The organism is Terasakiella brassicae (genome assembly GCF_014641495.1).
In the GTDB taxonomy this organism is placed as follows: Bacteria; Pseudomonadota; Alphaproteobacteria; order Rhodospirillales; family Terasakiellaceae; genus Terasakiella; species Terasakiella brassicae.
In genome coordinates this window covers 1-87,035 of the sequence record NZ_BMHV01000015.1, presented here as the reverse complement: position 1 = coordinate 87,035, position 87,035 = coordinate 1, and the positions used below count along the sequence as shown (strand labels likewise).

80 protein-coding genes, 2 tRNA genes and 1 pseudogene are annotated in these 87,035 nt (G+C 45.8%); 49 read left to right on the top strand and 34 right to left on the bottom strand.

Going from position 1 to position 87,035, the window contains the following annotated elements; translation table 11 throughout:
* Positions 1–155: 155 nt before the first annotated feature.
* A pseudogene (locus tag IEW74_RS11455) lies at positions 156–613 on the top strand (transposase); the annotation flags it as partial.
* 77 nt (positions 614–690) lie between these two features.
* On the opposite strand, the gene IEW74_RS11450 reads toward IEW74_RS11455, so the two are convergent.
* Complete coding sequence (locus tag IEW74_RS11450) at positions 691–882, bottom strand: (2Fe-2S)-binding protein (RefSeq protein ID WP_188665101.1); 192 nt, start codon at positions 880–882, stop codon at positions 691–693.
* Positions 883–1,302: 420 nt separating this feature from the next.
* Between IEW74_RS11450 and nosZ the strand changes: the two genes are divergently transcribed.
* From nosZ to IEW74_RS11400, 10 genes are all read left to right on the top strand, one after another.
* Positions 1,303–3,600 carry a Sec-dependent nitrous-oxide reductase gene (nosZ, locus tag IEW74_RS11445; RefSeq protein ID WP_188665097.1) on the top strand — a complete coding sequence of 766 codons (2,298 nt, stop codon included), beginning with the start codon at positions 1,303–1,305 and terminating at the stop codon, positions 3,598–3,600.
* 76 nt (positions 3,601–3,676) lie between these two features.
* Entirely contained in the window at positions 3,677–4,399 is a 723-nt protein-coding gene (locus IEW74_RS11440; protein WP_188665094.1) for a c-type cytochrome, read from the top strand.
* A gap of 24 nt (positions 4,400–4,423) precedes the next feature.
* Positions 4,424–5,128: a c-type cytochrome gene (locus IEW74_RS11435; RefSeq protein ID WP_188665091.1), complete on the top strand. Its 705-nt coding sequence runs from the start codon at positions 4,424–4,426 to the stop codon at positions 5,126–5,128.
* Positions 5,129–5,237: 109 nt separating this feature from the next.
* Positions 5,238–6,524 carry a hypothetical protein gene (locus IEW74_RS11430; RefSeq protein WP_188665088.1) on the top strand — a complete coding sequence of 429 codons (1,287 nt, stop codon included), beginning with the start codon at positions 5,238–5,240 and terminating at the stop codon, positions 6,522–6,524.
* Positions 6,525–6,545: 21 nt separating this feature from the next.
* Positions 6,546–7,880 (top strand): nitrous oxide reductase family maturation protein NosD, encoded by a 1,335-nt coding sequence (gene nosD, locus IEW74_RS11425; RefSeq protein ID WP_188665085.1) that lies wholly within the window; start codon positions 6,546–6,548, stop codon positions 7,878–7,880.
* Positions 7,877–8,623 (top strand): 4Fe-4S dicluster domain-containing protein, encoded by a 747-nt coding sequence (locus tag IEW74_RS11420; protein WP_188665083.1) that lies wholly within the window; start codon positions 7,877–7,879, stop codon positions 8,621–8,623. Before nosD ends, IEW74_RS11420 begins: the two co-directional genes overlap by 4 nt.
* Positions 8,620–9,597 (top strand): NapH/MauN family ferredoxin-type protein, encoded by a 978-nt coding sequence (locus IEW74_RS11415; protein WP_188665079.1) that lies wholly within the window; start codon positions 8,620–8,622, stop codon positions 9,595–9,597. The genes IEW74_RS11420 and IEW74_RS11415 overlap by 4 nt, the downstream gene beginning before the upstream one ends.
* 1 nt (position 9,598) lies before the next feature.
* The gene (locus IEW74_RS11410) at positions 9,599–10,465 is read left to right on the top strand and encodes an ABC transporter ATP-binding protein (protein WP_229734328.1); all 867 of its coding nucleotides are present in this window, start codon (positions 9,599–9,601) and stop codon (positions 10,463–10,465) included.
* 5 nt (positions 10,466–10,470) lie between these two features.
* Positions 10,471–10,959, top strand: a complete 489-nt coding sequence (locus IEW74_RS11405) for a nitrous oxide reductase accessory protein NosL (RefSeq protein ID WP_188665076.1) — start codon at positions 10,471–10,473, stop codon at positions 10,957–10,959.
* A gap of 2 nt (positions 10,960–10,961) precedes the next feature.
* Positions 10,962–11,789, top strand: coding sequence for an ABC transporter permease (locus tag IEW74_RS11400; protein ID WP_188665073.1), 828 nt, complete (start codon positions 10,962–10,964; stop codon positions 11,787–11,789).
* Here IEW74_RS11400 and IEW74_RS11395 read toward each other — a convergent pair.
* From IEW74_RS11395 to IEW74_RS11375, 5 genes are read right to left on the bottom strand one after another with little or no spacing between them, the layout of a single operon-like run.
* Positions 11,767–12,213, bottom strand: a complete 447-nt coding sequence (locus IEW74_RS11395) for a type II toxin-antitoxin system RatA family toxin (RefSeq protein ID WP_188665070.1) — start codon at positions 12,211–12,213, stop codon at positions 11,767–11,769. The two genes, IEW74_RS11400 and IEW74_RS11395, sit on opposite strands and share 23 nt — an antisense overlap.
* Positions 12,210–13,082: a bile acid:sodium symporter family protein gene (locus IEW74_RS11390; RefSeq protein WP_188665067.1), complete on the bottom strand. Its 873-nt coding sequence runs from the start codon at positions 13,080–13,082 to the stop codon at positions 12,210–12,212. Before IEW74_RS11390 ends, IEW74_RS11395 begins: the two co-directional genes overlap by 4 nt.
* A gap of 21 nt (positions 13,083–13,103) precedes the next feature.
* On the bottom strand, positions 13,104–13,820 hold the full coding sequence (gene ubiE / locus IEW74_RS11385; protein ID WP_229734327.1) for a bifunctional demethylmenaquinone methyltransferase/2-methoxy-6-polyprenyl-1,4-benzoquinol methylase UbiE: 717 nt from the start codon (positions 13,818–13,820) through the stop codon (positions 13,104–13,106).
* The gene (locus tag IEW74_RS11380) at positions 13,817–14,389 is read right to left on the bottom strand and encodes an SCO family protein (RefSeq protein WP_188665064.1); all 573 of its coding nucleotides are present in this window, start codon (positions 14,387–14,389) and stop codon (positions 13,817–13,819) included. Before IEW74_RS11380 ends, ubiE begins: the two co-directional genes overlap by 4 nt.
* Positions 14,390–14,400: 11 nt before the next feature.
* On the bottom strand, positions 14,401–15,075 hold the full coding sequence (locus IEW74_RS11375; protein ID WP_188665061.1) for a c-type cytochrome: 675 nt from the start codon (positions 15,073–15,075) through the stop codon (positions 14,401–14,403).
* Between the two features lie 249 nt (positions 15,076–15,324).
* Between IEW74_RS11375 and IEW74_RS11370 the strand changes: the two genes are divergently transcribed.
* Genes IEW74_RS11370 through IEW74_RS11360 form a run of 3 tightly spaced genes read left to right on the top strand, consistent with a single transcriptional unit; the run spans position 15,325 to position 20,139 of the window.
* On the top strand, positions 15,325–17,259 hold the full coding sequence (locus IEW74_RS11370; protein ID WP_188665058.1) for a PrkA family serine protein kinase: 1,935 nt from the start codon (positions 15,325–15,327) through the stop codon (positions 17,257–17,259).
* Positions 17,260–17,264: 5 nt separating this feature from the next.
* A complete protein-coding gene (locus IEW74_RS11365) occupies positions 17,265–18,578 on the top strand; it encodes a YeaH/YhbH family protein (RefSeq protein WP_188665055.1) in 1,314 nt (437 codons plus the stop codon).
* A 1-nt stretch (position 18,579) separates the two neighbouring features.
* Positions 18,580–20,139 carry a SpoVR family protein gene (locus IEW74_RS11360; RefSeq protein ID WP_188665052.1) on the top strand — a complete coding sequence of 520 codons (1,560 nt, stop codon included), beginning with the start codon at positions 18,580–18,582 and terminating at the stop codon, positions 20,137–20,139.
* Here the strand turns inward: IEW74_RS11360 and IEW74_RS11355 are convergent.
* From IEW74_RS11355 to IEW74_RS11320, 8 genes are all read right to left on the bottom strand, one after another.
* The gene (locus tag IEW74_RS11355; protein ID WP_188665049.1) at positions 20,136–22,964 is read right to left on the bottom strand and encodes a sensor domain-containing protein; all 2,829 of its coding nucleotides are present in this window, start codon (positions 22,962–22,964) and stop codon (positions 20,136–20,138) included. The two genes, IEW74_RS11360 and IEW74_RS11355, sit on opposite strands and share 4 nt — an antisense overlap.
* An 84-nt stretch (positions 22,965–23,048) precedes the next feature.
* Positions 23,049–23,318 carry an amphi-Trp domain-containing protein gene (locus tag IEW74_RS11350; RefSeq protein WP_188665046.1) on the bottom strand — a complete coding sequence of 90 codons (270 nt, stop codon included), beginning with the start codon at positions 23,316–23,318 and terminating at the stop codon, positions 23,049–23,051.
* The gene (locus IEW74_RS11345) at positions 23,315–24,751 is read right to left on the bottom strand and encodes a metallophosphoesterase (protein WP_188665043.1); all 1,437 of its coding nucleotides are present in this window, start codon (positions 24,749–24,751) and stop codon (positions 23,315–23,317) included. The genes IEW74_RS11350 and IEW74_RS11345 overlap by 4 nt, the downstream gene beginning before the upstream one ends.
* Positions 24,691–25,386, bottom strand: a complete 696-nt coding sequence (locus IEW74_RS11340; RefSeq protein ID WP_188665041.1) for a histidine phosphatase family protein — start codon at positions 25,384–25,386, stop codon at positions 24,691–24,693. Before IEW74_RS11340 ends, IEW74_RS11345 begins: the two co-directional genes overlap by 61 nt.
* Positions 25,379–26,329: an NUDIX domain-containing protein gene (locus tag IEW74_RS11335; RefSeq protein ID WP_188665038.1), complete on the bottom strand. Its 951-nt coding sequence runs from the start codon at positions 26,327–26,329 to the stop codon at positions 25,379–25,381. Before IEW74_RS11335 ends, IEW74_RS11340 begins: the two co-directional genes overlap by 8 nt.
* Positions 26,330–26,339: 10 nt before the next feature.
* A complete protein-coding gene (locus IEW74_RS11330; RefSeq protein WP_188665035.1) occupies positions 26,340–27,413 on the bottom strand; it encodes an HprK-related kinase B in 1,074 nt (357 codons plus the stop codon).
* The gene (locus tag IEW74_RS11325; protein WP_188665032.1) at positions 27,410–28,300 is read right to left on the bottom strand and encodes a GAK system ATP-grasp enzyme; all 891 of its coding nucleotides are present in this window, start codon (positions 28,298–28,300) and stop codon (positions 27,410–27,412) included. Before IEW74_RS11325 ends, IEW74_RS11330 begins: the two co-directional genes overlap by 4 nt.
* Positions 28,297–29,922, bottom strand: coding sequence for a phosphotransferase (locus tag IEW74_RS11320; protein WP_188665030.1), 1,626 nt, complete (start codon positions 29,920–29,922; stop codon positions 28,297–28,299). Before IEW74_RS11320 ends, IEW74_RS11325 begins: the two co-directional genes overlap by 4 nt.
* 281 nt (positions 29,923–30,203) lie before the next feature.
* On the opposite strand from IEW74_RS11320, the gene IEW74_RS11315 reads away from it, so the two are divergent.
* The 3 genes from IEW74_RS11315 to IEW74_RS11305 all read left to right on the top strand — a co-directional run bounded on the left by IEW74_RS11315 (position 30,204) and on the right by IEW74_RS11305 (position 32,262).
* Positions 30,204–31,397, top strand: a complete 1,194-nt coding sequence (locus tag IEW74_RS11315; protein ID WP_188665027.1) for a GAK system CofD-like protein — start codon at positions 30,204–30,206, stop codon at positions 31,395–31,397.
* A 51-nt stretch (positions 31,398–31,448) separates the two neighbouring features.
* Positions 31,449–31,769, top strand: a complete 321-nt coding sequence (locus IEW74_RS11310) for a hypothetical protein (protein WP_188665024.1) — start codon at positions 31,449–31,451, stop codon at positions 31,767–31,769.
* A 286-nt stretch (positions 31,770–32,055) separates the two neighbouring features.
* Complete coding sequence (locus IEW74_RS11305; RefSeq protein ID WP_188665021.1) at positions 32,056–32,262, top strand: cold-shock protein; 207 nt, start codon at positions 32,056–32,058, stop codon at positions 32,260–32,262.
* A gap of 79 nt (positions 32,263–32,341) precedes the next feature.
* Here IEW74_RS11305 and menA read toward each other — a convergent pair whose 3' ends face one another.
* The 4 genes from menA to hybE form a co-directional block, all read right to left on the bottom strand.
* Entirely contained in the window at positions 32,342–33,205 is an 864-nt protein-coding gene (gene menA / locus IEW74_RS11300) for a 1,4-dihydroxy-2-naphthoate octaprenyltransferase (protein ID WP_188665018.1), read from the bottom strand.
* A gap of 21 nt (positions 33,206–33,226) precedes the next feature.
* A complete protein-coding gene (locus IEW74_RS11295) occupies positions 33,227–33,601 on the bottom strand; it encodes a hypothetical protein (RefSeq protein WP_188665015.1) in 375 nt (124 codons plus the stop codon).
* 110 nt (positions 33,602–33,711) lie between these two features.
* On the bottom strand, positions 33,712–35,175 hold the full coding sequence (locus tag IEW74_RS11290) for a sigma-54-dependent transcriptional regulator (protein WP_188665012.1): 1,464 nt from the start codon (positions 35,173–35,175) through the stop codon (positions 33,712–33,714).
* A gap of 10 nt (positions 35,176–35,185) precedes the next feature.
* A complete protein-coding gene (hybE, locus tag IEW74_RS11285; RefSeq protein WP_188665009.1) occupies positions 35,186–35,779 on the bottom strand; it encodes a [NiFe]-hydrogenase assembly chaperone HybE in 594 nt (197 codons plus the stop codon).
* Between the two features lie 455 nt (positions 35,780–36,234).
* On the opposite strand from hybE, the gene IEW74_RS11280 reads away from it, so the two are divergent.
* The 7 genes from IEW74_RS11280 to IEW74_RS11250 all read left to right on the top strand — a co-directional run bounded on the left by IEW74_RS11280 (position 36,235) and on the right by IEW74_RS11250 (position 43,643).
* Entirely contained in the window at positions 36,235–37,350 is a 1,116-nt protein-coding gene (locus IEW74_RS11280; protein ID WP_188665005.1) for a hydrogenase small subunit, read from the top strand.
* A 10-nt stretch (positions 37,351–37,360) separates the two neighbouring features.
* Positions 37,361–38,335: a hydrogenase 2 operon protein HybA gene (gene hybA / locus IEW74_RS11275; RefSeq protein WP_188665002.1), complete on the top strand. Its 975-nt coding sequence runs from the start codon at positions 37,361–37,363 to the stop codon at positions 38,333–38,335.
* Positions 38,336–38,338: 3 nt separating this feature from the next.
* On the top strand, positions 38,339–39,478 hold the full coding sequence (gene hybB / locus IEW74_RS11270) for a Ni/Fe-hydrogenase cytochrome b subunit (protein ID WP_188664999.1): 1,140 nt from the start codon (positions 38,339–38,341) through the stop codon (positions 39,476–39,478).
* A 133-nt stretch (positions 39,479–39,611) separates the two neighbouring features.
* Positions 39,612–41,318 carry a nickel-dependent hydrogenase large subunit gene (locus IEW74_RS11265; protein ID WP_188664996.1) on the top strand — a complete coding sequence of 569 codons (1,707 nt, stop codon included), beginning with the start codon at positions 39,612–39,614 and terminating at the stop codon, positions 41,316–41,318.
* Between the two features lie 97 nt (positions 41,319–41,415).
* Positions 41,416–41,958, top strand: coding sequence for a HyaD/HybD family hydrogenase maturation endopeptidase (locus IEW74_RS11260; protein WP_188664993.1), 543 nt, complete (start codon positions 41,416–41,418; stop codon positions 41,956–41,958).
* A complete protein-coding gene (locus tag IEW74_RS11255) occupies positions 41,949–42,230 on the top strand; it encodes a HypC/HybG/HupF family hydrogenase formation chaperone (RefSeq protein ID WP_188664990.1) in 282 nt (93 codons plus the stop codon). Before IEW74_RS11260 ends, IEW74_RS11255 begins: the two co-directional genes overlap by 10 nt.
* 132 nt (positions 42,231–42,362) lie before the next feature.
* The gene (locus IEW74_RS11250) at positions 42,363–43,643 is read left to right on the top strand and encodes a diguanylate cyclase (RefSeq protein ID WP_188664987.1); all 1,281 of its coding nucleotides are present in this window, start codon (positions 42,363–42,365) and stop codon (positions 43,641–43,643) included.
* A gap of 3 nt (positions 43,644–43,646) precedes the next feature.
* On the opposite strand, the gene IEW74_RS11245 is transcribed toward IEW74_RS11250, so the two are convergent.
* Complete coding sequence (locus IEW74_RS11245) at positions 43,647–43,847, bottom strand: hypothetical protein (RefSeq protein ID WP_188664977.1); 201 nt, start codon at positions 43,845–43,847, stop codon at positions 43,647–43,649.
* A 69-nt stretch (positions 43,848–43,916) separates the two neighbouring features.
* Positions 43,917–44,537, bottom strand: a complete 621-nt coding sequence (locus IEW74_RS11240; RefSeq protein WP_229734326.1) for a pyridoxamine 5'-phosphate oxidase family protein — start codon at positions 44,535–44,537, stop codon at positions 43,917–43,919.
* A 133-nt stretch (positions 44,538–44,670) separates the two neighbouring features.
* On the opposite strand from IEW74_RS11240, the gene pdxR reads away from it, so the two are divergent.
* Both pdxR and IEW74_RS11230 read left to right on the top strand, forming a co-directional pair.
* On the top strand, positions 44,671–46,092 hold the full coding sequence (gene pdxR, locus IEW74_RS11235; RefSeq protein WP_188664971.1) for a MocR-like pyridoxine biosynthesis transcription factor PdxR: 1,422 nt from the start codon (positions 44,671–44,673) through the stop codon (positions 46,090–46,092).
* Positions 46,093–46,157: 65 nt separating this feature from the next.
* The gene (locus IEW74_RS11230) at positions 46,158–47,294 is read left to right on the top strand and encodes a type III PLP-dependent enzyme (protein ID WP_188664968.1); all 1,137 of its coding nucleotides are present in this window, start codon (positions 46,158–46,160) and stop codon (positions 47,292–47,294) included.
* A gap of 36 nt (positions 47,295–47,330) precedes the next feature.
* Here the strand turns inward: IEW74_RS11230 and IEW74_RS11225 are convergent, their stop codons facing one another.
* Complete coding sequence (locus IEW74_RS11225) at positions 47,331–48,815, bottom strand: DEAD/DEAH box helicase (RefSeq protein ID WP_188664965.1); 1,485 nt, start codon at positions 48,813–48,815, stop codon at positions 47,331–47,333.
* Positions 48,816–48,955: 140 nt separating this feature from the next.
* Here IEW74_RS11225 and IEW74_RS11220 point away from each other — a divergent pair, with 140 nt between their 5' ends.
* From IEW74_RS11220 to IEW74_RS11175, 10 genes are all read left to right on the top strand, one after another.
* Positions 48,956–49,504 carry a hydrolase gene (locus tag IEW74_RS11220; RefSeq protein WP_188664962.1) on the top strand — a complete coding sequence of 183 codons (549 nt, stop codon included), beginning with the start codon at positions 48,956–48,958 and terminating at the stop codon, positions 49,502–49,504.
* 19 nt (positions 49,505–49,523) lie between these two features.
* Positions 49,524–50,222, top strand: a complete 699-nt coding sequence (locus IEW74_RS11215) for an alpha/beta fold hydrolase (RefSeq protein WP_188664958.1) — start codon at positions 49,524–49,526, stop codon at positions 50,220–50,222.
* 22 nt (positions 50,223–50,244) lie between these two features.
* A complete protein-coding gene (locus IEW74_RS11210) occupies positions 50,245–50,781 on the top strand; it encodes a gamma carbonic anhydrase family protein (RefSeq protein ID WP_188664956.1) in 537 nt (178 codons plus the stop codon).
* A 118-nt stretch (positions 50,782–50,899) separates the two neighbouring features.
* Positions 50,900–52,057: an OmpA family protein gene (locus tag IEW74_RS11205; protein ID WP_188664953.1), complete on the top strand. Its 1,158-nt coding sequence runs from the start codon at positions 50,900–50,902 to the stop codon at positions 52,055–52,057.
* Positions 52,058–52,191: 134 nt separating this feature from the next.
* Complete coding sequence (locus IEW74_RS11200; protein WP_188664950.1) at positions 52,192–53,388, top strand: LL-diaminopimelate aminotransferase; 1,197 nt, start codon at positions 52,192–52,194, stop codon at positions 53,386–53,388.
* Positions 53,389–53,433: 45 nt separating this feature from the next.
* Positions 53,434–54,726, top strand: a complete 1,293-nt coding sequence (locus IEW74_RS11195; RefSeq protein WP_188664947.1) for a homoserine dehydrogenase — start codon at positions 53,434–53,436, stop codon at positions 54,724–54,726.
* Positions 54,727–54,758: 32 nt separating this feature from the next.
* Positions 54,759–55,739: a class II fructose-bisphosphatase gene (gene glpX, locus IEW74_RS11190; RefSeq protein ID WP_188664944.1), complete on the top strand. Its 981-nt coding sequence runs from the start codon at positions 54,759–54,761 to the stop codon at positions 55,737–55,739.
* Between the two features lie 13 nt (positions 55,740–55,752).
* Positions 55,753–57,516: a single-stranded-DNA-specific exonuclease RecJ gene (gene recJ / locus IEW74_RS11185; RefSeq protein WP_229734325.1), complete on the top strand. Its 1,764-nt coding sequence runs from the start codon at positions 55,753–55,755 to the stop codon at positions 57,514–57,516.
* Positions 57,517–57,695: 179 nt separating this feature from the next.
* Positions 57,696–57,771: transfer RNA gene (locus IEW74_RS11180), tRNA-Glu, on the top strand.
* A gap of 24 nt (positions 57,772–57,795) precedes the next feature.
* A tRNA-Glu gene (locus IEW74_RS11175) sits at positions 57,796–57,871 on the top strand.
* A gap of 108 nt (positions 57,872–57,979) precedes the next feature.
* Here the strand turns inward: IEW74_RS11175 and IEW74_RS11170 are convergent.
* The 5 genes from IEW74_RS11170 to IEW74_RS11150 all read right to left on the bottom strand — a co-directional run bounded on the left by IEW74_RS11170 (position 57,980) and on the right by IEW74_RS11150 (position 60,544).
* Complete coding sequence (locus IEW74_RS11170) at positions 57,980–58,651, bottom strand: hypothetical protein (protein ID WP_188664938.1); 672 nt, start codon at positions 58,649–58,651, stop codon at positions 57,980–57,982.
* Between the two features lie 96 nt (positions 58,652–58,747).
* A complete protein-coding gene (locus IEW74_RS11165; protein WP_188664936.1) occupies positions 58,748–59,068 on the bottom strand; it encodes a peptidylprolyl isomerase in 321 nt (106 codons plus the stop codon).
* A gap of 98 nt (positions 59,069–59,166) precedes the next feature.
* Positions 59,167–59,340, bottom strand: a complete 174-nt coding sequence (locus IEW74_RS11160; RefSeq protein ID WP_188664933.1) for a hypothetical protein — start codon at positions 59,338–59,340, stop codon at positions 59,167–59,169.
* Positions 59,341–59,486: 146 nt separating this feature from the next.
* The gene (locus tag IEW74_RS11155; RefSeq protein WP_188664930.1) at positions 59,487–60,116 is read right to left on the bottom strand and encodes a TetR/AcrR family transcriptional regulator; all 630 of its coding nucleotides are present in this window, start codon (positions 60,114–60,116) and stop codon (positions 59,487–59,489) included.
* Positions 60,117–60,133: 17 nt separating this feature from the next.
* Positions 60,134–60,544 carry an HIT domain-containing protein gene (locus IEW74_RS11150; RefSeq protein WP_188664927.1) on the bottom strand — a complete coding sequence of 137 codons (411 nt, stop codon included), beginning with the start codon at positions 60,542–60,544 and terminating at the stop codon, positions 60,134–60,136.
* Between the two features lie 43 nt (positions 60,545–60,587).
* Here IEW74_RS11150 and IEW74_RS11145 point away from each other — a divergent pair, with 43 nt between their 5' ends.
* The 4 genes from IEW74_RS11145 (at position 60,588) to IEW74_RS11130 (ending at position 65,204) form a co-directional block, all read left to right on the top strand.
* Positions 60,588–60,926 (top strand): DUF1491 family protein, encoded by a 339-nt coding sequence (locus IEW74_RS11145; RefSeq protein ID WP_188664924.1) that lies wholly within the window; start codon positions 60,588–60,590, stop codon positions 60,924–60,926.
* Between the two features lie 45 nt (positions 60,927–60,971).
* A complete protein-coding gene (locus IEW74_RS11140; RefSeq protein ID WP_188664920.1) occupies positions 60,972–62,438 on the top strand; it encodes an NAD-dependent succinate-semialdehyde dehydrogenase in 1,467 nt (488 codons plus the stop codon).
* A gap of 3 nt (positions 62,439–62,441) precedes the next feature.
* Positions 62,442–63,206 carry a histidinol-phosphatase gene (gene hisN / locus IEW74_RS11135; protein ID WP_188664916.1) on the top strand — a complete coding sequence of 255 codons (765 nt, stop codon included), beginning with the start codon at positions 62,442–62,444 and terminating at the stop codon, positions 63,204–63,206.
* Between the two features lie 195 nt (positions 63,207–63,401).
* Positions 63,402–65,204: a PHA/PHB synthase family protein gene (locus IEW74_RS11130; protein ID WP_308419102.1), complete on the top strand. Its 1,803-nt coding sequence runs from the start codon at positions 63,402–63,404 to the stop codon at positions 65,202–65,204.
* 70 nt (positions 65,205–65,274) lie between these two features.
* Here IEW74_RS11130 and IEW74_RS11125 read toward each other — a convergent pair whose 3' ends face one another.
* Positions 65,275–67,503, bottom strand: coding sequence for an LPS-assembly protein LptD (locus IEW74_RS11125; RefSeq protein WP_188664913.1), 2,229 nt, complete (start codon positions 67,501–67,503; stop codon positions 65,275–65,277).
* A 461-nt stretch (positions 67,504–67,964) separates the two neighbouring features.
* Between IEW74_RS11125 and IEW74_RS11120 the strand changes: the two genes are divergently transcribed.
* From IEW74_RS11120 to IEW74_RS11110, 3 genes are read left to right on the top strand one after another with little or no spacing between them, the layout of a single operon-like run.
* A complete protein-coding gene (locus tag IEW74_RS11120) occupies positions 67,965–70,214 on the top strand; it encodes a peptidase domain-containing ABC transporter (protein ID WP_188664910.1) in 2,250 nt (749 codons plus the stop codon).
* A complete protein-coding gene (locus tag IEW74_RS11115) occupies positions 70,211–72,403 on the top strand; it encodes a peptidase domain-containing ABC transporter (protein WP_188664907.1) in 2,193 nt (730 codons plus the stop codon). Before IEW74_RS11120 ends, IEW74_RS11115 begins: the two co-directional genes overlap by 4 nt.
* Positions 72,400–73,785 (top strand): HlyD family type I secretion periplasmic adaptor subunit, encoded by a 1,386-nt coding sequence (locus IEW74_RS11110; RefSeq protein ID WP_188664904.1) that lies wholly within the window; start codon positions 72,400–72,402, stop codon positions 73,783–73,785. Before IEW74_RS11115 ends, IEW74_RS11110 begins: the two co-directional genes overlap by 4 nt.
* On the opposite strand, the gene IEW74_RS11105 is transcribed toward IEW74_RS11110, so the two are convergent.
* The gene (locus IEW74_RS11105; protein ID WP_188664901.1) at positions 73,749–74,192 is read right to left on the bottom strand and encodes an NUDIX hydrolase; all 444 of its coding nucleotides are present in this window, start codon (positions 74,190–74,192) and stop codon (positions 73,749–73,751) included. The two genes, IEW74_RS11110 and IEW74_RS11105, sit on opposite strands and share 37 nt — an antisense overlap.
* Positions 74,193–74,313: 121 nt before the next feature.
* On the opposite strand from IEW74_RS11105, the gene IEW74_RS11100 reads away from it, so the two are divergent.
* A complete protein-coding gene (locus IEW74_RS11100; protein ID WP_188664899.1) occupies positions 74,314–74,694 on the top strand; it encodes a cyclic nucleotide-binding domain-containing protein in 381 nt (126 codons plus the stop codon).
* 19 nt (positions 74,695–74,713) lie between these two features.
* On the opposite strand, the gene IEW74_RS11095 is transcribed toward IEW74_RS11100, so the two are convergent.
* The gene (locus IEW74_RS11095; RefSeq protein WP_188664896.1) at positions 74,714–74,956 is read right to left on the bottom strand and encodes a hypothetical protein; all 243 of its coding nucleotides are present in this window, start codon (positions 74,954–74,956) and stop codon (positions 74,714–74,716) included.
* Between the two features lie 83 nt (positions 74,957–75,039).
* Here IEW74_RS11095 and IEW74_RS11090 point away from each other — a divergent pair, with 83 nt between their 5' ends.
* Complete coding sequence (locus tag IEW74_RS11090) at positions 75,040–75,831, top strand: DUF502 domain-containing protein (protein WP_188664893.1); 792 nt, start codon at positions 75,040–75,042, stop codon at positions 75,829–75,831.
* On the opposite strand, the gene recG is transcribed toward IEW74_RS11090, so the two are convergent.
* Positions 75,828–77,909 carry an ATP-dependent DNA helicase RecG gene (gene recG / locus IEW74_RS11085; RefSeq protein WP_188664891.1) on the bottom strand — a complete coding sequence of 694 codons (2,082 nt, stop codon included), beginning with the start codon at positions 77,907–77,909 and terminating at the stop codon, positions 75,828–75,830. The genes IEW74_RS11090 and recG overlap by 4 nt on opposite strands.
* 76 nt (positions 77,910–77,985) lie before the next feature.
* Between recG and IEW74_RS11080 the strand changes: the two genes are divergently transcribed.
* Positions 77,986–78,246 (top strand): succinate dehydrogenase assembly factor 2, encoded by a 261-nt coding sequence (locus tag IEW74_RS11080; RefSeq protein WP_188664889.1) that lies wholly within the window; start codon positions 77,986–77,988, stop codon positions 78,244–78,246.
* 20 nt (positions 78,247–78,266) lie between these two features.
* Positions 78,267–81,746, top strand: coding sequence for a transcription-repair coupling factor (gene mfd / locus IEW74_RS11075; protein WP_188664886.1), 3,480 nt, complete (start codon positions 78,267–78,269; stop codon positions 81,744–81,746).
* Here the strand turns inward: mfd and IEW74_RS11070 are convergent, their stop codons facing one another.
* The 4 genes from IEW74_RS11070 to IEW74_RS17505 form a co-directional block, all read right to left on the bottom strand.
* Positions 81,747–82,373 (bottom strand): DsbA family oxidoreductase, encoded by a 627-nt coding sequence (locus tag IEW74_RS11070; protein ID WP_188664883.1) that lies wholly within the window; start codon positions 82,371–82,373, stop codon positions 81,747–81,749.
* A 22-nt stretch (positions 82,374–82,395) separates the two neighbouring features.
* Positions 82,396–83,727, bottom strand: coding sequence for a diguanylate cyclase domain-containing protein (locus IEW74_RS11065; RefSeq protein WP_188664879.1), 1,332 nt, complete (start codon positions 83,725–83,727; stop codon positions 82,396–82,398).
* 71 nt (positions 83,728–83,798) lie between these two features.
* The gene (locus IEW74_RS11060) at positions 83,799–84,983 is read right to left on the bottom strand and encodes an adenylate/guanylate cyclase domain-containing protein (RefSeq protein ID WP_188664876.1); all 1,185 of its coding nucleotides are present in this window, start codon (positions 84,981–84,983) and stop codon (positions 83,799–83,801) included.
* A 125-nt stretch (positions 84,984–85,108) separates the two neighbouring features.
* Entirely contained in the window at positions 85,109–85,231 is a 123-nt protein-coding gene (locus IEW74_RS17505) for a hypothetical protein (protein ID WP_268233807.1), read from the bottom strand.
* Positions 85,232–85,472: 241 nt separating this feature from the next.
* Between IEW74_RS17505 and IEW74_RS11055 the strand changes: the two genes are divergently transcribed.
* Together IEW74_RS11055 and IEW74_RS11050 are read left to right on the top strand one after the other, a co-directional pair.
* Complete coding sequence (locus IEW74_RS11055) at positions 85,473–86,177, top strand: Crp/Fnr family transcriptional regulator (protein ID WP_188664873.1); 705 nt, start codon at positions 85,473–85,475, stop codon at positions 86,175–86,177.
* A 356-nt stretch (positions 86,178–86,533) separates the two neighbouring features.
* A complete protein-coding gene (locus IEW74_RS11050) occupies positions 86,534–86,911 on the top strand; it encodes a LytTR family transcriptional regulator DNA-binding domain-containing protein (protein WP_188664870.1) in 378 nt (125 codons plus the stop codon).
* Positions 86,912–87,035: the final 124 nt, after the last annotated feature.

Here is an 87,035-nt window from a genome sequence, read left to right as displayed (position 1 = left end):
ATGGGAACCATGGATACCTCCATTGTAGGCCGTTTTTGTAGCTATAAATAGCCTACTCCCATCACCTTATACTTGTGAATCAATAACTTAATAAATCCCTTATCCCGAATCCGCGTTAAATAAGCGCAAAGCTAGGTATTTAGTCCCGGAGTGTGATGGAAGGCAAGGAAGCCAGCCCCACACCCCACGGCAGGTGTTATCGACAATCAAAGCGTCAAAACCACAGAAAGCGGTGGGGTTTCAGGTTATGATTCCGGCAAGAAGATCAAAGGACGCAAACGCCATATTCTCACCGATACGCTGGGCTTGATGTTGTTTGTTCTGGTGCATGGTGGCGATGTTCAGGACCGGGATGGCGCACCGGACGTGTTCAGGGCCGTTCGATATCGTTTCCTTTGGCTGCGCCATGTTTTCCAGAAGGCGGCTATGATGGTGAAAAATTACGCTCTGACAAGGCTGAAGGCTTTGAAGTCTTACACCGCGTTGGGTGGTGGAACGCACCTTCGCATGGCTCAATCGCTGTCGGCGGTTGGCGAAAGATTGGGAGAAATCAATTGAAAGCGCAACGCCATGGGGCAATATCGCCAGCATCAGAGCTCTGGTTCGAAGACTGGAACCTATTGTTGTGTCAATTAAACTTTTGAATCGGGCTCTAAGTAGAGGGAGTAGTGATTGTACAGAGAATGGGGATTATTCCGCTGCAAGCAGTTGCTCAGAGGGGGCAATTTCTTCTTCGATGACATCGCGCATGCAGCCAATGCATTGTGCGCAATCAGGTTTACAGCCATATGCCTTAAATATGCGACCAACCGTGTCTGCACCGCCTTTTACGGCGTTACGTACTTCTTTTTCGCGCAAGCCATTACATACACAGACGTACATTGAAAAGTCCCTCCCGATATGGATAGGGAGAATATGGTGCAATTGATAATGAATGTCAATACTAATGATAATCATTATTAAAATAGTCGTCTTTCAATCCTTTTTGACACTTTTTAAATTGGTTATCGTTTGTTTCCTTTGAGGTTAAGCATCGGAGATGCGGTGGATATCTTAAATCGAGGGAGTCGTGTGTAAAGACGACAATCGCGAAGGGGAAGGGATGAAAGTGAAAATTAGAGTTTTTAAAAGTATAAGATAAAACAGCATTTTAATGAGCTTTTTTCTTTTTTTGACCAACATCAATTTAGAACTTGGGGCTGAGATGTAGCTTACTTCCATACACCTGTTTGCATGAGCATTCTGGGTGGGGGTGTGTTTGGATTTTCCAAACATGTATAACTATGGAATCGAGGTGGCTCCATGATTCAAAAATTTGGGAAGACTCTGGGCTTCGCTGCTTTAGCTCTTGGTATGGGCTTGGCATCGTCTCAGGTCGCAGCGCAGGACAATCTTGAGAAAGTCATGAAAGAACGTGGCTTAACTCAGAAAGATGTTTTGGCTGCTGCAAAAACTTATACTCCGACTGGTGGTCGTGACGAATTTGTCGCGTTTGCTTCTGGCGGGCAAAGTGGTCAGGTAATCGTATATGGTATTCCGTCTATGCGTATCCTGAAGTACATCGGTGTGTTTACGCCGGAACCGTGGCAAGGTTATGGTTTTGACGATGAGTCAAAAGAAGTTCTTGCGCAAGGTCGTATCAAGGGTAAAGACATCACTTTCGGTGATACTCACCACCCTGCGATTTCAGAAACAAATGGCGAATATGATGGCAAGTTCCTCTTTATCAACGATAAAGCGAACCCGCGTATTGCTGTAATTGATTTACATGATTTCGAAACAAAACAAATTGTTGTGAACCCGATTCTGAAGTCAGAACACGGTGGTGCATTCGTATCTCCGAACACTGACTACGTTATCGAAGCCGCACAATATGCAACTCCGTTGACGCACGATTATGTGCCGTTGTCTGAGTTTAACGACAAATATCGTGGTGCTGTAACTTACTGGAAGTTTGACCGTAAGAAAGGCCGCATCGACGAGTCTAAATCTTTCTCTGTTGAATTACCGCCGTACAGCCAGGATCTTTCCGATTTCGGTAAAGGCCCGTCTGATGGTTGGTCTTTCACCAACTCTTTCTGTACCGAACGTTACATCGGTGGTATCGAAAATGGCCGTCCTCCGTTTGAGGCAGGTTGTTCTCAGAAAGATACCGACTTCGTTCACATGGTTAACTGGAAAAAAGCAGCTGAACTGGTTGCTGCCGGTAAAGCCGACAAAATTAATGGACATGATGTTCTGTCAATCGATACTGCCGTTAAAGAAGGCATTCTGTTCCTTATCCCGGAACCGAAATCTCCACACGGTATGGACGTAAGCCCGGACGGTAAGTTCTTTATCGTTTCCGGTAAACTGGACACGCATGCTTCTGTTTACAGCATGGAAAAAATCTTCAAGCTGATCGAAAACAAAGATTTCGCAGCTAAAGATCCGTATGGCATTCCGATCCTTGATCTGCAAAAGTCTTTGCACACACAAGTTTCTGTTGGTTTGGGCCCGCTTCATACACAGTATGACTCTACCCCTTGTGTTGTTTACACATCTATCTACGTAGACAGCCAAGTAACCAAGTGGAACTACTGTGAAGGTAAAGTTCTGGACAAAATCTCTATCCATTACAACATCGGTCACTTGATGACTATGGAAGGCGATTCTGTTAAGCCGCAAGGTAAATACCTCGTTTCATTGAACAAACTGGCAATTGACCGCTTCCAGCCGGTTGGCCCGCTGCACCCGCAGAACCACCAGCTGATCGACATTTCCGGTGATAAAATGGAACTGCTATACGATATGCCGCTTCCGTTGGGTGAGCCGCACTATGCGGTTGCCATTAAAGCGGACCGTCTGAAGCCTGTTAACCGTTACAAAGTTGGTTGGAACAGCCGTAAAGACGAAAAATCTGCATATCGCGCGCGTCCGGGCCGTGAGAAAATCGTTGAAGAAAACGGTGTTGTTCACGTCTACGGTACTTTGATCCGTTCTCACATTACACCCGAGATTGTTGAAGTAGAAGAAGGCCAAACTGTCTCCTTCCACCTGACAAACTTGGAACGTGCGGAAGACGAAACTCATGGCTTCGCTGTGAACGAGTACAACGTCAACCTTTCTGCTGAACCGGGTAAAACTGTTTCTGCAACATTCGTGGCTGACCGTGCTGGCGTATTCCCGTACTACTGTACTGAGTTCTGTTCAGCTCTCCACCTGGAGATGCAAGGCTACCTGTTGGTTCGTCCGAAAGGCACGAAAGCTTCTGGTGGTGCAGTTGACGAAGGTCAGACTTACACTCAAGATGACTACACCAAGCAAGTTAAAACCAACAACGATACGCAAGCCGTTATCGACAGTGTGGTTGCTTTCATCACTAGCCGTAACTTCAAAGATTTCGCACCGGTTGTTGCACTTGTAGAAGATGCAACAGACCAGTTGAACTTCGCTGCTGATGCGAAGAAGAAATCTGAAGATTATGCTGCGAAGAAAGATTTCCACAACGGTACACTGTGGGCACAGCAATGGTTCCAATACCAGGTTAAAGCTGCAGACATTGGTCTGCGTGCGAAAACTTACCTGGAGCAGAACGGTGCTGTAGAGGTCAAAAAATAATTTAACCTCGACTTTTGGGGGTGGTCGGCGACGGCCACCTCCTATTTTCTTTAATACTTTTATTTGGAAGACGGTTATGAAATTATTCATCAAAACCACTTCAGCCTTGATTGCGCTTGGGGTTTCTGCAAGTTTTGCTATTCCCGCAGCGCATGCTTCCGCCGACAAGGTGATTGAAGTTGCTGCTGCTGAAAAGACGAAAAAGAAGAAACATCCGGGTCAAAAAGTATATATGCGCAAAACCTGCATGGCATGCCATGGTAAAGGTGGTGCAAAAGCTATTTTAGATTACCCAAATCTTGCCGGTCAGAATGAAAAATATCTGGTTGCACAGATTACTGATATTTTGAACGAAAAACGCGTTGCCAGCCCAGATGCCAATGGCAAACCCCGCACCGAAGGCATGCGTGGCGCTTTGGTGACTGCGGAAGGTGAACATCGTATTTCCGCAGATGAAATCAAGTTGGTTTCGGAGTATCTTGCGGAGCTAGAACCCGCAGCACCGAAAGCACCGAAAGAGCCGATTTCGGCAGAAGACCTTGAAAAAGGTGAGAAGCTGTACAAAAAGAAAAAATGTCAGACCTGTCATGGTAAAGAAGGTACTAAGCCGACGAATAAAGCGTATCCTTACGTTGCAGGTCAGAAAAGCGATTATATCGTGAATCAAATGACCGACATCAAAGAAAAAGTTCGTACAAACTCTAAAAGTAAGATGATGTACTCCTTCGTTAAAAAGTTAACAGACGAAGAAATCAAACTGATCGCGGACTACCTGTCTCAGGTTGACCGCACGAAATAACCCCTCAAGTAAATGGAGTATTCCATGTCTATTAAGAAGACCGTATTGTCAGCTGTACTTGCTGGCCTGATTGCATCGCCTGCAATGGCTTGGAACGAAGGTGGCGGGGAGCAGGACTCTGCATTGCACCTGACACCGGACCGTGAAAACGGTATCGAAGTTTATGAAGTTTGTTCCGCCTGTCACTTGCTGGAAGGTTGGGGTACTGAAGACGGTACATTCCCGCAGCTTGCTGGTCAGCACTTTGAAGTAATCATTAAACAGCTGGCTGATATTCGCGCCGGTAACCGTGATAACCCGACAATGTATCCGTTTGCACTGGAAAGTGAAATCGGTGGCCCGCAGGCCTTGGCCGATGTTGCTTATTACATCTCACAATTGCCGATGAACCCGGACAACGGCAAAGGCCCGTGGGAAGAAGGTACACCTGAATTTGAAAAAGGTAAGAAACTTTATGCTGATAACTGTGTGCGGTGTCACGGTGAACAGGGTGAAGGGATGAAAGATAAATTCTATCCTTTGATTCAAGGCCAGCATTACAAATACATCATTCGTCAGTTCGAATGGATCCGTGATGGCAAACGCCGTAACGCAAACCCGGACATGGTGAAACAAATTGCAGAATTTAGCGATGAAGATATGGCATACGTAATCAACTACGTTTCCCGCCTGTCTCCGCCGAAGGATAAAGTCGCACCTCCGGGTTGGCAAAATCCTGACTTCGAGTAAGCCAGTAACGTTTAAGAACCCGGTTTTCTCCATTTAACCGGGTTCTTTTAAGTCTATTTTAATTCGAAAAATGTCATATTTAAGTGATTCTAGGGAAGGCAGTAACCCAATGAATGACGAACAACAAGCTAAACGCGGATTGATTGCAAGAGGCCTGACGGTTGTCGCGCTGATTTTGATCGCCGTTCTCTATTTTCAACCGACTTGGTGGGTGGCGCTTGAAGCACCACAGTACCCACCGGAAGCTTTCCCGGATGGGGTGCGTATCAATTTCCATACAAACGGTGTCTTTAATGGTTGTCGTGCCATTAATAGTAAAGAGGTTATGGAAACGGAAGTTCTTGATTGTGTCCATGAAATGGATGCCATTAACCACTTTGTTGGTATGTATCCGATTGCATCAGGTGGTGTGGTTGAAAAAGGTTTTTCTCAATTCCTTTTCAGCATGCTGGGTGTCATGCTGGTTGGGTTCTTAATTTTTAAATCTCGTATTCGTACGATTGTTATGTCTGTTGGATTCGTTGCGATTGGCGTATGGATGTATATGTCCTTCTATACCGCTAACGGGATTGCCTTATTGAATTCCGGATATGTGAGTGCTCTGGTTGTCTCTCTTGGACATGGGAATGAAGAAGAGGGTGAAGAATTAAGCCCGATTATTTCAAAACTCAAAGAGTCTTTGATGGATAGCGGCGAAAGCAGCCTTGCAACACGCGAGGAAGTTAATGATACCCTTGAACGTAGTGGTCAAACCGAACTGATTGGTATTTTGGCAAAACTTCACAAAGGCAGTGAAGAAGCTAAGCCGAAGTCTCTTAAAGAAATTTTGGAAGAAGCTAAGAATAAAGGCCATCGCGGGAAAGAAGCTGATATTGAAGTGTTAAAAGCTTCATTTGAAGCAGATCAGGCACGCCAACCTTTTGCAGCACGAGAACAATGGACCGGTTCATTACAACAGGTCATGTTCTGGCATTATGAAAAAAGCCTGGGCCGTTGGTTCAATAACCAAGACGAAATCCGTCCTCTGGTCGCAACGATGACGACTGTTGGAACAATTGTGTTCTGGGGTGTTATTGCGGCAATGGTCTTTATGGTTGTTGCAACGGTCAAGAACGGTAGTTTGTTCTATTGGCTACTTCCCGGTATTCCTGCGTTACTGCCGGTATTCTTTCTGATTGAATACGCCGGTTGGCTCTGGTGGTACGGACATAGCCTGAACGATATGGGCGCCTTTACACTGAAACCCTTCATGCCGACGGTGTTTGGTCAAGGGAAGGTTGCGCAATTTACGACATTGTCATATCCGTCTATCGGGTTTGGCATGATGCTCGGCGTTCTGGTATGTATGCTGCTTGCGATGTTGTTGCGTAGAAAGCACATTATTGAAGGTGAGTAGCGTCGCATATTGTGAGGAGCGATGATTAAGCACTGGAAATATTTGACGGTAATGCTTGTGGTGGTCTTTTGGACTGCTACAGGCGTTGCCGCGCCGACCCTTCAGGAACTTATTAATGAGACCGAAGAGGGTGGCCTTCTTGTACCTCCGCCGGGGGTGTATAACGAAAATATTAAGATCACCAAGCCGATTACGTTGGAAGGGCAGGGGAAGGTGACAATTGATGCCGGTGGTGTTGGCACGGCTTTAATTATTGAAACAGATGGTGCAAACGTTAGCGGGTTAACAATTCAAAACTCGGGTGTTTTGCATAACGATGTTGATGCGGGTATTCATGTCCGTGGTAAATATAATGTTATTAAAGACAACAAGATTTTAGATTGTTTGTTTGGAATTGATCTTTCACAATCAAATAACAACCTTGTGAAACGCAACCTTTTCATATCTAAAAAGCTTTCTTTAGGCTTGCGTGGCGATGCGGTTCGCCTGTGGTATAGCTTTGACAACGAGATTACGGACAATGAAATTGCCGACTCCCGTGATTTTGTGGTGTGGTATAGCGCGAACAATGTGATCGCACGTAATGATATTCGCAATGGGCGTTACGGCATTCACTTCATGTATGCCAAATATAACCGGGTAGAAGATAACAACATTCACAAAAATACAGTCGGAATTTTCCTGATGTATAGTGATGATGTGGTTATTCGTGGTAATAAAATTTATCACGCACTCGGGGCTGCTGGCATGGGTATTGGAATGAAAGAATCTTCCAATATTGATGTTGTGGACAATGAAATTTTATACTCCAGTACCGGTCTTTATTCGGACGTTTCGCCGTTTCAGCCAGATACGACAAACCGAATTTATCGAAATACGCTTGGCTTTAACCGGATTGGTTTGAACTTTCTGAATGATTGGAAAGGGAACATTCTGAAAGATAACATTTTCCGCGACAATATCCGTCAAGTCTCCGTCGCCAATTTTGCCAGTGCTGCACGTAATGTGTGGGAAGGTAATTATTGGGATGATTATCAAGGTTTTGACAATGATGGTGACGGGTATGGGGATACAGCCTATCAGCCACAGGTTTTTGCGGATCGTGTTTGGATGGATGTGCCTGAAACGGCATTTTTCCTGGGGACGCCCCTGTTGTCTTTGGTCGATTTCTTGGAAAGGTTAGCACCTTTTACCCAACCTTTGACCATGCTCAAGGACGAGAAGCCTCGTTTTAAGCGAGAATTCGAATATGTCACGGATGAGAAAACCGGCCAGATTGCCGATGAGGACGCCGGGACAACTGGCTATGACCCCTTTGGTCTCAGCAACCCAAAAATTGGGACAACAAATCAATGACGAAAAAAGTGAAACGCAACCCGAATAGCCCGGCGAGTAAACGTGCGCGACGCGAATTTTTACGTGCTGCCGTTGCCGGTGCTGGTGTGACGGGTGTGGCTCTTGCAGGATGGTTTCCTGTCTCCAGTCATGCCGATACACGATTGCGCCCGCCTGGTGCAATCGCAGAAAAAGAATATCTGGCCTCCTGTATTAAATGTGGTCAATGTGTTCAGGTTTGTCCGGTTGAGGCTTTGGTGCTTGCCGATGCGCCAGATGGTTTTGGTCTTGGGGCACCTTATGTAAATGCACGCGAGCAAGCCTGTGATTTTTCGTGTGATGCGGTGCAATGTGTATTGGCCTGTCCAACCGGGGCATTGAGTCACGATATTGATAAAAAAGAACAAGTGAAAATGGGCAAGGCTAAACTTGTTCGCCCGGATGCCTGTCTTGCCCGGCAAAATAAGGGCTTTACAGGACAGGCGCGTGGTGCCGATTTTGAGGGGCTTCATCGCTATACCGAGGTGGATCGATGGACACCGATTAAAGTTGCTGATTACGATTATGATTTGGAAATTTGTGATCTTTGTGTGCGCGAATGTCCCATCAAAGATGCGATTGAACTGGCCCCAATGGAAAATGGTCCCGGTAAAACACCGGTGATCAAAGAGGCCTGTGTCGGTTGTGGTATGTGCGAAATGATATGTCCGGTAGAACCTGCCTGTATCGAAATGGAAGTTAATCCGATGGGGTCGTCAGCATGAAACGTCTTTTGAACTCATTGAAGTTGATGCTGGGGTTGGCACCAACTCGTCCTGCCAAGGAAACATGGACGCAGCAAGCAAAAGAAATGCATGCCTACAAGAAGTCAGCAGAGCAAGTTGCGGTTAGGCGTGAAGCGATTAAAGAAGAATTGGCTGCCGGGCATTCTTCAAAGAAATGGAAAATTCGCCGCTGGATTTCCATTATTACTATTAATTTACTCTTTGTGGTCTCGTATCATTTTGATGTTCAATTGGTCGAAGGTGCTTTGACAGCATCACGCTTTGTTGGCTTTCATATGGCGGATTTGAACTCGGCCTTACAGGTGACACTTGCCTATAAACATATGGTGGTGAACCTTGTGATCGGTACGGTGACAGTCTTTTTACTATGGTGGGCGTTGGGGGGGCGAACCTTTTGTTCATGGGTTTGTCCCTATCACTTGGTTTCCGAACTTGGCGAGATGCTGCACCTCAAACTGGTGAAAATGGGATTGGTGAAAGATCATCCGCTTGATCGGCGTTTACGTACAGTTCTGTATGTGATTTTTGCTTTGCTAGCCTTTATTACAGGATATACCGTTTTTGAAACGATCAATCCTGTGGGTATTCTTAGCCGTGCTTTCACATATGGTGCGTCCTTGGCCCTGTTATGGATCGGCGTGCTGTTCTTGGTAGAAGTTTTCTATTCACGCCGTTTCTGGTGCCGCTATGCTTGTCCGATCGGTTTGACATATGGCTTTGTCGGTTCGATTTCCCCGGTTCATATCAATTATAATTTGGAAAATTGTTTGCATGAAGGGGAGTGCCGTAAAGTGTGCCTTGTCCCGCATGTTTTGGAGATTACCAAGATGGGATATGCCGACGATGTTAAAATTCAGGTCGGTGCCGATTGCACCCGTTGCGGAATGTGTGTAGATGTATGTCCAACGCAAGCTTTGACTTTTAAGGTCAAAGGGTTGGATGGGATGCTTTGATATGACTAAAACGTTGATCGACGTTAAAGATGTTACCAAGGTTTTTAAAAAGCAAAAAACACTGGATAATCTCTCGCTTACGATTGAACTGGGTGATCGTATTGCCTTGGTTGGCTCCAACGGGGCTGGTAAAACGACGATTATTCGTTGTCTTCTTGGTGAATATACCTTTGATGGAGAAGTCTTGTTTGACGGGATGGATCCGCGAAAAAATCGTGAAGATGTGTTGGGGCGGATTGGGTTTGTGCCGCAAATTCCGCCGCCTCTACGCATGCCAGTTCATGATTTGGTGAACTATGTCGCAAAAGCCTGTGGTACAGATACCACGCAAATTTCTGAAATTGCCACACGAATGGGTTTGGACATTTTTGAAATTGAAAAAAAGCCCTTTATGAAATTATCGGGCGGTCAAAAACAGAAACTGTTGATTGCAATGGCGTTGGGTCGCCCTTGTGACTTGTTGGTCTTTGATGAACCTACTGCCAACCTTGATCCGGCTGCACGGCAGGTCTTGTTTGATTTATTGGCGGAACGTTCTGATAAATCGATGATTATATCTTCACACCGTTTGGAAGAGGTCGCCGCCCTTGTGAACCGGGTTGTGGAAATGGATCGTGGCCGTATTGTGCTGAATGACCATGTTGAGGATGCTGTTGGAACTGCTGGACGCCTACAATGCCGTGTGGTTATTTCAAAATATGTCGAGGCCTTTGAAAAAACGATCTCGGAATGGAACTTCACCAGTCAGGATAAGATGGAATGGGTCGGTGAAGTCGGCGGACCGGATCGTTTACGGTTTTTGGGAACGCTTTCCAGATATGTCGGCCTTGTAAAAGCCGTTCATATGGATGAAGCTGGAAAGGCATAATAATTATGAAAAAATGGTTCTGCCTTTTCGTGCTTCCTTTTTTGCTTTTGGCCTGTAATGAAGAAAAAACAGGTCCGGTCGATGTGCATTATGACCGTGATATGTGTGAACGTTGCCGTATGATTATCAGTGAACCCAAATTTGTCGCTCAGGTCCGTGGTGGTCCGAACAAACAGGTTTGGAAATTTGATGATATCGGGGACGCTGTTACATGGTTAAACGACAAGCCGTGGGCCGGAGATAAAGAGACAGAAATTTGGGTGATGGATTATACCAGCGGGACACAGTGGGTGGATGCCCGCAGCGCGTATTTCGTACCGGGGTATTTGTCGCCTATGGCCTATGGTTTTGCAGCATTTAAAGCGGAAAGACCGATGAGCGTTGACTTTAAAACCATGCTGGAGAAGGTTTTGAAAAAGAAAATTACGATCAATTGCGACCCGCTTGATCCGCAACATTCCAAGTTAATAAACAATAATAAACGGAGAGCCTAGGCATGGCTGGTTTATGGTTAACCGCAAAGCTGGATATTTCAGAATCCCTTCGGGCCAAGTGGTTCTTTTTTTATGCGCTGATTTTTGGTGGTCTGGTTGTCGGGCTGCTGGTTTTTGGTGTGACGGAATCCCGCATCATGGGGATTACGGGGTTGTCGCGACTGTTGGTTACATTTATCCAAATTACGATGGCGATTTTGCCGATTTTTGTGCTTCTTTCCACAGTACGTTCCTTGGCAGGGGATCGCGAAGCCGGTGTATTTGAATACCTGCTTGCTCTGCCTGTCACCTTGGGGGGATGGTATTGGGGTAAATTTCTTGGGCGTTTTATCGTTGTCTTTTTACCTGTCTTTATCGCGATGTTTGGTTCTGTCCTCTATGGGCTGGTTGCAGGACTTGATATCCCGTGGTTCCATTTTATTTACTACACATTATTGGTGATATCGGTTTCAGCCTGTTTCCTTGGGATCGGGTTTATGACATCAAGTTTGGCCCGTTCAACAGATGTATCGCAAGCGGTTGCGTTTTTGACATGGTTGTTGATGTTGCTGTTTCTTGATTTGATTTTGCTGGGCTCAATTATCAAAGCACACGCCCCGCCGGAAACCGTTATTGCAATTGCACTGGCTAACCCGCTGCAAACGTTCAGGACTGCCTCTATGATGCTGTTTGATCCTGAATTGATTTTGTTAGGCCCATCGGCTTATGTGATTTTGGACACTTTTGGTCATGCGGGGTATATGGCTTGGTCTGTGCTTTATCCCATTGTACTGGGTGGATTGTCCGCAAGCGTTGGTTTCTGGGTCTTTAGGCGAGGGGATTTGCCTTAATAAGGTATTCAGCGCGTTTCAAGAAAGCTCGTTCTGTTTGTTGGGCAATGTCACCCAATATGGCATGAACGAGCTTTTCTAGTATCGGGATACGGCTTTCAAACCCAATTTCAAAAAAAACGTCGGTTTGGTCCTCATCTATGGGGGTGAATTTCCATAAGACATCTAACTTTATCCGGTCTTTCGGGTCTGCCATGATGTGAATGGATTGCTCTGGCTGTAATTGCGCAAAAGTGATGAATTTATAACTGACAGGTCCCCATCGATATAAATTTTCGACACGCCAGCCTGTTGGTGATTTTTCTTTAATACGTGCAGCGATGCAATGCGGTAGAAAGGTTGGATAATTTTCAACGTCTGCCGCAATTTGAAACAGCAGGGCAGATGGGTAAGGGGCGACGAGCTTGCGTTTCTCCCTAATCATTTACAGGTAGATGTTGCTGTTGTTGAAATCGTACGGCGGATAAACCAAATCAGTGCAGCAGCACTTATGTTCATGGTTAAGGCATAGATAATTGCCGGGACCATCAATTTGGAATCCCCCATGACATTAATCGCAATAAAGATGGCGAGTGCAACATTTTGTAGTCCGCATTCCAGACTGATTGTTATACTGTCTGCGGGAGGGCTGCTGCATATACGTGCGCTGTAAAAGCCCAAAGTCATTGTGATTATATTCAACAAAACCATAAAGAGGCCAATATCAAAAAAATGCTGCGCGATATTGTCCTTGTTGGCGATAAAGGCACCCGCAACAATAAGTACAAAAATCATGGTGGCGAGTGCGCGGACTTTGGGTTGGGCTTTTTGACAGAAGGAAGGGTATTTGGCGTTTAGAAACATTCCAATGGAAATTGGCAAACCTGTGATTAAAAAGATACCCGCCACAACCTGATTAACAGGCATATATATTTCGCTACGGCCGTCCAGCAAAACCATCTGGGAAAGCCCTAAAATAATAGGCACAGTGATGATGGAGGCAAGGCTTGTCACTGCCGTCATGGAAACGGATAAAGCCCCGTTTCCACCAGCTAGAACCGATAACAGGTTAGAGGTAATGCCGCCAGGGCAGGCGGCCAAAATCATAATGCCGAAGGCAAATTCTTTAGGGCCTGTATAAAATAAAGCAAGGGCAAGGCCGATTAACGGTAACAGCACGATCTGATTACCTAAACCAACCAACAGTGATTTTGGATGCCGAGCAATCTGTTTGAAATCATCCACGCGCAGACCTATACCGACAGCAAGCATAATAAAGGCGAGGCCCATTGGAAGTAGCTGTTGTATGGTCATGTCGGCTTTCCGTTTGCGAAGTTATTTGTTGCCCGTATGGACCGCAGCAATCCCGAAAGATAGATTTCTGTAGCCCACATTTTTAAAGCCACATTCGACCATAAGGGAAGCAAGAGCCTGCTGGTTTGGAAATTCACGTATGGACTGGATCAAATATTGATAAGCTTCTTTTTGTCCGGCAATCATTGCTCCCAGTTGCGGAATAACATGTAAGGAATACGCATCGTAAAGGGGTTTCAACCAAGGGGCGGCTTCTGAAAATTCCAGACATAAAAACCGACCCTGTGGTTTCAAAACACGATGAATTTCTTTTAGGCCCGTATGTGGGTCCGACATATTGCGCAAACCAAAGGCGATGGAAAGAGCATCTATGCTGTTATCCGCAAAAGGCAAGGTTTCACCATAAGCTGCGACCCATTGAATAGGTTGTTTTTTTTGTTTGCCGGCAGACATCATGCCAACGCAAGGATCACAAACAATCGATTTTGCCCCACGTTTGGTAAACGCAGCCGCCAAGTCACCCGTACCACCTGCCAAATCAACAACAGTTTCCCCATATTGAGGGGCGAGCATGGAAACGCAGGAGTGTTTCCACAGGCGATGTATTCCCATACTCATAACATCATTCATTATATCGTAACGTGGCGCGACGATATCAAACATGTCGCGCACTTCTTTACGATGTTGATCCTGTTGTTCTGTACCTTGGGTAAAGCTTGTTGAAGGTGTGTTGGTCACTGATTTGCTTCCAGGATTTCCAGAATACGTTTGGCAATTTCTTTACCGGAAATCCCATGTGCGAATTTGGTAATGAAAATACCCGTTGGGCTCATAAAATAAAGACCTGCACTGTGATCAATCAGGTAAAATTCATCCTCTTTTCCCTTGCTTTCGGGGGCAATACTGTATTTGACTTTGAACAGGTCGGCCGTGCGTTTGATAATGGCCTCAGGACCGGTTAAACCAATGATTTTGGGATGAAAGTTTTTGACATATTCACGCAAGACAGTTGGTGTGTCGCGTTTTGGGTCAACGGAAATGAAAAGGGGTTGGATTTCTTCTTTAAATCCTTCTGTTTTTTCAAGGATATCCATTGCATCTGCCACGTTGGATAAAGATGTCGGACAAACATCGGGGCAGAAGGTATAACCAAAAAAGATGAGACGGAATTTACCGGTGAAATGTTGATCTGTTACAACCTCATTGAAGTGGTTGTTCAATAGCCAACGTCCCCCAATGGTATCTTCTGCATCCGCGCTTGTGCTAAAGGCTAAGAGTGCGAGGATAAGCGCCAGTATTTTTTTCATTATGTACTCCGTTAATCATCCAGAATGGAAAGGAAGGCGAGAATGTTGTTAATATCATTGTCAGAAAGGTCTGCGAATTTGACTTCCCAGTCTACATGTTGACGCGTCCCTTTTTTGAAATCGTGCATTTGCTTTTTTAAGTATTGTGTGTACTGTCCACGCAGGCGTGGTTTATCGGTACGTCCAACCCCGTCTCTTTGATGGCAAGCACGGCAGGCTTCCATGTAAATTCGCTCCCCTTGATTAATATTTCCCGGGTAGCGCCCGATTTGTACGATGCTTTTGCTTTGGCGTAACCGTTCCAATCCGTCAATAACCTCGGAGGACCGTGGAAGCTGGGTCGGGAGGTCTATTGCAGCAAGATAATGGGTGATGTCATGCACATCTTGTTGAGAGAGTTCCCGGTCATTGGCATAAGGCAACATAGGCAGGTTAATACGTTCCCTAGATTTGAAGGATTCAATCTGGCGGGTCATATATTCTGGCGTGAGGCCCGCGAGACGTGGGTATATACCGCCTTTTCCTCCTTGTCCTTTGCGTCCATGACAGCCAGCGCATAATTCATTGATATCTTCTGCATTTTCAATGTCATATGTTGCTGTTTTATCATGTGGAACATCAGCATATCCGCCAAGTGGGTATAACCCCAGCATGACCACGCTGAAATGCCAAAATTTATGCAACATAACCATTTGCCTGCTTATCTGACAATTTTCTCATACTTCTGTCCCAGATTAGGGAATGCAGCATTGATCTTAATCAAAATTAGCTTGTCCTAAAACATCGTTTTTTTCTTTTTTTATAATTGCATGCATTGAAACGATAAATCCAATCCCCACCTCAATAGTAGGATATGAATTCAATAACTAAGACGTGCGAAGCGTGTTGACGGACATTCCTAAAAACGGTTCGCGCCGAGAAAAAAGGAACGTGTCATGGAAGTCTTCGACTTATATTCCGAAATGTATGCGAAGGAACGTCAGGAAGAGCTGTCTCTGCAGGAATACCTGTTGGGCTGCCGTGACGACCCGATGATGTATGCCTCAGCAGCCGAACGTATGGTTATGGCGATTGGGGAACCTGAATTGATTGATACCAATTCCGACCCGGTCTTGGGACGCATATATCAAAATAGGACAATCAAGGTTTATCCGTCTTTTAAAGATTTTTATGGGATGGAAGAAACCATTGAACGCATTGCAGGTTATTTCAATTATGCCGCGCAAGGTCTGGAAGAAAAGAAACAGGTGCTTTACCTGCTTGGTCCTGTCGGGGGCGGGAAATCTTCAATTGCAGAACGTTTGAAAGCATTGATGGAAGAATTTCCGATTTATGTACTGAAGGCAGGGGATCAAGTCAGTCCGGTTTTTGAATCGCCTCTGGGATTGTTTAATCCGACCAAATTCGCGGATTTGTTTGAAGATAAATATAATATTGCCCGGCGTCGTTTAAACGGTTTGATGTCCCCTTGGTCAGCGAAACGCCTGCAAGAATTTGACGGGGATATTTCCCAGTTTACGGTTGTCAGAATGATGCCGTCGAAACTGCATCAACGCTGTGTTGCCAAGGTTGAACCCGGTGATGAAAATAATCAGGACATTTCAACGCTGGTAGGCAAAGTTGATATTCGCCAACTTGAACATTTTAGCCAACATGATCCTGATGCCTATAGTTTTTCCGGTGGGTTAAACCGGACAACACAAGGGATTATGGAATTTGTTGAAATGTTTAAGGCGCCGATAAAGGTCTTACACCCCTTGTTAACGGCAACACAGGAAGAAAACTATCTGGGAACGGAAAGTTTCGGTGCCTTTCCTTATCAGGGCATTATCCTTGCCCATTCTAATGAAAGTGAATGGGTACAATTCAAGAACAATAAAAACAACGAGGCCTTTCTGGACCGGATTTGTATTGTGAAGGTTCCCTATTGCCTACGGGTGAGTGAAGAAACCAAAATTTATAAAAAGCTTTTGGAAAATTCGCAGTTGGCCACGGCGACTTGTGCACCGGAAACTTTGCGATTAATGGCTCAATTTTCTGTACTGACGCGATTAAAACCGCATGACAATTCCAACCTGTTCTCAAAAATGCGTGTCTATGATGGTGAAAACCTGAAAGATACGGACCCCAAAGCACGCTCGGTACAGGAATATCGGGATATGGCTGGTGTTGATGAAGGGATGAACGGTATTTCGACCCGCTTTGCCTTTAAAGTACTTTCTCAGACGTTTAATTATGATACGGCTGAAATTGCGGCTGATCCTGTACATTTGATGTACGTCTTGGAGATGGCAATCAAGCGGGAGCAATTTACCAAAGAGAAAGAAGAAGAATATCTGAACTTCATTAAATCCGAACTGGCCCCGCGTTATGCCGAGTTTATCGGCAATGAAATTCAACGGGCCTATCTGGAATCTTATTCAGAATATGGTCAAAACCTGTTTGATCGCTATATCGCCTATGCGGATGCGTGGATTGAAGAACAGGATTTTAAAGACCCGGATACGGGGCAGATGTTCTCTCGTGATATTCTGGATGGAGAGCTTTCCAAAATTGAAAAACCGGCAGGGATTGCCAACCCTAAAGATTTCCGAAATGAGGTTGTGAAATTTGTTTTGCGCGCAAGAGCAAACAATAAAGGCAAGAACCCGCTTTGGACCTCTTATGAGAAACTGCGGGATGTGATTGAAAAACATATGTTCAATCAAGTCGAAGATTTGCTTCCTGTGATCAGTTTTGGCACCAAAAAAGATGGGGAAACTGAAGCCAAACATGGTGAATTTGTCGAAAGGATGAAAGAACACGGATATTCCGAACGTCAGGTCAGACGACTTGTAGAATGGTATATGCGCGTTAACAAAGCGGGGTAATTGCGATGCGATACTTCGTTGATAGACGCGAGAACCCGAAAGGCAAAAGCCTCGGCAATCGTCAACGCTTTGTAAAACGGGCACGTGCCCGCATTAAGGAAGTTGTTGATAAGTCTTTGAAAGATCGGAGCATCAAAGACTTGGCAACGGGTGAGAAAATCACCATTCCAACCAAAGGGATTGAAGAACCCAAGTTTTTCAATGATGGGCGAACAGGTTCAAAAAACCGGGTTTTTCCCGGTAATAAAGACTTTATGCCGGGTGATAAAATAAAACGTCCTGAAGGGGGTGGTGCCGGGGGACGGGGCAAGCAAGGTTCAGATGATGGCGAAGGCCAAGATGATTTCAGCTTTACCCTGACACGGGATGAATTTCTTGATTTGTTTTTCGAAGACTTGGAACTGCCTGATCTTGTAAAAAAATCTCTCACAGATGTACGAAATTTTCAGACAAAGCACGCAGGATATCGAACATCGGGGACGACATCGAATATTACGCTTGTTCGTACGATGCGCCAGTCCTTAGCGCGCCGCACAGCCCTGAAACGTCCGAAAAAATCGGAAATTGAGGAACTTGAAGCTGAAATTGCAGAATTGGAAGCCAAGTCCCGTCTTGGTGTGAAGCAAAAAGAACGGCTTGAAGAATTAAAAAATCTGTTGATTAAGAAAAACCGAAAACGCCAAGTTGTTGGTTTTATTGATCCTATTGATGTGCGCTATCATGCGTTTGAAAAAGTCCCTCAGCCAAATTCAAAGGCCGTTATGTTTTGCCTTATGGATGTTTCGGGTTCTATGGGGGAACGAGAGAAAGATCTTGCGAAACGTTTTTTCCTGCTACTGCATTTGTTTTTAGACCGACGTTACGAATATACCGAGATTGTCTTTATCCGTCATACGCATATTGCACAGGAAGTAGACGAGGAAACCTTCTTTTATGGACGTGAAAGTGGGGGAACTGTTGTGAGCCGTGCGTTGGAAGAAATGAAGAAAATCCAGCGTGAACGTTATCCAACGGATATTTGGAATATTTACGCGGCACAAGTTTCTGATGGTGACAATACAACAGGTGATTCAGGAACATGTATTTCATTGTTGAACAACGATATTTTACCTGTGGTTCAGTATTACACCTATATCGAAGTGGTTGATGTTCAGGAAATGGAAATTGTTCGTAACGGGGAAGGTGGTTCCGATTTATGGAAAGCCTATCGTCAAGTTCGTGATGGTTGGCCAATTTTTAAAATGGGGAAAATTTCTCAACCCGGTGATATTTACGGGGTCTTTAGGGAATTGTTTGCCAAAGACCTGAAGGGGGCCTGAAATGATAGAAGAAAAAACAAAGCCTCTCTTTGAACGTTCAGAATGGACGTTTGATATTATGAGTGAAGTTTATGATGCGATTGAAGAGATTGCGCATAATGAACTTCATTTGGACACGTATCCCAATCAGATTGAAGTTATCTCGTCAGAGCAAATGTTGGATGCCTATTCCTCCATCGGTTTACCTTTGATGTACAAGCATTGGTCGTTTGGAAAACGTTTTGCACGTGATGAACATAGCTATCGACGCGGGTATTCTGGGCTGGCTTATGAGATTGTCATCAATTCAAGCCCCTGTATCAGCTATAATATGGAAGATAGCTCAATGGCGATGCAGACCTTGGTTATGGCGCATGCGGCTTTTGGGCATAATCATTTTTTCAAAAACAATTATTTGTTCAAACAATGGACCGATGCCGAAGGTATCCTTGAATATCTTTCTTTTGCCAGAGATTATATTGCGAAATGTGAAGAACGTTATGGCATTGAACGGGTCGAGGAAATTTTGGATGCAGCCCATGCCCTGATGGATCAAGGTGTTTTTCGATATCGTCGCCCCCCAAAGCTGTCCAAAGAAGCACTACGTAAGAAAGTACAGGAAAGAGAAGAATACGAGGAAAGAAGCTATAACGATCTTTGGCGCACTGTCCCGGCAGCCCGTGAGACAGTCGCAGAACTGGATGAATGCGAGATTGAACAAAAAAGACGGCAGGAAATGTTTAAGCTGCCAGAGGAAAACCTCCTTTATTTTTTGGAAAAGAATAGCCCCAATCTAAGAACATGGGAGCGCGAAATTTTGCGCATTGTACGCAATATTGCCCAATATTTTTATCCGCAAAAACAAACGAAGGTGATGAATGAAGGCTGCGCAACATTTGTTCATTATACGATTATGAACCGTCTTTACGATAAAGGATTGATAAGTGAAGGTGCGTTGTTGGAGATGTTGCACAGTCATACAAGCGTTGTCTTTCAACCTGATTTTGATGATCCCCGCTACAACGGCATAAATCCGTACGCACTTGGCTTTAATATGATGATGGACATTAAACGCATTTGTATGGAACCCACAGATGAAGATCGTGATTGGTTCCCGGCCATTGCAGGCAATGGGGAATGGCGTGACACGCTGTTGGATGCATGGGCCAATTATCGTGATGAGTCTTTTATCTTACAATATCTGAGCCCCTATCTTATGCGTAAGATGAGGCTGTTTTCCATTGCAGATGATAGTAAATCTCCGACATTGGAAGTGGGCGCTATTCATAACAAATCCGGTTATCGTCAGGTGCGAAATGCCTTGGCGGAAAGTTATAACCTCTCTTTACAAGAACCGGATATTCAGGTGGTTGACGTAAATATCAGAGGGGATCGAACTCTATTCCTACGCCATCGATGCAAAAATAGAATTTTGCTACATGAACAAACAAGGAATGAAGTTCTTAAGCATTTAAAACTGTTATGGGGATATCACATCGTTTTAACCGGGGTAGAACAGGAAACGAATGAAGAACTTTATTGCGCAACGACCCGCCCACAGAAAGAAGAAGCTGTCGTCTAAGGTTTTCTGCGGTCTTTTTGTATTCGTCGGTCTTCGCCCGTCCGTCGGTTATTCAGGCTTTTGGGTGGTGAGAAGGTCGTCAGAAGCTTATCAAACTCAGCCGGAGGAACGGGTTTAGAGTAATAATACCCTTGCCCGATATGGCAATGAATAGATTGTAAAAAGGTTTCGTGTTCTTCTATTTCTATGCCTTCAGCAACGACCGTTAATCCCATATTGTCCGCCATATCCATAATGGTGCGGGCAATGGCGGCATCATCCGGATCAACATGAAGGTTTCGCACGAACGATTGGTCAATTTTTAAAGTATCCAGTGGAATACGCCTCAGGTAGCTGAGGGATGAATACCCGGTTCCAAAATCATCAATAGCCGTTGTAATCCCAAGGTCGCGTAAGCTTTTGAGTATCCGCATTCCCTGGTCAATATCGCGCATCAAGGAACTTTCGGTGACTTCCAGTTCTAGATTGGTGGGGTGAAGGCCGGTTTCTTCCAGAATATCTTGAATGGTTTGAGGTAACTTTTCTTCATCCAGCTGTCGGCCAGACAGGTTAACAGCAACTTTTAAATGACGAGATGCCCCTTGATTGATCCAGTTTTGCGTATCGTAACAGGATCGACGTAAGACCCATTCGCCAATGGTAATAATCTGTCCGGTTTCTTCTGCGATAGGAATGAACTTGGCTGGTGAAATGAAGCCCAAATCAGGATGGATCCATCGGATAAGAGCCTCCATACCACGAATATGACCGGTTGAAAGATCAATCTTAGGTTGGTAGTACACTTGAAGCTGGTCGTTTTCCAAGGCAAGCCGCAATTCGCGCTCCAGCATATCGCGTTCTTCCGCTTCGGCTTCCATCGCTTTGGTATAGAAAAGGTAATCGGCGTTTTCTTCTTGGCGTGCAGCAAAGGCTGCCATACCAGCGTTCTTTACGAGACTGGATGGGTTATCACAATCCATTGGATAGCAACTGACACCTATTTTACACCCAATGACGATTTCATTGTCCTCGATAAAAAAAGGTTGGCTAATAGTTGCGATAATGGATTCGCAAATTTCTTTGGTTGATTGTTCCAGAGCCAGTTCATTAAGAATAGCAACAAATTTACCACCCCCCCAGCGCCCGATTATATTGTTATGTCCGATGGTTTCATTGAGACGGATTGCGACTGCGCCCAATACCTGATCAACCATTTGATGACCGAAAAGATCATTTACCCGGTTCAGCCGTTCAAGTGTGATGAACAATACACAACAAACACATGTTTCGCTTTTATCTTCTGTAATTCTTTCTAGGGTTTTTAAAAGGAAATGACTATTGGGCAGTTTGGTCAGGGGGTCATGGTTGGCAAGAAATGCCAGTTCTTCATGGTCACGTTTTTGCAAGGTGACATCACGAATAATGGCGATATAGCTTTTTTGTTCACCAAAGTGCATAGACTTAATCGACAAGTCGATATTGATTTCTTTACCGGATATATGCAAGCCGACAGCTTCTCGTGCCGAGCAATCTTTTAGTAGTATTTCTTCATTTTTTGTAAAATTATCCGGGTCGTTTTCGAAGCGCACAAGGTCCAGCAAGTTTTTATGGATTGCATCGTCACTGGAAAGTCCAAAGATTTTAACGGCGGAATTGTTGAAAGACTCGATATTACCTTGTTCATCCATTGATATAATGGCATCCGGGGCATTATCGACAATGCCGCTCAGGCGTTCTTCGCGTTCCAATAAAGCTTCGGCAGAACGTTTTTGTTTACTGACATCAACAGCTTCAATCAGATAAGTTTCGTTCAGTTCGCTATTCATATGAGCGACACGCAGAACGACATCAAGGAGTGTCCCATCTAATGAATGAATTTTAAGGGGTAAACGTTCATTCATTTCGGCAAGTTCGCCTAAACTGCCGTCAATGATGGAAACGTAATCTATATCAACGATGCTGGCTAAGGGCCTGCCGATGAGAGAACCTTTTTGCCGATTGCTATTTAATTTTTCTTCACAACTGGGATTTGCGTAAATAATAACGCCATCGCTTACTATAAAAATTAGATTGGAGGACATTTCCACCAAACTCTTATATTGGCGTTCGCGTTGTAGAAGAGTCTCCAGTGCACTTTTTTGTTCAAGATGGTCAATGGCTTGCAGGAGATATGTGTTGGGGCATTCTTCAGGAATGGGAGTGACCGTCAGCAGGGCATGAATTTTGTCATTTCTGTTGCCCTTGAATTGGACTTGCAGTCGGTCTTGGGTTTCAGCAAGTTCCGGTAAGGATTCTTCGATGAATTGCGCACAATCATTATGGGCGATGAGGGAAAGTCGCTTGCCGATTAAAGTTCCTTGCGAAATATCCAGAGTATTTAAAGCTGTCTTATTGGCATATGTGACGACACCGTTTGTGACCGTTAAGATGATATCTCGAGAGAGGTCTAGCAACTTTTTGTAGTGCGCGTCCTGTTTGTTTTGACCCCATGCCGTTCTGGTGAGTGGTTTTGTTTTTAAAAGGTTGGAAAGCCGGAGCTTTACAAAATATGGGTCAAAAGGACGAATGAAGACTTCATCAAATTCTTCGGCAAGAAAACTGAACTGATCGTAACTTATCCCTTTTGGGGCAATGGTGACGAGGGTAGGGCGGGCCGTATTGTCGAATAAATCCAAACATTCATCGGCCAATTGGGCATCAACGATAATCAAATCTATTTTGGAAAAGTCGCTATCAATATCAAGGGTCGGGGCTATCTTGAAATTGACGATACCTATTTCTTGCAGGCAAATGACAATGTCACTTGGTTCTGATTGATCAATCAAAATCACATTATGTTGGTTCATTGTCATTTTTTCTCGGCCAAGAATTTTTATGAATTCATAGTGCCACACGGAGAATAGGGCTGACAACAACCTTTTGTTATATGGTTATCTACCTGAGATTTTAATATTTTTCCCACTTTCAATCTTGGTTTCCCCTTGCCACGAGATTTTAATGTTTAGGCGGTTTTGGTTATCTTCTTTTGAGGCGGAAAGTTTAAGGTGCAATAAACCTTTAGGTTCCATCGTTAATGAGGCGTTGCCATCTTCCATGACAATTTTTCCATCTGAAATCGCGTTTGTCAGTGCGTTTAGGAGCGTGGCAATCGTTTTTGAATCCTGCAAAGATTCATGTTTAAATCTTTGATCATCTTTCATTGTTTGGTCTTTCTCTTTGCGTGTTTTTTCTGTAAATGCAATAAAGTGCTGTGCGGTGCAAATAGCTTGATATGCGGATAATCGCTGGATAAACCCAATATTTTCCCTTTGGGATGGATAATGGTGACAGCGGCACCGCGTCCGCGTATTTTTTCGTTGCGACGGGTATGACTATCTAAACTTGCATCACATTCAAAATTGAGCACACCTTTACGAAGGGCAATCCGTTGGCCTGAATGTAAATTTCGATGCCCATGAATAATCGCACTTATACCTGCACGCCGGACATGCCGTGCCCCTTTGTTTGTAAAGGGATGATCCACATTTCTATATTTTGTTCGCACTGTGTTGCATAAGGGACTGTAATAAAAATCGAAAGGGGCGCCTTGAAGGGCCTGCTTAAATATTCGATTTAAATCTTTGACGCCAATGCCTGATAGTTGTTCAGCCACTTTGTTATCTAAGCCGGCATGAATAAACAGAAACGAACCAGACTTAAAGGCAAGGCGCATTTGTTTGTAAAACCAATGGAATTCCCCTTTCGGTAATAAAAATAACTCTTGCCATTTGAGGGCAGCGGCATAAACCTGACGTAAGTTCAATCCTGCTTTTTCACATTTATCTTCGAAAGTATCGTACTTTTTCCTGATGCGGGTGAGTTCACGTTCAATTTGATGCGAAATTAAGTGTGGTTCTGCAAGATCGGGGAAACGATTGAACCATTCCCGCGATGGATAGAGCATTTTTTTACACGTGCGTTTATTTGGGATATGTTTCAGTGAATCTGCTTCCTGTAAGTATTCGGTCCAGATTTCTTTGAGTAACGGAATTATTTTTTGCCCGGTGCGAATGAAAAAATGTTCATTTTTCGGTGTTTTATGTTTTCCGATGGCCTGCATACCAAATAGAACCCGAACATCGTGATTTCCCGCAAGGACGCGAACGCGCGCGCCTTGGTCTTTTAGATGGCGAATTGTCCGTAATAATCCGAGGCTGCTTGGCCCTTTATCAAAACAATCACCACCGATGATAAAGTTAGCTTTACGCCCACTTTCATTCAAAGAAAAATCAGTGGGCTTTGGTCCGTTTTTTTTAATGCAACCGGATAAGACCAACGAGGCGGCAAAAGCATCGGGGTCGCCATGCAGGTCGGACAGAAAAATATGTTTTCGTTTGGGCCAAACCCATGCATTTGTTTTATTTAGCTCTTTTAAAGTCGTCATCAGGGACTTTTCGTCGGTACAATCATGTGCAAGAGATTTTGCACCACCTTCACACCATTCGACGGTTTTGCGTGGCAGACGGACATTGAGCCAGGATTTGCCATGATAGCGTGGTAGGAGAGCATGTTTAGAATGTTGATGCATTGTCTTTAATCCGAATATTCTTCTTTTTGTTGGCGGATTTTCCATTCTCCACATACGTGAAACCATGTGCCATTCTCATCATAGGATAAAATAACAGGTTTGGCGTGGTACATACTCAGTTTGGCTATATCTTCAAACGTCAATATGCCAAGGAGATGCGCTGCATGTCGAAAGGCAGCGCCATGACCAACAAATAGCTTGGCGATTGGCTTGTCAGAAGTGTTCAGGGGAAGGTGGTTTAAGACGAGTTTGATATGATTGGCCACACGTTCGCCAGCCTCCATCAACGATTCAGCACCTTGCAAGGGAAGGCGGTAATGTGAGTTTGACTTCCAATCGGCAGGTGGGTTCTCAAAACGTGGATCGACATTAAGCACTTGTTCGATCTGTTTAACGGTTAGGTTTGCGGCACTCCCCAATTGGCGTTCGCTTAAATGATCACTGCTTTTTATATCGTCAAAACAATCCAGTGCCTCGCATATGACGTCTGCGGTTTGCCATGCACGGAGCTGACTGGAACATTCAATAACCGGATCCAATTGCCAATTATATTGATCGGCAAAGCCCTTAAGCAAGCCAACTGCATCTTGTGCCTGTAAGAAACCCTGTTCATTCAGCGGGAAAGGTTGTAACGCGCTGGGGGTGTCGTTTAACTGGTGATAATCACCATGTCGAAGGAGGATAGCAACAGGGTTAGTCATGCTGAATGCCTTCCAGATAAGCAGGGAGCTTGCCTATGATGTCAGCGAGGGCAGGGGTATTCACCAATTCAATTGCAGCCGCAAGGGAAACCCATTTTCTCAGGCGATGACTTTCTTCCCATTCGTGTGGCGCAAGTTCATGGGTGACAGCCATTGGAAAAATCTGTACATCGCAGGTCGCGTCCCATTTTTCGTAGCTGTAACGCCCTAAAAGAAAATCTGCGACAAGACCTTTCACACCGGCTTCTTCGCGTGCTTCATTTTCGGCGCTTTCTTGCGCATTCATACCGGGGTCGTGAATGCCTTTGGGTATGACCCAATGTTTACCACTGCTGGATGAAATGAGCAAAATTTGAAGTTCGCTATCAACAATCCGATAGGGAACAACGCCGGTTTGATTGTAATAATAGGCAGGGCGTATGCGTTGTTCAGTACCGCCCGAACCATTAAAAGGAAAGGTTTCAGGCAGGCTTGCCCCTTCAATAATATTGGTGCAATGGCAGCGTGAAATATCTTTCCAACTTCCGTCAAATTGCAGGTGAACCAAGGTCGCCGGGGCCATTGCCAAGTAATGATTGCTCAGTTGTCCAACCAGCATGGATAGACCGGGGTTATGGGCCACGACCATAAGGCATTCAACACTATTGGGTGTCTTTGCGATGGCACCGCGTAAATCAATCGGCGCGGCGTTATAAAGGCGCGGCACATTGGCGATGATCTGTGTGGATAATCCGGCCGATTTGCAGGATTTTGCGGCTGTGGTACGTGCCCGTTCGGCAGGGGAGGCAAGGATCAATTCCGGTTGCAAGTTGTTTTCCTGCAACCAAACACCGATACGCTGAGCATTGCGTTTCCCTTTGTTTTTTAACTCGCGATAAAAATCACCTTCCGGGTGTGTGTTTTTTGTATGCCCATGTCGCAAGAGTAACAGGTTTTTGACCATCGTCTTCATCCTATTCCATCAAGAGATGTTGAAGGCAAAAATCCTTCGCATAAGTGAAATCAATCTTCCCGCTGGCTTCATATATTCTAACATTCTTAAGCGCATTTAGATAGGCGAGGCTATCTTGATGCATATCTTGTGAAATGAAATTTGCATTTACATCCTGATAGAAGGGACCGGGCGATTTTATAACAGCTTTTAAAAGGTCGACATGTTCTTCAATATTGATTTCTTGTATCGTGCAGGGGACTTCACTCTCGCGTTTCCAGTTGAGAATAAGGAAAGCATTGAGTGTTGCATGGTCGATGATTTTATTTGGGCCATAAATATCTTCAACAAAGACGTCATATTTTTCTTCCAAATCCCATAATTCAGACGGGGGAAGCGCTTTTAAAGCTTTGATCCTTTCGGCAGGGAGAAGATCGATCAGGTTTGGATCATGCAACATGGTACCGGGATTAACACGTGGTAGTTTCGGTATGCCAATGGCAGAGCCTGCTTTTAAAAACAACCGGTCATTTGTCAGGTATTGAACATTATCGCTACTTAACAAATGGAGCATCAATGTAGATTTTCCACCACCGGAGAACCCGGCAATTCCTAGGCCTTTTTCACGGGCACAAAGACCGGATGCATGGCAAATGAGCGCACCGTTTTGTTGCAGGTGGTTCATATATTGTGCATTGATGAAATTAATCACCTGATTATCATTTTCAAGACAAGGGCCAGCGGCAATACGTTCGCTCTGACTTTGTAAAAAGACCATGCTTGTGCGCACTTTTTGAATGATGCGTGCCTGTTCAATATCGACGTAGGCATCTTTGCGTCCGGTTTTGCCGGGTTCGCGCTTCCAGTCTGTGAAGGTCAAATCATAAGTGTCTTGTGGGCGTTGAATGGCCTTGACGACAATATCAGCGCTACCGTGACCTAAGGTATGAGCGAAATAAATGCCTAGTTTTTCCAACAGTTCTTCGCTGTTGGATTGAATAGCGATTTTATAGCCATCTAAATCCAACAAAACTTCGCCATCACATAAGGGAAAGCCACTTTGCATACGGTGTGCAATGTTTTGCAGGGTGATCATTGGCTGAGCTCCTTTAACGCATAATCGGCATAAAGATTGGCGGCATCAATTCCGATACCTTCCTTCGCGCCTTTAAAACCACCAAATGCGGAAACTTCAAAAATAATGGGGCCGTCTTTGGTATCGGCCACATCAACGGTGGTGAAATCCATTCCGAAAAGGGCTTGCGCTTTGCTGGCAAGTTCTATTGTGCTTTGCGATGGGGTATGCGGGGCATATTTGCCGCCGCTGTTAATGGTCGTATTCCAACTGTCGTTTTGGGAAATGCGGGCATATGTGCCCATATAATCCCCGCCTAGAAAGACCATTCCGTAATCTTGACCCGCGAGTTCGACTTTTTCTTGTATATACATCATCGGATTATCGCGTTTAAATTCTGTAATCTGATTTAGAATTTGATCATCAGATTGATTGCTTTCAATAACGCACATGCCACGGGCTTTTGTTGAATAAAGGGGTTTGAAAACGGCTGCACCGAAATCGTGAACGGTTTGTAGGGCGTAATCAATGTCTTCGCTGATACGTGTCGCCGGCATGGGAATGTCCCCGTTGCGCAATGTCATGGTACAGCCCAGGCGATCGATCATTCGAATAATGGTGTCGGGTTTTGAAAAGACGCGCACACCATTTTTTTCAGCCAAACGCAGCAATTCAATACGATCCAGTGTATTGGGATTATAGGTTTGGCTGATTTTTTTTACGATTATGCCGTCTAACTGACAAAGGTTCACACCTTGTGCATAAAGGGAGTTTGTTGAAAGGTCCGCATGGACATCGGCCATAGATATAACCAGACGAAATCCTGTTTTCTCTTCTAATCGGTCCGCAAGCACTTCGGTTGACCACTTACCCGGTATTCCGATGACGGCAATTTTTTTATGAATCATGTGAAGAGATCCTCAATCGGCAATTTAAATTTCTTTATATGTTTTTTCGGGCATGCCTGAATATTTTCCAAAATATAGACCGCGCGCAGGTACATGGCGTTGGCAAGGCCTTTGTCCAAAATAAAACGGGTGGATGTAATGAAGGAACGGGCCAAACCCAAAGCGAGGCGAAGCTCGAACGTTTCATCATTGTTTTTGCGGGCAAATTCTTTTGCGTAAGAATGTAGATAAAGGGCGCTGGTTTTAATCCGACTGCGTGTTCTGTTGTCCAAGACTTGCAAGCGATAATTTGACACCATGAAAACGGATATGTCCTGTGTGTAATCCTGATAACATGAACGGTGCAGGTCGATAAATTTGATGGTTTGATTTTCAGGGTCGAAGATGATGTTATCCAGATTAAAATCTCCATGAATATAAACAGAGAATGGAGGGGCCAGTTCTTTTTCAATTTGTGCAGCCTGTGCAATCAAATCATCCAGAGAAATAACTTTTTGCGAACCAATTTTAACTGAGGATGTTTGGAAGTCTGGATGGATATCCAAAACGGACTTTAAGCGTTTTTTGAGTTGTGCCATATGGTTGGCCGGAATCTTCTTTTTCTTTTTTGTTTCGTTCCAAACCGCCTTTAAGGTTTTACTCAGTCGTTTGAGAGCTTTTTCAACGACATCATCATGTTCTTGCAGCAGGACTTGTTCAAAAGTCAGACCGGGAAGATGTTCAATCAGAAGGGCCGCATTTTTCCCTTGTTTTTTATATGACAAAATTTGCGGGGCCAGACCGGGATAAATTTCATGCCAGCTTTCGACGCTTTCCAATTCTTCTTTCAGTTTTTCTTTTTTGCCGTCTTTAAAAATGGCCAGATAGCCATTTTCCTCACCATTACTTGCGCTGATACCTGCAATTGCGCTGCCGGATTTTGTTTCTGCAATGGTTTCGACATCTGCATTCAAAAGACCAAGATCGGATAAGGCTGTTTTAAGAGAGCGAAAACGATCAATATGCATGGGTTGACCAAGCTTTGCCGACATGATCGATTCAGAAATGCTTAAAAGAATGTCGCCCATTTCCTCAATCCGTTGGGAAACAAACAAGGATGTTAAGGCATCTTCAGGATTTTTTTGCTTGGATAAGGTTTTGAGATGTTTTTTGAAAACACGTTCGTAGGCGCGACCCAATTCTCGTTCAATATTGCCGATTTTTAGGGCTAGGCGCGTGTCATCTTCTTCTATGGCATGCTCAATCAGGGCAATCCCTTTATCTATCTTGGATAAAAGGGCGGCATTATCACTTTTTTTAAGAGCATCACGTCTGGATAAATTTGCCATCAGACGGACGCATTCGTGACACAGATCGGTGATACGTTCCAAATCAGATGCGATGGCTTCGGCAGCTCTTAAAGAATAGATATTTACGTTACCTTTTTTGCCATGACGCAAGGTGTCCAAACATCCATCATGGACGCGCATTTTCAAGTTGTAGGTATAGCCTTGGCGATCCAGAATGCGTTGGGAAACCGTTTGCGATGCGGTTTCCAGCAGAACAAGAAGGTTGTTCACCTGCGACTGGGTTTCAGCCAACAGGAAATGCAGGTTATCGTGAATGGATTTGGGTAAATGCATAATTATATCTGCAGGTCGGATGTTTCAGCGAAAACAATAAGGAAGAAAGAGCGAATGAAATATGGAGATGGGTTTCAATTTTTTTTTGAGTTCAGTGGGGGGATGTAAGCGAGCCGCATTTTGCGTCATTTGTGTTTCAATTCTGTGACGGTCCGCGAAAATGTGAAATTTAATCAAAAGCAATCCGTTTATCCTTCCTTTGAAGTTTAACAATAATCTTCTGGACCTTTGAAGCAACGCTTCGCATTATATCATAAAAGATCTATTATTTTTGGGACGATATGAAAAAAACAACAGTTTCTCGCACCGTGACTATGCCCGATATGCTGCGTGCGGCACGATATGAAAAAGCACCTGAATACGGGCCGCGTGTATTGTTTTTTTCAGGGGGGACGGCGCTGACGGAAACCAGTCGCATTCTCAAAAAATTCACACATAATTCCATTCATTTGGTGACACCCTTTGATAGCGGGGGAAGCTCGGCTATTTTACGAAAAGCATTTGATATGCCCGCAATTGGCGATATGCGATCACGCATGATGGCGCTGGCGGATGAACGCATCAGTGGTAGCCCTGAAATCTTTAGCCTATTTGCGCATCGTTTGCCCAAAGAGGCTAGGCGCAAGGATCTGTTGATGCAACTTCAGGCGATGGCGAGTGGAAAGGATCCGCAGGTTGCCGCGATTAAGCAGCCTATGCGCAGATTGATTAGAACACATTTATCTATGTTTCTAGATGCTATGCCTGATGATTTTGATTTGAGAGGTGCCAGTATTGGCAATCTGATTTTGTCAGCAGGATATCTTAATCATCGAAAACAGATGGATCCGGTTATTTTTATGTTTTCGAAACTGGTGAATGTGTTGGGTGAGGTAACAACAATTGTGAACGATACCCTGCATTTAGCCGCACGTTTGGAAGATGGGCAGGTGATCTATGGGCAACATATGATTACCGGCAAGGAAGTTTGTAAGATTGATAAGGCGTTGGATGAGCTTTTCCTTGTAAAAGATTTGAAAACACAGAAGCGTACAACGGCGCAAATTTCGAAGAAGAAAAAGCGGTTTATCGATGATGCGGATTTAATCTGTTTTCCACCAGGAAGCTTTTATACAAGCATTATTGCCAATCTCCTTCCCAAAGGGGTGGGGCAGGCGATTGCACGAAAGAAATGTCCAAAGGTTTATGTGCCGAGTTTGGGGGACGACCCGGAAAGAATCGGACTTTCAATGGATGATTCTATTTTTAAATTAATTGAATATCTTTGCTTGGATACGGGTGAGGATACCCCCGCATCCACGTTTATGACGCATGTGTTTATTGATAGTGAGAATGGTCAAAACCTGCTGCCTGAAACCAAAGCAAAGTTGCGAAAAGAAAAAATTTCTTTGATAGACACGCGTTTGGTGGCACCGCAGAGTGCCCCTTATTATGATCCGCAGTTGTTGGTTACGGCATTGTTGTCTTTGACGTGATGGTGTATTCCTGTCTGGATGAAATAACATTTTAATATCCAGAGCAGGGCAATGGCAAAATTCATCCGTATTAATAAGAAAAAAATCGTTATCAATGATCAGGTTATCAGTGAATGGACGCTGAAGGCATTGGTTGACAAGGCAAAATCCAATCAAATAACGGTTGAGCAAATGGTTGTGCAGTCTATTGCAAACCATTGGGTGCAAAATGATAAATTCCGCAACAGTGATATGGAAGTGGTCAATACCCTTATGAGTCTGGCTTTTGATTTTGGCTATGATTCTTTTAAAATTGCCAATGGAAAAATTAAGGTTCTGGCCTTGAATGAAGAGCGCCGTGCCGCCGTTTCACCGGGTGAATTAGAGCTATGATCTTTGCGTTCGATTACTGAAACGTAACTGAGAAAATATTGTAATAGAATATGAATTGCTTTTATTTTTAAACTCACATACAGTTTACTCGTGAGTTACGTTTTTTGCTCGTTATGGGGTAGAATATAGACCTTAAGCCGAACCTTTTAGGGCCACTCCTTTTTTTCCGAAGGATAATTCTATTTGTTCCTTGAGTTCTCCAAGACACCATCTCAGACTTTCTTCGAACTCAATACGTCCCTTGAAAGGGGGGCAGACTATAAAACATCCTAAGGACTAAAGATTAATGGCTAACGGTACAGTTAAGTGGTTTAACGCCACAAAAGGTTATGGCTTCATCGAACCGGAACAAGGCGGCAAAGACGTTTTTGTTCACATTTCAGCATTGCACGAGTCTGGTATTCAGCAACTGAATGATGGGCAGAAAGTTTCTTTCGAGATTTCTGTAAGCCGTGGCAAAGAAGCGGCGTCTGACATCAAACTGGTTGACTAATCTCAACCTGTATTCCTTGTTTATTCAGGGAATAAAGAATAAAGGCATTTCGATTCAGGTCGGAATGCCTTTTTCAATTTTACATCAGGCTGATGGCAAGACCGATACACAGTAAAATCTGGCTGGCTGCAGAAATGCCAAGATTGGCGTTCAGTTCTACCTTGTGCGTGATGGTAAAGATTTTGAAAGTTGCGAGAATTGCCAGCGGAATGCCTGCGAAAAACCATAAGGGAACAGGCAGGGTAAGGAGTAGGACATAAGGGGCAAGCATAAGCAATGCGAAAACGACTTTTGAAGCTTTGCTCCCTAGGTAAATGGCAAGAGTCTTTCTGCCTGCAAGGGTGTCGTTTTCCAGATCACGATAATTATTTAACAATAAAATTGCACAAGCCGGACAGCCGATTGCGATCCCATATATCAAGCCATTTGCAGGCCAGTGGTTTGCCAAAAGAAAATAACTGACATTAAAGGCGGCTATGCCAAAAAAGAGCATAACAAACACTTCCCCAAAGGGACCGCGCGAAATAGGGAAGGGACCGTTGGAATAGATATATGCACAGAGCAAGGCTAATCCGCCACATAGCATGATAATCCAGCCGCCAATGCTAATCAGATATAAACCGCAAAATGCAGCAATCGCGATAAAGAGGAAGGCGCTATATCGGGTTTGAGACGGTGTTGCAAGACCGGCCTGTGTAATGCGTTGGGGGCCAATGCGGGTGCCTGTATCTGTTCCGTTTAAAAAATCCTGTGCATCATTAAACAAATTGGTCGCAATCTGGATGGAAATTGCACCGATGCAGATTGCAAGCAAGACAAGATAATTCGGAGGCTGCTGATTGTGGAGGGCAAGGCTGAAGGCGACAAGTATCGGCGTTAGCGACATGGATAATGTTTTGGGGCGTATGCCGACCCACAAAACGGAGAAACGAGGCAGAAGCATTTGTTTTTAAAAGCCAGTTTTTTATTTTATTGAGGGAACAGGCTCTTTTTTGTCCTCGATATCACGTCGAACACTATTTAAGTCTGCTTGTTCGTAGCAGGTTACTTTGCCTAGCTCATGGTAGCAATAGCGTTTCGGGTCTTTTTTGAGGCTGGGGTCATCTTCTTTGCAATAGGTCATGCCCTGTTCACTGCGAATGGTTGAACAATCTTTTTTGCTGACATAGGAAATAACGTGGTCGCCAAGTGTTTTGTCAGTGGTAATGGTTGAGAGCGCATCCGTTACAAGCAGTTCAGAGCAAGCGGATAGTAAAAAAAGTGCAGCCAAGGGAAATGCTATTTTTGCTTTTGGTATCAATTTAAAAACCGTGGTGCATTTCATTGTTTGATCAATCATAAAAGAGACAATACATCCCCTCATTTCTGACAGGATAAGGTTATTTTAGCGTTAAAAGCTAAAATAAAAAATAGGTAATATTTGCCTAACCCCTGAAGGGGGCAGGGCTGTTAATTTGTCTGAATTTGATCGTTTTTGGAAAGGCCGTATCGTTCAAGTTTAGAGCGCAAGCCGACGCGGGATAATCCAAGTTCTTTGGCGGCGCGACTTTTGTTCCATTGATGTCGGATGAGGCATTCTTTTAGAATGCGGGCTTCAATGGATTCAACACGGTCTTTCAGATTCCCATTCAGCTTGGATAAGCTTTGAATTTCCAATTCTTCGTCCCGGGGGGCGGCACGTAATATACGGGCCGAAAGATTGTTTGCTCCTAAAATATTGCTGTCACTCATAACCAGAAGATGCTGAATTTCATTTTGCAATTCGCGCACATTGCCGGGCCAATGGTAGGCTTGCATGCAGGTGAGGGCTTCCTCGCTGATACCATCGACTTTTTTTCCAAGGTTGAGCATCGCTTGATTGAGAAGTTTTTGAACCAAAACCGGAATATCTTCGACACGTTCTCGTAGCGGAGGTAAATGAATACCAATAGGGGTTAGGCGGTAATATAAGTCTTCGCGAAAGCGCCCGGATTTAACATCTGCTGCTAAATCACGGTTTGTTGCAGCTATAACGCGAACATCGACTTGCCTAGTCTTGCTGGCACCCAAGGGGCGAATTTCACCTTCTTGGAGGACACGAAGGAGTTTGACCTGAAAAGCGGGTGAAACTTCGCCAATTTCATCCAGAAAAATTGTACCGCCATTGGCCCGTTCAAAAAGACCGATGCGATCTTCAACCGCACCGGTAAAGGCACCGCTTTTGTAACCGAAGAGCTCACTTTCCAGAAGTTGATCGGGAAGGGCAGCACAATTTTCAACGACGAAAGCTTTGTTGGCACGATGTGAGTTATAATGAAGGGCGCGGGCTGCCAGTTCTTTCCCTGTACCGGACTCACCTGTGATGAGAACCGAAATATCATAAGGGGCCACGCGGCGAATTTTGGCGCAAATATCATTCATAATGGATCGTTCGGATCGGGTAATGCCATCGTCGCTTTGATAGTTTTTCTTTAATTTTTCTCTTTTGCGCTCAATACTGTCTTTAAAGGCGTCCGGTGCCATTTTTAATTCAATGGAAAGGGATTCGTTTAGACGCTGTAGATCAAAGAGTTGGGCTGCATTCTTAAGCAAATGTATCAAGCTTTCCGGTTGCCACGGTTTTGTGATGTATTGATAAATGCCTGCGTCATTTAGTGCGCTGATGATGTCCTGAGAGTCCGTGTAGCCGGAAATAATCATACGTACGATATTTGGCCATTTATGACGTACGAGTTTGAGGAATTCAACTCCCGTCAGGCCGGGAAGGCGTTGGTCGCATAAGATGATTTGCACCCATTCTGTCTGAAGGATTTTTTCCGCTTCAATGGTGTTTTCCGCTGTCAAGGTATTAAAATCATCTTCAAGGATGCGTTCAAGGCTTTCTAAGCTGCGGACTTCATCGTCAACGATGAGGATGGTTGTTTTTTGCGTCATTGTGTCAACCTTATGCCGAGGTTGGGTCTTCGCGTAATTTTCCACGAAGGAGATCTCGCCGATTTACTTCTGTCTTCATATTGGCAGGCTCTGAGAATTGTTTTTTTAATTCTTCGCGATGCACCATTTCTTCTTTGTTCAAGTAGCGTTGAATTTGTTCTTCAGAATAGGTGGGGTCGATACGTTTTTTCTCATCTAGCAGGTCGCGCAAGAAAATAGCAGCGGCAATCCGTGCGGATTCGGGATTGGGGAAATCGTTGACCGGGGAATAAAGCGAATAAGTTTTACAAAAGCCAAACCCTTCAATTTCATTGACCATGACGGGGCATTCTTTTTGAGGGAAGTTGTATTTTTCTCTCTCTCCCAATTTTATACATTCCCAGTTTTCCCCTTCTTTAGGGAGCATAATAAGATTGATAAACCAGGGGGTGACCATCATGCCAATGACACGTTCATCCCATTTTTGAAACTCAACAGCTTCGACGACAAGGTCGTTATTCAGGATTTGAATACCGACCATATTTTCTTTCCAGATTTTATTGAAGCAGGCCTCTAATGTCTCAGCCGCTTGTGATGGGCTGAGGGTATGCAGGGGATGTGTCACTGTCCCAGTCCTCAAATAACGTAAAAATGAGCCTATAGGGAAACAGTATTTTTAGAAAATTGGAAGGTTTTTTTTCAAAAAAATATAGAAGTGGTTGTTTGGTTTGCGATGCACATTAAAACTGATACTTAAGTATTGAAAATGCTGCATTGCATTCTGGTCTTACCATTCTAATGGATAGGTGTTTTTATAATAGTAACTCTCATATTAGTTTTTAAATATGCAAAAGATAAGGGGGGTGAGGTTATTTCCCTGTGTAAGTGGTTACTTACTTTTCATTTTTTAACTGCGATATACGTTACGGCTGCCACTTTTTTTGTACAAAAAGAATAGGGTGATGGAAATAATTCATTAATAACAATAGTTTGCTTATTTGGTACGGTTTTTGCTCTGAGGTATTGGGACGATTATTGGTTATAGGGGCTGTTGCTCCAAGATGGGAGGATATCCAAATTATGCAGGGTGATTTTGACGCGCTTGAGAAACGACTTGGGATCAGCCGCCGGGATTTCCTGAAATATTGCACAGGGATTGCAGCAACGCTGGGGTTGTCAACATCTGAAGCCATTGCAATGGCTGAAGCTGTGGCGAAACCTAAAAAGCGTCCGGTTGTGATCTGGTTGCATGGTCAGGAATGTACAGGGCCGACGGAAACGATGTTACGTTCCGAGCATCCAACGCTGGAACGATTGATTTTGGAAATGGTATCGCTGGAATATCACCAGACGCTGGATGCCGGTGCCGGCCATCAGGTTGAGCATTTAAAAGAACTGTCCATGAAGGAAAATGCCGGTAAATATCTGCTGGTCGTTGAAGGGTCTATCCCGACGAGAGATGGCGGTGTTTACTGTAAAATTGCCGGTAAGACGATGCTGGCACATACGGTCGAAGCGGCGGAAAATGCAGCGGCAATCATTGCATTTGGGTCTTGTGCATCGTGGGGTGGGGTGCAATCATCCGGACCAAACCCGACAGGGGCCGTTGGTGCGCAAGCTGTTTTACCCGGTAAAACCGTTGTCAATATTCCGGGATGCCCGCCGAACCCGTATAACTTCTTGGCGACAGTGATGCATTTCTTGACGTTCGGTACCTTGCCGGAACTGGATAGTCAAAACAGACCGAAGTTTGCTTACGGGCGCCTGATCCATGAAAACTGCGAACGCCGCCCGCACTTTGATGCAGGGCGTTTTGCAAAGGAATTTGGCGATGAAGGGCATAAAAAAGGGTATTGCCTGTATAAATTAGGTTGTAAGGGACCTGAAACCTATTCTAACTGTCCGGCGGTGGAATTTAATGATGTGGGGGGCGGTACATGGCCGGTCGGCGTTGGGCATCCCTGTTTCGGGTGCACAGAACAGGGAGTTGGTTTTACCAAGCCTTTGTTCAGTCTTGCAGAAGTACAAACCCATACCCCACCAAATGCATTCCCGTCAATTGCACAGCGTGAAGATACCCCGGGTATGAGCGCGGGTGCGGCAGCTGTTGCCGGTGCAGCCGTTGGTGCGGCCGTTGGTGCGGCAGCGGTGGTGTCAACCCGGCTTGGAAAATCTGATTCCGACAGCGAAACCTGAGGGGGCTGCTATGGATAGAAGAACCTTTTTAAAAACGGCAGGTGCAGGGGTGGCTGGTGCAGCATGTATCAGTACGGTCGCGGATGCTCGCCCGAATTTGGAACCTGCCCCTGAAGCAGTTGGCATGCTGTATGACTCGACACTTTGTGTTGGGTGTAAGGCCTGTGTAACGGCTTGTAAAGAAGTCAACGATATGACACCCGTGGATCGCGGGGATGGTCATATTTACGATTCCGCATTGGACTTATCCGGTGATACGCTCAACGTCATTAAGGTTTACAGTGATGGTACGGCAGCGGTGAAGGATAGCGAAGAAAACGGTTTCGCTTTTGAAAAACGCAGCTGTATGCATTGTGTTGATCCCGGATGTGTTTCTGTATGTCCGGTGACGGCAATGCGTCGTGACCCATTGACGGGAATTGTGACGCATCATCCCGATGCTTGTATCGGCTGTCGAACTTGCATGGTCGGTTGTCCTTATAACGTTCCGCAATTTGAATATGACAATGCATTCGGACGTATTCACAAATGCCAGATGTGCAATCAGGAAGGACTGGAACGCATTAATAAGGGCGGTATGACAGCCTGTGCGGAAGTGTGCCCTACGGGGGCCACCCTGTTTGGTCCGCGCAGTATGTTGATGGAAGAAGCCAAGCGACGTATGGAACTCAAGTCCGGCGATAATTATAACTTCCCCCGTGGTGATATTTCCAAGCCGGAAAGTTATCACGAAAAAGAACTGGAAGCCGATTATCAAAATCACATCTGGGGTGAAAAAGAAGCAGGCGGAACCAATGTTCTGCATATTTCTGCCATTGCGTTTGACAAGCTGGGGATGCCCCCTTTGGAAGACCGTTCTTATGCGTCTGTTTCTGAGGGCGTTCAGCATACTTTATACAAATACATGGCTTTGCCTGCGGCAGCTATGGCGGGCTTAACCTATGTGGTTAAGCGCAATAAAGACAACCATGACGGGGAGGAATAGGCCATGAGTCACGCTAAACCGCTGGGCGGTTCTATTTTTACACCGGCCTTTATGTTGTGTCTGGTTCTGTTCGTGATCGGCATGTATTTCTTAGGCGTTCGTTTTACGGATGGTATGGGGGCCGTTGCCAATATTAACGGTGGCTTTCCCTGGGGAATTTGGGTCGTTTATGATGTTGTCATCGGTACGGCATTGGCTTGTGGCGGTTATGCACTGGCCATCACGATCTATGTTTTTAATAAAGGTCAATATCACCCATTGATGCGTGCTGCATTGCTGGCCAGTTTGCTGGGGTATGCCCTTGGCGGTGTCGGGGCCTTTATCGACATGGGACGTTACTGGCAGTTCTATAATCTGCTCTTACCGTGGCATATGAATTTCAATGCTGTGATGTTGGAAGTTGGCTTGTGTGTGACGACCTATATCCTTGTTCTGGTTATTGAATTTGCTCCGGCTTTTCTGGAACGGATCGGGGCGCATGGGGTGCTGAAAATATTGAACAAGATGTTGTTCATTTTTATCGCCCTTGGCATCTTATTGCCAACGATGCACCAGTCTTCCCTTGGGTCGTTTTTGATTGCGATGGGATATAAGGTTGCCCCCCTTTGGCAGACGGTACATTTTCAACCTCTTTTGGCATTGTTGACGGCACTGACAATGGGCTTTTCCATTGTGATTTTCGAAGCATCGGCTTCGCAAGTTGCCTTTGATTTGCCAGATGAAACATCTTTGTTATCTAAAATCGGCAAAATCATCGTCGGTTTGTTATTGGTTTATCTGGTGGTGCGATTTGGGGAAATTATCCTGAATGGCAAAGTCGGATATATCTTTGCCGGCGACAAAAATAGCCTGCTTTTCCTGTTGGAAACCTTGTTGTTTATTTTCCCGGTTGTTGCCTTGTTATCCCAGAAAATGCGCCAAAATTCGCGTGTTTTATTGTGGGCTGCGGTGTCCATGCTGTTTGCTGGCTCGCTTTATCGTTTCAATGCTTTCTTGTTCACCTATGACCCGGGACCTGGCTACAGCTATTTCCCGTCAGTCGGGGAAGTGATGGTGACCGTTGGCATCGTTGCGTTTGAGATCATGGCATACATGGTGATGGTTAAAATGCTGCCCGTGCTGCACAAAGAGGCGCACGCGTGAGAGTTAGACCTTGCAGGTTCGCTATAGCTCACCTGAAAGGCTCTAACTTATTGATTTAATGCAAATGCGTCGTCGCAGATTGGTGCAATCTGCTCGGGATTTGCTCTAAAGTTATCGAATTAGGAGAAAAATCGTGACAACACGTATTACAGTCGATCCGGTCACGCGTATTGAAGGCCACCTTCGTATCGATGTTGAAGTTAATGATGAAGGCCGTGTCAGCAAATCCTGGTCTTCCGGTCAGATGTGGCGCGGTATTGAAACAATTCTGGTGGGGCGTGACCCTCGTGAAGCCTGGTTGTTTACACAACGTTTTTGCGGGGTTTGTACAACTGTACATGCGATTACATCCGTGCGCGCTGTGGAAAATGCACTGGGACTGGAAGTTCCGGTAAACGCCCAATTGGTGCGTAATATTATCCAGACTGCACATGCCATTCAGGATCATATCGTTCATTTTTATCACCTGTCTGCGGTAGATTGGGTAGATGTCGTGTCTGCATTGGATGCGGACCCGGTTGCCACATCCAAGCTGGCGGAAAGTCTGTCGGACTGGTCTTTAAATGGTCCACATGAAATGAAAGCGGTGCAGGATCGTTTGAAAACATTTGTTTCCAGCGGTCAGTTGGGCCCGTTTGCCTCCGGTTATTGGGGACACCCGGCGATGAAACTGTCACCGGAAGTAAACCTGCTCGCGGTTGCGCACTATTTGCAAGCGTTGGAAGTGCAGAACTATTGCAACAAGATCGTGGCAATTTTGGGCGGTAAGTCCCCCCACATTCAGAACTTGGCCGTTGGCGGGATTTCTAACTCCGTCAACATGAACAGTCAGTCCGTTTTGAATATGGAACGGATTATGATGATCAAAGGCTGGATTGATAAGCTGGAACATTTTGTTAAATCCACTTATATGACGGACGTTCCGGCAATCGGTGCCTTTTATCTGGATTGGGCCGGATATGGTAAAGGCGTGAATAACTATCTATCTGTGCCGGATTGCCCGCAAGATACCAAGGGAACCAAGTTTGACTTGCCCGGCGGGTATATCGAAGCCGGTGATTTCAACAAGTTCACACCGATTAAGGATTTCCACGATCCGTTCTTCCATAAGGGGGTTGCAGAATCATCCAAACATGCATGGTATGAAGGTGATGCGACCCTTCATCCGTGGGAAGGGGAAACCGAACCGCAATATACGGATTTCCAAGATGACGGACAGTATTCATGGATCAAGGCACCGACCTTTAACGGCAAGCGGGCACAAGTCGGCCCCTTGGCAAACGTGCTGGTTATGTTGGCGCAGGGGCATGAAAACTGTACAAAATATGTCAATGATGCGGTCGGAATTATTAAGACGGTTTCCGGTGCGTCCGATATTCCGTTGGCGGCTTTTGAATCGACAATCGGACGCCATGCCGCACGTGCTATTCGTGCGGGTGTGATGATGGATACGTTGAAACAACAATGGCAGAAACTTGTCGATAATATTGCTTCTGGCGATACCGACAGTTTCAATGCACCTGTCTTCCCGAAAGGTGAAATTCGCGGTGTGGGGCACCATGAAGCGCCGCGTGGGGCATTATCGCACTGGGTGGTGATTGAAGATGCCAAGATCAAAAACTACCAAGCTGTTGTGCCGTCGACATGGAACGCTGGGCCGCGTTCTGAAAATGGCGAGATGGGGCCTTATGAGGCTTCTTTGCTGGATAACCCGGTTGCGGATCCTGAACAGCCCTTGGAAGTTCTACGCACCGTGCATTCATTTGATCCCTGTATTGCCTGTGCAATCCATATGGTTGATACGGAACAAAAACCGATCGTGAAAGTCAAAGCACTTTAGGGTGGCTGTGACTGCTTAAGAAGGTTGAACCCCGGATACCCTCCCAAGCGGGGTTCAATCTTCTTGGTTTTTGTGAAATAAAATAAAGGAAAATATCATGACAACGGAAATTCTGGTCATCGGCCTCGGAAACGTCTTGATGCAGGATGAGGGCGTGGGGGTTCGCGCTGTTGAAGCCTTGGAAGGAATGTATGAAATTCCAGATAACGTGATTGTTATGGATGGGGGGACAACCGGGACTGAACTGCTGGAACCCATGCGGGATGTTAAACATCTTATTGTGACGGACTCCGTTAATACCGGGGATCCAGAGGGAACATTAATCCGCTTGGCAGACAAGCAGGTACCCGCCTTTTTTCAGACGAAAATTTCCAACCATCAATTAGGATTGTCTGATTTGTTGGGGATTTTGCAGTTGCAGGGTCAGTCCCCGCAAACGGTTACGATTATTGGTATGGTGCCCTATAAACTGGAAAATAGTCTTGGTTTAAGTCCTGAAACAGAAGGCCGTGTTCTCAAGATGCTGGATATGCTCGTAGAGGAAATTGAGACACGTGGGGTAAACCTGAAAAAACGTGAGCAACCCGTTGCCGGATTTTGGTCGCAACATGCACAAAACGGTTGTTTGCCATGTGTATAGGAACGCCTGTAAAAGTTATTGAAAATCGGGATTTTGTGGCCCTTTGTGAAGGGCGAAACGGCACAGAAGAAGTTAATATGATGCTGGTTGGTCCACAAACAGAAGGGACATGGGTCTTAAATTTTCTGGGTTCTGCCCGTGAGGTGATTAGCCAACAGGATGCTGAAAATATCAATAAGGCATTAGACGGTTTAACGGCTATTATGGATGGTGCCGACAAAATTGATGTGGATATGTATTTCCCGGGTATTTCAGTGAAAAACAATCTGTGAAATCAGGAATCGTTTTGACGGATATGTACGCACCTTTTTCTCACTTTAAGCTTTTATTATCACTCTTTTTCTATATTTTAGAGTTATGTTTTACGACTATGTCGTGACGTGAGTTGAGTGAGGTTGAGTTTTATGGTGTGGGATATTGCCCGAACATTTGAAGGCTGCGAAATTCTTGTTGTGGATGATAACCTTATCAATTTAAAGGTTCTTACGCAGGTTTTAAGCGCAAATGGTTATGTTGTACATGGAGCCAGCAGCGGGCAGGAAGCTTTTCTCCGTATTCAAGAAAAAACACCTGATTTGATCCTGCTTGATGTGCAGATGCCCGGACTGGATGGGTTTGAAGTATGCCAACAATTGAAAGAAACACCGGACACTGCAGATGTACCGGTGATTTTTATTACCGCCACGGATACCCTAGAAAGCAAGATTAAAGGCTTTGAAGTTGGTGCATCCGATTATATTCCCCGTCCCTTGCAAATGCCGGAAGTTTTGGCACGGGTAAAAAATCAACTGACGGCTCGACAGTTTTATCGACAAGTTGAAGATGAAAAAGACCGTTTGGAAAAGGTGTTGGCTGCCCTTCCGGTTCCCTACCTGTTGTCGTCGATTGATACAGGTATGTTGATTGAAATGAACGATCATGCTTGTAATGCCCTTGAAATACCTCAGGAGAATGTCAAAAAAACACGTGCTAAAGACGTTTATGCGGTTCCTGAAAAACGCAAAGGCTTACTGAAAAAACTAAAGCAATCCAAGCTCATCAGTAATGAAGAGCTGGACTTGAAAAAATCATCAGGTGAAATTTTTACAGCTTTGATCTCTGCAACACCGTTGCGTCTGCTGGACGAAAATGTCTTCTTCGTTGCGTTTAATGATATTGCAGAACGTAAAAAAATGGAGAAAGCCCTGGAGGAAGCCGCCCGGACGGATTATTTGACGGGCACCCTTAATCGTCGTGCGTTAAGCGCGCGTGCGCTAGATGAACAGCAACGTTCAAAGCGTAATAAAAAGCCAATTTCCATCCTTATGCTTGATATTGACCATTTTAAAAAGATTAACGATACGTTTGGCCATGAGGTTGGGGACGATGCGTTAAAGGAACTGGTTTCATTGATTGGTGAAACGTTACGGACAAGTGATGCGCTGGGCCGGATTGGTGGCGAAGAGTTCGTGGTTTTGCTGCCGGAAACAGATTTTGAAGGGGCGAAGGTTTTGGCGGAGCGTATCCGCACCCGCGTTGAAAGCAATGTGTTAAAGACCTCAAATGATCAGGAATTAACCATGAGGGTCAGTGGCGGGTTGGCAGAATGGAAGGCTGGCCAAACTTATGAAGAGGCGCTGAATTTAGCTGATGCACGCCTCTATAAAGCGAAAAACACAGGCCGTAACCGGATCGTTTGGGATTGATGATTAGCGATTGTTGAAATTTTTGGCGATATGCGCATCCAATGCTTCTTGACGTTCACGCTCTTTACTTGGGCTGTTTTTGTCCGTATTCGCAAAACGAAACTTACCAAAGAGAACGCAGCCTTTCATGCCGGGGTCACATTTATAACCGGGCACATGTTTGCATTGGCCTTTTACTTCGTTGGGACAATTCCAGCCACCCATTTTTCAATCCTTTTCAGCCGCCTTAATCGTTAGAATAACAAAAAACAGGCGGCTGAAAAAGGGGAAAGATCAATTGAGATCGTTTTCCCAACGTGGATCATTGATTGGTGCACCTTTTTGCAGGCTTAATGGGATCACACCAGCCCAGACGGGCAGGGCGTAATCTTCTTCATCATCGACGGGTGGACCCGTTCTGATTTTGGCAGATGATTCTGTGATATCAAATTCCAAAACAGCCGTGGCTTTTAATTCATTGTCATTTGGTTCACGAATGTCGTCATAACGTTCCGGTGTGATTTTCATTATCATAAGATTGAGAAGACGTAATTTTTCCTCAGGTTCAATGATATGCTGTGCTTTGGAAAAAATTATGACGCTGCGATAGTTGGCACTGTGATGAAAGGAAGAACGCGCCATGACTAAACCATCCAACAATGTGACGTTGATGCAAGCTTCTTCCCCTTCAATCAGGGTTTGGAATAACCCGTTTTTACTTGAACCGTGGATATAAAGCTTATTGCCATCGCGCCAATGAATGGTGGGTTGCACCATCGGGCGATCCCCCATTTTTGCACCGACATGACAAAGATAAGCCTCATCCAAAATGGCGTGAATGACTTCACTTTGATGATTGGCACGTTTATGGCCCCGTTTTAAGGTCGTGCGTTTTGTAATTGGGAATTCAGACATCATTTTCTCCTTTCTGTAAAAAGGAAGATGAGACATAATTGGTATGCTTAGAAGTGCCAATTATTATAAATTATAAGGTCCAATTATGAGTGAGTTGCAGCTCTCTTATCTAAAAAATGCGTGGCAACAAAACATGGAATCTCCTAAATATCGGGCGCTTTATGTCGTATTGCGTGACCTTATTTTGTCGGGAAAGCTATCCGGGGGTGAAAAACTTCCGCCCAGCCGAAAGATCGTGAGCGAACTTTCCATTTCAAGAAATACGGTCATGCAAGCCTTTGACATTTTGCAAAGTGATGGTTTCATCCAAAGCCGTCAAGGGGATGGTGTTTATGTGAGTGAAGATATCGGGCATGCTCACCTTCCCCAAATTTCAAGTTCAGACGATGTTGATGACCGAACGCCGGATATTGCAGGGCGCGTGCAGCATTGGATGGGGGTGCGCAAAAAACATCATCGTTTAGGTGGTGAACGGGCTTTTTCACCGGGACGTCCTGCGTTGGATCAATTCCCCTTTGATATTTGGGCGCGTCTGTTGTCACGGCGATGGCGTCTGAGTGGCCCCCGATTGGCGATGCAGGATGACCCCACCGGTTATGCACCTTTGCGTCAAGAATTGGCAAAATATCTGCGAAAGACCCGTGGGATGTCGTGTGAGGCGGATCAAATTGTTATTGTGTCCGGGGCACAGCAGGGCTTGGACTTGATAAGCCGGGTTTTATGGGAAGAGGGTGATCAAATTGCGGTTGAAGATCCGGCATTTCCCGGCATGAATGGGGTTGTTTTAGGGGGCGGTGCGCAGATTATTCCCGTTGCATTGGATGACGAAGGGATATGTACGGACCCCTTGGAAAACTTAACAGATTTAAAAAGTATTATGGTTACACCATCGCGGAACTATCCGTTAGGAACGACCATGTCGCTTGCGCGTCGTTTTGATTTGTTGGATCTTGCAAGGCGAAAGCGTTCATGGATTGTTGAGGATGATTTTGATTGCGAGTTTCGTTTTGATGGCCCGCCTTTATCCTCTTTGCAAGGTCTGGACCGCGATGAAAGGGTGATATATGTCGGCACATTCAGTCGAATCGTTTTTCCCGCCTTGCGTTTGGGCTATGTCGTGGTGCCGAAAAAACTAATCGATGCCTTTGTAGCGGCCAAGTCTTATATCGACGGTCATGCATCAATCCTGCATCAGGCAGTTTTGGCCGACTTTTTTAAGGAAGGGTATTTTGACAGCCATCTTCGACGGATGAAGAAACTATATAAAGAACGTCGAAACTATTTAATGAGGGAAATCGAATTACGACTGTCAAAGGACTGCTTTATCCTCCCCGCAGACGGCGGTTTACACATTTGCCTGTTGTTTAAGAAAGAAATTGACGATATCGTACTTTCAGAAGACTTACGCCAATGTGGTGTTGTAACAAGGCCACTTAGTTCTTTTTATAAATTAAGTGTTAAAAAACAAGGTCTTGTTCTGGGGTTCGCCGGGTTTGATGAAGCTGCAATAGACGCAGGTTTGCAACACATCCAAAAAAAAATAAGCGAAATATAAAAAACGCTTTTATTTCTCAAAAATAGCCTTATAAGGCGCAAACTTTTTTTTATGGAGGGCTCAAAATGACGCCGAAAATTGAAGCTTTTCTGAAAGACGCCGAAAAGGATAGTCCATTTTTGGTTGTCGATCTGGATGTGGTTGAAGATCGTTATAAACGACTGAATTCCGCTTTTAGTGAAGGCCATATCTATTATGCTATGAAGGCCAATCCGGCTAAGCCGATTTTGGAACGCCTCAATCAATTGGGATCTCGTTTTGATGCCGCGAGTTTGGGTGAAATTATGCAATGTCTGGAGACTGGTGTTGACCCGAAACGCATTTCATTTGGCAATACGTTAAAGAAGAAGAAGGACATTAAAGCGGCCTATGATCTGGGTGTTGATCTGTTTGCCTTCGACAGTGAAGATGAACTGGACAAAATTGCCGAAGCGGCACCGGGCTCTCGTGTTTACTGCCGTATTCTGGTCAACCGTCATGGGGCAGGGGCAAGCTGGCCGCTGTCACGCAAATTTGGTTGTTCTTCAGCGATGGCCCATGAACTTTTGATGCAGGCAAAGGCGAAAGGACTGGTTCCTTTTGGCGTGTCTTTCCATGTCGGTTCTCAGCAACTGGACCCGGCGCACTGGGCCAAAGCGATCAGTGATGTTGCGACTTTGTTTGATGCATTGGGTGAAGGTGGGATCCAGTTACAAATGATCAACATTGGTGGCGGCTTCCCTGCACGTTATCAGGAAGATATTCCGTCATTGGAAGAATTTGTTGATTATATCAAGGAACATATGACGGCTTCGTTTGGTGAAAAATGGCCGGAAATTTATATGGAACCGGGTCGTTATATCGTTGCCGAAGCCGGTGTGCTGCAAAGTGAAGTCGTTTGTGTTTCCATTAAAGATTTTGCGGAAGAAATCCGCTGGGTCTATTTGGATGTTGGTAAATTTGGTGGTCTGGCCGAAACGATTGATGAATCTATCGTCTATCAGATGGTTACTGAATATGATGATCAGGAAATGGGTCCGGTAATTGTCGCAGGCCCGACTTGCGATAGTTGCGATACGTTGTATGAACGCACTTATTTCCAACTGCCGTTGGCGCTTAAGACCGGGGATAAGATTAATATCTTGTCTACAGGTGCTTACACAACCATGTACGCATCGCAAGGTTTCAATGGTTTTGAGCCACCGAAAGAATATTTCATCTAGGAAGTCATTCTGATGAAAAAGGCAACGGCTCAAGGTTTATTCTTGGGCCGTTTTTTCTTCCGTTTCTGTTTCAGTTTTCTTTTTGGCACGTGGCTTGGCTTTTGCTGTGCTTGCGCGGCGTGTTGTTTTTTTAGCAGGTGCTTTTTTACGAGGAGAAGACTTTTCTTCGGATTGGGCAGACGCGCTACAATCCAAAACCACGGGTCTTAACAAAAAGGCGGGTGTGTGTGCCCCCATTCCAATGATGACACCATCAGCAGGTTCTTCTTGAACCATGACGGCATCCGTTGTTTTTCGTGCTCCCCGCTGTGGGCGTTCCCGTGTTCTTGTGTTTTCGCGCTCTTTTTCTCGTTTCGGGGCCGGGGCTTTATTTTCTTCAACGGGTTGGAAAGTATCGAGCTTGACTGGCGGGATTTTATTGCCAATCAGTTTGACGATGGCGGCGAGTTGTTTCTTTTCTGACGGTGTTGAAAGGCTTAATGCGGTGCCGTCTTTACCGGCGCGACCTGTGCGTCCAATACGGTGGACATAGTCGTCAGCATGGCTTGGCAAATCGTAATTGAAGACATGGCTGAGTGCCGGAACGTCCAGTCCGCGTGCGGCAACATCGCTACAGACCAAAATCGTGATCTCGCCGTTTTTAAATTTGTCTAAAGTTTCCATTCGCGCAGATTGAACCATATCGCCGTGCATTTGTCCGGCATTGTAGCCATGCTTGTTTAAAGATCGGTAGACGATACCGACATCACGCTTGCGATTACAAAAGACAATTGCGTTTTTGATATCTTCGCTGTCGATCAGGGCGCGCAGGGCTGTGCGTTTTGTTTTGCCATCATGTGGTTTGCAATCAACCATCATAAGCCCTTGGCGAACAGTTTCGGCTGTTGTCGCCGGTTTTGAGACACTGATTTCTTTTGGGTTCATCAGAAATTTGTCAGCCAGTTTTTTGATTTCTGTTGCCATTGTGGCAGAGAAGAAAAGGGTCTGACGGATTTGGGGTAACAAAGAGACAATTTTTTCGACATCGGGGATAAAACCCATGTCCATCATACGGTCAGCTTCGTCGATCACCAAAATTTTAACATCACGCAAAATCAAACTGCCGCGTTCAAACAGGTCAAGAAGGCGGCCCGGTGTTGCAATCAGCACATCCACACCACGGTCGATGATTTTCATCTGATCGCCCATTGATGTGCCACCAATCAAAAGCGCCATAGAAAGTTTGCTGTTTTTGCCGTAGGTCTCAAAATTTTGTGCAACCTGGGCTGCGAGTTCGCGCGTTGGGGCAAGGATGAGGGAACGCGGCATCCGTGCGCGCGCACGTCCACTGGCAAGAATGTCAATCATGGGCAAGGTGAAAGAGGCCGTTTTCCCCGTACCGGTTTGGGCGCATCCCAAAATGTCGCGTCCCATAAGAACTTGCGGTATAGCTTGCGCCTGAATAGGTGTCGGTGTCTCGTATCCCGCGTCTGACACGGCCGATAGTAGTTCGTCGCTTAGCCCAAGGTCCGCAAAATTCATAAATACATCTTTCCTCAATATCGTTTGTTGCCGGATATTAGGTGATTATGCTCAGAAGTCAATGATCATGCTCCTTCCCTGTGCTTTCAAAGTAGGTTAGATTGTCTGCAAAATGGATTAATAAAATGGGGTAAACAGCTATGGCGCATCGGATTTCAGCAACCAACAGTCTGCTTTTTGTAATCGACGTTCAGGAGAAACTAGCGCCCGCTATGAGCAATGGCGAGACGGCAATTGCCAATAATGCGAAGCTGTTACAGGCGGCAAACCTGCTTGAAGTTCCCTCGTTAGTCAGCGAACAATATCCGCAAGGCATTGGGCATAGCGTTAAAGCACTCTCCAACTTAATTGATGAAACATGCGTCTTTGAAAAGATGACATTTTCTTGCATGGGGGAGGGGGCTATCCAACAGAGACTTGCGCAATCCGGGCGTCATCAATTGATTGTTGGTGGTATGGAGACGCATGTTTGCGTGTTGCAAACAGTGCTGGATTTATTGGATGAAGGCTATCAGGTCTTTGTTGTGGCGGATGCGGTGGCCTCGCGCACGATGGATAATAAAGAGTTGGCATTGGCACGTATGCGCCAATGCGGTGCACAAATCGTAAGCACTGAAATGGTCTTGTTTGAATGGTTGGGACGCGCCGGTACAGACCAGTTTAAGCAAGTTTTACCGCTCATTAAATAAAAAATGGAAAGATAACAATATGAAGGAAACGGTTCTCTTGCTGCCGGGGCTTCTGTGTGATCGTAGTTTATGGCGTCATCAGTTGGAATATCTCGGCCCTGAGTGTAATTTGAAAGTTGCCGACTTTACACAAGGTGACAGCATTGAGTCTTTTGCAGAAAACGCGTTGGCCCTTATCCCTGAAGGCAAGTTCAGTGTAGCCGGATTGTCAATGGGTGGATATGTCGCATTGGAAATTTATAAACGTGCGCCTGAGCGTGTCACCCGGCTTGCCTTGTTGGATGCATCACCTTATGCGGATTTGCCCGAACATGCAGACTACAGACGTTCGGCTATGGAACTGGCAAAAGATCATGGATTGGGCGAGGTGATGAATAGCATTTTAGGGCGCTTGATTCATCCATCGCGATATGAAGATGCAGAATTGGTCAAAACAATTGATGCGATGGCCCATCGTGTCGGGGTCAATGGATTCTTACGTCAGCAAACCGCCTTGCTGAACCGAATGGACTATGCTGATATGCTGGGGACGGTTTCATGTCCGACATTGGTTCTTGTCGGGCGGCAAGATACAATGACCCCTCCTAAAATTGCACGGGATATGGCACGGGCATTGCCGCAGGCTGCGTTGGTGGAAATTGAAAATTGTGGACATTTATCGACAATGGAACAGCCGGAGGCCGTGACGGCATTGTTGCGTTATTGGCTGCAAAACTGAGTTCAAAATAAGGGAATAAAATATGAAACCTCTCCTTCGTTCTTATAAGGGTATGACACCAAAAATCGCACAGGATGCCTTTATTGCGGAAAACGCGGTCCTTATTGGTGATGTCGAAATCGGTGCACAATCAAGCATTTGGTATGGCTGTGTTCTGCGTGGTGATGTTGAAAAAATCCGCATTGGGGCACGTTCAAACATTCAGGATGGTACAATTGTTCATGTAACGGCGGATCGTTTTGGTACATACATTGGGGATGATGTATTGGTTGGTCATAACGCCGTAATACATGGTTGCACACTGGAAGATGGTGCGTTTGTCGGTATGGGTGCGGTTGTTTTGGATGGTGCAGTTATCGAAGGCGGGGCGATGGTCGCCGCTGGCGCATTGGTGACACCGGGCAAGCGGGTCAAGTCGGGTGAGCTATGGGGCGGCAATCCGGCAAAGAAAATGCGAGACTTGAGCGCAGAGCAAATTGCAGGCCTGAAACTGGGGACGGATCACTATGTTGAGGTTGCAGCTGAGTATCTTAAAGCAGAAAAGTCGAAAAAAAAATAATTTGCTATTAACCTTATGATGCTAATGGTTTAGATTGCGAGTAACAGTCGTGCTAGTGTAACGGCGAAATGGGCAAAATAGCACCTCCATCTTGGGGCGAATCAACGAGGAATGAATAATGTTCACCAAAATGCTTAAGAAAAAGCTTTTGACGCAAGCCGCAGTATTGACAGCACCTTTGCTGTTGGTCGGTTGTTCTTCGGTTCCCGATGCGGTGAATCCGGTGGAATGGTATCGCTCATCCGTCGAATATTTCTCCGACGATGAAGCCGATATGACGGCTGAGGGAACTGTGCAGAGCGGTGGCGAGCAAAAAGCAGTCGGTTCCGGTTTTGTGGCCGCACAAGCCCCACAAGGCAAATATGGCGAACCCATTATGCGTCAAGGTGAGGTGGTGAACCCGCTTGGTGAAGAAAAAACGGCTGAAGTCGTTCAGGCACCCGCGCCCAAAGCGGCACCCAGTACGCCCGTCAGTTCACAATCCTTAGAGTCACAAAAACCTGTCGTGATCGCAAATGGTGTGCCGGAAAGCTCACCGGCAACACCTAAATTAAAACTGACACCGCCGACAACAACGGCTCAACCGGTTGGTCAAACGGATACGCGAAGCGTAAGCGAGATTTATGCGGCAAATATTGCGCAGACACGTCCGGATCAAAATGTAACGACGATGGGACGCAGTGATACGCTTGCATATGGCATGCATCCTTATGAAACGGTTGTCGTATCCAGCACAGGTGTTGATCGGCAGGTCCCAAGTTATATGCAACCTGCCCAACAACAGCGTTATGCCTCTTTGACTCAGACTGTACAAAGCGATGCGTATGATACACTGTCGTCTGCTATGATGATTGAGCCGCCAGTCGTGGTTGAAGGTCGGGCGCAATCGTTGTCCAGCTTTAATCCGTCAATGTTTAATGGTTCTTTTCAGGTCGCAACCATTCAATTTGGCAATGGTTCTGCAAATTTGACACAGGAAGATATCCGCATTCTCAAGGAAGTTGTGAGTATTCATCAGCAGCAAGGCGGTGTTATTCGCGTTGTTGGTCATGCCAGTTCCCGGACACAGAATATGCCTGTTCAGAAACATGAGTTAGTTAATGCCAAGATGTCTATGGGACGCGCAGACCGTGTTGCTCGTCAGCTTTTGAACTTGGGTTTACCGGGGGAACATCTCTTTGTGGGGGGTGTTTCCGATCGTCAGCCGCTCTATCAAGAAGTCATGCCATCCGGTGAGGCGGGGAACCGCCGGACGGAAATTTTTGTGGATTACTGATTTTTTATAAGAAAATCGTCTGCAAGCCCAATTTTAGGCTTTCCGTTTTGGCGTTCATGTGGTCTAACACATGTCTGCTATTTTGGCGGAAAGCCTATTTTATTTTAACCCTATGAAGAAGGTCTCCTGAGGTCATGGTACAAGATTTTCACCGTATCAAACGTTTGCCCCCCTACGTCTTTGCTGAAGTGAATGCAATGAAGGCGGCGGCGCGAGCGGCGGGGGAAGACATCATTGATTTCGGTATGGGGAACCCGGATACACCAACACCGCCGCATATTGTTGAGAAATTGGTTGAAACGGTTCGTAATCCTAAGACACACGGCTATTCGGTTTCTCGTGGTATTAAAGGCTTACGCAAAGCTCATGCAGAATATTATGAACGTCGATTTGGTGTGAGCGTGGACCCGGAAACAGAAACCGTTGTGACGCTCGGATCGAAAGAAGGTCTGGCGAACTTGGCGTCTGCGATTACCACACCGGGTGACGTGATTTTGGTGCCAAACCCGTCTTATCCCATTCACCATTTTGGTTTTATGATTGCGGGTGCATCTATTCGTAATATTCCGGCTTATCCGGGTGAAGAGATGATTGAGGCGTTAAAGCGTGCTGTTCAGCATAGCTTACCTAAGCCGTCTGCAGTTGTTTTGAACTTTCCAAGCAATCCGACAGCCTGTGTTTGTGACTTGGCTTTCTATGAAGAGATTGTTGATTTTTGCCGTTCTCAGAATATCTGGATATTGTCGGACTTGGCATATTCAGAAATCTATTTTGATGACAATCCGCCGCCGAGCATTCTGCAAGTTAAAAACGCTTGGGATGTGGCTGTTGAATTTACATCAATGTCGAAAACCTATTCGATGGCAGGTTGGCGTATCGGTTTTGCAACAGGTAATAAAGAACTGATCAGCGCGTTGACACGGATTAAATCCTATCTTGATTACGGTGCTTTTACGCCTGTTCAGGTCGCCGCTGCCGCTGCCTTGAATGGTCCGCAGGATTGTGTGGATGAAATCCGGGATATTTATAGAAAACGTCGCGATGTCTTGATCGAAGGTTTGGCTGCGGCGGGATGGGATGTTCCCAGCCCGCCTGCAACAATGTTTGCATGGGCGCCGATCCCTGAAAAATTCGCACATTTGGGCTCTCTGGAATTTTCAAAACTGTTATTGAAAGAAGCGCAAGTGGCGGTTGCACCGGGTGTTGGATTTGGTGAGCATGGCGAAGGTTATGTCAGAATTGGACTGGTCGAAAACGTTCATCGTATTCGCCAAGCCGTACGTAATATCAAAACCTTTATGCGAACGCATAATACGGGCGAAGCTCTGTAAATTTTTTCGATTTTTGTTTTCTTTTGTCTTCAGATTAAGTGAACCATGAATAAACCATTGAAAATTGCCATCGCCGGATTGGGAACTGTCGGCGCGGGCGTTATTAAAGTATTGAGTGATAATAAAGATATCATCACGGCCCGTTCTGGTCGCGCGATCGAAGTCTGCGCGGTGAGTGCTCGTGATCGTCATCGCGATCGCGGCGTGTCTCTGGCCCCGTTTACATGGTATGACAATCCGGTTGATATGGCCCTTGATGACGAGGTCGATGTTGTTGTCGAATTGATCGGTGGATCAGACGGCATTGCAAAAGCATTGTGTGAAAAAGCACTTGAAAACGGCAAGCATGTCGTAACAGCCAACAAAGCCTTGATTGCCCATCACGGAACCGAACTGGCCAAAACAGCAGAGGCCAAAGGTGTCTCGATTATGTATGAGGCGGCTGTGGCAGGCGGGATTCCTATTATCAAAGCCTTGCGTGAAGGGTTGGCTGGCAATGGCGTTGAACGCGTTTACGGTATCCTGAATGGGACCTGTAACTACATGCTGACCAATATGCGCGAAACCGGGCGCGATTTTGATGTAATCTTGTCTGAAGCCCAAGACCTTGGCTATGCCGAAGCCGATCCGACATTTGACGTGGATGGCATTGATGCGGCACATAAACTTGCGATTTTGACCAGCGTTGCCTTTGGTTGCGAGGTGGATTTTGACGGTGTGCAAACCGAAGGTATCCGCCACGTATCGCCCGTTGATATCGAATTTGCCGAAGAATTGGGTTACCGCATTAAATTGTTGGGGATTGCCTCGCGTCAAAATGGGTCGGTAGAACAGCGTGTTCATCCTTGTATGGTGTCTAAAAAGGCGCCAATTTCGCAAGTGGAAGGTGTTTTCAATGCTGTTGTCGTTGAAGGAAACTTTGTCGATCAGGTTGTCCTGCAAGGTCGTGGTGCCGGTGAAGGCCCAACTGCGTCAGCCGTTGTCGGTGATTTGGTCGATGTTGCGCGCGGCGTAAAGGTTCCGACTTTTTCTGTAGCAGCAGATAAACTGGAAAAACTAAAATCAGCACCGTTGACAGGACACAATGGGTCTTACTATGTGCGTTTGATGGTGGTTGATGAACCGGGTGTGTTTGCCGATGTCGCGGGCGTGTTGAAAGCGAACAATGTGTCGATGGAAACAATCGTTCAGCGTAATCGCGCACCGGGGGAGCCTGTGCCGTTGGTTTTGACCTTGCATGAAACCAGTGAACAGTCCATGCTGAATGCATTGAACGGGATTGCCGCCTTGGACAGTGTCGTTGAAACGCCCCGTATGATCCGTATTGAAGATTTCTAGGCGGGCAAAATATAAAATGGAGTGATTGGCTGATGTCACAATTGGCAGGTATCAACCGAAATTTGGCGCTTGAAGCAGTGCGCGCAACGGAAGCGGCTGCGATAGCGTCTTCCTCTTTGATGGGGCGCGGTGATGAAGAACTTGCTGATCGCACAGCCGCCGAGGCCTTGCGCGATGCCTTGAATGCCATGTCACTGGATGGCCGTGTCGTGATTGGGGAAGGGGATAAAGACCATAATCCCATTCTCTATACCGGGGAAAAAGTGGGCCTTGGTGAAGGCCCGAAAATTGATTTTGCCCTTGAGCCGCTGGAATGTATAACGTCTGCGGCAAAAGGCGGGCCAAATGCCCTTTCTATTGTTGCCATGACGGAACGCGGCAAGCTTTTTCAAGCACCGCCGGTCTATATGAATAAAATTGCTGTTGGCGGTGGCTTGCCCCGTAATATTATTGATCTGGATTCCACACCGGAAGAAAATTTACGGGCAATCGCGGATGCAAAAGGTTGCGATGTGTCCGACCTTGTGGTTTGCGTCCTGGAACGCCCACGCCATGTCGGGATTATTGAAAGTATTCGTGAAACCGGTGCGCGCATTAAGCTGATCCCGGACGGGGATGTCTCTGCGGTCATAGCCACCAGCCAACCCTACAGCGGGATTGATGTTTATATCGGTATTGGCGGTGCGTTGGAAGGCGTGCTGGGGGCTGTTGCGTTAAAATGTATCGGTGGTCAGTTTCAAGGGCGACTGGTGTTCAGAAATCAGGATGAACGCCGTATTGCTTTTGAAAGTGGTGTCGAAGATCTGGAACGTAAATATGCGCTGAATGATCTGGTTCAGGGACAGGTGATGTTTGCGGCAACCGGGGTGACGGACGGGGCATTGTTGCGTGGTGTTCAACGTTCTGGCAATAGTGCGCAAACTCATTCGCTGGTTATGAATTCGCGCAGTGGTACGATCCGTTTTATCGAAGCGCACCATGATCTTGCCCGTCTTGGCGTGTTGGAAGAATAGGCGCGTACCAATAGTGTCCTACCTGCTTGATATCGATTCATCCATTTCCGGCAAAAGCTGGCAGGATCGATCCTTTGATGAACGTTTGGCAATGACCTTGTCGCAACGGCTGAACGTGTCGGCCTTGACGGGGCGTGTCATGGCAGCGCGGGATGTGGCGCTGGACGATGCGCAAACTTTTTTAACGCCGACATTACGGGACCTTTTGCCTGATCCAAACCGCTTTAAAGGCATGGCAGAGGCCGTGGATTGTTTGTGTCAGGCCATTCAGAATGATGAACTGATTGCCATTTTTGGGGATTACGATGTAGATGGTGCGACCTCGTCCGCATTGTTTCGCCGTTTCTTAAATGCCGTTGGCGCCAAATCGACCATCTATATCCCGGATCGGCTTGAAGAAGGTTATGGTCCGAATGCGCCCGCGATGGATGCGTTAAAGGAACAGGGTGTCACAACCGTGGTTACAGTGGATTGTGGCACAACGGCATTTGAACCCTTATCCCATGCGCGCGAAATCGGTTTAAATGTCGTCGTTGTCGACCATCACGAGGCCGAGGTGAAATTACCCGATTGTGTGTCGGTGATTAACCCAAAACGTCTTGATGAAGATGGCCGCTACAGCCAATTGGCGGCTGTGGGGGTGACGTTTATTTTTGCCATTGGGATCAACCGCGCTTTACGTGATTCGGGCTGGTTTGTTGATGGGCGGAAAGAACCGGATTTACGTCAATTGCTGGATCTGGTTGCCTTGGGGACCGTATGTGATGTGGTGCCCCTTGTCGGTTTGAACAGAGCTTTTGTGATACAAGGGTTAAAGGTCATGGCGCGGCGTGGCAATCCTGGGTTGGCAGCATTGGTCGATGTTGCAGGTATCAATGAAACACCAGAAGCCTATCATGCCGGTTTTGTGCTGGGACCACGCGTGAATGCGGGGGGGCGTGTCGGTGAATCCTATCTGGGGGCGACCTTGCTTTCGACAGATAATGCCCGTATGGCGTCTGAAATTGCGGCGCAACTAGATGGTTACAATAAAGACCGCAAGGAAATTGAACAGACTGTCTTGGATGACGCAATTCAGCAGGTTGATGGGCAGGAACATCGTGGTGTTGTTTTAGCCATCGGGCAGGGCTGGCATCCCGGTGTGATTGGAATTGTTGCGTCACGTCTGAAGGAACGCTACAGCCTGCCATCCTGTGTGATCAGTTTTGATGAAAATGATATCGGGCATGGATCGGGCCGATCTGTGACGGGGGTGGATCTTGGAACAACGATTATTGCGGCCCGTCAATCTGGCTTGCTGTTAAAAGGCGGTGGTCATGCAATGGCAGCTGGCTTTAGCGTTCATCGTGAGAAACTGGATGATTTTAACGCATTTCTTAATGAACGTCTTTCTCAGCAGATTGAGGAACAGGATATTCGACCGACCTATAAATGTGATGGTGTCATTGCAGCCAGCGCAGCCACACCGGCTTTGGTCGAGGAACTGGAGCAAGTTGGTCCCTTTGGGGCTGGAAACCCCCAGCCACGGTTTATTTTAAACCATATGTCTTTGCAACGCGCTGATGTGGTCGGTAAAGATCATGTACGTTGTTTTTTAATCGATCAATATGGGGTTCGTTTGAAGGCCATAGCCTTTCGGGCCTTGGATACGGATCTCGGGCAGGCGTTGTTAAATCATGGCGGTAAAAAGTTTCATATCGCGGGACGATTGAAACTGGATACTTGGGGCGGGGGAACCTCGGTTCAGTTGCTCATTGATGATGCAGCGTATGCCTGATACGGGTACGCTGCTTTTTTTTATGCAAAATTTTAATCGGACTGTTTCTCTTTAAAAGCGCAGTTTTCTTGATGAAAAGCTCTTTTAAATCATTCGCTTAGAAAAAAAATGACAAAAATGCAATTTTTGTCTTGCGGGGTCGGAAAGCATCGTCTATAACCCGCCTCACCAACGGCGATGACCCCTTCGTCTAGTGGCCTAGGACACCGCCCTTTCACGGCGGCAACACGGGTTCGAGTCCCGTAGGGGTCGCCATCCCGTTGGTAAAAAAATGAATATGACCCCTTCGTCTAGTGGCCTAGGACACCGCCCTTTCACGGCGGCAACACGGGTTCGAGTCCCGTAGGGGTCGCCATTCAAAAAGCGCTGCCAGTTTTGGCGGCGCTTTTTTGTTGTCGATTTTTTTGTTTTGTAGAGGTAAAGATTCGGGGCTTCCTCCTGATAGAAGGGGAATCAAAACGGTTTATTTTTTACGTTGTCTTTCGATCAACTGCCCTTGTCGATTCAGGTTATAGGCATGACATTCCACACCAACGCCGTTGCCAGCCTCATCAGGAGTGGGAATCCCTGTCATAATGGACGGGGTGCGTACATAAAGGCGATAAATGAGCTGAGGTAGCCAAATAAGGGAAGAGGGTGGTTTGGTGGCGACCAGTCGGAATTCATCCTCGCTGTCATAAAAACGGCATAAGCCGCCACCGTCTCCTTTGGAGCCGATGACAACTCCAAGGGGGTAACCGGGATGTTCCAAAAATTCGAACCCTTCGCGTATGCTGATATCATCGCCGACCTGCTCGATAACAATACACTGGGGAATGGTGTCTTCCCATTTGGTTTCCGCAACGCAGGATGCGGCCACACAGCGCGTTCCGTCAATTCCGGCCTGATCGTCCCAATCTGGGGCATAAACGCGTTCCATCGCCTTTATAGAGGCTTTGAGGCAAAGCTCGTCCGCATTTACCGGGATTTCATTTTTTTCGGCGGCTTCTTGTTGAATGCGTGCTTTGATCGGTCTGATAAAGCCATTGGCGGCATTATCAAATTGTGCGGGGGTTGAATAGAAGAAACCATAACCGGTGCCATCAAGTCGTTTTACGAAAATGGCTTCGGGGTGGTCCAGATCAACGCCGCTCATGTTTTTCTCCAAAAAAAATGTTAGTGCACCTTTGGGGGCACACTAACATTTTTAATAAATAACGCGAAAGCGCAAATGAATTTTGCGGCGATACGATTACGCGGTACGCTGGATCAGATGGTAACCAAAATCAGTTTCAACAACGTCGCTGGTTGCGCCGACTTCCATGCTGAAGGCAGCTTGTTCAAATTCCGGGACCATTTGGCCACGACCAAATGTACCGAGATCACCGCCGCTTGCGCCAGACGGGCAATCTGAATGCTGTTGAGCCAGTTCACCAAAATCAGCGCCATTGTCGATTTCGGTTTTCATGTCTTTAATCTGTTGCAGGGCTTCTTCTTTGCTGCGTGTCGCGGTGGAACGCGCTGAACCTGCGTACATGAGAAGGATGTGTGCTGCGCCGACTTGATCAGCCATGATGATATCTCCAATAGCTAGATAAATAATAAGCGCCCCAACATAGGGCGCTTTTGACGGTAATCTACAATTCTCCGCAAAAAAAGAAAAGGGTAGAATTAGGCCGCGTTACATTCAATTTGATTGATTTGGGATTTCGCCTGATTGACAACCTGCCACACATCATTGGCATTCAGGTTATCGCGGGCCATAACCAATTCAACAATCGGATCATTTAGCATATCTTTGAGACGCGGTTCTTCGCCTGATCGCATCCACTTTTTCGATAACATTTCTTTATCCTGCTCTTTTTAGTAATCCCGATGCCGGGGTTTTACAAAGACCGTATTCTCATGCCATCACCCATTTTGATGAGGCATAAAAATAAATATAACGGGAGATCTTTTACAGCTGTGACCTGGATCACACAAATGACAGTTTAGTTAAGATTGCAAAGGGCGAAAACCATTGAAAGAATCATATCGCAGGCCGTGTCAAAATCTTTCTTTTCCAGTTTTTCTTTATCGAGAACAATACTGATTTGTGTGGAAAAGTCGGCATAAGTTTGCGTCATGGACCAAATCAGGAAGAACAGGTGAGGGACATTGACCTGTGCCATTTTTCCTTGTGCGATCCAGCTTTGGAAAATGCGTGTTTTTTCTTCCAGCCACGGGTTGATATCACCGCGTAAATGATCTTTTAGAAACGGTGCACCACTAATAATTTCCTTGGCGAAAATTTTTGATGCTTCCGGGCGGGTGCGGGATAGTTCGATTTTTGTGCGGATGTAGTTTTCAAGTGCGGATTTGGGGTCCTGATCTTCATTAAAATCATCGGCTGCCGTCAGCCATGTTCCAAGAATATTTTCCAGAACTTGCGTATATAAATCTTCTTTTGTGTTGAAATAATAGTGCAAATTGGCTTTGGGGATGCCTGCCCGTTTGGCGATCTCCGCCGTTGTTGCGGCACCAAACCCACGTTGGGCAAAAACGATCTCGGCCGCCTTGAGGATAGCGTCCTCATTGCGTTGACGGATGCGTGATTTTCGGCGTGGGATCATTGTGGTCATGGCAGTGTTTTATCGCTTTAAGCGCGAGATTGCAATTGCTTGAATGCATTTTCCAGTCGATTAAGTGTGTTTTTATCTTCATAGGGGCGGGCAGGGTGTTGTCCCCAGACGGGTCCGGGCCAAGTTTGGTCGTTTTCAAACCGGGCAATGACGTGAATGTGTAATTGACTGACAACATTTCCGAGGGCTGCAACATTTAGGGATTTAGGTGCAAAAATGTCTTCCATGATCTGAGAAACCTGATTGATTTCTGAATATAGTTCAGATTGTCGATCAGCGGGAATGTGATGGAGTTCAGTTAGTCCTTCCATCATCGGAATGAGGATAATCCAAGGGTAATTTGCGTCATTCATCAAGCGCACTTCGCACAAGGAAAGTTTACAAATTTCAAACGTGTCGTTGTCAATTCTGTCGTTTAGTTTAAACATAGGGCTCACTATCATTTTAATTTAATGAAGACCGGAGAAAAACGTGTCGGATCGGCTAAAAGCAGGACTGTGGGTGCAAGCTCAATTGCGTGTTTGCGATATAAAGTTTATTTCTGCAATGGTTATTCGTAAAGGAGATCCTGATTCTGGGTCCGTATTTTTGAAGTTAAATCGTTTTTCAGAAGGTTGTGCCGTTTTTGTGCCTGTAACCACAATTGAGGGAGAACGTGGCTGGATGCATGGCTTGAAAAACGGATTTGTCGATGAACGTGATTGTGACGCCTACATTAACCGACAAGTGGCACGTGACCCGGATCTTTGGGTTTTGGAAATAGAAGATCCGAAAAAACAATACCAACTGGACGCGACACTTGTCGAATAGGCGTGGCTCGGGTAACGTCAAGCAAACGTTTTTCAGGAGGAAAATATGAAACTTACCGATCCAAAATTATTGCGTACTCAAGCCTATATTGATGGTCAATGGTGTGACAGCGATAATGGGGACACGTTTGATGTTTTTAATCCTGCAAATGGTGACTTAATTGCAGCTGTACCGGATTTGGGGGCAGCTGAAACCAAACATGCCATTGATGCGGCTAATTCGGCCTTAGCGTCCTGGCGCTCAAAGACAGCAAAAGAACGCGCAAATATCTTGCGGGCGTGGTACGACCTGATTTTACAAAATCAGGAAGACCTTGCGCAGTTGATGACCTTTGAACAAGGCAAGCCTTTGGCAGAGGCACGTGGCGAGGTTATCTATGGGGCCTCTTTTGTGGAATGGTTTGCAGAAGAAGGAAAACGTCTTTATGGGGATGTCATCCCGGCGCACGGTGCAGATAAGCGGGTAGTTGTCATCAAGCAGCCTATTGGCGTTATTGGTGCGATTACACCGTGGAATTTCCCGCTGGCGATGATTACACGCAAGGTGGCACCTGCTTTGGCTGTTGGATGTACGGCTGTTGTCAAACCTGCAGAAGATACCCCGCTGAGTGCATTGGCCTTGGCGGAATTGGCCGAACGTGCGGGTGTTCCAAAAGGCGTGTTTAACGTTGTCACCTGTAATAAACCAAATGCCGTTGCGGTCGGTGGGGAACTGACAGGTAACCCGATTGTTCGCAAAGTCAGTTTCACAGGGTCCACCCCGGTTGGCAAACTGTTGATGAAGCAATGCGCAGACCAAGTCAAGAAAGTGTCTTTGGAACTTGGTGGGAATGCGCCGTTTATTGTGTTTGATGATGCGGATTTGGATGCGGCGGTTGTGGGGGCGATTGCGTCGAAATATCGCAATGCAGGGCAAACCTGTGTGTGCGCAAACCGTATTTTCGTTCAAGCCGGTGTTTATGATGAATTCGCCCAAAAACTGGCAGATGCCGTTCGGACCTTCAAAGTGGGTTCAGGCGATCAGGATGGTGTGACCCAAGGCCCCTTGATCAATAAAGCTGCGTTGGAAAAGGTTCAAAACCTCGTTGATGATGCCAAAGACAAAGGGGCGAAGGTTGTGTGCGGTGGACAAGCCCATGATCTTGGCGGGACGTTCTATCAACCGACTATTCTTACCGATGTGACAACTGACATGCGCATTGCCAATGAAGAAATTTTTGGTCCTGTTGCTCCACTTTACAAGTTTGAAAGCGAAGAAGAAGTCATCGTTAAGGCCAATGATACACCATTTGGCTTGGCAGCTTATTTTTATGCACGCGATATCGGGCGTATCTGGCGTGTTAGTGAAGGTCTTGAATATGGTATTGTCGGTATCAATGAAGGTATCATTTCAACCGAAGCAGCTCCTTTTGGCGGGGTAAAAGAGTCTGGCATTGGCCGGGAGGGTTCTAAGTATGGTGTCGAAGATTTTGTTGAAATTAAATACCTGTGCATGGGTGGAGTGGATAAATAAAACATGACAACGGAAATCCTTGAGTTTGCGGCAAGTCTTGCTGATACATCCCGCGCCGTTATTGAACCTTATTTCAGGCGGAATGTCGGGGTGATTGATAAAGCCGATGATAGCCCTGTAACAATTGCTGATCGAAGTGCTGAAGCAGCCATGCGCGAACGGATCGAGCAAGCGTTTGAAGATCATGGTATTTTTGGTGAAGAACATGGTGTGAAAGAAGGGGACGGCGTACATACGTGGGTACTGGACCCGATTGATGGCACGCGATCTTTTATTTGTGGGGCACCGTGGTTTGGAACTTTGATTGCTTATTTGGAAAACGGTGTGCCGCAAATCGGTGTGCTGGATGTCCCGATGATGAAAGAACGTTGGGTGGGCAGCCCCAACGGTACAACCTACAACGGAAGCTATTGCCAAGTTCGTACCGGCGTGGATTTGAATCAGGCAAGTTTATTCACAACGGATATAGACCTGTTTACTGAGGAACAGGCCGCAGGCTTTAACCGTGTAAAGGATAAGGTTAAATGCACACGTTATGGAACCGATTGCTATGCCTATGCGTTGTTGGCATCCGGTCATATTGATTTGGTGATTGAGGCAGGTTTGCAGCCCTATGATGCGATGGCATTGGTGCCTGTTATTCAAGGTGCCGGTGGAATCGTCACCGGCTGGGACGGTGAAGAGGTCACCTTAAATTGGGATGGACGCATTGTAGCCGCCGCAACCCCACAGCTACACCAGCAAGCGTTAGAACTCTTGAAAAGCTAATTACTAAGGTGTGCGCTATTTTGTTTCGTGTGAAATCAATAGCTTGTGTGGGTGAAAATGCATAAGTTTATTCTTTGATGAATGATTGACATTATCCTGACAATAAAAAAGTGTGTTCGAAAATTGACATTGAGCACAGAATAGATTGAACTGCACTTGCGTAGTTGAAAAATTAAAAAAAGGGGAGATTTGGGTTTGACTCAAGGACAAGAACAAAACTTGATGAATGTCGATCAACAACAGCTGATGGACTCTATGCAGGATTTTGCAGAGCGTTCTCAGCGTATTATGACAAAGTTTCTTGAGCGTCAGGCTGAAGATGACGGTTTTCAGATTCCAGACCCTTATGTTGTCGGCAAGGCGTTTTTGAAGGCCTCGACACAGCTTATGCAGGATCCGCAGCGTCTTGCGCAGGCTCAAGCTGATTTATGGAAAGAATATACGGCCCTTTGGCAACATGTGACCCAGCGTATGCTCGGGCAGGAAACAGAACCTGTTGCAAAACCGGTTCCCGGGGATCGTCGTTTTAAAGATGAAGCATGGGAAGAAGAAATCTATTTTGATGCGGTCAAACAATATTATCTGTTAACGGCACGTTGGATCAAAAATACGATGTCTGACGTGAACGGGATTGATGAAAGTACGCAAAAGAAAGTTGATTTCTATACTCGTAACTTTGTTCAGTCGATGGCACCAAGTAACTTTGCAGCAACCAATCCGGCTGTGATTAAGGCAGCGGTCGAAACGCAAGGTCAAAGCCTGTTAAAAGGATTTGATCATTTCCTGAAAGATTTGGAAGAAGGTAAGGGCAAGTTGCGTGTCTCCATGACGGATGTGAAGGCATTTGAATTGGGGAAAAATGTTGCTTCAACGCCGGGTAAAGTGGTTTACCAGAACGGCTTGATTCAGCTTTTGCAGTATGAGCCGACAACGGAAAAAGTCGCTAAAAACCCGCTTTTAATCGTTCCGCCGTGGATCAATAAGTTTTATGTGCTGGACCTTCAACCGAAAAACTCCCTGATCAAATGGGCTGTTGATCAAGGCCATACGGTTTTTGTTATTTCGTGGATCAACCCGGATGAAAAACTCGCGCATAAAGACTTCTCCTGCTACATGCAGGAAGGTCCCTTAAATGCGATTGATGTGGTGCAAGAAATTACAGGTGCAGATCAGGTTAATATCGCAGGATATTGCATTGGTGGAACGCTGACAAGTTGCACACTTGCTTATTTGGCGGCCATTGGGGAGGCGGATAAAGTGAAATCTGCAACCTTGTTTACCACATTAACGGATTTTACAGATTGTGGTGAGTTACGCGTCTTTATTGATGAAGAGCAAATGGAAATTCTGGATGCCCATATGGAACGTAAAGGCTATCTGGAAGGGGCGCAAATGTCGCAGGTTTTCAACCTGTTACGCGCAAATGATCTGGTTTGGTCTTTCTTCGTTAATAATTATTTGCTGGGGAAAGAACCATTCCCGTTTGATTTGCTTTATTGGAATTCAGACCCGACCCGTATGCCAGCGATGATGCACAAGTTCTATTTACGAAAAATGTATTTGGAAAATAAGCTCATTGAACCCAATGGAATTGAATTGAACGGTGTGCCTATTGATTTGCGTAAGATCGAAACCCCCATGTATATGATTTCCACACATGATGATCATATTGCACCTTGGAAATCAACTTACTCATTAACCCAGCATGTTTCAGGACCTGTGAAATTTGTTTTGGGTGGTTCCGGTCATATCGCCGGAATTATTAACCCGGAAAATTCAGGGAAATACGGTTATTGGACGAATACAAACAAACCGGCCGACCCGGATAAGTGGCTAGCTGGTGCCAAGCAGAACGAGGGTTCATGGTGGCAAGACTGGAAAAAATGGATTGCCCGACATAGCGGCGGTAAAGTCGATGCGCGCGCGGTGGGGAGCAAAAAGCATAAACCGATAGAAGATGCACCGGGGTCATATGTTAAAGTTCGTATGACGGATTGATTGATAGAAGAGAAAAAATAAAAAGCTGAAGAGAATATTTCTTTTCAGCTTTTTTTATGTATTGCTCTCTTTAGAAGACACCAAAGTCACCAAGGCTTTTAAGTTCAAAACGTAAGGAGAACGTGTCATCCGGTGTCAGGTCGCGATCTTCGGCAAAACTACGTCTGAAATCCAGATAAACGGCTGAGCAATCATCTTCATAAGTAACGCGTGCGCCATAATTGACGTTGCCTTCAGGGGAATTCATCCGGTAAGTGGAATAGGCATTGGACGACCAATTTTTAGACCACTGATTTTCTATTGAAGTCGAGATTTCTTCCCGCGTTGCATATTGCGACCCGCCACCGGCACCTTCGACATAAAGGTGGGAAATACTCATGCGAGAGGAAGAAGGGCCAATGGTCAACGATGTTTCACTTCGGTTTAATGTGAGTTCATCCTTATCCAGTCGATAGCGATAAAGAACATTCAGGAAATCCGTTGGCGCGATGTCAATCCGCCCGACAATATCTGAAAGATTGTCTTCATGGCCTGAGTTGGAGCTATAGGTTTTGTCATCTCGCAACCGATAACTTTGTGCGATTGAGAATAAGCTATAGCCGCCTTCATTTCCATAAACGCCCCAATTCAGGCCATAATCCATTCTGTGACCGCCATCAATGCGGTCCAAACCGGTAAAACGTTTGGTTTTAAAGACATTGGTGTCATCAAATTCAAAGTCCTGGCTATCTTCATTCAAGAAGTCGCGTTGACTGACATTCGGGGCGGCTTTGACCTTGAATATTGGTTCGAAGACCTCATTTACTTTACCGTCCATATGGGTGCGACTAACAGGTTTTCGCCATTCCAAGCTTAGGCTGGGAACAAATTGCGCATCGGTCCCGCTTTTGACTGAAGCACTACTGGCGGCATTGGATTCTGAGGTATAATAGCCTGCTGAAATTAAATTGGCTTCCAGTGTAATCAAATCGCCGGTATTGGATGTATAAGGGACAACCCAGGATGTATCTGCGGCAAGACGGGAGGTCCGAACGTCATTGCGGTGGGAAATATGCATCATGGTGCCGTCTATTTTCCAATAAGAACCACTTTTGGACGGCTGACTCATATATGAAATTAGATATTCCAGCTTGGAATCTTGCAGGGTTTCAGATTTGATGTCACGTTGTTCTTGGTAGGTGCTTAAATTAAGCGTTGTATAATTGCGCTTACGAAACCCTTCGGTATAGAGTTGGGAAATTAATTGTGCATTTTCAGTATTGTCATTAAAGCCATACCGACGCGTATAGGTGTCATCACTGGCAGTATTGACCTCAAAGCCCCATCGCCAAGTGTTATTGATATCAAATTGTCCTTCGCTATCAATATGTCCGCGAATTTCATTTCCGGTATTTCCGGAAGACTGGCCAACTCCACCTTCTTTAATGTAAGTCGCACTTCCGTTCAGGCGTAAATCACCATTCCTTAAGGATTGGCGGTATCCCAATTCCAAAAGGGGCTGATTGTCGTCGAAATACCAGGTTGGGTTTATAGTTAAATCTTTTGACGGATTGATGTTCCAGAAAAAGGGTGTATTCACATAACTGCCGAGAGTGCCTTGACTACCATATGATGGGAATAAAAAACCGGTTTCACGTTTTCGCGAGGGATCAGCATGCCAGAAAATCGGTGTATAAAGGACAGGCACGTCCAAGATTTCGAAAAATGCATCTGAATATTCTATGCGTTGCAATTTGGAATCGTGTTTGACTTCTTTTGCACTGAGTTTCCACAAAAGGGGACGGTCCGGGTCATCTTCACATTTTTTACAAGCGGAATATTCAGCGTCTTTAATGACAGTGAAACGACCATCCTTCTCCCCTTCTTTTGCACGAATAAGAGAGTTGTTTGCAAGACTCAAAACCATTTGGCGTGCAATGCCATGTTTCAAGTCTGACGATATTTCCATATATTCACTTAAGAGGACATTGCCGTCAGGTTCTATCAGTTGGACATTGCCCGATGCGGTTACAACGTCTTTATTTTGATTGTAAGAAACGGTGTCGGCAACGAGAATACGCTCACTATATATAATTTCGACATTGCCACGTGCTGTCAGAATGCCAAGGTCCTTACTATATCCAAGTTCATCGGCAGAAATAGATGATTTTTCCGAATTGGATGAAGGCGCAACCTCGTTTGAATGTGTCGGAAGCTGCTTTTTTGGCTTTGATTTTTGTTGCAACTCTGGTGAGGTAAGAACCGGAGAAGTCTTCTTTTGTACCGGGCTGAACGGGGCGCGTGTGTCAAGAACGCCCATAATAGAAAGCTGAGCACGCGCGTGTGAGGGAGCAAGGACTGCAAGTGCAGAACAAGTTGCAAAAAGTGTGTATGTCACAAATTGCCGTTTTGATGCTGTTTGCTTAAATGCCATGCCCGTGTATCTCAATTTCATGCTTGCCGAACGCGTGGCGGATAGTAGGGGAAACCTATATACCGCGCAAGATGGAAAGAGCATATTTTATCTGGAGTTTCGTTTTGGTTAATTTTTAACTCCAGCGTTAAGATTCTACCCCCTCTTAAGGATTTGTTTGTGAATTTTCATGTATGGTTGAGGGTGTTTGTTGATATTAAACAAGTAGGATACGGGTATATACGTAATTGCATAAGTAATTGGTAGGTTTGATTTTTATTAAGGTGTTTTTGTTTGCGAGGACAGAACCATTCGACTATCTAATAGTATAAATATGATCATCACTCATAAGGGTAAAAAACAAGAATATGTTAAACAGAAAGGCAGATAAGTCGATCGACTGGTTGGCCAAGCTTGGCAAAAGCTCCAAAGTTCCTTTTGGAATGATGGATATTTTGCTGGCATCTTTCTTTATTAACATATTGTCGTTGGCAATGCCTTTGTCTCTATTGCAAATTTATGACCGTATTTTGCCAAACAATGCGTTGAATACATTAGCATTGTTGGTGAGCGGCATTGCTTTGGCTTTGCTGATGGAAGCTGCCTTACGTGTCGGTCGGTCGTATTTGAGCGGATGGGTCGGCGCACGGTTTGAACATATGGCGGGCTGTGCAGCGATTGAACGCCTGCTTTCCACCAGTGTTAATGAATTTGAAAAAGACGGTTCCGGTGTGCATTTGGAACGAATTTCTTCACTTGGAACGTTAAAGGAATTTTACGCAGGCCAAGCCATTATGACACTGTTTGATTTGCCGTTTTCAATTATTTTCCTTGCATTGATCAGTTATCTCGCAGGGGCTCTTGTTTTTGTCCCTATCCTGCTCATCGCGCTTTTTGCCTTAATGGCTTGGCGTATTGGCATTAAATTACGAAAAGCCATATCAGAAAGAATGGTTGCGGATGAACGTCGGTTTAACTTTATTATTGAGGTCTTGACGGGCATTCACACGCTAAAGTCTATGGCGATGGAAACGCAGATGTTACGCCGTTACGAACGTCTTCAGGAAGCCTGTGCGAAAACAGACTATGAAGTGACGCGCCAGAGTTCTTCTGCCATGAGTCTGGGGGCGCTTTATTCGCAATTAACGATGTTTGCCGTTGTGGGGGCCGGAAGTACTTTTGTTATTGATGGGCAATTGACCGTTGGTGGTTTGGCGGCTTGTACGATGTTGTCCGGTCGTGCGATGCAACCTCTTCAGCGTGCTGTCGGGATCTGGTCACGTTTTCAATCCATTCAGCTCGCCCGTGCAAAACTGCGTGAAATTTTTGAATTGCAACCGGAAACCCAAGGTGCTTTGCCTGCTGTCGATAGCCATTATTCAGGCCGGATTGAGTTGCATAATGTCGGTTTGAAATTTGGGGATGACGAGCAAACGGTTTTTGCTAATATTAATTTAAAAGTAGAGCCTGGTGAAATTATTGGTATTTCCGGTGGGAATGCCAGTGGGAAAAGCTCGTTATTATACCTGATGATGGGTGCAATGCGCGCCAGTGAAGGTCAAGTCCTGATTGATGGTCAAGATATTAATGAATTGGAACCCAACAGTGTTCGCCGCAAGATCGCCTATTTGCCTCAACATGGTGTTCTATTCAACGGGACAATCCTTGAAAACCTGACAATGTTCAAACCTGAACTGGAAGAAAAGGCATTACGAATTGCACGTTTGTTAGGGCTGGATGATGTGGTTGCACGTATGCCGCTGGGCTATGATACCTCGGTCGGAAATGGTGCTTACGACACATTACCGCGTGGTATCAAACAACGGGTTGCCATCGCGCGGGCGTTGATGAGCGATCCGGTCGTTCTTCTTTTTGATGAAGCAAATGCAGCAATGGATAGTGCCGGAGACAAAGTTTTAACCGAGTTTTTGGAGCAAGCCCGTGGGAAACGAACGTTGTTTCTTGTTTCACACCGTCCGTCTGTCTTGAGAATGGCGGATGCTGTCTATGATTTGCAAGATGGTCATTTGATAAAACGAGAAATTGAAGAAGCACCGGTTTTCCATTCAACAGATCAAACGCCGCCAACTGAAAAAAGGATAGCGGCAGGGGTGCCGTCCTCTCAGGCGCAACAAGGCAAACCAAATCCGGTTCCCCCGAAAGAGCCACAAGAAACTGCATCGGTGGAAAAAGCAGAAAACAAAGATGCAATAAAAGATAAGCTGAAAACAAAGCTTGTGCCGCGCCCTAAAAAACGTGTTGCAGAGCGCAAAGTGACTGTTCCGGGGAAGTCGGTTGATGAGAATGAGAAAAAACAACCCCGTATTTTAGCCTCGGATAAATCGGTTTTTGATCGCTTGATCCAAAAGAAAAAAATGCAAGACAGTCCTGAGGCGCAAACAAAAGCACAAAAGGATGTCGAGACTGATAGAAAAGAACCGAATATTGTTGAAGAAAAACAAGATACTAAAGTTGATCCTAAACTAGCACCCGCAGAAACATGGAAAGCACGTGCTGCCAAGATGGATGACAGCAGGTCAAGAGATGGTGCTGGATTGAAAAATAAAAAACTTGTCCTGAAAACCCGTACAGTCAAAGAAACGGATAGCGATACATGAGTAACGCATTGGGCAAAATAGACGTTAAAAAACTTGAAGTAGAAAAACGTTCACTCTCGCAAACGGCTGAAGCTATTAAAAAATCGCCTTTATTGGCGAACTTGCGCGAAATTTCAGATTTTGCAGCCTGCCTAGAAATTTTGCTGATGGCCTTAAGTTGGCGTGGGGAACAGCGCAATGTCGCCGAAGCAATGCCGCATTTTGCGGACGAACTGGATATTACGGGTTTTCGTAATGTTATGGCGAACCTGCAATATTCTAGTCGACCAGAACGTATTCGTCTCAAGGATATTGATCCTCGTTTGATGCCCTGTCTTTATGTTTCGGATGATCGTGCGGCATTTATCCCGATGGCACGCAGTGATTATGGCGTTCGCATTTTTGATGGTGGAACAGGTGATTATGCCACACTCAGTGGCAATGACATGAAGATGAAGGGAACGGCCTATTTCTTTACACCTGTTGATAATGAAGAACAAAAAATAGCCCAACAAAAAATTGGCTGGTTCTGGATGGTGATGGAACGGTTCCGTTCCTTGATCTACCAAATCCTCGGTTTAACACTGCTGTTGAATTTATTGGCCTTGGCAACCCCGCTTTTTGTCATGGCGGTATATGATAAAGTTGTTGCGACCGGGTCCATGTCTACATTGGCTTATTTTGGTATCGGGGTGAGTATTGCGCTTATATGCGATTTTGTCCTCAGGAAAATCCGAACCAAGATTTTTGCTTTTGTCGGGGCAAGGATCGACAATATCGTGGGAACGGAAGTTTTTAAACGGATTATGTTCCTGCCGCCTGCCTTTACAGAACGTGCAACAATCGGGGCTCAGGTGGCACGAATTAAGGATTTTGAATCTATTCGGGAATTTTTCACCGGGCCTATGGCCGTGGTTATGTTTGAAATCCCGTTTTCATTTATTTTCATTATCGTCATCTTTGTTTTAGGTGGCATTGTTGCCTTTATTCCGATTTTAATGCTGGTTCTCTATTGGCTGGTGGCGTTGGCTTTTGGCCCGATTATTCGAAACGCAATTGGAGCAACGGCCCGCTATGGTTCGCAAAAACAAGAATTGGTTATTGAAACAATTTCTTCCATGCGGGCGATTAAATACAGTAATTCGGAAGCCACATGGTTGAGCCGCTATCGTGAGCTGTCAGCCAAATCGGCAATGGCCAGCTTCAAGTCGGCACAAGTAACCAGTTATCTTAATACGACATCACATGTCTTGATGATTATTTCCGGTGTTGCAACGGTTGCTGTTGGGGTTTTCGAAGTTTTCAATGGTGCGATGACCATTGGGGGGCTTGTCGCTTCGATGATCCTTGTATGGCGTGTCTTGGGGCCGTTACAATCAGGGTTTGTGACACTTACCCGGTTGGAGCAGGTACGTTCATCTATTTCACAGATTAACAATTTGATGAATATTAATTCAGAACATAAAGATCAGACGATTTCGACAAACCGTAAAATCAATGGTTTTATTTCATTTGGTCGTGTGTCTTTGCGCTATTCCCCGGATGCAGACCCGGCACTTGTCGGGGTGAATTTTGATGTAAACCCCGGTGAAGTTCTGGCCCTTGTTGGTGGAAATGGTAGCGGAAAGTCCACGATCCTTAAATTGTTGTTGGGCATGTATATTCCACAGGCGGGTAATATTCGGGTTGATCAAACGGATATTCGTCAGTTGGACCCTGTTGAATTGCGTCAGATGATGGGCTATGCCCCGCAAACCACACAATTCTTCTACGGAACGATTGCACAAAACTTACGTCTTGCTAATCCGGCTGCAACGGATGAAGAATTGGCGCACGCCTGTAAAATTGCAAATGTTTTAGATGATATTGAGGCGTTGCCAAAAGGATTCTGGACCCGAATCGGGGAGGGGACGGGCGGTCAGTTACCCAGCAGTTTTCAGCAACGTTTAAACCTTGCGCGTTGTTTCGTGAAAAGTCCTAAAATTATGCTATTTGACGAACCGGGTAATGGACTTGATTTTGATGATGATCAGGCCTTTATGAAGGCAGTTGCCAATCTCAAAGAAGAAGGGGTTTGCAGCTTCATTGTTACACATAGACCAAGTCATTTAAAAATAGCAGACAAAGTATTATGGTTGGAAAACGGTCACATGAAAATGTACGGTCCAACAGATGAGGTTAAACCCCACTTACCGAAAGATTTCCTATGAGTGGCAACCAGATTACAAAAAGTGACACAAAAGCTGTTGAAGAAAAAAAACTGCATCCGGTCCAGTTTAAAATTGGATCGCGACAGACGCGTTATTTGGCACAATCCGTTGTTTTGGAAGAGGCCGGGTCTTCTTCTTTAATTCGTGCGGGAATGATGACGGTCGGCGCGGTGATTGTTGCTTTTATCGTCTGGTCGTATTTTACCGAGGTTGATGAAGTCTCTGTTTCTTTCGGGGAGGTCATCCCCTCTGGCCAAATTCAGACGATTCAACATCTTGAAGGCGGGATTGTATCTGAAATCCTGGTCTCGGAAGGACAAATTGTTGAGACAGGTGACGTCCTGATACGTCTGGACCCTGCTGCGGCTTATTCTGAACGCGCACAGATGAAAGCACGCCGGGCTGGCTTGTTGTTAAAAGCAGAAAGATTGCGTGCTATCGGTATGGATAGGCAACCGGATTTTTCAATCGTTGGAAAAGAATATGCCGGAATGGTCGAAGATCAGATGGCGATTTACAGGGTTCAAACAGGCGCACAAGACAGTAGCCGTCAGGTTTTGATCAATCAGATTGAACAATCCAGCACAGAACTTGATTTGCTGGAAGAAAAAGAAACAACGTTACGTCAACAGCTTTCCATCGTTCAAGATGAATTGAAAATGCGAGAATCTCTGTTTAAACAGGGGTTGAGCTCAAAGGTTTTGTATCTTGAATTGAAGCGTGAAGCCAATCAGGCGCACGGTGATGTGAATAAAGTGGTTCAAGAACGCCTCAAAGCATTGGAAGAACACGAAGAAGCCAAGAATCGGCTGGCGCAGGACGTTGCCAAGTCAAAAGAAGAAGCTTTGCAGGAAATGGGCGGTGTGACGCAGGAACTGGCTCAGGTGCGCGAAGCCATTGCAAAGCTGGAAGACCGGGTGAAGCGTCTGGAAGTCCGTGCCCCGGTACGTGGTATTGTTAAAGGATTGCAGGCAACAACGATTGGTGGTGTTTTAGCCCCCGGTGCGACGATAACTGAAATAGTCCCTTTGGATAAGGAATTGATTGTCGAAACGAAAATCGCAACACGTGATGTCGGGCATATGCGTGTTGGTCAGCCGGTTACGGTTAAGATTACGAGTTTTGATTTCTCGCGTTATGGTGGTATTACAGGGGAGCTTTCTGCGATTTCAGCCACAACCTTTATGAACGAAAAGGAAGAACCTTATTACAAAGGTTTGATCGCACTGGATCGAAGCTATGTCGGGTATGACCCATCCAATAACCGGATTATGCCGGGGATGACGGTTCAGGCGGACGTGACAACAGGGAAAAAGACATTACTGCAATATCTGTTAAAACCTGTTTATTCCTCCGTCAACGAAGCGTTCCGTGAACGATAAGACTGCTTGATAATGCGAAGGGTTTCTTCTCGCAAATTGTATTGATCAATTTGATGGTAAGGAACCCATTTAGCGCATAGCGCATCATCGTTTGCGGCCAAGGTTCCTTGTTGATAGGTGCACGATATTTCAATGAGCGTATAGTGATATTCCACACGCTTATCTTTGTCGAAATGAATAGAATCGACGACATCAATAAATTGGTGATGATCTGTATATATTCCGGTTTCCTCAAAAACTTCGCGTTTGGCTCCCTCTATAACGGTTTCGCCAATATGCTGTGCACCACCGGGCAGGCTCCATGTGCCCTTGTAGGGGGCTTTTGCCCTTTTTATCAGCAAAATATCATCATCTTTATGAACAACGACACCGATGCCGACCCACGGGCGTTCAGGATATGTCCGCATGAATTTGCCTCACCTATACAAATGAAGAATTTCTATCTCTTTCAGATTAGACTAGATTGCATTCCTTGAGTAAACAGGTACTATTAAATAACTTTAATCGACGGGATCTGAGGGTTTTTGAATGGCTGGCCACGCTGCGAAACGTTTTATTGAGCGTAAAGTCTTTTATGCGGGGGACCGTATTTTTAAAGAAGGCGATCCCGGTGATCGCGCTTATATCATTGAGCGCGGCATGGTTGAAATTTACAAAATGGTTGATGGTCGTGAAGTCGTGCTTGGCACGGTGAACAAAGGCGGTATTTTTGGGGAAATGGCTTTGATCGACAATGCGCCCCGGATGGCTGCGGCACGTTCAGTTCAGCAAACAACGCTGGTTATTGTGACGCGCGATACGTTTGAAAGTAAGCTTTCGAAAGCTGATCCTTTTATGCGTGGATTAATCAATATCTTTGTGAAAAATATTCGCAGAATGGGGCAAGAACTCGCGAAATATAAAAGCTGATACATAGCGCCATTTCATTTTATTCCGCATCATTTTCAATAGTTTCGCCTTTACCCACAAGAATACTGGCTTGATGTTTGACGTTTCCTAAAAATTGTTCGTCAGATTGTGGGTAGACATTAAAGACATATTCTTCGGCAGCCGCTTTTTGAACGGCGATTTTTTTTGCATCTTCAAGACTTTCGGCTTGAACTTCCAGAATTGAGATACCTTGTTCGTTTTTGTCCGTTGCATAGACGTATTGTATAACCCAATTTTTCATAACAGGCTCATTTCGTTCTTTTGTCTTTACGTTAAACTCTATACCATGCACTTCCACGCTATAGAAATTAGGAACGCTTGTCCATGACCGAAGAAAATTCGTCAGAAGATACCAAACCTGTTAAAGGGTTGACTGTCATGGGGCGTATTCGCGCCTATTTCCTGACGGGCTTACTGGTAACAGCACCATTATCCATTACGATTTTGGTCGCATGGGTCTTTGTGGATTTTGTTGATCAAAAGGTCACGCCACTCATCCCGGAAAAGTATAATCCGGAAACTTACCTTCCCTTTAGTATTCCGGGAATGGGATTGCTGATTGTCCTTGTCAGTTTGACTGTGGTGGGGATGTTAACGGCTGGTTTTGTCGGTAAGTTGCTTGTACGCATCAGTGAAAGCATTATGGCGCGTATGCCGGTTATCAGTGGGATTTACAGTGCAACCAAGCAAATTTTTGAAACCGTACTCGCCCAGAAATCACAAGCCTTTCGCGAGGCGGTTTTGATTGAATATCCCCGTCGCGGGATTTGGGCAATCGGCTTTATCACGGGCACCACAAAAGGTGAAGTTCAAAACCTGACGGAAGAACAATGTGTAAATATCTTCTTGCCGACAACACCGAACCCGACATCCGGTTTCTTGCTGTTCGTTCCCAAAGGGGAACTGATTCCGTTGAATATGACGGTGGAACAAGCGGTTAAGATGGTTATTTCCGGTGGGATTGTAACTCCATTGGATACGCGACCTATCGAAGAACAACAAGTTCCACAAACATCCGCTAAGACGTATGAAGATGTGGATGTTTTGCGGGAAAAGGACGGAAGCCCGGTCTTAGTTTCCAAACACCCGATTCCATCTAAAGATGAGAATGCTTAACCAGACCGCAGATATCCCACGCTCGCATCCTCTTCAAATAAATAAAGGAGGGTGCGCAAGGCTTGACCGCGTTCTGTCTGTAATTCGGGGTCTTGTTCCAGTATCAGTTTGACATCGTCGCGCGCGGCTGCCAGTAAATCTTCGTGTGCGGGCAATTGCGCGAGTTTAAATTCCGGCAGTCCGCTTTGGCGTGTACCTAAGACTTCCCCCGCGCCCCGCAAGCGCAAATCTTCTTCGGCAATGATAAAGCCATCTTCGGTATCTCGCATAATTTTAAGGCGGGCTTGTCCGTTTTCCGATAAGGGCGTGCCGTATAATAAAAGACAGGTTGAGGCATCCATCCCCCGTCCGATACGCCCACGCAGTTGATGGAGCTGGGCAAGGCCAAAACGTTCGGCATGTTCAACGATCATGACGGTTGCTTCGGGTACGTTTACACCTACTTCGATAACGGTGGTTGCGACCAGTATGTCAATGTCCCCAGCAACAAAGGCCGCCATGACGGCATCTTTTTCCGTCCCCTTCATTTTGCCATGAACAAGACCAACACGTGCACCATAAAGGGATTGAAGGTGTTCAAACCTTTCTTGCGCAGCAGCGACTTCGATTTTGTCGGATTCTTCCACCAAAGGACAAACCCAATAGATACGCGCACCTTTATCAATCATGCGCTTAAGGCCGAATGCGACCTCTTCCAGTTTTGCAAGGGGCATGACACGGGTATCAACGGGTTTGCGTCCCGCAGGTTTTTCCAACAGGCGCGAAACATCCATATCGCCGTAGGCGGTCAGCATAAGGGTGCGTGGAATGGGGGTGGCGGTCATAACCAGAACATCCACATGCTGCCCCTTGCTGGCGAGCGCAAGGCGTTGATGCACGCCAAAACGGTGCTGTTCGTCAATGATGGCGAGTCCTAAATTGGCAAAATCCACATCATCCTGAAACAGGGCATGCGTTCCGATGATCAGTTGAACTTCACCACTGGCAATTTGTTCGAGGATGGCTTGTCGTTTTTTCCCCTTATCGCGCCCCGTTAGAAGGATTGGATTGATCGGTGTTCCTGTCAGTAATGGCGCAATGGTTTCCATATGTTGACGGGCTAAAATCTCCGTCGGTGCCATGATAACGGCCTGTAGGCCCGCTTCTATGGCGGTCAGAGCACTGAGCAGGGCAACAACGGTTTTACCACTGCCAACATCACCTTGCAGCAGGCGCAGCATCCGCAATGGTTCTGCCATATCGGTTTCAATCTCTTTTAGGGAGTCTTCCTGCGAGGTGGTGAGATCAAAGGGCAGGGCATCCCTTATTGTTTTGCGCAAACTTCCGTTCCCCGTAATGCTGCGCCCGGCAGCACGGCGTACGGTTCGTCGGACCAGTGCGAGTGCAAGTTGATTGGCAAGCAATTCGTCATAAGCAAGACGTTCACGTGCCGGGGTGTCGGCAAACAGGTCTTCTTCGCAACCGGGATGATGTGCGCTTGTCAGGGCATCTTGCCAGTCAGGCCAATTTTTTACTTTTTTAAAGGCCTCGTTTAACCATTCCGGCAGGGCGGTTGTTTGTTCAAGGGCATGTTGAACCGTTTTTCCCATAAGTTTGTTTGTGACCCCTGCGGTCAAGGGGTAAACCGGATCGACGGTTTGTATATCTTCTTTTTCATCCAATGACCCCATTCGGTCAGGATGGGTCATTTGTAGAACACCTTGAAAACGTTCAACCGTGCCACTGACAATACGGGTTTCGCCTTCGGGTAATTGCTTTTTTAAATAATCCGCACGTGCATTGAAAAAGACCAGATCCATGTGACCCGTTTCATCAAAACAGGAAACTTTATAAGGTGCACGGCGGTTACGCGATGGGAAATGTTTGGCAACAGTGACTTCCAAAGTCACAATGGCATGGTCTGGCGCATCGGCGATTGTCGGGGTAAAACGTCGATCGACAAACGATGTTGGAAGGTGCCACAGAATATCGACAATATGTTCACCAGTGAGTTTTTCCATCAATTTGGAAATACGCGGACCAACGCCGGCAAGGGCGGTAATTGGTCGAAATAATGGAAAAAGAATTTCAGGACGCATGCTTTAAGCCATGACAATGAGTGAAAAGGTCGCTATATCCTAAGCAAATTTTTTCATCTGGCAAATGGTGTTCGACATGGATGATCGTCTTAAACGTTTACATCACAAATGCAAATATATGGGTATGCACGAAAACGATGTGATTTTCGCACGTTTTTCTGAACGTTACCTTGGTGAATTACCGGATGAGGAGATATCCCAGTTCGAAGCCTTGCTGGAACAGAATGATCTGGATATCTTTAAATGGATTACCGGGAAATTGGATGTCCCGGCAGAATTTGACAATAACGTGATGATTAAACTTCGCGATTGTCAGGAATATATCGAAAACGCCTAGGCAAAGGCAAACGACCTGTTATGAAACTGAGTTTACGCGCGCTTCCAACAGCTGGCACATTGACCTATGGCGGTGTGCCGGAAGGATATGACAGTGTTCTTTTAGGCTATCTAGCAAAACAGCACGGCGATGTTTTATTCGTCACCACGGATGAGACAAAAATGGTACGTGCGGCCAATGCGGTCTCTTTTTTCTATCCCGATCTTCAGGTGATTCAGTTTCCGGCATGGGATTGCCTGCCTTATGACCGTGTGTCACCGCATGCTGAAATTGTCGGGCAACGCGTGGACGGATTGACGACCTTATTGAATCGTCCCAAAGGCACATCGCGTTTGCTTTTAACAACAGTTTCTGCCTTTTTACAAAAAGTTCCCCCGCGTGCGAGTTTCAAAGATGCTGTTTTTACGGCAAAAATTGGGGATGAAGTTCGACGCGAAGATCTCGTCAAGTTTTTGGAACGAAATGGCTATCAGCGTAGCGAAACGGTGATGGAACCGGGCGAATATGCGGTTCGTGGCGATATCGTAGACGTTTTTCCCCCGGGACGGGAAGAACCGTTACGCCTTGATCTGGAATGGGACGAAGTCGCGGCAATCCGTACGTTTGATCCGCTTTCACAACGCACGCTTGAGACAATTGATACCTTTGCCTTGAAACCCGTCAGCGAATTGCCGATGGGGGATGAAGCCATTTCGCGTTTTCGGACCGAATTTCGTAAAATTTTCGGGGCGAAAGCGGAGAAAGATCCGCTTTATGAAGCCGTGTCAGCAGGTCGCCGCCCGATGGGGGTGGAACATTGGTTACCCTTGTTCCATGACCAAATGGAAAGTGTGCTGGATTATCTTCCTAAAACAGCAAAAATTGTGCTTGATCATCAGGTTGATCAAGCACGAGATTCCCGTCTGGAAATGATTGCAGATTATTATGACGCGCGTGTCGATGTGGCCGGGGCTTCTTTAGGGGGCGAAGCGCCTTATAACCCGATTGATCCATCCCTGCTTTATTTTGAAGGCGACGATTGGGAAAAACTGTTGGACGGGTATGGTATTGGTGAATTCAGTGCCTTCAATCTGGAACCGGGCGACACTGTCATTGATGGCAACGCGCGGCGCAGTCTGGATTTTGCTGAGGCCCGCGCCAACCCCAATGCCAATGTTTATGATGCTGTTCGCCAATATATTGTTGCGGAACAAAACAATAAACAACGCGTTGTGATTGCCGCTTATTCAGATGGATCACGCGATCGTTTGATGACGGTCTTAAAGGAACATGGTGTTGCAGGCTTGGCCGCCATTGGCAGCTTTGCCGATGTGGAACGCCTGCCAAAAGACGGGGTTGCCCTGATCGTTTTAGGGCTGGAACACGGTTTTGCGTTTGATGGCCTAACCATTCTGTGTGAGCAGGATATTTTAGGTGAACGTATGGTCCGCCCGGCCAGACGGCGTATGCGGGCGGAAAACTTTATTGCAGAGGCATCCAGCCTGAATGAAAACGACCTTGTCGTCCATGTGGATCACGGGATTGGGCGCTATGAAGGGTTGGAGACCATCAATGTTGGCGGTGCACCCCATGATTGCTTGGTGCTGGTTTATGATGGGGGTGACAAGCTGTTTTTGCCAGTTGAAAACATTGAATTGTTATCTCGCTTTGGCTCTGACCAAGGGGCAGCCCATCTGGATAAACTTGGTGGTGTGGCGTGGCAGGCGCGCAAAGCACGCCTGAAAGAACGCGTCAAGGATATGGCCCAGCAGTTAATCAAAGTGGCTGCGGAACGCGAACTGCGCAAAGGGGAAGCCATTGCGGCACCGGACGGTTTGTACGAAGAATTTTGTACCCAGTTTCAGTTCGTGGAAACCGACGATCAATTGCGCGCCATCGGGGATGCCATATCGGATTTGAATAGCGGACGCCCGATGGACCGTCTGGTCTGCGGTGATGTCGGGTTTGGCAAAACCGAAGTCGCCTTGCGTGCAGCCTTTGTCGCAGCGATGAGCGGGATGCAGGTTGCGGTGGTTGTGCCGACGACTTTACTGGCCCGTCAGCATTACAATAATTTTGTTGAACGGTTTAAACATTTCCCTGTTCGTATTCAGCAACTCTCGCGACTGGTCACGCCAACGCAAGCCAAACGCGTGAAAGAAGAAATGGACAAAGGCACCGTTGATATCGTTGTTGGAACCCATGCGCTATTGGCGAAAAATGTTAAATTCAACCGTCTTGGCCTGCTGATTATTGATGAAGAACAGCATTTTGGCGTGACCCATAAAGAACAGCTGAAAAAACTGAAGGCCGATGTTCATGTTTTAACCTTGACGGCGACTCCCATTCCGCGAACGCTGCAAATGGCGTTGACCGGGGTGAAGGAAATGAGCCTGATTGCAACGCCGCCTGTTGATCGTTTGGCCGTACGTACCTTTGTTATGCCATTTGATCACGTGGTTGTCCGTGAGGCAATTCAGCGCGAACGTTTCCGTGGGGGGCAATGTTTTTATGTGTGTCCGCGTTTGGCGGATTTGGATAAAGTCGCGCGCGAATTACACGATCTGGTTCCCGATGCAAAAATTGCGGTGGCGCATGGTCGTATGAAGCCATCTGAATTAGAAGAGGTTATGACGGCTTTTTCCGAAAAAGCGTTCGATATTTTACTGGCAACCAATATTGTTGAGTCTGGTTTGGATTTACCGTCCGTAAACACGATCTTCATTCATCGGGCTGATATGTTTGGCCTTGCGCAACTTTATCAGTTGCGCGGACGGGTCGGGCGATCCAAAATGCGTGCTTATGCTTATTTGACCTTACCACCCGGTCAGAAAATTTCCAAAACAGCGGAAAAACGTCTTGAAGTCATGCAAACCTTGGATAGTTTAGGGGCCGGGTTTACATTGGCCAGTCACGATCTGGATATTCGTGGTGCCGGAAATTTGCTGGGGGATGAGCAATCCGGTCATATCAAAGAAGTCGGTATCGAACTTTATCAACAAATGCTGGAAGAAGCGGTTGCTGAGGCCAAAGGCGGCGGTGGGTTTGAGGAAGATAACCCCCATGATTGGAGCCCTCAGATCGGCATTGGTTTGCCGGTCTTGATCCCGCAAAGTTATATTGCAGACCTGAATGTTCGTATGGAACTGTATCGCCGGGTATCCACATTAAAAACGCAGCAGGATCTGGATTCATTTGCGGCGGAACTGGTTGATCGTTTTGGTCCGATGCCGGGCGAGGTCGAAAACCTGCTGGATACAGTGGCGATGAAACATCTTTGTCGTGAAGCGCATATCGAAAAAATTGATGCGGGACCCAAAGGGGCTGTGATTAAATTCCGTAATAACGAGTTTGCAAATCCCGATGGATTGGTCCGTTTCTTGATGGACCAAGCCGGAACAGCAAAAATGCGCCCGGATCATTGTCTGGTCTTTATGCGGCGTTGGGATGATATGGCAACCAGATTGACAGGTGTGAAGCGTTTGTTGAAAGATCTGGGCGAAATGGCCCGTTTGCAATAATTACCCGTTCCACGCCGTATCAATAAATTTACCAAGAATTTTTGATTCTTGGGCACCTGAGATAATATATCTGTCGCGCGCCACAAAGGCAGGCACCCCGTGAACGCCCAGTTCACGGGCTTGACGGTCAGATTCTATTACGTCTTGATGCAATTCATCGCTTTGTAAAAAAGCCTTTGTTGCCGCTTTATCCAGCCCTATTTCCGTGGCGAGTGTTGTCAAAACATCGATATCGCCGATATTTTTACCTTCGATAAAGAAGGCCTGAAATAATCGGTCAACCATTTGGATTTGCAAATCAAAACGGGTCGCAAAAAAGACAAGGCGATGAGAGGCAATGGAATTGGGGGTGTAACGAATTAAATCGAAATGAAAATCGATCCCATTCTCCTGTCCGGTTTGGGCAATGGCATCATAAACACGTTTTGCCCGATCCGGTCCGCCGAATTTTTGTGACAAGTAAAGCTGACGGTCCATGCCGCCGGGTCCCATCGTCGGGTTCAGCAAAAAGGGTTTCCAGCGGATTTTTAAAGAGATATGGGCGCGACTCAATAAGGCTTTTTCCAGTCGTTTTTTACCAATACAGCACCAGGGACAGATTGTGTCATAGTAAAGGTCGATATACATAAAATCCGCCGTTTTCTCTGGATTAGACGATCGGGTTTCTTGCGCGTTCGATCATGGATTTTACATCATCATTCGGCGTCAATTGCGCAATACCGCATTCGACCCAAACGCTGACAGGTTGAAAGACATCGGGCAAAGCAAAGTCGGTATAGCTGAGGATGCCGGCAATGCGATGCATGACAATTTGTGCTTCATTCATTGGGGTGTCGGGAAGTGCAATTGCAAATTCATTTTCCTGATAAAGGGAAACGCAATCTTCGACACGTGATAGACCGCCAATCCATTGATGAATTTGTTGCATAAGATGCTGTGCGGCTTCATCACCAAACTGGGTTTTGATATTACTCAGGTTGCCGATAGAGAAAAAGACACACGTCAGGTATTTATGCCATTTGTGTGCATTTTCGATTTGATGCAAAAGGTTTGCTTTGAAAAAATCTTGATTGTAAGCCTGCGTTGTTGGCTCAATGCTTTTTGGTGCCCGTGTGCTATCCATTGCTTTGCGGATGTTCCAACGCAGACGTTGGCGGCGCACCAGCATTTTTACTTTGGCATGAAGCGAGGCATTGTTCAGCGGACGATTGGTAATCCGTGTCACGCCCCGGCGATAAGCATCCAGTCGGTCTGTAATATTGTCATCATTGATAAACAATACAGGCAGGTTAAAAAGGCGAGGGTTGTTTCTGGCACGCGAGCTTAAGACAAAGGCTTGTTCCTTGTTTTCATCATTAAGCGCACAGATGACAGCATCGTAATTGGCCTTGCTTAATTCTTCTTCTGCGACAAAAAAATCATCACTGGCATTGATTTGGCAATTGCCGTTTAACACGGCTTCAATCATTGCCCGGTCACCGTCACGAGGGGCGATCAACATAATTTGATAGGCGCTATCATCGCTTTCATCAATCTCTTCGTTGGCATTGATACCAAGACTTTTTGCTAAAGAAACACGGTTTTCAAGTTCGACAAACATAGTGGAAAGGCGAAGCAACGGTTTGATATGAACAAAAAACTCTTCGATATTAAAAGACTGGATGAAAATATCATCTGCATGAACTTCAATAGCGCGTTGGTATAAGTCCGGTGTTTTTTCAGGCACAAGCGCGACCGTGGGAATGTGCTTAGAGGCCGCGTCACCTTTCAATTTTTCGATTAAACCGAAACCGTCAAATTCGTTATGGGAAACATCGACAACGATCAGGTCGGGGCGCTCTTTGCTTACATTGTCCTGCAAACTGTCTGGATTGCAAAAACGGACTTGATAATGATGTTTTGTTAAATCGGCGCAAAACCGTTTTTGCAGTTCATCATTTGTTGATACCGCGAGGATATTTGCCGTGATATGCGCGTTCAAATTCTTTCTCCCAACCCGCCCATTTATTTGAGCCTCACTTTAACTGAAAACGAAAGGTCAAACCAGAGGTTCTATCGTATTAAGGTGAATAGTTCCCGTTTGTGAGAAAAACCCCTTAAATTATGTTCTCCCAGCGATTGCCAGTCTCCGCCATGAAGTTGGCAGAATTGATTAGAGACCACGACAGGAACGTTTAGTTCCTTTGTCATGCTTTCCAGTCTTGCGGCTTCGTTGGCGGAAGAACCAATGACAGAAAATTCAAGCCGATCATGGGTGCCGATATTGCCATACATAACTTCACCAACATGAATGCCGATCCCGCAATTGATGAGGGGCAGGTTTTTGGCCCCATGCGTGGCGTTAAGCTCGTTTAAACGATCAAAGGCGCTGCGTATGGCGCGTTCGGCATTTTGGGCGGCTTGGTGTGTTTGGCTGCATTCCGGTGTTTCACCAACTGGGAAAATGGCGAGAACGGCGTCCCCAATATATCGCAAGACTTCGCCACCATTTGCGAGGACGGCACCGGCTGTACAGTCAAAATAATCGTTTAACATATCCAGAAAATCCGCACGGGGCAGGGTTTCTGCCAACGTGGTGGATTGACGCAAGTCTGAAAACCACAAAACGGCGCGAATGATTTGACCGTCCCCGCGTTTGACCTTGCCGCTGAGAACCTGTTTCCCGGTTTCTTTCCCTAAATAGGTTTCCAGCAGGACGGTGGCTGTATGTTTTAAGGCGTAGTTTTCAACGATGCGGGCAAGGGCAGGGAGGCTGTCATATATTGTCGTTAGATGTTCAGTGCTGAAGCCGCCAGGTGTTTTACTGGCAAGGGTGATGGCACTGCGTCTGCCATCTGAAAAAATCAGGGGCAAGGCAACGTAATCTGTAAAACCTTCATCTTTTAAATCAGGAAGTACAGAGTAATCCATTTGACATTTGGGATCATGTAAGGGGCGGCGAATGGCCCCCGCGCCATCTTCAAACAAGGCAGCGAACGGGCTGTTTCTATACATTTCGCTTTCACGCAGATGGTGACCGGTTTCAAACAGGTCAACCTCTTGTGTTTGGCTGTCCCATGTATAACTGAAGCCCATGACCTGTGGATGGAGCAAGCGAATAACAAGGCGCTGACGATCCAGCGGAACTCCTGCTTTAATAAAGGTTTGGGCAAGGGCTAAGGTAAAGTCCGATTTATCGGTTATCTGCCAGCCTTCCTGTAAAAGCCAGTCGATAATGGGATTGTTGGTGTTGGACATGTCCGAATTAATTCCCCTGATATGATTTTATCAAAGCTATTCTGTTTTTTGAGAGATGCAAGCCCGAAGAATAAAAAAGGGGGTAAGACATAGTATCTTACCCCCTTTTAAGCGATTTGGTTTATTTATCCTGTGACGAGGTCACCCAGAAAAAAGACCCAACTCAGCATAAAGGCGCCAATGCCCATGATGATAAACGGAAGGGCGTCGCCGGTAAGTTTTTCAGTTAAAGTCGGTGTATGTTCCATTGGGGGGATTTCCTTAAACTTGGCATAAAGGTTGTTTATATTGCAATGCAAAAAATAATGACAAATCCTATGAAGTCAATAAAAATTAGAAAAAGTATAAAAAGAGATATAAGCCATAATAAATATATGGTTAATCAATGGATTAAGATAAAATAGTAAAATTGGATTGCAAAGATTTTGTGATTTGGTTTAATGACTAAAAACTGATTTAATAACGTTGCATGTTGTAGGGGATACTAGGGTGGAAAAACGAGCCATTGCCAACGCTTGGTCGGGTGTTTCTAACTGTGAAAATTGTGGTATTCGCCATCTTGCACTTTTTGCTGATTTGGAACATACGGATTTTGAACTGATCCATAAACCCATTATGGAAGTGGAGAAAAAGGCCGGGGATCGTCTTTATGGCGAAGGCGATGAAGGTCAATTTCTCTATACGGTGCGCAGTGGTGTTATTAAACTGACACAGTATTTACCCGATGGCGGGCAGCGTATCGTCAGATTGTTACGCACAGGTGATGTTGCGGGGCTGGAAGTGCTGGTCAATCCGACTTATGAACATTACGCGACTGTTTTACGCGATGCTGAACTATGTCAAATTCCGCGTGATGTGGTGGAACGCTTAAATCGGGAAACACCGCGTCTGCATAATCAATTGTTAAATCGTTGGCACACAGCCGTTAAACAGGCGGATGAATGGCTGACGGAATTATCGACAGGCAGTTCGAAATCCCGAGTGGCCCGTCTTGTTATCGGTTTATCGGATAAGGTCGATAACAGTTGTTATTTATTCAGCCGGGAAGACCTCGGGGCAATCCTGGGTGTGACGACGGAAACCACATCGCGCATCATTGCAGAATTTAAGCGTGAAGGCTCCTTAAAGGACTTAGGGAAAAATCATTTTCTTGCAGATTTGGTGCGTTTACAAAACATTGCCAATGAAAATTAATTTATTCCATTGATAATTCGCAATGCATCAAAAGAAGATGGTTGCCATGATATGCCTGTTCATTCAGCGTATCAGGAGGGAATGTCATGGATACGATTGGTTTATTCGGTGTCGGCGGTGTTGTAACCACTTTGCTTGTGGTCGTCGGTCTACTGGTTTTTGTTATTCGAAAAGTGAACGGTCACTGACGCAAGACTTGCCCCCATCAACCTTCGTCAAACACAAACTTTTCAAGAGAGCTGTAGAGACGTTTTGTTGTGTCGGTGGCTCTCTTTTTTTATGGGAGACTGGCAATTTTACTTGAGCCTTCTTACATCAAATAAGAAGATATAAGACCAAGCTTGTTTGAGGTAATAATGTTTTTCTTTCGTAAAACAACGCCGACAACAGCGCCCGAAAAGCAAGCAATTGAGCCTCCACGGTTTGTTGCAAGACTTAAAAAAGATGTCGGTGAAGAAATTTGGGCAGTAAGCCAGGAAGATCATTTCATTCGTGTTTATGGCGATAAAGGGGAAGATCGAATTTTATATCGCTTCAGTGATGCGGTGCATGATTTGCGTGGACACAATGGCACCTGTGTTCATTTGGCCCATTGGGTGCTTAAAGATGCCATTAAACGAATTGATCATGTGGATGACACCTACGAAATTGTTTTAAAAAACGACAAACGGTTTCCTGTGTGTGAAAGTTACCGTCGTGTGTTGCAAGAATCAGAATGGGATATGACATCCTGAAAATATCAGAGATGGTCCCCAAAAACAGGACAGGGTGTTAAGGTGGGATAGCCGTTTTTGAAAAGGACTATCCGATGGCAAAACGCCGTAACCATTCAGCCGACTTCAAAGCCAAAGTAGCTTT

Bases quoted from the DNA above. Each gene is read 5' to 3' on its own strand.
- recG (WP_188664891.1), bottom strand. From the start codon at position 77,909: ATGCGTCCTGAAATTCTTTTTCCATTATTTCGACCAATTACCGCCCTT.
- nosZ (WP_188665097.1), top strand. From the start codon at position 1,303: ATGATTCAAAAATTTGGGAAGACTCTGGGCTTCGCTGCTTTAGCTCTT.
- IEW74_RS11450 (WP_188665101.1), bottom strand. From the start codon at position 882: ATGTACGTCTGTGTATGTAATGGCTTGCGCGAAAAAGAAGTACGTAAC.
- IEW74_RS11330 (WP_188665035.1), bottom strand. From the start codon at position 27,413: ATGATCACCCTGCAAAACATTGCACACCGTATGCAAAGTGGCTTTCCC.
- IEW74_RS11420 (WP_188665083.1), top strand. From the start codon at position 7,877: ATGACGAAAAAAGTGAAACGCAACCCGAATAGCCCGGCGAGTAAACGT.
- IEW74_RS17505 (WP_268233807.1), bottom strand. From the start codon at position 85,231: ATGGAACATACACCGACTTTAACTGAAAAACTTACCGGCGACGCCCTT.
- IEW74_RS11350 (WP_188665046.1), bottom strand. From the start codon at position 23,318: ATGAAAGATGATCAAAGATTTAAACATGAATCTTTGCAGGATTCAAAA.
- IEW74_RS11120 (WP_188664910.1), top strand. From the start codon at position 67,965: ATGTTAAACAGAAAGGCAGATAAGTCGATCGACTGGTTGGCCAAGCTT.
- IEW74_RS11405 (WP_188665076.1), top strand. From the start codon at position 10,471: ATGAAAAAATGGTTCTGCCTTTTCGTGCTTCCTTTTTTGCTTTTGGCC.
- glpX (WP_188664944.1), top strand. From the start codon at position 54,759: ATGTCACAATTGGCAGGTATCAACCGAAATTTGGCGCTTGAAGCAGTG.
- IEW74_RS11295 (WP_188665015.1), bottom strand. From the start codon at position 33,601: ATGATTGATCAAACAATGAAATGCACCACGGTTTTTAAATTGATACCA.
- IEW74_RS11165 (WP_188664936.1), bottom strand. From the start codon at position 59,068: ATGGCTGATCAAGTCGGCGCAGCACACATCCTTCTCATGTACGCAGGT.
- IEW74_RS11440 (WP_188665094.1), top strand. From the start codon at position 3,677: ATGAAATTATTCATCAAAACCACTTCAGCCTTGATTGCGCTTGGGGTT.
- IEW74_RS11360 (WP_188665052.1), top strand. From the start codon at position 18,580: ATGATAGAAGAAAAAACAAAGCCTCTCTTTGAACGTTCAGAATGGACG.
- IEW74_RS11345 (WP_188665043.1), bottom strand. From the start codon at position 24,751: ATGGTTTCACGTATGTGGAGAATGGAAAATCCGCCAACAAAAAGAAGA.
- IEW74_RS11140 (WP_188664920.1), top strand. From the start codon at position 60,972: ATGAAACTTACCGATCCAAAATTATTGCGTACTCAAGCCTATATTGAT.
- IEW74_RS11240 (WP_229734326.1), bottom strand. From the start codon at position 44,537: ATGTCTGAATTCCCAATTACAAAACGCACGACCTTAAAACGGGGCCAT.
- IEW74_RS11090 (WP_188664893.1), top strand. From the start codon at position 75,040: ATGACCGAAGAAAATTCGTCAGAAGATACCAAACCTGTTAAAGGGTTG.
- IEW74_RS11170 (WP_188664938.1), bottom strand. From the start codon at position 58,651: ATGAGCGGCGTTGATCTGGACCACCCCGAAGCCATTTTCGTAAAACGA.
- IEW74_RS11250 (WP_188664987.1), top strand. From the start codon at position 42,363: ATGGTGTGGGATATTGCCCGAACATTTGAAGGCTGCGAAATTCTTGTT.
- IEW74_RS11220 (WP_188664962.1), top strand. From the start codon at position 48,956: ATGGCGCATCGGATTTCAGCAACCAACAGTCTGCTTTTTGTAATCGAC.
- IEW74_RS11080 (WP_188664889.1), top strand. From the start codon at position 77,986: ATGGATGATCGTCTTAAACGTTTACATCACAAATGCAAATATATGGGT.
- IEW74_RS11260 (WP_188664993.1), top strand. From the start codon at position 41,416: ATGACAACGGAAATTCTGGTCATCGGCCTCGGAAACGTCTTGATGCAG.
- IEW74_RS11150 (WP_188664927.1), bottom strand. From the start codon at position 60,544: ATGTTTAAACTAAACGACAGAATTGACAACGACACGTTTGAAATTTGT.
- IEW74_RS11365 (WP_188665055.1), top strand. From the start codon at position 17,265: ATGCGATACTTCGTTGATAGACGCGAGAACCCGAAAGGCAAAAGCCTC.
- pdxR (WP_188664971.1), top strand. From the start codon at position 44,671: ATGGAATCTCCTAAATATCGGGCGCTTTATGTCGTATTGCGTGACCTT.
- IEW74_RS11430 (WP_188665088.1), top strand. From the start codon at position 5,238: ATGAATGACGAACAACAAGCTAAACGCGGATTGATTGCAAGAGGCCTG.
- nosD (WP_188665085.1), top strand. From the start codon at position 6,546: ATGATTAAGCACTGGAAATATTTGACGGTAATGCTTGTGGTGGTCTTT.
- IEW74_RS11110 (WP_188664904.1), top strand. From the start codon at position 72,400: ATGAGTGGCAACCAGATTACAAAAAGTGACACAAAAGCTGTTGAAGAA.
- IEW74_RS11335 (WP_188665038.1), bottom strand. From the start codon at position 26,329: ATGGTCAAAAACCTGTTACTCTTGCGACATGGGCATACAAAAAACACA.
- IEW74_RS11320 (WP_188665030.1), bottom strand. From the start codon at position 29,922: ATGCATTTACCCAAATCCATTCACGATAACCTGCATTTCCTGTTGGCT.
- IEW74_RS11125 (WP_188664913.1), bottom strand. From the start codon at position 67,503: ATGGGCGTTCTTGACACACGCGCCCCGTTCAGCCCGGTACAAAAGAAG.
- hybA (WP_188665002.1), top strand. From the start codon at position 37,361: ATGGATAGAAGAACCTTTTTAAAAACGGCAGGTGCAGGGGTGGCTGGT.
- IEW74_RS11370 (WP_188665058.1), top strand. From the start codon at position 15,325: ATGGAAGTCTTCGACTTATATTCCGAAATGTATGCGAAGGAACGTCAG.
- IEW74_RS11105 (WP_188664901.1), bottom strand. From the start codon at position 74,192: ATGCGGACATATCCTGAACGCCCGTGGGTCGGCATCGGTGTCGTTGTT.
- IEW74_RS11390 (WP_188665067.1), bottom strand. From the start codon at position 13,082: ATGACCATACAACAGCTACTTCCAATGGGCCTCGCCTTTATTATGCTT.
- IEW74_RS11380 (WP_188665064.1), bottom strand. From the start codon at position 14,389: ATGAAAAAAATACTGGCGCTTATCCTCGCACTCTTAGCCTTTAGCACA.
- IEW74_RS11230 (WP_188664968.1), top strand. From the start codon at position 46,158: ATGACGCCGAAAATTGAAGCTTTTCTGAAAGACGCCGAAAAGGATAGT.
- IEW74_RS11070 (WP_188664883.1), bottom strand. From the start codon at position 82,373: ATGTATATCGACCTTTACTATGACACAATCTGTCCCTGGTGCTGTATT.
- IEW74_RS11155 (WP_188664930.1), bottom strand. From the start codon at position 60,116: ATGACCACAATGATCCCACGCCGAAAATCACGCATCCGTCAACGCAAT.
- IEW74_RS11060 (WP_188664876.1), bottom strand. From the start codon at position 84,983: ATGTCCAACACCAACAATCCCATTATCGACTGGCTTTTACAGGAAGGC.
- IEW74_RS11325 (WP_188665032.1), bottom strand. From the start codon at position 28,300: ATGATTCATAAAAAAATTGCCGTCATCGGAATACCGGGTAAGTGGTCA.
- IEW74_RS11340 (WP_188665041.1), bottom strand. From the start codon at position 25,386: ATGACTAACCCTGTTGCTATCCTCCTTCGACATGGTGATTATCACCAG.
- IEW74_RS11280 (WP_188665005.1), top strand. From the start codon at position 36,235: ATGCAGGGTGATTTTGACGCGCTTGAGAAACGACTTGGGATCAGCCGC.
- IEW74_RS11315 (WP_188665027.1), top strand. From the start codon at position 30,204: ATGAAAAAAACAACAGTTTCTCGCACCGTGACTATGCCCGATATGCTG.
- IEW74_RS11245 (WP_188664977.1), bottom strand. From the start codon at position 43,847: ATGGGTGGCTGGAATTGTCCCAACGAAGTAAAAGGCCAATGCAAACAT.
- IEW74_RS11290 (WP_188665012.1), bottom strand. From the start codon at position 35,175: ATGACGCAAAAAACAACCATCCTCATCGTTGACGATGAAGTCCGCAGC.
- IEW74_RS11395 (WP_188665070.1), bottom strand. From the start codon at position 12,213: ATGATTAGGGAGAAACGCAAGCTCGTCGCCCCTTACCCATCTGCCCTG.
- IEW74_RS11200 (WP_188664950.1), top strand. From the start codon at position 52,192: ATGGTACAAGATTTTCACCGTATCAAACGTTTGCCCCCCTACGTCTTT.
- mfd (WP_188664886.1), top strand. From the start codon at position 78,267: ATGAAACTGAGTTTACGCGCGCTTCCAACAGCTGGCACATTGACCTAT.
- IEW74_RS11400 (WP_188665073.1), top strand. From the start codon at position 10,962: ATGGCTGGTTTATGGTTAACCGCAAAGCTGGATATTTCAGAATCCCTT.
- IEW74_RS11305 (WP_188665021.1), top strand. From the start codon at position 32,056: ATGGCTAACGGTACAGTTAAGTGGTTTAACGCCACAAAAGGTTATGGC.
- IEW74_RS11100 (WP_188664899.1), top strand. From the start codon at position 74,314: ATGGCTGGCCACGCTGCGAAACGTTTTATTGAGCGTAAAGTCTTTTAT.
- IEW74_RS11435 (WP_188665091.1), top strand. From the start codon at position 4,424: ATGTCTATTAAGAAGACCGTATTGTCAGCTGTACTTGCTGGCCTGATT.
- IEW74_RS11310 (WP_188665024.1), top strand. From the start codon at position 31,449: ATGGCAAAATTCATCCGTATTAATAAGAAAAAAATCGTTATCAATGAT.
- IEW74_RS11095 (WP_188664896.1), bottom strand. From the start codon at position 74,956: ATGAAAAATTGGGTTATACAATACGTCTATGCAACGGACAAAAACGAA.
- menA (WP_188665018.1), bottom strand. From the start codon at position 33,205: ATGCTTCTGCCTCGTTTCTCCGTTTTGTGGGTCGGCATACGCCCCAAA.
- IEW74_RS11410 (WP_229734328.1), top strand. From the start codon at position 9,599: ATGACTAAAACGTTGATCGACGTTAAAGATGTTACCAAGGTTTTTAAA.
- IEW74_RS11160 (WP_188664933.1), bottom strand. From the start codon at position 59,340: ATGTTATCGAAAAAGTGGATGCGATCAGGCGAAGAACCGCGTCTCAAA.
- IEW74_RS11415 (WP_188665079.1), top strand. From the start codon at position 8,620: ATGAAACGTCTTTTGAACTCATTGAAGTTGATGCTGGGGTTGGCACCA.
- IEW74_RS11210 (WP_188664956.1), top strand. From the start codon at position 50,245: ATGAAACCTCTCCTTCGTTCTTATAAGGGTATGACACCAAAAATCGCA.
- IEW74_RS11195 (WP_188664947.1), top strand. From the start codon at position 53,434: ATGAATAAACCATTGAAAATTGCCATCGCCGGATTGGGAACTGTCGGC.
- IEW74_RS11255 (WP_188664990.1), top strand. From the start codon at position 41,949: ATGTGTATAGGAACGCCTGTAAAAGTTATTGAAAATCGGGATTTTGTG.
- hisN (WP_188664916.1), top strand. From the start codon at position 62,442: ATGACAACGGAAATCCTTGAGTTTGCGGCAAGTCTTGCTGATACATCC.
- IEW74_RS11225 (WP_188664965.1), bottom strand. From the start codon at position 48,815: ATGAATTTTGCGGACCTTGGGCTAAGCGACGAACTACTATCGGCCGTG.
- IEW74_RS11115 (WP_188664907.1), top strand. From the start codon at position 70,211: ATGAGTAACGCATTGGGCAAAATAGACGTTAAAAAACTTGAAGTAGAA.
- IEW74_RS11355 (WP_188665049.1), bottom strand. From the start codon at position 22,964: ATGAACCAACATAATGTGATTTTGATTGATCAATCAGAACCAAGTGAC.
- IEW74_RS11205 (WP_188664953.1), top strand. From the start codon at position 50,900: ATGTTCACCAAAATGCTTAAGAAAAAGCTTTTGACGCAAGCCGCAGTA.
- IEW74_RS11050 (WP_188664870.1), top strand. From the start codon at position 86,534: ATGTTTTTCTTTCGTAAAACAACGCCGACAACAGCGCCCGAAAAGCAA.
- hybB (WP_188664999.1), top strand. From the start codon at position 38,339: ATGAGTCACGCTAAACCGCTGGGCGGTTCTATTTTTACACCGGCCTTT.
- IEW74_RS11375 (WP_188665061.1), bottom strand. From the start codon at position 15,075: ATGTTGCATAAATTTTGGCATTTCAGCGTGGTCATGCTGGGGTTATAC.
- IEW74_RS11215 (WP_188664958.1), top strand. From the start codon at position 49,524: ATGAAGGAAACGGTTCTCTTGCTGCCGGGGCTTCTGTGTGATCGTAGT.